This is a genomic window from Photobacterium sagamiensis (assembly GCF_050337085.1).
Classification (GTDB): domain Bacteria; phylum Pseudomonadota; class Gammaproteobacteria; order Enterobacterales; family Vibrionaceae; genus Photobacterium; species Photobacterium sagamiensis.
The window spans coordinates 1-115,343 of record NZ_JAKJSP010000017.1; the positions used below are offsets into that span (position 1 = coordinate 1).

Below are 115,343 nucleotides of genomic sequence, written 5' to 3' on the forward strand. Positions count from 1 at the left end.
TCACGCCGGGGGRCGCGCTGATTTCAAGGARTGGCAAGTCCCGTCCACTCCGCCACGTATTAAAGCCTCAGTCTAACGACTGGGGCTTTTTTACGTTTGTAGCAATATAAATAGACACAGCGGAGTGGTAGTTCAGTTGGTTAGGCTTTTTATTGGAGAGCTTAGCGRCCTKTCACGYCGGGGGRCGCGCTGATTTCAAGGAGTGGCAAGTCCCGTCCACTCCGCCACKTATTAAAGCCTCAGTCTAACGACTGGGGCTTTTTTACGTTTGTAGCAATATRAATAGACACAGCGGAGTGGTAGTTCAGTTGGTTAGGCTTTTTATTGGAGAGCTTAGCGGCCTGTCACGCCGGGGGCGCTGAATTCAAGGGATAGCAAGTCCCGTCCGCTCTACCACTTACACTAAGCCCAAGCAGAAATGCTTGGGCTTTTTTTGCATTTAGTGTTTCTAAATCCTTAAACGCGTTCTCAATACGCCTGAATGTTAAGGTGTTTATGAAAATTGGTATTACCTTTCCCGCCATAACGCCGATTCCCTTGCTAGACTTATAATGTCAATCAGATTAAGTAATTACCCGTTCAGGACCGCTTCTTATAGGCGGTTTTCAAAGCAATTTATACAGTGTTAGATGTTTTTGACGTAGAGCAACTAGGCCTGAAAACCGTAGTCTTGTCTAAAATGCTTTTAATTTATGCTTAATTATCAACCTCTAAATGCGATTTTTATAAGAAGTAAAAATGGAGGCGCTATGTGGAAGTCATTAAGTCTTGTGAGCGTATTATTGCTGACGGCATGTACCATTGAACGAGATTATTTCCCGGTTGAAATTCACTATGACTGTCAGGCCGGGCAGTTTTTCTCGTTAAATTATCCAAACTCTGAATCCGTTGTGGTTCATTATCTTAATGATGTCAGAACACTAGAACGTAAGCATTCGGCTTCTGGTGCTCAATATCGTGATTTTGAGGGCAAGACTTACCTGTTTACCAAAGGGGATGAGGCCATGTTGGAATGGGATGAATCTAAACTAGATGGTTGCAAGGCCAGAGAATAACCCCGCTCTCATAGAATAAAAAAAAGGGTAGCCAGGCTACCCTTGTCGCTAAAACCTGAAACCGAAGGTTTGCGAAATGTAACAGCTATAGCGCTTGTTACTGTAGGACTCAACAATGAATATCGTTATCGCTGTCTATAAGCAGCGGGCGTAAGCGGTTATACTTTCAAAAACACCTTCATTTGCTGCAGAACGGCTTCGGCTTGCTGTTGATCTTTCATTTCGACAAACAGACGCAGCAGTGGCTCTGTACCAGAGAAGCGAGCCAGCGCCCAACCGCCATTTTTAAAGTAAACCTTAGCACCATCGGCATAGCTGACTTTTTCGACATCATACTCAAACTCGGGCAAGGCCTTTTCTAGGTAGATTTTGTCGTATAGGCGTTCACGATCAGAGGCTTTAAAGGTACAGTCCCCTTCAGCCGTGTAGGCATAGCCGTATTTTGCGTAGATTTCATCGAGCATTTCAGACAATTTTTTGCCGGTAACACTGATCATTTCAACCAATAGGCTCGAAGCAAATACACCATCTTTACCTTTGATATGACCGCGAATGGTTAAGCCGCCAGAGCTTTCGCCACCGATGAGTGAATCGTCAGCTTCCATTTGTGAGCTAATATGTTTAAAGCCGACAGGGACTTCAAAGCTCTTCTCGTCATAGGCTGCCGCGACTTTATCGAGCAGATGTGTTGTTGCGATATTACGTACTACAGAGCCTTTCCAGCCTTTGTATTTAAGCATGTAATAATAAAGAAGCAGCAAAACTTCGTTCGGGTGAATGAAGTTGCCTTTTTCATCAATAATCCCTAAACGGTCAGCATCGCCATCAGTACCAATACCAATGTCATACCCTTCATGGGCCACCAAATGCTTTAAGCGATATAGTGTCGCGGCATTCGGTGATGGCATCAGGCCACCAAATGAAGGGTTCTGACCATCATTGATCACATCAACATCACAACGGCCAGAGATCAGAACGGTTTGCAGTGCGTTCTTAGCAACGCCGAACATTGGGTCGATCAATACCCTTAGGTTGGCTTTTTTAATCGCTTCAATGTTAATAAAGTTAATGATTGAGTCTACGAACTCATTCATGGGATTAATCTTAGTGATCATCTTTGATTTTAGGGCGTCTTCAAAGTCGATACTCTTCACATCGCTTGCAGTCAATCCCGTAATTTGCTGTTCAATTTTTTGAGTGATGATTTCATCGGCGTCACGGCCACCTTCAATGAAGATCTTCACACCATTGTAATCAGCAGGGTTGTGAGAAGCTGTAATGCAAGCGGAGTAAGTAGCGCCAATTTCCTTGCATTGAAACATCACTATCGGGGTCGGGACATATTTGTCGATAAAACTGACGTTGATTTCATTCGCCGCTAGTACTTCGGCAAACCAGGCTGCAGCTTTATCAGATAAGAAGCGGCGATCATAGCCGATAACAAAGCCGTTACCGGTTACCCGTTCTTTGAGCATAATGTTAGCAAGAGCCTGTGCGACTAATCTGACATTTTCTTTGGTAAATTCTTCGCCGATCAGGGCGCGCCAGCCACCGGTTCCAAATTGGATCATGTGGAACTCCTATTTCTCTCAATCGAAAAAATTAAAAGTGGGGATGAAAGCCATCCCCAAACGTTGTTTCACTGTGAGGGTTAGCCCATTACCACAGTAACAGTGTTGACTGTACCTTCAGCCTGCGGGGTTATCGCTCCTTCAATGGATTCGCCATTTAGCGTGATAGAAACAACCCCTTTACTAACATGAGCAGGATTTTCAACTTTGATATTATATGTAGCTCCACGCCACTGACGTGTAACGTCAAAGCCTGGCCATGCTGTTGGAATACATGGGTCGACAATTAAACCGTCAAAGCTTAAACGGACGCCTAGAATAAAGTTTGTGGCAGCAATATAAGCCCAACCTGATGATCCGGTTAACCATGGGTGGTTAGCACGACCATGATCTTGGTGATCGCGTCCCATGATGAACTGAACATAGGAATAAGGTTCAGTCACACGTTTTTCAATCATGTCATTCTGGTTGTATGGATTTAGCGCATCATAGAATTTCATCGCCTGATCACCGCGACCAAGCTTAGCCTCTGCGACCCAGGCCCATGGATTTGGGTGGGAGAAAATAGCGCCATTTTCTTTTACACCTTGATAAACACGGGTAACGAAACCAATGTCATCATTTGGTGTAGCGAAAGAAGGGGCGTTCAGGTGAAGGCCGTAATCAGAGTACAGGTACTCATCAACCGAGTTCATCGCCTTTTCGCCGCGCTCTTGAGATACGGCCCCAGACACAACCGCCCAGGTGTTAGATTCTAAGTGAACCTTGCCTTCAACTTGTTCGTTAGTACCGACTTTTTCGCCATTCTTAGTAATGCCACGGATATACCAGCCGCCCTCGTCATCCCAAAGATGCGTTTCACAGGCGTTTTGTACACCGCCGGCCATATCTTCATAACGGGCAGCGTCTTCGTCTTTTCCTAGGAACTTGGCGAGATCAACAAACTCTTGAATTGCCCAGTAATGAAGGAATGCAACCATTGATGATTCGCCACCACCGAGGTTTAAGCAATCGTTCCAGTCTGCGCGCAACCCTTTCGCGATACCTGTTCGGCCAACATGTTCGGCCGTGAAATTTAGTGCGGCTTTCATGTGTTCATAAACCGTGGCTTCACCGCCATCGGCGAATGGGATCACTTCGTCAAAGAAACTGGTTTCGCCGGTTTCCATGACATAACGGCAGATCGTCGGGACAAGCCATAAATGATCATCAGAGCAGGTATCATCGATACCGTGGATCTTATCTTCATCACTTGGCGTAGGGACAACGGTCGGTGATTTTGAAGGTTCAACATTGGCTTTTTCCGGATCAAACCAATCGGGATCGAAGAGGTGAAGACCATAGCCTGCTTTAACTTGGCCACGAAGCAGATCAACAAGGCGCTTTCGGGTCATTTCTGGATTTGAATGAGGTACAGCCATTGCGTCTTGTGCGGTATCACGATAGCCAAGTCCGGTACGGCCGCCGACTTCGATAAAGGAAGCAAAACGAGACCAGACAACACATGTTTCTGCCTGGTACAGGGTCCAGGTATTTAGCATGGTATCCAGACCTTCGTTTGGTGACTTCACCTGGAATTTAGCACAACGCTCATCCCAGTGAGTTTTGATATCTGCGAAAGCTGCATCAACATTAGCAAGGTCTTGATATTTAGCACGTAGTCTTGCGCCGTTACCTTTACCTAAACCAAGGATATAAACAAAACGAACTTCTTCGCCTGGTTGAATAACAAATTGCTTGTGCAGTGAACCACAATGGTTGTAGCAGGTTTGCGCGGTATTCGAGCATTTGCCTTGTTCAACCGCGATAGGGTTAGACTCATCTCGGTAGAGGCCTAGGAACGAATCACGCTGACCGTCATAGCTATCTGGGTTAAATGTAGACGCAAGGTAGTAGAAGCCTTCAAATTCATTGGTGTTGTAGTAAAGATCGTATTCAATGACTCCTTCTTCATAAGATGTACCAGCGGAGTACAGGCTCATCTGATGGTTTTGGTTATCAGATTGAATGTGGCTGAAGGAGAACTCAACAAATGAGAATGCACTGATTGTACGTGGTTTGTCGCTATCATTCTTGATGACAACATCCCAGATCTCAGCATCTTCACCTTTAGGTACGAATAAGGTTTTTGATGCAGTAATGCCGTTGTATTCACATTTGAATTTCGAATAAGAAAGGCCGTGGCGGACTTCATAACTGGCTTCATCAAGGCTTTTTGCTACGGGCTGCCAGGAAATTGACCAGTAATCACCTGTTTCGTCATCACGAAGGTACACGTAGTGGCCCGGGCGATCAAAGGATGCATTCGGGCGAAATTTTGTTACGCGATTGTATTCAGGCGAATTGTAAAAAGAGTAACCACCCGCATTATGTGAAATGACCGTACAGAATTTCTCAGTACCCAGGTAGTTGGTCCAAGGGGCCGGGACATCAGGACGAGTGATTACGTACTCTCTGTTATCGTTATCAAAAAAACCGTATTTCATTGCTTCCAATCCTTTTTAAATATTCACTATTCGGTGGCTGCTATTCGCAGTGGCGGTAATTGATGCCCGCCTTGTCTAAGTATTTGAGTTGACCGTTTAGACGCGCTTTAAAGTCGTCCCAGTTGCGCTGTTGAGGGTTAGTCCAACAGATTTCTGAGATGGCTAATAAGCGTGGATAAATCATGTATTCAAAGCGACTTTGGTTATTGACGAGTTCACACCACAGTGCCGTTTGAATACCTATAATTCGTTGGTGAGCCGGATCATCCGGTGCGAGTTCGGCTAATGGGCGATACTGATACACATCATCAAGAGGCAATTTCCCTGCCCAGTCGGCTCCCGGCTCATCGGCAGAATAACCTTGTGCTAAGTCGAGGTAGGTAAATTGTGCAGGCTGCATGACGACGTCATAACCTTGTTGTGCACAGACAAGCCCCGCATTTTCATTGCGCCATGAGAAAATGGTCGTTTGCTTGCTGACCTTGTCACCATCAGTGGCTTCTTCCCAGCCCATCATCTGCTTGCCATTGGCTTGCAGTAATTCTTCAGCAAAACGTAACAGGTGCCCTTGCAGATCCTTGGGATCTTGATAGCCGTGTTGTGCCATTAAATTCTGGCAAGCTTCGCTATCGGTCCAGACACCGGCAGGAACTTCATCGGCACCAATGTGAACAAAAGGGGCCGGGAATAATTCACAGATTTCAGTGAGTACATTTGAGATAAAGGTGTAAGTGCCTTTAAGTGCCGGGGATAACACATTATCCGGATAGTTCTGAATACTGAGATATTGAGATTTATCTTCAGGATCAACCAGTAGGTCCGGCAGCGATTTGATCGCAGCACGGCAATGCCCGGGAATATCGATCTCAGGAATAATCGTGATGCCCCGCTCACTGGCATATGCGATAAGCTCTTTTGCATCTTGTTTGCTGTAGTAGCCACCATAGCGCCGATTGATGGTGGTAAATTGGGGGAGTAATACTTCATTCGGACCACGCCATGCACCGATGCGAGTCAGTTCCGGATAAGCATCAATTTCAATTCGCCAGCCTTCGTCATCTGTCAGGTGCCAATGGAAGGTGTTGAATTTATAACGGGCTAATTGATCTATGAGGTGTTTAATACGCTTTATCGAGTGAAAATGGCGCGCGCAATCTAACATCATACCGCGATATTGGTAGTGTGGCCGATCATTGATATCAACCATTGGAATGCTATAAGCGGCAACGGCATGATGCTCAGGGTTCGCTGGCAACAGCTGCAGCAGGCTCGACGTTGCATGGGTAAAGCCTGATTTTGAGCTCGCTTGGAGCCAAATGTTATTCTGCTCGATAAGTAAGCGGTATGCGCCTTCTGCCATTTCAGGGTGAGCCTGATAATGGATGTTACCATCCCGATGTATCGGGAAATCATCATGGAGTAAATCAGTCAACTCCTCTTGCAGCCAACGGGCTGCCCCTGATGCTAGCGCATTTGGTGAGGCTATCGCAGTAGATTGAGTTAACTTAAACCTGCCATTTAGTGGCGTTACCGATGTTGGCATCGGTATGATATTCAATGCCTTTGCTGGTGGTAGCTTGGTATTAAATCGCTCTATTGCGGGCTGGCCTAAGTCGACACAGGTGACTTCAACCGGTAATGGTTTAATAAAGCCCTCGGTGGTGTTTGCGACCAGGAAAGCCTCATGGATCCCGTCATCATGCAAGGTGAAGGGAGCCGTAGCCATGGTGAATTCGGTATAAAAATGTGAATTTGAGGCGAGCAGAGGGAGCGCTTCTGACGTTATAACGCAGTAGCTCCCCAGCTGTTTAACCTGGCCATTTAAAACCGACGTCGGTTCAATCCAGCGATTAATAACAAAGTGCAGTGACCACTCTTCTACAGGCTGATCACTGAGGTTATGAAGCGTTAGTGCAAAGCGAGGTTCATGTTCTGCTTTGCTTATCACGGTGAAATCGACGCGGTAGCTCATTGTGTCTCCTTAAAGCGGATAAAGGTTGTGACAACCTTTTGCCATTGCGATAGCACCATCCATTGCATCACCTTGAGGCTGTGCAAGACGATTTTGTAACGGCGGTGCGAGCCAGGCTTGAATTCGTTCCCCAATACTGCCCATTAAGCACACCTGATCGGCACCGCGTTTAATCAGTGCCGTCAGCAACATTTCCACATCGTCGGCGGTTTGTTTCAGTAATTCGATAGCCAAGCTATCGCCTTCGGCCGCATGAGCGAAAATAGCCGGTGAGAATTGACCGTAATCACAAGGGCGGGCAGTCTTTGACCAACTGACAATGGCGTCGACATCGTGCTCGAAGTGAGCCATAACATGATGAGCGAGCGGAGTATGAGGAACTATGTCATCAACACTTAACAGCACTTGCTGGATCAGGCGCAGCCCCATCACGGCACCGCCGCCGTGATCGGAGATCGGAAACTCACGCCCACCGACTACCTGCTGTTGGTTATCTTTAATTAAGATGCCGCAAGATCCTGTGCCGGCGATAAGAATGGCGCCATCTTTACCTCGCCATGCCCCGAGGCAAGCGCCATAAGCATCGGTATTTAACGTCATTGACGCATAAGGATGGGAGAGTGACATGAAGGAATACCAGGCATCCTTTTGCTCGGCACCGGCTAAAGCGAGGCCGATTGACATTGCACTGAAATCATCACGGGTTAACCCAGCCAGATCTGCGGCAGTGGCAATGGCATCTAGAATAGATGCCATTGCCACTTCGCCACCTAATAATATATTGGCACTGCCTGTTTTGGCCTCACCAAGAAGTTGACCGTCAAGGTCGCAGATCCGAGCACGGCAGGATGTTCCTCCACCGTCGACACCAACATAATATTTAATTTGACTAGCCATGATTACGCTCCTTAAATTGCAAAGTTATTGCTAATAAATACCAACCGCCATGAGGGATCCATTGCTCGCCCCAGCGCCAGTTCTGTAACATGTCGTCTTTCTGTTTTTCCGGTTTAAACGCAATGTCTTGCTCGTTCTCAAAGCCGGAAGTAATACCGTTGCACACCCCGCCTTTCGCATTGCTAAAACCGAGTTCAGGTAGGTAATCCGGATTATTGCGGCCATGACCATCGACCATGCACATATCAAATGGATTTAATCCTACAATCCAATCAGTAAGGCGTTGGCCATAGGTCATGAGCTTCGTTTTGACTTCGGTATCATCAATGATGTTTTGTGCCATATAAGCCATTGCCGCAAGCGAGGCAATACGGGCATTTTCACCTTGCCACCAATAACCGGTCTCATTGTTGTGAGGCATAAAGAAAGCCGTCTGCTTATCATCATCCACCGCTTTGACATACTGGCGTGGATAACCAAACGGATTGTTGACTTCTGTTGTGATATTTAATTCAAAATCCAAGGCATTGAGTAATACTTGGTAAGCGTTTTCACTTTTAATGACATCATGCTCAATGGCTAAATATTGCATTAATGCAATCGCAGGTAACCCGGCTTCCGCGGCATGAAAGTAAGGACGGCTGCCATCATCATTGGCAGACCAGTAATGCGCTATTTGGTGATCGGATACTTGACGTGCAGCTAAGCGCTGAGCCCAATGACGAGCTTGCTCCAAGTAGCGTTCTTGTTGCGTTGTTCGATAGAGTTCAACAGTGGCGAGAAGTGCACAGTACTCGTCGATAATGTTCTCCTGACCATTATCGAGGTAGTGCCGGTTCATCTCCTGCAGATGCCAATAGCCCTTTTCTGCAGCCTGAAGATAAGCGTCTGCTGGAATGGTTCCGGCGTGCAGACGCGCCGCTGCTGCCAGAGCTGCAATTGAAATTCCTCCCCCTTGGCGGAAGCCTGCCTGATAATTATCAGACTTGATACCGTCCTGGGTTGAATACGAACAAATCTCCCGTTGCTCTGTGGACTTACTCCACTTGTCGAACACCGTCATATAAAAATAACCCTGCGGGTTTTGCATCCGCAGTAAAAAATCCGCGCCGTGAAGGGCCTCTTCCATAAGGCGTTGGCGGGTAAAATCAGCAATGTTTTCTTCGTCTTCCAGTACCTCATAAGCTTTAAGCATGTTCCAAACCACCATCGGGGTTTGTTGAGGATTTAAATAATTACCATTAGAAAGGTGACTGAGGTACTTACTGACATCGCCGGACGCGTCGTACCAGCCACCACGCACATCAGCTGTTTCATCACTACCGAAAAGACGGATGTGTTGATCGGCGTGTTCATAGATCCCTGAGCAACGCTGCGACTTAAAGTAATGCAAGAGATCACTAAAGGTGCGTTGCATTAACAGCCCCTCGGCAATACAAAATACTGCAGATTGGGTATCTCCGATCTGAATACGGTATTCGCCACATTGCTCCAGCGGGGTGAAATCGATCGAGTAGGCATAGCCCGTGTGCCACTGTGCGACCGGACCACAGGCCTTAAGAGGCAGCTGCATAATGGACTGCCCGTCATCACAGCAGATGATCTGTGCCGTTGTTACCGCAAGATCAGGCCGGGCCAGAACAATGGCTTGTTTGGCCCCAAGACGTTCATATCCAAGATGGTTCATTAACAGCTGCATGTATCCTCCAATATGTAGCTGCTGAATTAGCAGCCACATAACTCACTTAATAAATATTGATTAACTTTCAAATAAGTAACAACGTACGAAGTGGTTCTCAGAAAGCTGAGTCACACCTGGCAGTTCTTCCCGGCATCTTGCTGTTGCGTGAGTACAGCGCCCCGCAAACGGGCAGCCGAGGCTTTCCGGTGTCCAGAGCGGGATCTCACCCTTGTTGCCCTTGAGTTTTTCGTGGATGGACTTACTAGGATCCGGTACGGCTGAGACCAGTAGCTGGGTGTAAGGATGCTGGGGATCATGAATGATCTCCTCGGTATCTCCCCATTCAACCATGTGGCCGACATACATTACCGCCAGATCTTCGGCAATATAACGTGCCGTCGCGATATCGTGGGTGATATAAAGCAGCGCCATCTCACGCTCAAACTTCATCTCCTCCATCAGGTTCAATACACCGGCACGGATTGATACATCGAGCATGGAGGTCGGTTCGTCAGCCAGTACCACTTCAGCACCAACGGCAATGTTACGGGCCAGATTGACACGCTGACGCTGGCCGCCTGATAGCTGATGAGGGAATTTAGCCGCCGTCTCTTTCGGTGGGGTTAGCCCGACTTGGTCAAGCAGGCTATAGACCATTTCTTCAAGCTCTTTTTTATTGCCTTTACTGACTTTGTTGTGGATCAGCAGCGGGCGGGCGACATGGTGAAAAATAGTATGGGTCGGGTTCAGTGAACCAAACGGGTCTTGCCATACCATCTGTACGCCCTGACGGTACTGCATTAAATCGCGTCGGCTCGTGATATCGGCAATGTCTTGTCCGAAATACTCAATGTGGCCCCCTGTTGGCGGATACATTTTTGCAATCATTTTCGCGGTGGTTGATTTACCGGAGCCCGATTCACCCACAACGGCTAATCCACGGCTTTTGTACATTTTGAATGACACGTCATTGATTGCACGCATCTTGGATTTCTTTAACGAGTTACTATTGACTTCAAAATCTTTAATCAGATTTTTACCTTCAATAATTGGTTGTCCGACAGGTTTGTTCATAATGCCTCCTAATTGCTTCCTATTTTTTATTAACTGCTTTTATTGAATAGGTGGCAGTTTGATAAACGACCAGGTTCAAGTTGGCGTAATTGAGTGGCAGTGCTGAAACAGGCATCATGCGCTTTGTTACAGCGCGCCTGAAAACGACAGCCTTGAGGTATTTCCAGCAAGTTCAATGGATTGCCAGGAATACCCGTGAGGCGGGTTTTCGGGCCTGTCAGTGGTGGAAATGAACTTCCCAGCCCTTCGGTGTAAGGGTGGAATGGTTGTTCCAGGATCTGTTTTGATGGTGCAACTTCGATGAGTTCACCTGAATACATGATGCCGATACGGTCTGAGAACTCGACCATCAGCGAGATATCATGGGTAATGAACAGGATCGAGAAGCCAAACTCTTCTTTCAGGGCATAGATTTTTTGCAGAATCTCACGCTGAACCACCACATCAAGGGCTGTTGTTGGTTCATCCATGATGATCATCTTCGGATTCAGTGCCAGTGCAATAGCAATCACCAGACGCTGGCGCATACCCCCCGAAAACTGGTGCGGGTAATCGCGTAAGCGGTTCGGGTGAATATCGACGATTTCCAATAACCCTTCAGCACGGCGAATAGCCTGCTTACGATCCATATTGGTGTGGCGCATAATGACGTCACAAAACTGCTCTTCGAGTGTCAGTACCGGGTTGAGCGCGTTCATAGCACTCTGAAATACCATCGATGTCTGGCTCCAGCGAAAGGCAGTCATATCAGCCTCGCTGAGTTTAAGAATATCGCCATGACCGTCGAATATTACTTCGCCACCAGAGATAAATGCGGGTGGCTTATGCAGACGCATTAATGCCATTGCCACGGTTGATTTACCACAGCCAGATTCACCAGCCAGACCGAATATTTCGCCTTTACCGATATCAAAGCTGACATTGTTTACCGCACGTACATCGCCAGCATCTGTGATGTAGTCAACACAAAGATTGCGAATGGAGATTTGTGGATTGGTCATTACTTTTCTCCTCCCTGAAGGGCAGGCTGAGCCGATTCTAATGTCGTTTTCTGGGCTTCTTTATTTTGTTTTTCCATATTTTTCCAACGGCTCATACCTTTATGTGAGCGAAGCTGCGGGTTCGCAATTTCATCTACCGCAAAGTTAAGCAGTGCAAGGCCGATAGCAACAAGAGTTAGTGCGATACACGGTACTAATAGCTCCCACCATGCACCGACAAGCATCGAAGAAGATGTTTGAACGTTGTAAAGCATGTTGCCCCAGCTGATAGTGCTTGCATCGCCAAGGCCAAGGTATGACAGAGTTGCTTCGGTCATAATTGCTAGCATAACCGAGCCGATGAAGCTTGCACCGACGATAGAAATCAGGTTAGGTAAAATTTCAACAAAGATGATTCGCCAAGACGATTCACCCAATACTTCAGCGGCTTTAATGAACTCTTTTTCTCTTATTGATAATGTTTGGGCACGAACAACCCTGGCGCCCCATGCCCAGGCGGTTATCCCAATAACCAGTGTTATCGTTACAGGCCCCGCTTCACCAATGAAGGCGGCGAGAACAAACAATAAGGGGAGCTGTGGTATCACCAGCATGATGTTCATGGCGGCAGAGAGAATGTCATCAACCCTACCACCAAAGTAACCGGCAGAAACACCGACTAACGTTGCGAGAAAACAGACCATCAAGCCGGCACCGAAGCCAACAGCCAGTGAGGTGCGTGCGCCATACACAACTTGAGACCAGACATCGCGTCCCATTCGGGTTGTACCAAGTACGTGTTCGGCTTTTTTCGACATCCGCAAGGTACGGCTGCTGTCGGCGAGGTTTTCGGCAACCCAGCCATCGGGATTATTTTGTGCAGCCTTAACGACAAATGCTGGGTATTCGTGCGGGTTACCCGTTCTCTTGTTAGGGGCATGTTCAGTAATGAACGGGGCAAAAATAGCGGCTAAAATAAACAGCGTGAGAATGATTAAGCCGGCAAGGGCTTTATGATTACTGGAAAGTAACTTAATTAAACCTTTCATAATTATTTGCCTCCTTTACGTAGGCGAGGGTCAAGTGCCACGATGAGGATGTCAGCCATGAAGTTAAAGAACAGCATAAACAGGGTCATGATAAGCAGCTGACCTTGCAGAACCTGATAATCACGCGCATTAATCGCGTTAAGAAGAACGGTGCCGAGGCCCGGGTAGTTAAAGATCATCTCGATAATTAGCTGGCCACCAATAGCCATACCCAGCGCCATCGATAGTGCTGTCACACTCGGTAGCATGGCGTTACGTGCAGCGTAGTTGAATACCACGCGGTTTTCACTTAACCCCTTGCCCTTTGCCATCGTGATATAGTCTTCGTTCAGCAAGTTGATCATGTTGTTGCGCATGTTGATCAGGAAGCCGCCAATCTGGATGATGGTGGCACAAAAAAGAGGCAGCACGGCATGGTAGAGAACATCTTTAATGAATTCCCAGTTGGTCCAGTCAGGTATGGTACCCGCGGTATAAGCATAGGTTGATGGGAACCAGCGAAGACCGATGGCGAAGGTGTATAGCACCAGCATGGCAACCACCACGGGAGGAACGGCCTGAATGACCATCATCCCTGGCGAAATGAATGCATCGTATTTACTGCCGCGTTTCCAGGCAGCAAAGATGCCGAGGGTCGAGCCTAGGCAGAAGGCCAGAATAACCGCGGTACCCGCCAGGAACATTGACCAACCAACCGCCCGGCCCATGATTTCATTCACGGTCTGCGGGAAGGTTTGAATGGAGATACCCAGATCCCAGGAAAGAATTCCTTTGAGATAGACAAAGTACTGTTCGTATATTGGGCCATCAACAAAGCCCAATAGCTGTTTCATTGCCGCGATACGCTCAGGCGTAACCTGTACCGCTGCGTTGGCGAACATCATGGTCACCGGATCTCCGGGCATCGCTCGCGGTAAAATAAAGTTCAGTGTTATCGCAAATAAAAGCGCTATCAGATAAAAAGACAGCCGTCGTATAAAGAATCCCATAACTCACACCTTAATCATCCAGCATTTATTCACAGTGCTAGATTCAGGACAGAAATCCCCCTGACGCAGAGCGCCATAACTTTCAACAGAGAGGGGGGAAGAGGCGGTGCGCAATGTGCGCACCGCAAGTTAATACCTAAATTAGGCTTTAGGTTTTAGATCAAGTACTTGTAGAAGACGCTCTTGGGTGTTGGTGATAGGCATTGGACGGCCTTTCGGGTTCTTCTCATTCCACCAGCCAGTAAAGCGCGAGGTGTTGTATTGAGAAGTGTATGCACCTGACATGACAGGCACTGTTACTTGGTTTTCAGCAATGATCTTCTGGATCTTGTGAGCCATCTTGACTTGCTCGCCACGATCTGCGGTTTGGTAGAAACCTTCAAGTAACTTATCTAGCTCAGCATTTTTCCAGTAGTGAAGCGCGAAGCGAGGCATGCCTTCGTTTGCCTGGAAGCGTGAGTGGTAAGCGCTGTCCCAGTAAGTGTACGGATCTGCACCGTGGAAGTAGTTGGTGTAAGCAACGTCGTACTTAGCATCAAGCATTGCTTGGTTGTATACCGAGAAATCAGGGGTGCTTGCTTTCGCTTTGATCCCGACTTCTTCAAGCATTTCAACACCTAGCTGTACGGTGTTGTTGAAGTCAGTCCAACCACTTGGTGATTGAATAGCCAGCTCAAGTTTTTTACCTGTTGGAGTTTCAACGAAGCCATCGCCATCGATATCTTTAAAGCCGGCTTTTTTCAGCAATGCTTTGGCGTTGTCTTCGTTGTAAGTCATGAATGGCTTGTATTTTTCATGAACAGCTTTATCAGACCATGAGTCAAATGCCTGACCTAGACCTGAAGCGTAATCGTTTACTACACCGCCGCCATAGAACGCGATATCGATGATGGTTTCACGGTCGATGGCCATAGAGAAGGCGCGACGGAAATCGACATTATTGATTGCTTCATTGTTACCCGCTTTCGGCGACTCGTAGTTGAACATGAAGGCCTGGCTACCACCTGCAGGGTACCAGTATTTATTGTCAGGGCTGGCTGCGGCGTATGTGCTGTCAACATCAGGGATGAACGAGTACGTCCAGTCGAATTGACCGCTTAGTACCTGGCCAAGGAACTGATCGTTACCTGCAACTTGCGGTAGACGCAGACAGTCAACATCGAGGTTGCTGTTATCCCAGTATTGTGGGTTACGGCATTGGGTGTATAGCTGCGGGGTGAATGTTTCGATTTCAGTAAATGGACCGGTACCTATCGGGTTCTCATTAGTGAAGCGTGTAGGATCTTCTATCTTGCTCCAGATATGTTTAGGAACGACCGATACTTCATTGATCAGGTATGGAACATTTGAGTTTGCTTCAGTTAGGTTGAAAGTAACTTTATCACCAGAAGCAGTCACTGATTTCAGGCGTTGGTTGATACCGGTACGGTCAAGTTCAGGGTGTTTTTTCAGCATGTTATACGTAAATGCAACGTCTTCAGCTGTATACGCTTTACCGTCAGACCATTTCACCCCATCACGGATTACGAAAGTCACCTGCATTAGGTCGTCAGACATGTAGTAGTCTGTCGCCAAACGCATCACCGGCTCGTTGCCTTTCAATTCGTTGAATACCACTAAAGGCTCATAGATAAAGTCTTGAACGGTATCTAATTGAGTTTGGAGGAACGGGTTAAAGTTACGTACAAATGTAGGGTAAAACTTTGGGACCATTGTTAGTTCAGTTCGTTCAGCAGCGGTGGCAATCGGTGCCGTTAATGCTGAGGTGGCAGCGGCAAAAACCGCAAGCGCTAACTTAGTTTTCTTAATATTGGCAAGCATAGCTGTTCCTTACTCTGTGCTTTTCGTTTCACTTATGGAAAATGAGTCCCCCGGGGGGGAGTCCTTGAACCTGCTTCAATAGAATGAAAAGTGCTTTTCTATTGAATGGCCTTGCAGGCTCTCAGTTCCATTAGGAGACTCCGGATAGCCAAAATCGTCAATGTAGTCGCCCGTTAAAAACGTTAAAAGATGCGGGCGTACTGTCAAAAACGTTAATTTCTCATTAATTGATAACTTACGTCAGGCATGGTTTTGAGTCTGCCATCACATATTAGAAATCACGTTTCATATGGTGTGTAAGTATTCACTTCTTTCTATCCTCTTTATTTTCAGTTGTTTATGGCGCTTCTGTTTATATTGTGATGTAACGCAATAGGCGTTTTGAAGTTAATTCCTGTCGTGAATTTTTCTATCGGCGTTTGTTGTGAGTTGCTTCTCATAAACTGAAATATCTTTGTGATGGTCGTATTGTGAACGATTTCGCGGCAAGAATTGTGGTGATTCTGAGTGTGTGTTAGCGGTTTTAAACCCTTTTTTTGCTTGGTAAATCTATGATTTCAGTCTGATGGAATTCACATTTTTCACTCCGGATCTGATACCGAACGGGAGTCATATCCCGATGGGTATGACCGTCAGACTTGGGGGGGAAGCGTTCTGAATTACCCTGATAATTGTTTTGATTGGTATAGGTTAATTAAGACTGAAAGTCCTGAGATAACGAGAGAGGGCGGGAGCGACAAATAAAGAAAAGCCCGCATCGGCGGGCTTTGTTATGTCACTATTATTTTAAGTCGTTTGGGGATCTTAACTGATGATATGCTGCAGCTTGTCCCGCATCGCTTTGACATCATGACGTTCAGAAGACGGTTCACTACAACGTTCTAACACAAAATCGATAGTATTGATTACAGTGCGCCAGCGAGGCGTTTTCGGTAGCGTTTCGAGATGAAGATACTTATCGAGTGTACGTGTTTGCAGGGTACTGCGGTCTAAATAGACCCGCCATAAACCACTTTCCTCGGCCAGTTCAAATTTAGTCTTCTGGGCCGATGATTCCCAATAGTTTAGTGTTGCTTTCATGACATCGACCAGTAGTTGCCGAACCATGTCAGTCTTATTTTTTCCATTGTCACCCAGCTTATCGGCAAGGCGGGTGAATTCTCCCCCGAGTTCTCGTAACTGCTGAAGGTTATTTTTATCACCATCGAATGCAAAACCTGACAGTACCTCAATCGCACTTTCTAACGTGTTGATTCGATGCTGTACGGAAGGCCCGTCAAGATCAAAGACAAACATCCGTTTAAGTCCCGATTCTTCCGGTAAATTGATCACATTCGTCTCTAGTGGCTTCAGTTCATCACCTATCCGATAGGTCAGGCTGCCATTAAAGTGGTGACTGCTACTGATATCATCTGGCAAATGGGTTAGCAGAAGATCATTGATATTGTGTCGTTCCAGCTGCTCTGGGGCGCGTTTAAATAGCTTTCCGGCAGCATTGTTGGCGTAGCGGATCCGACCTTCATTCTGGACGCACAGGATCGCTTCATTGGTCGACTCCATCAGGCCGAGCAGTCGGCTCTGGGTTTCTAATAAACCTTCCTCGATGATCTCCCGGCGTTGGATTTCCTGTTGCAGGGTCTGATTCTTCTGGCGTTGAACCTCTGTCTGGCCAGCCTGAAGATGAGCACCGATGCGGGCGATCAATTCTTCTTTGTTGAATGGTTTTGTCAGGTAATCATTCGCCCCGCATTCAAACCCCTTGATCCGATCTTGTACCTGGCCCAGTGCTGACAGCATGATAACAGGCAGCTCAAGTTGTGAATGCTGTTTGCGTAAGGTCAGACAAACCTCATAGCCACTCATTTCCGGCATCATGATATCGAGTAGCATCAATGCGGGTTGGTGTTGTTCCAGCAATTTAAGTGCCTGAGGGCCGTTTTCTGCCGTGAGTACCCGATAGCCTTCCAGGCGTAAGAAATTATTGAGCACTTGCAGGTTTACGGGTTCGTCATCGACGATAAGCAGCAGCTCACCATCAGGATTTTCCGGCAGACTTTCCGTTTCACAGCTGGTGGTATTGAGTGTTGGTGCCTGAAAGTGGCTATTGCGCAGAGCTGGTCTGTTACTGGCAATCTCGTCTGCTGAGGCCTGGTTTAGCGTAAAGCTGAATGTTGCGCCAACCATCGGCTGGCTGCTGACATAGAGTCTTCCCCCCATTAGCTCAATGAGCTGACGGCTGATTGATAGTCCGAGCCCGGCGCCCTGGCGATAGTTGGAAGAGCTGGTATTTGCCTGAATTAACGGTTCAAAAATATGTTCCAGCTGATCGGCCGGAATTCCCTGGCCGGTGTCGACAACCTGAATACGAATTTGATTTTCCAGTATTGTTGCCGAGAGGACGATTTTTCCTTCCGATGTGTATTTGATGGCATTGCCAACCAAGTTGTACAGCACCTGTTCTAAGCGCTGTTCATCGGCCATGACCGGGGGAAGATTATCGGGGATCTGGTTGATAATCCGGACTGGCTTACTGCCCAGCAGGTGGCTCGATAATTCCAGGACCAACCGGATGGCCGATGCCAGATCGACGGGATGCTTCTCGATATCAAGATCGCCGTAGCGCATTTTGTGGTAATCAAGTAGATCATCAACCAGATCCGTCAGGCGTTGCCCGCTATTGATCAACATTTCCAACTGACGGCGTTGTGACATTTGTACCGGGCCATTAACGCCAGCCAGCAGCGATTCGGCAATGCCTACCATGCCATGAAGCGGTGTGCGTAATTCATGTGATGTGGTGGCCAGAAATTCATCTTTCAATTTATCGGCGATCTGCAAGTCTGCATTTTGTTGCTGAATAACGGTCAGGTTCTGTTCCAGTTCATTATTTTGCTCACGGATCAGGGTGATTTTCTCCCTGACAGAACGCTGCATTCGGGCAAAACTAACCGCCAGACGGCCGATTTCATCGCGACGCTCTGTACTTTCAATCTTTTGTTCTAAGTCACCGGCTGATACCCGTTCCGCAGCCCAGGTCAGGCGCAATAAGGGGGCGGTGATAGAATTTGACAGCCAGTGTGAAACGATAATGACGAAAACGATGGCGGTTAGCATGGCTGCGAAAAAGATTTTTTCCACTTGGCGAATTCGCGCAAAAGCTTCTTCTTCCGGCAGTTCAATCACTAAGGCCCAGGGGTAACCCAGAATATTAACCTGTGAGAAAGCGCTGAGTACCGGTACTTGATTGAAGTTAGTAAAACGACCTACTCCCGAGTTGCCTGTCAGTGCGGCTTCTATGCTTTGGCTACTCAGTGTTTCCGGTATGCCCTGACGGGACGGGATCCGCAGTTGGTGATCCGGGCCGACTAATAGCGTTTGGGCGAAGTTGTTGTTACTGTCCCGATCATTAATCAGTTCGCTGATCACCTGATTACGTAATGCAAAAAAGACGTAACTGTGCAAATAGCCTTGTTGAATAATTGGAACGGCAAACCACGCGGTGGTTTCTTCGTCATTGGGGAGCTGGCTGAAATCAGTAAATACGACAGGTACTTGATCAGGCTCAGCCTGATGCTTTTGGGTCTTTTCAGCAATGGCGGCAAAGGTCTGTGTTAAGGCATCGAAAGGGGATTCATCCGAGAGCAGATTAAGGCCGAACATATCGTGGTTATAAACGGAGTAAACAATGTTTCCGTTGATATCAACCAGCATAATATCACTGAAATCAGAGCGCTTCAGGTACTCCTGATAAACTCGGTTGTACCGTTTATACATCAGTCGATAACGTTCGTGACCAACATAATTGGCTGAGTTTGTACTGAGGTCGCTAGTCGATTTTTCTGTGAGTGTCTCAGTAAAATAGCGACTGTTGCTGGTATTTTTTGTTAGTTCAGTTATATCTCCCAGCTGATGAAAGGCACCCACCAGGCCATAAAAACGGCCGCCACTGGCATTGGATAATTCAGAACGGGCAAAACTCTGCACTTCAGATTCTTTTGCCGCAAAAAAACTGCTGAGTTGTTTTTGCTTGTTATCCAGTAGCGACGCCAGATGGTTGGTGCTCTGCTCGGCCAGATCGTTAGAGTGAGAGTTGAGGAAAAAAAAAGCTGATAGTGTCAGTGGGGTTATGCTGAGCACTAAAAAAGCCAGCATCAAAGTATGCTGGAGACGCTTGAATCGTTTGGTATTCTGCATTTCTATGCCTGAATTTAACGTAATTGTATTCGAGTGAAGTCAGCCATCTAACTTCAACAATGCCTGGGTCATGGTGATGGATAAATTTTGACGTTTTGTGTGTATATGCAACTTATACTGAGTTTATTTATGCAATCAAGTAAGTCGGTGGGGAAGCGTGTGCTGATACACAAAATTGACAATGTTGACGGAGCAATGGGGTAAAAACAGTCCGATAACGGGCAGGCTGAGCGGGTATCAGCCTGCAACAGTAATAGTTATTTCGTGGCGGAATATATATTAAATTTATTTGTTTTAGCGCTGATCTCGCATTGTCCCAGACTCTGTTCAATCAGTGGCGGGTATCGCAGGAAACTGTTGGCAACAATAATGAGTTTGCCGCCCTCAACCAGGTAGTCTGGCGCTTGAGCGATAAAATCTTCGGTGGCGCGGTAGAAGGTTTTTAAACCAGCGTGAAACGGAGGATTACTGATTAAATAGTTATACCGTCCTTCCAGTGCTGAATAGACATCTGTTGCGGTAAAGGTTGCGGTAAGATTGTTGACCTCAAATGTCTCTTTGGCGGAGGCGAGAGCCAGAGCACTGATGTCACACAGTTCTAACTCGATACGCGGATTCTTCGCTTTCATCACAGCACCGATCACCCCGGCACCACAGCCGAAATCGAGTACTTTGCCGCGTAATGACGGTAACGTATCTAATAACAGTTCAGAGCCTTTATCGAATTCACCGTGGCTGAATACGCCGGGCAGCGAACGAACCGTTAACTCGACACCGGCAATATTGATGGGATAGCTGCGGAACCATTGGTTGATGTCAAATGGCTGCGCTTCATTATCACAGCGCCCCCAGTAAAAGCTACAACGACGAGCGGTATCATACTTGGTTAACGGGCCATATGGCTGAAACATTTTTTCTGCACTGCGAACCCCACTGCGGTTCTCGCCGACAATGCAGACTTCAGTGTTCGGGCCAAACTTTGCCAGTACCATCGACAGTAGATAGTCAGCTTCAGCTTTTGCTTTTGGCCAGTAAATTAAGACCATATCGATGTCTAATGAAGCCTCCAGCTGAGCGCCGAAGTGACATTCAAGTTCAGCGTGACGGCTCATCGAGCGGTAATAGCCATAGTTAGTGGTAAAGATTGCAACAGACTTGGCGGCTTTGGTTAGTTCAAGCGGAAATGCATCGCTTAACTCGCCGACGATAAGTACTTTTCGATCTTCAAAAAACGCTAACTGGCGGGCAACGACCTGGCTCGCGGCGGTATAAGACATAGATGGCCTCAATAAAACATAACTAGGTTAAGGGCGCGAATTGTTCCATAAAACACTGAGTATGGAAAGCTGATAGGCACCACACGGTGAGTGTGGCGCTATAAGGTAGAGTGCACTGCCAGGCCGCGTGAATGGTAGTGATACTCGCGGTGACCGAGACCGAATTGATACTAGCGGTAATTAATTTTGATCTTGCGCGTCAAGAAATTCTTTAAATTCAATTTCATAAAGTTTAAATAGCACTAAGGTGACGGAGAAAATAATCGGGCCGTAAATTAAACCGATTAAACCGAATAAGTGCAGTCCCCCTAAGATCGAGAAGAAGATCAGCAAGGTATTCATTCCTGAGTTACCCTGCATTAATAACGGCCGCAAAATATTGTCGATGGATCCCACGACTATGATCCCCCAGCCACTTAGGAATAGCGCCCATTCCCATTGGTTGATCAGGAGCAGGTAGATGGCAGCGGGAAGCCAGATCAGCGCGGTGCCAAATACCGGAATGAAGGAGGCGAAGGCCATCATCGATCCCCAGAATAGCCCCGGAAAACCTGCGAGCCACATGGCAAAACCACCGGCAAAGCCCTGGGCTAATGCGGTCAGAAAGGATCCGAGTACGGCTGATTTTGCGACTTGTTCAACTTCGGTCAGCAGTGCATCTTCCTGGCTGCGGGACAGCGGCAGAACGTGGCGTAAGGCCTTAACCATCTTGCCGTGATCGCGTAATAAGAAAAACAGCACAAACAGCATCAGCATAAAACTGATCACAAAGTTGGTTGCATCACCCAGGATCTTTGCGCTGATATTAAGAAGCTGTGAACCGAATTTAGATGCCGCCAAGGCAATTTTCTGAAGGATCGCCTGGGCATCAATACCTTCAAACGGTGACCATTTGTCGATTAATAAAAGTGCTTTTTGGGCATAAGGATGGGCGAGCAGTTCTTTGGCCCCCCCTTCAGATAACCAGGTATAGCTTTCTTTTGAGAAGGTGGTGCCCTGATGCACAATGGAGGAGAATACGACCAACAGCGGGATCACAAGAATAAAAGTCAGCAGGGTGCAGGAAATCATAGCCGCACTGTTTGGCTTCTTGGGCATCTTGGCTTCTATTCTGGCGTGCAGCGGGTAATAGAGCAAAGAGATAATAAACGCCATGACAATCGGGCCAAGATAGGGTTCTACCAGTCGGTAGCTGGCATAGGCGGCAAGCCCCAGTGCAGCCATTAGCAGCCAGTGGCTAGGTTCTATTTTAAACTGTTTTGGCACTTTCTTGTCCTTCGATAAGTTAACACCATAGAGATCGTGGTTTATACCCAAACCACCTCAAGATGCGTGATTCAGAGCTTCCTCTGGGAATTTAATTCAAGCGAAATGTGTGTAGGAATGGTATCCCCTTTCAAACACATTTTGCGCTGAAGTGAGTTTCCAGAGGAGCTCCCAAAGGGCGAGTTTCAGTGCCTTTTATACTGCGTTAGCCTACTCCAAATAGAACTGCTATTCGCTCATATGGCTGCCTTGCCTAAAAGGTACTGAATTCTCGCTGAACTCGGCATCTTGAGGTAGTTTGGGTATATAATCGCATCTATTCCTCATGTGTAGCAATGTGAATACGCTGCAAATTACATTTTTAATCAAAAACTTATTCGGTAGAGTGTTATGGGGTGCTGTGATTGCGGTGGTGACACCAAGAAAAAACGCAAGTTACCATTAGCGGGTCTGGTAATGTTCGGCGTGTGTCTGCTTGTTATCTGTTTCTGGCAGTAAATAAATAGTGCAGAAAGATGATACTGGGTTGTTTTTGGGATGACGATAAAGCAACGCCACTCTTTGAGTGGCGTTGTTAGTTATCGTGGTGCTGCTGGTCAAAATAGCGAATTAAGCTTGGGCTTCTTTTGCCAGAGTAGCAAAAGCCATCTCTGCGGCACCGAGTGTCGCTTCAATTTCTTTTTCGCCATGGGCCAGCGAGGTAAAGCAGGCTTCATAGGCTGATGGTGCCAGGTAGACACCGTTTTTCAGCATCAGGTTAAAGAAGCGCTTGAAGCGTTCAATGTCGCATTTGGTCACGTCAGCATAGCTGGTGACTTGCTCTTGATCGATAAAGAAGAAACCGAACATACCGCCAACCTGATTGATGGCCAGTGGAATACCATACTTGTCAGCCAGCGCTTTAAAGCCTTCGGCCAGGCGTTTAGTGGTATTCGCCAGGCGCTTCTCGTTGCCTTCTTGGGTTAAAATAGTCAGGCAGGCATGACCTGCAGCCATCGCAACCGGGTTGCCAGATAAGGTGCCAGCCTGATAAACAGGTCCGGTTGGCGCAATATACTGCATGACGTCTTTACGGCCACCAAATGCACCGACTGGCATGCCACCACCGATGATTTTACCTAGTGTCGTCAGATCCGGCTTGATGTTGTAATAGCCCTGAGCGCCACCTTCAGACACACGGAAGCCTGTCATGACTTCATCAAGGATCAATAGTGCACCGAACTCATCACAGATTTCACGCAGGCCTTCAAGGAAGCCCGGAACGGGTGGAATGCAGTTCATGTTGCCAGCGACAGGTTCTACAATGATACAAGCGACTTCTTCCGGGTGCTCGGCAAACGCTTCACGTACAGAATCAAGGTCGTTATAAGTACATGTTAAGGTGTGCTTAGCAAAGTCAGCCGGTACGCCCGGAGAGCTTGGCTGGCCCAGGGTGAGGGCACCAGAGCCGGCTTTCACCAGCAGGCAGTCAGCATGGCCATGATAACAGCCTTCAAATTTGATGATCTTGTCACGGTTGGTATAGCCACGGGCCAGGCGGATAGCACTCATGGTGGCTTCCGTTCCTGAGCTCACCATACGAACTTGCTCCATGGAAGGCACAAGCTTAGAAACCAGTTCAGCCATGGTGATTTCCATTTCGGTTGGCGCACCAAAACTCAGGCCTTGCTGTGCAGCCTTAATGACAGCATCACGAACAGCGACATGGTTATGACCCAGAATCATCGGACCCCAAGAGCCTACGTAGTCGATATACGCTTTACCATCAGCGTCAAAAATATATGCGCCGTCAGCACGCTCGATGAACAGCGGGCTGCCACCAACACCGGCAAAGGCGCGAACGGGTGAGTTAACACCACCTGGGATCGTTTTTTGTGCTTTAGCAAATAAATCAGCTGATTTGCTCATTGTGATGTCCTATTTTCTAGTTTATCCGGGGATTGTACCTAATATATCGGGAGCTTGGCGAGTTTGATTTTCGTTACCTCGGTCACAGATGGAAAGCTAGTTTTCAACATTGACGGTGTAAAAATAGGGCTCAGTCGGCTAATATTGCTGCGAACGACTTTTGTCCTTCCTGTCTGCTCCTTCCGGAGCAATCTACTCTAAGATACGGCTGACTAATGACTGATAACACCCGAGGCACTCCTGCGCCTGAACGCCTGCAACCTAGTGGACTGGTTCGGCGATTTCTTTCTCGCGATAAAACCCCCGTTTCTGTTCTTTTTCTTGCCGCGTTGGTAGGGCTGTTAACCGGATTGCTTGCGACCTTGTTCGAGATCGGGGTGCATTGGGTTTCGGAGCAACGCACCGTGTGGTTGCGTGATGTGATCAGCAGTGTTTTTCCCTTGTGGTTAGTGGCTTTTATTATCAGTGCATCGCTGGCACTGGTGGGATATTTTTTGGTTCATCGTTTTGCACCGGAAGCTGCCGGATCGGGGATCCCTGAAATAGAAGGGGCGATGGATGATATGCGCCCGGTTCGCTGGTGGCGGGTATTACCGGTAAAATTTATCGGTGGTCTGGGCGCTTTGGGATCCGGCATGGTATTGGGCCGTGAAGGCCCGACGGTCCAGATGGGCGGAAATCTTGGCCGTATGGTGTCTGATATCTTCCGCTTGAAAGATAAGGAAGGCCGCCATGCTTTGTTGGCTTCTGGTGCTGCCGGTGGTTTAGCCGCTGCTTTTAATGCCCCGCTGGCTGGCATTATGTTTGTGGTTGAGGAAATGCGTCCACAATTTCGTTACAGTTTGATCTCCATTAAATGTGTCATGATCTCGGCAATCGTTGCGAATATTGTTTTTCGCAGTATTAAGGGTCAGCATGCGGTGATCACGATGCCGCAATATGACGCACCAATGCTGAAAGCGCTGTGGTTATTTTTATTGCTGGGGATGTTTTTCGGTGTGTTCGGGGTGATTTTCAATCGCCTGATCACGTTGTCACAAGATTTGTTTGTCCGTATTCACCGCAATGATCGTAAGCGTTATCTGATCACCGGTACCTTGCTGGGCGGTTGTTTTGGTTTGATATTGTTGTATCTGCCAGAATTGACGGGGGGCGGGATTGCCATTATTCCCAATGCGACTAATGGTGATTACAGTATCAGTCTATTGCTGATCTTGTTCTTAGCCCGGGTGGCAACGACCTTATTGTGCTTTGGCTCGGGGGCACCCGGTGGCATTTTTGCTCCGATGCTGGCATTGGGCACCTTGTTTGGCACTTTTTTTGGTTCTGTTGCTCAGCTAATGTTCCCGGAGTTAGGACTGGAACCCGGTATGTTTGCGATTGCCGGAATGGGAGCGCTATTTGCCGCGACAGTACGGGCACCGATCACCGGTATTTTGCTGGTTATTGAGATGACCAATAATTATGATCTGATCTTACCATTGATTATCACGACCCTGGGTGCCACTATGCTGGCACAGGTGCTAGGTGGTCAGCCAATTTATTCACAATTGCTGCTTCGCACGATTAAGAAAGAAAAATTACGGCAAGATAACCGATCTGATGTGGTGAATACTTGAACGAGATAGTCAGGTATTAGATAATCAGATTAATTACCGCATGTGTTTGAGAGGTTTTTAATGAGCGATGCCAATTTGCCACTGACGTTTTCTGATGTTGCTGCGAAGAAAGTGAAAGCGCTAATCGCCGAAGAAGAAAACCCGGAGCTGAAACTACGCGTTTATATCACCGGTGGTGGTTGCAGTGGTTTCCAGTATGGCTTTACTTTTGATGAAAAAGTGAATGATGGCGATATGACGATCGAGAACAGCGGGGTGACTCTGGTGGTTGATCCCATGAGCCTGCAGTATCTGATCGGTGGTGTTGTTGATTACACTGAAGGGTTGGAAGGTTCTCGTTTCTTCGTGAATAACCCCAATGCAACCACTACTTGTGGTTGTGGCGCATCATTCAGCGTGTAGACGTTTAGCGTGATACCGAATAGGTAAAAGAAAAGCCGTCACAATGTGACGGCTTTTTTGTTTGCTTTGTTTTGCTGACCTGATTAGCCCCGGTTGGCAATTAACGGGCTGTTGTCAGCCAGCAGCTGGCTAAATTGAGTTAGCTGGCTTAATCTCTCACTGGCATGCTTCTGGAAGGCGTTTTTCTTTTTGCCTTGCAGCGACTGCGCTTGTGGTAATTTCACCGTACGGGGGTTTTTGTGAACGCCGTTGACCAGAAATTCATAGTGCAGGTGAGGGCCGGTAACGCGCCCGGTTCCACCTAATGTCCCCACAACCTGTCCTTGTTTAACACGCTGTCCGGTTTTAACCTTTCGCTTCGTCATGTGCAGGTACTTCGTGATGTAAGTAGAGCTATGGCGAATAAACACATAGTTACCATTGAACTGGTTGTAACCCGATTTCAACACCACGCCATCGCCTGCTGCCCAGATCGGCGTACCAACAGGGGCCGCATAATCGGTGCCTCGGTGGGCTTTTACCTTACCTGTCACAGGGTGCAGGCGGCGTGGATTGAAGTTTGAGCTGACATAACGGAAATTAATCGGTGAACGGAGGAAGGCCTTACGCATGGCATTGCCATTTTGATCGTAATATTTGCCGTCTTCGCTACGTACTGCGGTAAATGTCTGGCCCAGGTTGGTAAAGGTGGCTGCCAGGATATTGCCACGGCCAATGGGGTCACCTTCGACAAAGTGCTCTTCAAAGAGCACCGAGAACTTGTCACCTTCACGGATATCCAGGGCAAAGTCGATATCCCAGCCAAAGATGCCTGCAATCTCCATGATCTGGTTGGCGGTTAAACCCGCTTTATCTGCTGCATTCCAGAAGCTCGACGTGATTGTTGCCTGGGCAAAGTTGAATTGGGTGTCGATTTTTTTCTTTTCTTCCTTGGAATGGAAGGTGTCTCCAGCCCGAGTGATAACAAGGGTCTGGGTGGCATTTTTCGGTTGGATCAGCTGGATCAGATCATTCTTATCATCAAAGCCAAATTTTAGGGTATCGCCCGGACGTAATGACGTCAGGCTTTTGGTGCCTTCATCGGCATTGACTAAACGATACAGGGTACCCGGGCTCAATCCGACGTTATCAAACACCACAGCCAGGCTTTCGCCGGACTGTACTTGGTGATTTTTCCATCTTAAAGCCGGATATTGCGGTTCTTCATCTTCTATCGCGGGTTTTAGCTGATGCGAGTCAAGGCTGAGATCCAGCGAGTAGGCTTTACCAATTTCAAACTTACGCTCCGTCTGGGCGACTTTTTCAGGACCCGGAATAAGGAGCAGCAGTACCACAAAGGCACTGAGGAAAGTGATGAGGATTTGATGCATCCTTGGCAGTCGGGCAAGTTTCGATAGTAACATTGGTAAAGTAATTTAAGCGCAAAAGGAAAAAATAAGACAACGCCTAGTCTAACTGGTTTCAAAAAACATCTCTATTGAAGTAAGATGGTTGATTATAACTTTTTTGCCAATTCTGTGGGAGCGAACAAGAATGGCCAGCATTGAACAAGCTTTAGCTGAAATTAAGCGTGGTGTTGATGAGCTGATTCCAGAAGAAGAGCTGATTGCCAAATTAAAAGAAAACCGTCCTTTACGGATTAAATTAGGTGCCGATCCAACCGCTCCTGATATTCACTTAGGTCACACCGTCATTCTTAACAAGCTGCGTACTTTCCAGGAACTCGGCCATGACGTCACTTTCCTGATCGGTGACTTTACCGGAATGGTTGGCGATCCTACGGGTAAAAATACGACGCGTCCGCCGCTAACGCGCGAAGACGTGCTGGCGAATGCTGAAACCTATAAAGAGCAGGTTTTCAAAATTCTTGATCCGGCTAAAACCAAAATCGAGTTTAACTCTTCATGGTTATCTGATCTTGGTGCTGAGGGTTTAATCCGTCTTGCAGCCAACCAGACGGTTGCTCGCATGCTTGAGCGTGACGATTTTAAAAAGCGTTACAACGAAGGTCGTCCGATTGCGATCCACGAGTTCATGTATCCGCTGCTGCAAGGTTACGACTCCGTTGCAATGGAAACGGACGTAGAGCTTGGCGGCACCGATCAGAAATTCAACCTGCTGATGGGCCGTGAATTGCAGAGAGCCCATGGCCAGAAGCCTCAGGTTGTCCTGACCATGCCTCTTCTTGTTGGCCTGGACGGCGAGAAGAAGATGTCTAAATCAGCCAATAACTACATTGGTATTGCTGATGTGCCAAACGAGATGTTCGGTAAGATCATGTCTATCTCTGATGATCTGATGTGGAATTACTACGAGCTGCTTTCTTTTCGTCCGATCGAAGAAATCGAGCAGTTCAAAGTCGATATGGCGAACGGTCAGAACCCTCGTGATATTAAAATCCGCCTTGCGAAAGAAATCATTGCGCGCTTCCATTCTGAAGCGGATGCCGATGCGGCAGAGCAAGAGTTCATCAATCGCTTCCAGAAAGGTGCGATGCCAGACGAAATGCCTGAATTCGATTTCGAAGCAGGTATCGCGATTGGTAACCTACTGAAAGATGCGGGTCTGGTTAACTCAACCTCTGATGCTATGCGTATGATCCGTCAGGGCGCGGCTAAAATCGACGGTGATAAAATCGAAGATACTAAGCTGGTACCTGCAGCGGGAACTGCGGTTTATCAGGTTGGTAAGCGTAAGTTTGCACGTGTCACATTAAAGTAATGCTTTCTGAGATGACTTGTTGATCGAAAAAAGGCGCTTAAAGCGCCTTTTTTTTGGATGTTTATTGAGGTTTACCCCCGCAGGGCTAACGTTGGTAGCGATAAATGCCAGCGGATTGCCGCAAGGCGAATCGTCAGGGTGGTTATGATCCCTGCCAGAGTTGCAACCGCAGGATCAACGTGGAAGTTCAAGCCTACGGTATGAATGATACCGCCAAGAATACAGGCTGTAGCATACACTTCGGTACGCAATACCATGGGGATTTCTCTGGCCAGTACATCACGGATCACGCCACCGCCACAGCCAGTAATAACCCCCATAATAACCGCGACCATAGGTGACGCACCAAAACGCAGGGCTTTTTCCACTCCGATGGCAACAAACACCGCCAGGCCGATGGCATCGGCGACCGGCAGAAAGTACCACGGCATGCGTTTAGGACGGCGGACGGCCAGCATTGCGAGAAAGCAAGTAACCAAAATAACCCACAGGTAGCTGGTATCAGTGATCCAGAATACCGGGGTTGCCCCCAAAGCCATATCACGGATCGTACCACCGCCAATAGCCGTTACACTGGCCAGTACAACCACACCAAAAGGGTCCATTCGTAAACGGCCCGCCAGTAACACACCCGATGCAGCGAAAACGGCAGTGCCGAACATATCGAGAATATAGATAAGCATGTCTGTACCTATTGGAGAAGAGAGCGAGAGAAGCCGGCTGAGATTGTACGAGGAAATGAAACAGGCTCAACTTGGTGACATCGCTTTGTGAGCCGATTCACATCTAATGTTGATAACCTGTTACAAGTCGTTTTTTCTTACGCTATCCAGCAACTCGCAAACCTGTTGGACGGCTTTGATAGAACGTGGGGTCGGACGGTTTAACCAATCAGCTTGCAAGGTGAAAATATGTTGGTTATCCACAGCAGGCAATTTGCCTTGCCACTTATTCCAGACACGGGTGTCAGTGCCTGAGTGGGGAGTGCCAAATATCACCTCGGGTTGGCGAGTAACCACCTGCTCTTCAGAGACTTGTGGGTAGGTCGCAATACTGTCACCGAAGATATTCTGCCCGCCACAGACGGTAAATATCTGAGTCGGCCAGCTACCATTGGCCGCGGTAATGATCGGCGAAGCGCTCAGCTGATAGAAAAAACGAACAGGGCGAAGGTTCTGGTGCTGAAGCTGAAGGTCGGTTAATTGCTGGCGGAACTGATTTGCGGTTTTGGCGGCGTATTCTGGCTGGGCAGAATACTGGCCAAGGGCCTCAATCGTATCAGCAATATCTGCCAGTTGGGTGGGATTTGAGTAATAAACTTCGATACCTAATTGTTCTAGCTTAGCCATTTCCCGCGGTGGGTTTCCTCCTTTCCAGGCCAGGATCAGGTCCGGTTTCAGGGCGACTATCCGTTCGAGTTTAACGCCGCGGTAGTTGGCCACCCGTTCCAGTTTGGTGGCCGCTTCCGGATAATCGCTGTAATCACTGGCTGCGATTAATTGGTCACCAAGGCCTGCGGCATAGGCCAGTTCCGTCGTGTGGGGAGACAGGCTGATGACTCGCTCAACAGCTTGGTTGGCAGCACTGATGGCTGAAAAAAATAGTAAACAGAGACAGATCAGGCGCACTTATATTTCTCCTTTAAATATGAAAATGAGGGCGCTTTGAATGATCACCCAGATAAGCAGCCGACTGGTGAGCAACTGTTGTATTTGGGCTAAATGAAATGCAGCCGGAGCGATTTTCCCACCGACACGGGGGCGCTCCCTTTTTCTATCATCATAGATGGCAGGTCCACCCAGTGATAACGATAACTTATGACCGGTTGCTATCAGTAACCAGCCGGGGCCGGGTAGCAGCCAGTCTTCCCCTTGTTTCATCAGGCCTTGTAATGCCGTTTTCCCATTGTGACCAATACTGATCAGCAAGGCTAAAATTCGCAGTGGTACAATATCCAATATCGCAAGAATGCGTACTGCGGGAAGACCAAAGACATCATATTGATGTCGGCTTGGTGACCATGACCGAGCCAGACTGACGGCTAAACGATATAAGAGAGCCCCGATCCCACCAGCTAGGGCATACCAGAATAAAACCCCGGCAACTAAGCGGCCATAGCTGAGTATCTGCGTTTCAGCGCCAGCCTTACCCAGCCCCAGTAATGACAGGTTCTCAGTATTTCTATTGAGGGGATAGGCCAGTAACTGGCGACAGCGAGTTTTGTCTTCTTTGGCGTAAGCGCTGATAAAGTGTTTGCTGAGTCTGGCGGTGTTTTTCCAATCAAGCGCCATCCATAACAGGGTTAACTGAAACAGAGTTTCTATCCATACCAGCTGGTGAAGCGCAATGAGTAAGATAAGTACCGTGACCCACATCAGCGCCCAGGCCAGCAAGCCTGAAAGTAAGCGTTGGCGGCGATTATCTTTAGGGTTATTCACCTTATCTGCGATTAAAATCGCTAAACGTTGCCAGATCTGCAGAGGATGAAGCGCGGCGGGAATGGGAATAAACCAATGAATGGCTAACGCTCCCCACAGTGCAAGCAGGGAGCTGTTATTAAGCAAGAGCGCCAGGGTATCAGTCATTACTGATTCAATAGCTCAACCATTTTAGCAACCATGATTGACGAACTCTTTGCCGCGAGTGGCAGGAACTCTTCAAAGCTCATTGGTGATTCTTTGTCAGCCACATCAGAGATGGCACGAACCACCACAAAAGGGATCTCAAACTGATGACAAGCCTGAGCAATCGCTGCGGCTTCCATTTCTACTGCGATAACTGTCGGGAAGTTCTGGCGAATGAAGTTCTGCTTTTCAGCGCTGCAGACAAAGGCATCGCCGGTACAGATCAGGCCGCGAACCGCATGCATGTCACCCATAGTCGCCAGTGCCTGTTCTGCGCAGTTCATCAGTTTTTCGTCTGATGTAAACGCGGCTGGTTGCTGTGCCATCTGACCGACTTCGTAACCAAATGCCGTCACATCAGCATCGTGGTAACGTACTTCCGTTGAAATAACCACATCACCCAGATTCAGGCTTGGGGCAAAACCACCGGCAGAGCCAGTATTCAGTACGACATCTGGCTGGAAAATTTCCAGTAAAACAGCCGTACCAACGGCCGCCGCAACTTTACCGATGCCAGATTGCAACAAGACAACATCAGCACCGTTCAGGGTACCGGTGTAAAAGGTACAACCTGCTTTTTTGTGGGTTTCGGAGTGAGTCAGTTGCTCTTTCAGGATGGCAACTTCTTGCTCCATCGCGCCAATAATGCCGATTTTCATCAATCTGTTCTCTTGTTGGTCAATACTTGTTGCGCGGGTCGCAACGAATAAATTGGTAGTGGGCGTAATTGTAACACGGAGCAGGAAAGGTTGAAGTAACAAAAAACGAGAGGCTGGATAGCACTCTCGTTATTTTCCGGACAGCGTGTGGAGAACAGCTTTGCTCTTTAATTCATGGGTTAGACGTTGAGGTAATCAAGGATCCCCTGTGCCGCCAAACGCCCTTCATTAATGGCCGTTACGACTAAATCAGAGCCACGTACTGCATCACCACCGGCAAAAATCTTCTCGTTGGATGTCTGGAACTGATAGCGCGATTCTTCCGGGGCTTTGATCCGGCCATTTTGATCCAATTCGACATTAAAGTTTTCCAGCCAAGGCATGGCATGCGGTTGGAAACCAAAGGCCATAATAACGACATCGGCATCCAGTACGTGTTCGCTGCCTTCAACAAGTTCAGGGTGACGACGCCCTGCTTCATCTGGCGCCCCCAACTCTGTGTTGACGACGTTAATGCCTGTTACCTGGCCTTGGTCATTAATGTGGATACTCAGAGGCTGCAGGTTAAACATGAAATTAACCCCTTCCTCTCGGGCATTTTTAAATTCACGTCTGGAGCCCGGCATATTGGCTGCATCGCGACGATAAGCACAGATCACTTCTTTCGCGTTCTGGCGAATAGAGGTACGCACGCAGTCCATTGCCGTATCTCCGCCTCCGAGCACGACCACCCGTTTTCCTTTCATATCGAGATAGTCAGCGTCACTTTTCAGGCCCATCACCCGGAAGGCATTGGAAACTAAGAATGGCAGCGCGTCGTAAACGCCCTGGGCATTTTCATTTTCCAGACCCGCCCGTATGTTTTTATACGTACCGACCCCCAGGAAAACCGCATCATACTCACTGAGCAGCTGTTTCATCTGGATGTCTTTACCAATCTCGGTATTGAGGCGGAAATCAACCCCCATCTCAGTGAAGATTTCGCGGCGATTGGCCATCACACTTTTTTCCAGTTTGAATGATGGGATCCCAAAGGTCAGTAAGCCACCAATCTCCGGGTAGCGATCAAAGACCACGGGTTTAACGCCGTTGCGAACCAGAATATCGGCACACGACAAACCGGCCGGACCCGCACCGATAATCGCGACTTTTTTGTCGACCCACTCAACATGGGACMTGTCTGGTTTCCAGCCCATTTCAAAGGCTTTATCGGTAATGTATTTTTCGATATTGCCGATAGCAACTGCGCCAAAGTCATCATTCAAGGTACAGGAACCTTCACACAACCGATCTTGCGGACATACCCGGCCACACACTTCTGGCAGGGTGTTAGTCTGGTGTGCCAGTTCAACCGCTTCGAGGATCCGCCCCTCATTGGCTAAGTTTAACCATTGCGGGATGTAGTTATGTACAGGACATTTCCATTCGCAATACGGGTTACCACAATCAAGACAGCGATCAGCCTGAGCACTGGCTTGTTGCGGAGTAAAAGGTTCGTAGACTTCGACAAACTCAATTTTACGAATGTTGAGCGGCTTTTTAGGCGGATCAACGCGCTCGACATCAATAAATTGGTAAACGTTCTGGCTCATTCGGTTTCCCTTCCTTATTGTGCTTGAACGCGCAGCTCAGCAGCTGAACGGCTTTGATGACCCAAGAGGGTATTTACGTCGGCAGACTTTGGTTTTGCCAGATAGAACTTAGGGATCCACTGGTCGAAATCTGCCAGGATCTCCTGAGCCCGGCTTGATCCTGTCTCTTCCAGATGACGATCAATCAGGCCCCGCAGGTGTTCCTGGTGAATTTTCAGATTATCCAGCGGCAGTGCATCAATCAGCTCCGGGTTCACCCGACCTGCGAAATCACCGTCTTCATCGAGGATGTAGGCAAAACCTCCCGTCATGCCAGCGCCGAAGTTAACCCCGGTCTTACCTAGAATCGCGACAATACCGCCCGTCATGTATTCACAGGCGTTGTCGCCAGCCCCTTCTACGATTGCTATCGTGCCGGAGTTTCGTACCCCGAATCGTTCACCGGCGGTACCTGCGGCAAACAATTTGCCCCCGGTTGCGCCATACAGGCAGGTGTTGCCGATAATCGTCGCTTCATGAGATTTAAACGCGGAACCCACCGGTGGTCTGATAACGATCTTACCGCCAGTCATGCCTTTGCCGACGTAGTCGTTGGCATCACCGGTCAGATACAGGTTCAGGCCGCCGGCATTCCAGACGCCGAATGACTGGCCCGCAGTACCGGTCAGGTGCAGGTTGACTGGCTGAGCGGCCATACCCTGATTACCATAGCGCAGGGCAATTTCACCTGACAGGCGGGCACCAATCGAGCGATCGGTATTGCGGATATTATGGAACAGATCCGCACCGCTGCGATTTTCAATCGCCGGTAATGCTTCAGTGAGCAGGGTATTGCTTAACTGCGCGGGATCAAACGGGGTGTTTGGTTCGCTGCAATACAGGGTTTTACCTTCGACGGGGGCAGGGGCATGCAGCAGGCCACTCAGATCCAGCTTGTTTTGTTTGGCAGTAACCCCTTCGATCACGGCGAGCAGATCGGTGCGGCCGATCAGATCGGTGAGTTGCACCACCCCCAGCCGGGCCAGTAACTCACGGACTTCCTGGCCTAAACCAATAAAGTAATTCATCACCTGCTCCGGCAGGCCTTTAAAGAAGTCACGGCGCAGCGTCTCATCCTGGGTGGCTACCCCGGTGGCGCAGTTATTAAGGTGGCAGATACGGAGGTATTTACAGCCCAGAGCCACCATAGGTGCAGTACCAAAGCCGAAACTTTCAGCCCCCAGAATGGCGGCTTTTATCACATCGAGACCGGTTTTCAGGCCGCCATCAACTTGCAGGCGAATTTTATGACGTAACCCGTTGGCGACCAGCGCTTGCTGGGTTTCGGCTAAGCCGAGTTCCCATGGGCTACCTGCATATTTCACCGAGCTTAACGGACTGGCACCGGTACCGCCGTCGTAACCGGAGATAGTGATCAGATCGGCATAGGCTTTAGCCACACCCGTTGCGATAGTGCCCACACCGGGTTCAGAAACCAGCTTGACCGATACCATAGCTTTTGGGTTGACTTGTTTTAAGTCGAAGATCAACTGGGCCAGATCCTCGATAGAGTAAATATCGTGATGCGGAGGGGGGGAGATCAGGGTGACCCCCGGTACGGCAAAACGCAGTTTAGCGATCTCGGTCGTGACTTTGTGACCAGGGAGCTGGCCACCTTCTCCGGGTTTCGCGCCTTGAGCAACTTTGATCTGAATTACGTCTGCATTGACGAGATAATGTGGTGTTACGCCAAAACGACCGGATGCCACCTGCTTAATGCGAGAGTTACGTTCATTACCAAAACGACGCGGGTCTTCGCCCCCTTCCCCCGAATTCGAACAACCGCCTAAGCGGTTCATAGCAATTGCCAGGGATTCGTGAGCTTCAGGGCTGAGGGCACCAATTGACATTGCCGCGGAGTCAAAGCGTTTATATAACTCTGTAGCAGCTTCAACCTGCTCTATTTCGATCGGGTTTTCTGGCTCTTTGAGCTTCAGCAGATCACGAATCGCAGAGATTGGACTCTCATTGACGATAGTGGCAAACGAAAGGTAATCCTGGTAATCACCTGTTTTAACCGCCTTTTGCAGTGTGCTGACGACATCGGGGTTGTAAGCGTGGAACTCCCCGCCATGAACATATTTCAGCAGACCACCATGTTCAATCGGTTTGCGTTTCAACCAGGCCCGGCGAGACAAGTTAAACAGATCTTGCTGGAAGTCTTCGAAGCCGGCACCGGATATGCGGCTTGAGACGCCTTTAAAGCACAGATCAATGACTTCCTGATGCAGTCCAACCGCTTCAAACAGCTGGGAGCAACGGTAAGAGGCGACGGTAGAAATGCCCATTTTCGACATGATCTTGTACAGACCTTTGTTCATGCCGTCGCGGAAGTTCATCATTATTTCACGGTAGGGTTTGGTAATCGCACCGCTGTCGATGAGCTTCCCCAGTGACTCATACGCTAAATATGGATAAACCGCAGTGGCACCGAAGCCGATGAGTACTGCGAACTGGTGCGGATCGCGAGCCGTCGCCGTTTCAACGATCATGTTGGCATCGCAACGTAAATTGGTTGCCACTAAGCGGTTTTGCACTGCGCCCACCGCCATCGCCGCCGGGATCGGCAGCTTGTCCTGGTCAATGCCGCGGTCAGACAGTACGATCAGTACGGTACCACTGCGTACCAGGCGTTCAGCCTGATCACACAGATCATTAATGGCTTGCTTGAGGTTTTTCTCGCTCGGATCATAGTTGATATCGATGATGCTGTTGCGATAGTACTGACTATCGAGTTCGAGCAACTGAACCAGATCGGAGTACAGCAGTACGGGGGAATTGAAGGCCACCCGATAGGCATGGCCATCGGTTTCGCTGAACACGTTCATTTCGCGGCCGATACAGGTTGCCAGCGACATCACGTGTTTCTCACGTAAAGGGTCGATGGGCGGGTTGGTGACCTGAGCAAACATCTGGCGGAAGTAATCGGTGGCGGCGCGCTCTTTCGATGACAGTACGGCCATCGGGGCGTCATCCCCCATAGATCCTGTCGGCTCCTGGCCATTTTCACCGACAACCCGTAATACCTGATCAAGCTCTTCACGGTTAACGCCGAAGAGTTTCTGGTAAGTCTGGAGTTCATGGTCGTCTAAGGATCGGCTGCCGACCTGATCGTCACCCAGCTCTTTGAATGGGATCAGGCGTTTGACGTGGCTGTCCATCCATTCTTTGTATGGATGGCGGCTCATCAGCTCGTTATCGATGTCATTGGAATGCCAGATCTTGCCAAATTTGGTATCTATAACCAGCAGTTCACCCGGTCCGACACGGCCTTTTTCTGCCACTTCATCAGGGGCGTAATCCCAGATCCCCACTTCTGAGGCGAGGGTGATCAGCTTGTCTTTGGTGATCACATAGCGGGCAGGGCGCAGACCGTTGCGGTCAAGGTTACAGGCGGCATAACGGCCATCTGACATCACGATACCAGCCGGGCCATCCCACGGCTCCATGTGCATGGAGTTAAAGTCGTAGAATGCGCGAAGTTCGGGCTTCATATCCGGGTGGTTTTGCCATGCAGGTGGAACCAGCATGCGCATCGCACGGAACAGATCGAGACCGCCCGCCAGAAATAGCTCCAGCATGTTATCGAGGCTGGAAGAATCCGAGCCGGTCTCATTCACAAACGGTGTGGCGGTTTGCAGATCCGGCAGCAAGGGGGAAGCAAATTTGTATGCGCGTGCACGCGCCCACTGGCGATTACCGGCAATGGTATTGATCTCGCCGTTATGGGCTAAGTAACGAAATGGCTGAGCCAGTGGCCAGCGGGGCTGGGTATTGGTCGAGAAGCGCTGGTGGAACAGGCAAATGGATGATTCCAGGCGTAAATCAGCGAGATCGGTATAGAACTTGGGCAAGTCAGCGGGCATGCATAAGCCTTTGTAGACAGTAACTTGCGTTGATAAGCTGCAGATGTAGAAATCAGGATCGTCAGTAATACGTTTTTCAATGCGGCGTCGGGCAATATACAGGCGACGATCGACATCTCGTGGCTTCCAGCCCGCTGGTGCATTAATAAATACCTGCTCAATATCAGGCAAAGATTCTGTGGCAATGGGGCCTAATACCCGTGGGTTGATTGGCACTTCACGCCAGCCAATAATTGATAAGGTTTCTTTGGCGAGTTCTTCGTTGATAATGATACGGGCTTGTTCGGCTCTGACTGGATCCTGACTGAGAAATAGCATGCCGATCGCAAATTCGCGTGCGAGTTTCCAGCCTTTTTCCTCTGCCACAATACGATAAAAGCTCTCGGGCTTTTTCATTAACAGACCGCAGCCGTCACCGGTTTTGCCATCAGCTGCGATACCACCACGGTGGGTCATACGATCCAATGCCGATATCGCGGTACGAACAAGTTTGTGGCTGGTTTCACCCTCAATATGGGCAATTAAACCAAAACCACAATTATCTTTTTCCAGCGTTGGGTCATACAGTGTCATTGCAACTCTCCCTTGCTTCCGCCAGCTCAGCTGAGCAGTGTTACTGCATAATTATGACAACCTCCCTGATCGTCATTTCTGCTTCCAGCAACTTTCAAGTTAACGGCAATTTACAAAAAGATCAAATAACCATTACATTCCGTCTTTATTTCAGTAATTACAGCAGATTTTTCTTATTAGGCATTGTTTTTTTTGATGGCCTAAGTTTGATTTAGTATTTCATTTACATTTTTCAGAGGGGAAGAAGGCTGAGTGTTAGGTAGGGAAAGGAAGATTTAATACCAAATCCATTAATTAGCTCAAGTCGTCAGTTTGGTATACAAAAAAGCCAGCTCACAAGAGCTGGCTTTTACATAAAGTACAATCAGATGTCTGATCAGGCTCGTGACAGCATCAGTGAATGAGCTTTCGCTTCCAGGTTGGTATTACCCATCAGGAAGTCATCAATTTCACGGGCACATTCACGGCCTTCATTGATACAGCGAACAACCAGAGACTGGCCGGTACGCATATCACCCGCAGCAAAGACACCTTTCTGGCTGGTGGCAAAACCTGTTGTTGCGACATTGCCACGTTCATCCAGTTTGATATCCAGCTGGGCTAAGACACCGGTTGGTTCCGGGTGTAAGAAGCCCATCGCCAGAAACGCCATATCACATGGAATGATGCGCTCAGAGCCGGCGACTTCATCAAAGCCCGGACGCTCACCGGGTTTCGCTTCCTGCCACTGAATATCTGCAATACGCAGGGCTTTCACGTTACCGGCTTCATCACCGATGAACTCTTTAGTCAGAATATTCCAATGACGCTCACAGCCTTCTTCATGTGAAGTGGATGTTTTCATGATCATCGGGTAAGACGGCCAGGGTTGATGGGTTGGACGCTTCTCTGGCGGGATCGGCATGATCTCGACCTGGGTAACACTTACCGCGCCATGACGGTTAGAGGTTCCGACACAGTCTGAACCGGTATCACCGCCACCGATAACCACAACATGCTTACCTTTAGTGTGAATTTCTTCACTCTTAAGATCCATGTCGTTGGCACGTCGGTTGTTCTGCGCAAGGAATTCCATTGCATAATGAACCCCCTTAAGCTCACGGCCGGGGATTGGCAAGTTGCGTGGTACGGTTGAGCCGCCCGTTAGCAGTACAACATCAAAGTCCTGACGAAGTTGCTGTGCGTTAATCTCAACACCGATATGGGCGTTGACCTCGAACTTAATTCCCGCTTCGGCCATTAAGTTGATTTTACGGTCAATGATATCCATACCCAGCTTGAAATCCGGAATACCAAAACGGAGCAGACCGCCGACTTTTTCATCACGCTCAAACACCGTGACGCAGTGACCTGCACTGTTCAGCTGTTCAGCAGCTGACAAACCGGCCGGGCCTGAACCGATAATCGCAATGGTTTTACCGGTACGGGAACGTGGTATTTTCGGCTTAGCGTATCCTTCGCGATACGCCGTCTCGACGATTGTTTTTTCAATATTACAGATAGTGATCGGGTCTTGGTTAATCCCCAATACGCAGCCACTTTCACAAGGGGCCGGGCATACACGACCGGTAAATTCAGGAAAGTTATTGGTAGAACTTAGAATGTTCCAGGCTTCTTCCCAGCTGTCACGATAAACCGCATCATTGAATTCGGGAATGATGTTGCCAATCGGGCATGAGTTATGACAGAAAGGCACACCGCAATCCATGCAACGTGATGCTTGTTTGTTGATCTTAGCGCCAAACTCTTTATTCAAGACAAACTCTTTGTTGTCTTGAATACGAACGCTTGGATCTAACTTTTGTGGCAGTTCACGGCCAACTTCTAAAAATCCTGTAGGCTTACCCATTTACGGCCTCCAACTCTTCCTTGTTTTCTGCATCAGCTTTACGCTGTTGCAGTACAGCTTTGTAATCCCTAGGCATCACTTTCACCATTTTTTGAAGGTTCGCTTCAAAGTTGGACAGGAAAGTTTCTGCCACTGTACTACCCGTCAGCTCAATATGTTTGGTGAGCATCTCTTTGAGCAAGTCTTGGTCTTCTTGCTCAATCGGGTCAAGATCGACAAGCTCTGGATTCAGTTTAGTTTCGAAATCATCGAATTGGTCCCAAACATACGCCACACCGCCACTCATACCGGCTGCGAAGTTACGCCCTGTCTGGCCCAGGATGATGGCAACACCACCTGTCATGTATTCACAGCCGTGGTCACCAACACCTTCAACAACCACTTTCGCACCTGAGTTACGGACACAGAAACGCTCGCCAGCCAGACCGCGAATAAATGATTCACCGGATGTCGCACCGTAGAAGCAGACGTTACCCACAACGATGTTATCTTCCGGGATAATGTCGGAGTTCGTATTCGGATAAAGTACCAAGGTTCCGCCAGAGAGACCTTTACCCCAGTAATCGTTGGCATCACCTTCGACTTCAAATTTCACGCCTTTCGCGAGGAAGGCACCAAGACTCTGGCCCGCAGAGCCATTGAACTTGACGTTCATTGGTTGTGGTAACCCCTGGTCTTTATAGATTTTTGAAATCTCGTTCGACAGCATGGCACCGGTACTACGATCGGTGTTGATGATGTCAAATTCAACGTCGACTTGTTTACCTTCGTAAAGAGCAGGCGCTGCAGCTTCAATCAGTTTACGGTCAAGGACATTTTCTAAGTTATGTTCTTGCTGACGCTGATTGTAGATCCCGTCTTCTTCACGTGCCGGCTCGTTAAATAGCACAGGGCTCAGATCAAGATTCTTGTATTTCCAGTGACCGATATCGTCACGGATTTTCAGTTTGTGAGATTGACCCACCATCTCTTCGATAGTGCGGAAGCCTAGCTCTGCCATCACTTCACGCAGGCCTTCAGCCATGTACTGGAAGAAGGTAATCACATCATCTACGCGACCATCAAAGCGCTCACGTAATGTTTTGTTCTGAGTGGCGATACCGACAGGACAGGTATTCTTATGACACTTACGCATCATGATACAGCCTTCAACAACCAATGCAGCGGTTGCGACACCCCACTCTTCAGCCCCCAGCAGTGTGGCTACTGCAAGGTCGCGCGGCGTTTTCATCTGACCGTCTGACTGAACAACAATACGGTTACGCAGGCCGTTTTTCAGCAGGGTCTGGTGAGTTTCTGCCAGGCCAAGTTCCCAAGGTAAACCAGTGTGGCGAATTGATGAGATTGGCGATGCACCGGTACCACCATCAAAACCGGCAATCAGAACGACATCAGCTTTGGCTTTCGCGACACCGGAGGCAATCGTACCGACACCGGCTTCTGATACCAGCTTTACGTTTACGCGACCCTTGCGGTTAGCATTCTTCAAATCGTAGATCAGCTGAGCCAAATCTTCGATTGAGTAAATGTCGTGGTGCGGCGGTGGTGAAATCAGGCCGACTCCAGGAGTGGAGTGACGGGTAGCGCCGATCCAGTCATCGACTTTATCACCCGGTAGCTGACCACCTTCACCAGGCTTCGCGCCCTGAGCCATCTTGATCTGAATTTCGTCAGAGTTAGTCAGGTAGTAAGAGGTTACACCAAAGCGACCTGAAGCGACCTGCTTGATCGCAGAGCGTTCCCAGTCACCGTTGTCTTTCTTCTCGAAGCGATCCGGATCTTCACCGCCTTCACCTGAGTTAGATTTCGCACCGATGCGGTTCATTGCAACGGCCAGTGTAGAGTGTGCTTCGTACGAGATGGAGCCAAAGCTCATTGCACCGGTTGCGAAACGCTTCAGGATGCTCTCGATTGGTTCTACTTCAGCCAGCGGAATCGCACCTGCAGGGTTTTTAATGAACTCAAGCTGGCTACGCAGGGTTGCCGCATGGTCACCTTGAGAATCAACCGCATGGCAGTATTCTTTAAACTGGCTGTAATCTTTGCCGCGGGTAGATTGTTGCAGCAGTGAAATCGTTTCAGGGTTGAACAGGTGTTTTTCACCACGCTGTTTCCACTGGTAGACGCCGCCCACATCCAGCATTTGAATTGGGATTTCGCGAGTCGGGTAACCAACACGGTGACGAATAAGTACTTCCTGGGCTATGTCATCGATGGTCAGACCCTGAATTCGGGAAACCGTACCGGTGAAGTATTTATCAACGACAGATTTGCTGATCCCCAGCGCTTCAAAAATCTGTGCGCCGTGGTATGACTGCAGGGTTGAAATACCCATCTTCGAGAAGATCTTAAGCAGGCCGCCATTCACACCTTTACGGTAGTTATTGAATAACTCGTCTGTTGCCAACTCAGGGTCTAGCTTGCGTTTTTTCTGCAGATCAACCAGCGTTTCTGTTACCAGGTACGGGTTAACCGCGTTAGCACCGTAACCGACCAGGGTGGCAAAGTGGTGCGTTTCACGTGCGTCACCGGTTTCAACAATGATGTCACACTTCGCTCGCAGACCTTTGCGGATCAGGTGGTGATGCACAGCGCCTACCGCAAGCATCGCAGGGATCGCGGCATGGTTTGAGTTAACTGCACGGTCAGTCAGAATGATGATTGAGTAGCCATCAAGCACCGCATCTTCTGAGTACTGACAAATACGCTTTAGCGCTCGTTCTAATTTGCCTTGTTCACCATTGGCACGGAATACGATATCCAGCGTTTTAGCCTGCAAGTGCTCTTTATCGATAGCTCGCAGCTTTTCAAGTTCAGCGTTTGATAGTACCGGTGATTCCAGTTCGACTTTCTGGCAGTGCTCGGGGGTCTCTGTCAGCAGATTCTGATCTTTACCGAGGTAAGTGTTCAGCGACATCACCATACGCTCACGGATCGGATCGATCGGCGGGTTGGTGACCTGGGCAAATAGCTGTTTGAAGTAGTTCGACAGGTGCTGTGACTGGTGCGAAAGAATCGCCAGTGGCCAGTCGGCCCCCATTGCACCGAGAGGCTCGTAACCTGCTTTTGCCAAAGGAACGATGATTTCGTTCACTTCTTCAGAGCTCATACCAAACGCTTGCTGGTGGTGAAGAAGACGTTCTGGTGTTGGCTGGTGGTGCATGTTATCAGCTTCAGGTAGCGCTTTCAGAGTCAGCAGGTTGTCTTTAACCCATTGCTCATAAGGCTGTGCTGTCGCAATGTTGTCTTTGACTTCTTCATCAGAAATAATCCGGCCTTGTTCCAGATCGGCAACGAAGATACGGCCCGGTTGCAGACGGCCACGGTACAGAACATTTTTCGGTTCAATCTCTACTACGCCTGATTCAGATGCCATCACCAGGAAGTCATCTTTGGTCACGGTATAACGTGACGGGCGCAGGCCGTTACGGTCAAGTGTTGCACCTACCTGAACACCATCGGTAAAACAGACAGACGCTGGGCCATCCCACGGTTCCATCACGTTAGCGTGGTACTGATAGAACGCACGGCGTTTCGGATCCATGTTTTTGTTTTCTTGCCACGCTTCAGGGATCAGCATCATCAATGCGTGTGGCAGGCTACGGCCAGAAAGAACCAGCAGCTCCAGCGCCATGTCGAAGTTAGATGAATCTGAACTGCCTTCCTGACAGATAGGAAGCAGCATGTCGATCTCTTGCTGACTGAACAGGTCAGATTCAAGAATGGCTTCACGTGCCTTCATCCAGTTCAGGTTGCCGCGAACAGTATTGATTTCACCGTTGTGGGCAATGTAACGGAATGGTTGAGCCAGGCGCCATCTTGGGAAGGTGTTGGTCGAGAAACGAGAATGCACCAATGCCAGCGCGGTAACCATGGATGGGTTTTGCAAGTCTAAGAAATATTGCGGAACTTGCTCAGTGGTTAGCTGACCCTTATAGACCAAGGTTTTATACGACAATGAGTTGATGTAGAAGTCATCGCCAATATTTGAAATGCTTTCGAGGCAAACACGAACGGTATAGTTACGAAGTACATACAGTTTACGTTCAAGCACGGCAGGGTCTAAGTTAGCACCGCCGGTAATAAATACGTGTTCAAACTGTGGTTCAGTGCTGAGTGGATCTTCACCGATCATTGAGTTGTCGACCGGCAGTACACGGTAGCCAATCACTTCAAGATCAAGGCGCTTTGCATTACGCTCTAAAATATCGCGACATTGCTGACGTTTGTGCTCGTCTTTAGGGAACAGCACAACACCGACACCGTACTTATCAAATGACGGTAGTTTAATGCCTTGTTTTACAGTTTCTTCTAATAAAAACTCATGGGGTTTTTGCAGAAGAATACCGGCACCGTCACCACTGCATGGATCGCAACCCTGGCCGCCACGGTGCTCCATACGGGCGAGCATATCGAGGGCTTGAGTTACAATCTCGTGAGATTTACGGTTTTTCAGGTGGGCGACAAAGCCGATACCGCAGGCATCGTGCTCCAATTCAGGCACATAGAGTCCCTGGGCGTTAAGCTCTTGATCTGTCATAGATACATCCTTCCAGTTTTAACAAGCCCTTATCCAAAGGCTTGGTTATCCCTAATCTTATTGTCGCATTTTCATCGAGCTTTATACGCGGACGGCTTGTCCGGCTCATTGATGAGATGCGTGTTTGCTATGGGATGAAGTTCTTATTCATTAGCAAACTAAATTCTGAAGTGCTTTTGATCTGGTATGCAAAAACACTGCAGTTTTGCCAAATGGGTGACATAAATCACTATTTTAAGAGGAGATTTAGTCACATTTGTTGTTCATAATTTGCACACAAGTGTAACTATCCTACATTTTTGATACATTAATTACCAACAAAAATTAGCGCCAAATTGGCATTAAATCCCCATCCTCTGCATTTAAACCGTTTCAATATGAGTAGATATTCGATAATGGTTCTCACTATGAATACTGACCGGCCTTAGCACCAACTAACCCTTATTTTTTTCATGGTTTTATGGTGGGGGTAAAGAATACTATTTGTGGTTTTTTATCAACAATAAAAATACGATGCGTAGCCGGCATGAGATGGTTTGGGTATATACGTTTTTTTCTTGCTTTGGCACAACATTCTGTGGCGGCTGTGATGTTACTCTGCGCGGCTTTAAAATAATCCAGCAAAATAGTTGCAGGTTATTCCGCGTGTTCCTTGTTAAGAATATGCGACAACGCATACAGAGATAAAAACTTAGGTGAAATGATGCAGCTGCACGAATTAGTCAATACATTTGGACAAGATCTCCAGCGTCGCTATGGCGAGAAGGTGCATAAACTGAGCCTGCATGGTGGCTTTAGTTGTCCAAATCGCGATGGCACGATCGGACGGGGCGGTTGTACTTTTTGTAATGTGGCTTCTTTTGCTGATGAACAAGCCCAGTACTTACCGATAAGCCAGCAACTTGCTCAACGTGCCGCTCAAACGGACAGGGCGAAGCGTTATCTGGCTTATTTTCAGGCTTATACCAATACCTACGCTGAAGTTCAGCTTTTGAAAAATATGTATGAAGAGGCATTACAAGCTGCAGATATTGTGGGCTTATGTGTAGGTACGCGCCCCGACTGTGTTCCTGATGCGGTGTTAGATTTATTGGCGGGGTATTGTCAGCAAGGGTATGAAATCTGGCTTGAGCTCGGGTTGCAAACTGCCAACGATAAAACCTTAAAACGGATTAATCGCGGGCATGATTTTGCTTGCTACGAGCAAGTCACAAAGCGTGCTCGTGCATTGGGGATCAAGGTGTGTACCCATTTAATTGTCGGGCTGCCGGGCGATACGAAAGACGATAACCTCGATACCATCAGGCGCACAATCGCCGTCGGTGTTGATGGCATTAAGCTTCATCCGCTGCATATTGTGGAAGGCAGTAAAATGGGGCAAGCCTGGAAAGCCGGTCGCCTTGAAGCGCTGAGCTTTGAAAAGTATGTCGATATTGCTTCTGAGATGATCCGTCTGACCCCTCCTGATGTGGTTTATCATCGTGTTTCTGCCAGCGCACGTCGTCCCACATTGTTAGCCCCTACGTGGTGTGAAAACCGCTGGTTAGCGATGACTGATATCGGTCGGAATCTGGATCAGTTCGGCGCGCAGGGGACAGCATTGAACCAGCCATTCGTCTATCAGCCTGTCACACCTAAAAAATCATGACCGGTAATACCAATCAGATAATTGTCTTGATTGGTATAACGATTCATCTCATCTGCAATTATGTTAGATTAGTCAGGCGTCATCAATTAACTGATTGATAACAGCTTGTTGTCTTTGTGGCTGTGTCTGGTTGGTTGCATATGCCTGATGATATGATCAGGTGAGTTGTTATTGCTGCTCGGGAATGCATGGTGTTTTTCAATCGTAGTTTGCTCTTTTTTTCATTATTGCTCTGCCCTTCGCCAGGCTGGACTGCTTTTTCTGTTGCGGAGATGGCCAGTCCGATCCTTGTGTTTACTCTGATGGTGCTGCTTATTGTCCTGGGCTGCGCGGTGTTTGTACTCGTCTGGCATAATATTGAAGCCTCTTCATTTAAAAAAATGTATGCCACTCTGACAAATATGCCCGTTGCGGTCGTGATCGTCAGAAGTAAAGACGGCGCGCTGTTATATGCCAATAAAACCTGCCGGGAGTTGATCGGAGCACGTAAAGTCGGTAGCAGCTATTTTTATCCGGATGATATCGAACCCCAGATGATCTGCGATCTGTTACGCCCTTATAGTAATGACAAAAAGGGGCGAGGCAGAAGTGAAGTGCTGCAGTTATCGGATCGCATGGCATTGAAGTTACAGGTTTCAGGTCAGCAGGTTCGCTATAAATGGCAATCTGCCTGGATGCTGTTTTTGTTCAAACCACAAGATCAGCAGTCAACCCAAATCCAGCTGGAGCAAGAGCAGCGAGTATTCCAGAGCGTGCTTAACTCACTCTCTGAGTTAGTCTATTTTCAGGATAACGCGGGCAATATTCTCGGAACCAATAAAGCGTTTGATCGATTCTGGCGCGGGCGCGTTAATGAAGGCTTGATCGACAGTGACGAAATTTCGTTTTCAGGCGAAGCGTCGTTATCTGACAATAACTCGACACATACCTGGACGACCTCGCCGGATGGTTCAAGTCGGCTACTGGAAACGAATAAGACGTTACTCATTGATGATCATGGCGAAACTATCGGTACCCTGAGTATCAGCCATGATGTGACCGACTGGCATGAGATGCAGGAAAGCCTGAAGCAAGAAATTGAGAAACGGGAAGTCACAGAGCAAGCGCTTGCCCAGCGGAATAACCTACTGGATACGATCTTAAGTGCGAGCCAGGATCCTATCGGTCTGTATAACGAACATTGGGTATATGTCGGTTGTAATGAACCGTTTGCTCATTCACTCGGTTACACCCAGGAAGAGTTGCTGGGTAAAGTGGCTTCTGATGTGCTTGAACCGGATAAATGGGAAATATTTGAAGATATCGATCGCGAGGTGATGGAAAAAGGAGTCACCAGCAAGACTGAAGATTACGTGATCCTGAAAGATGGAACGCCGATTTGGTACGAAGTCGCAAGATCTCCTTATTGTGATCCAACTGATGGATCTGTGGGTGTATTGCTCATGGCGCGTGATGTCACTGAACGTAAAATGGCGGAGCAACAATTAGCTGACGCGATCATGGAGCTCCAGGAGCTCAGCTTTGTTGATAGCCTGACTAAAGTCGCCAACCGCCGTAGTTTTGATGAGCTGTTGCGTAGAATGTGGCATAACCATGTGCGTGAACAAAAGTCGCTGACGTTAATTTTATGCGATATCGACTACTTTAAAGCGTTTAATGATAACTATGGTCATCAGCAAGGTGATTTTGCCTTGCGGGAAGTGGCAAAAGTGCTGCGCAGTGTCATACATCGTGAAACTGACGAGGTTGCCCGTTACGGCGGGGAAGAGTTTGCCTTCCTGCTGCCAAACACTGATTTAGAAGGCGGCGAAGTCGTGGCCGCTAATATTCACCGGCAGCTGGCAGCCAAAGGTATTACTCATCAGTATTCTGATGTGGATACGAATCTGACGGTTAGCCTTGGGGTGGCAACACTCATCCCGCTGCCTTCACAGGATTATGGTGATCTGGTCGAAATGGCTGATATTGCGATGTATAAAGCAAAAGCCGCAGGGCGTAACTGTACCATGTCCCTGTCTGATAACGACGCATTGAACAATGACAGTAATTATACCCAACACAATGTAGCCTACATGTGATTTTAAAGCCTGCGATTGCAGGCTTTTTTGGGCAGGAATAACAACATTAAAGTATAACTGTGGGACTTATCCTTTGGATCTGTCACTACGCACGATATTATCGAATGAAGCACTTTTAGGTTACGGGTTAAATAATGAAACAAATCAAAGTATTGGCTCAGTTCTACGTCGACTTGCTGGTCAAGTTAGGCATTGTGCGGTTCAGTATGTTACTGGCGCTGGCCTTGGTGGCTCTTGCCGTGGTGGTTCAGGTCGGGGTGACCTTAGTGCTTCAGGGCGAAGTGCTTGACATTGATATTGTCCGTTCGGTGTTTTTCGGTCTGTTGATCACGCCGTGGGCGGTTTACTTTTTATCGGTGGTGGTGGATCAGTTAGAGGATTCCCGCCAGCGCCTGTCCAAACTCGTGACCAAGCTGGAAGAGATGCGCTCCCGTGATATGCAGCTGAATAAACAGCTACAGAGCAATATTACTCAGCTGAATCAGGAAATTGAAGAACGTGAGAAGGCGGAAGAAGCACGTCAGCTCGCAATGCAAGATTTAGAGAATGAGGTCTACCAGCGTGAAAATGCCCAGCTTGAGCTGGCAGAGCAGAGTGCACTGGTAAAGTCATTCCTCGATGCTTCACCGGATCTGATCTATTACCGCAATGAAAAAGGCGAGTTTTCCGGTTGTAACCGGGCGATGGAAGAGCTGACGGGCAAAACAGAAAAACAGTTGGTAGGGTTGACGCCGTGGGATGTCTATAGCAAAGAAGTCGCGACGAAAATAGCTGAAACCGATCAGCAGGTGTTTCAGCAAAATGTTTCTCTCACTTATGAGCAGTGGCTGGATTACCCTGACGGGGGAAAGGCGATATTTGAGTTACGTAAAGTCCCGTTTTACAGTCGTGAAGGACGTCGTTTAGGCCTGATGGGCTTTGGCCGGGATATTACCGAACGTAAGCAGTATCAGGACGCGCAGGAAAAAGCCAGCCGCGATAAGACCGCGTTCATTTCAACCATTAGCCATGAATTACGTACGCCGCTAAATGGTATTGTCGGTCTAAGCCGTATGTTGCTGGAGACGAAACTGGATGACGAGCAACGAGGCTACATGCGAACCGTTCATGTCAGTGCAATTACCTTAGGTAATATTTTTAATGACATTATCGATATGGATAAGTCGGATCGCCGTCGTTTAGAATTGTTGCCTAAACCCTTGGACTTCCATGAGTTTGTTGCCGATATGGAAAATATTTCCAGTTTAATGGCAGAGCAGAAAGGGTTGCGTTTTGATTTAGAGCGGTTAACGCAATTGCCTGCCTGCATTGAAGTCGACAGTACCCGCTTACGTCAGGTGTTGTGGAACCTGATCGGTAATGCCACCAAATTCACCAAAGAAGGTGGGGTGGTTCTGTCGATCAGTAGCGAGCTCCACGATAACGAGGCTGAGATCATCTTTGAGGTAGAAGATAGCGGTATCGGTATTCCGGTATCAGAGCTGGATAAGATTTTCGCGATGTATTATCAGGTCAAAGAGGGTGACGATAACCTGCATGCGGTGGGTACCGGAATCGGTCTGGCGGTATCGCGTCAGCTGGTGCATCTGATGGGGGGCGATATTACCGTGACATCGGATGTGGGTGAAGGCAGTACGTTTACCGTCACCATTCGTGTTCCGCTGGTGGAAAGCGTCATCGAAGAAGAAGCGATGCCAGTGGTTCCGCAATGCAGTTTAAATATCTTAATGGTTGAAGACATTGAGCTGAATATTACGGTTGCCAAGGCATTGCTTGAAAGTCTTGGTCATGACGTCACGGTTGCAATGCGTGGCGATGAAGCCCTGCGGCTGTTTGATCCTGAAGCCTTTGATCTGGTGCTGCTCGATATCCAGTTACCGGATATGACCGGTTTTGATATTGCTCAGGCACTGCGTGAAAAGTATGATCATTTGCCAGCTTTAGTGGCATTAACGGCTAACGTCATTAGTGACAAAGCCGAATACCTTGATAAGGGCATGGATGAGGCTCTTAGTAAACCATTAAGCGTTAAAGCAATAACCGATGTGATCCAACGTCTGGTATTGACTTGCTCCCTTGATGAGCCGGATGATCCTGCATATGACGATGCGACGGACACCCCGAGTGATGAGATGATTAGCCAGCTGCTTGATCTGGAAATGCTCACATCGTATGTCGAAATTGTTGGTTCAAAGCCGGTGTATGAGAGTATCGCGATGTTTGAAAAAATGATGCCGGAGTACATAGCGATCTTAGATTCTAATATGACCGCGAAAGATAAAGACGGTATCAAATTTGAAGCCCATAAAATTAAAGGGGCGGCAGGTTCGATTGGCTTAAAGCATATCCAGCAGGTCGCGCAGAAGGCTCAGTCGCCAGAGCTGCCAGCATGGTGGGAGAACATTAATGATTGGGTTGATGAGATCAAAAATGGTTATCTGAATGATATTCAGGTCTTGAAGGAATGGCTTGCTCAGCAGAAGAAAGCATAATCAAGACTAGTCAAATATACTAATTTACAATGCTAAAAAGGCTCCCACGGGAGCCTTTTTTCTATCTAACTGGTTGTTGCTGACGGGTAAGGGGTCTTACCATGCTGCAATGCCAATTATTCTTCGCCGAGATCACCGCAGAAGCGATAGCCTTCACCGTGAATCGTCGCAATGATTTCAGGAGTATCAGCAACAGATTCGAAGTGCTTACGGATACGACGAATCGTTACGTCAACTGTCCGGTCATGAGGTTTTAGCTCTCGGCCCGTCATTTTTTTCAACAGATCAGCACGAGTCTGGATCTTGCCCGGGTTTTCACAGAAGTGAAGCAGGGCACGGAACTCAGAACGTGGCAGTTTGAACTGATCACCATTTGGACTGACGAGAGAGCGGCTGTTAATTTCTAGCGACCAATCGTTGAACTCATATCGCTCTACCAGCTTTTTGTCTTCAGTTGGCAGGCCTTGATTCATTGCACGAGTCAACAGGTTACGCGCACGAATGGTCAGCTCACGAGGGTTGAATGGCTTGGTGATGTAATCATCGGCACCAATTTCAAGACCCAGGATCTTATCAACTTCATTATCACGTCCCGTTAGGAACATTAATGCCATATCACCTTGCTCACGCAGTTCACGTGCGAGTAATAGGCCATTTTTACCTGGAAGATTGATGTCCATGATCACCAGGTGAACATGGTGCTCTGAAAGCATCTGGTGCATTTCAGCGCCATCGTTGGCTTCGAATACCGTGTAACCTTCAGCCTCAAAAATGCTTTTAAGGGTGTTACGTGTTACGTGCTCGTCTTCTACAATTAGAATGTGAGGGGTTTGCATTGGCAGTACCTAATTTCAATAAAACTAAAACTGGTCAAAAATAGAATAGTTAAATTCTATAAAAAAAATTCACATACAGGCAAAGTATTAGACAAAATACTTTTCTTTACGCTGTAAAGCAGCCTGTTTGGTATGCCATCCATAAATTCAGTGTGTTTTTGTGTCATCACAAGACTGAAAGGCCCGATATTCTACGGGTATTGGCTACAATCTCCCTGGGATGGCGACGATTGTAAGCACTTAACAGCTCGCTAACAATATTGCGGTTTTGTTTCGATACCGCTTTCTGGGTGTTTTTTGATTTACATCAAATCTGGTGAAGATGCATTACGGATCTTCAGGTTGATAAACATTCGCGATAAATTGAGACATCATTAACTGACTGAATCTGCGATGTGTAAAAACGCCTCACTGTGGCGAAGCTATCAAACCATTTCATTTAAAGCCGGGCAACACCCTGTTTACTATTCTTTTGCAATTCTAACAGCATTTAATCCCAGAAGCATTGTTCTTAATAGTTTGGACAATCAAAAACGTAACAAACTATTAAAAAATGAGTTGGCGATGTTAACTGTGTCATATTTTCCTGTGAGTTGCTGCGCGCCGGATGGTAGTTGGGAAGAGGAGGGGTATATTGTCGATATAAGGGCAGAGCAGGCATATCTATTAGCCAAAGAATGGCAGCAAAACGCTATCTACTGGGTTGAGGCCAACCAGTTATATCTGGTGCCAGTGTTACTTAAGGGTTTTAAAAAACAAAGACTAGGTGAATTTTCAGCCTTTTTCTACACTTAATGGAACTCATATCTATTTACGGCGTTCTATGTGAAAGGTATCTGTGCTGGTAAATAGAATTCGAGATTGCTCGTGGAATTGGAATCCATAACCTTGGAAAGGTTAACTAAGGAGTAAGTGAGATGAAAGATCTATTACCTGACTTGTGTGATCACTATGAACAGGATGTTAGCTGGCTGCCTCTTACATTTCAGAATTATGGCGGCAAAAAAATATTTTATGGCGAAGTCGTTACTCTTCGCTGTTTTGAAGATAACAGTTTAGTGCGTGAGATTGTGTCGCAAGATGGCAGAGGAAAAGTACTGTTTATTGACGGTCATGGTTCATGTAATCGGGCGTTACTGGGTGATCAGCTGGCTTTACTGGCCGTTGAAAACGGCTGGCAGGGCATCATTATTAATGGTGCGGCTCGCGATGTTGGTACATTGGCTACGCTGGAACTTGGGGTTAAAGCACTGGGCGTCTGCCCGTTTAAAACGGTGAAACGCCAGAGCGGCGATAAGAATATGACGTTGATTGTCGGACACACCATGATTTATCCCGGCGATTACGTCTACGCTGATCTTAACGGTATCTTGTTAAGCCGTCAGCCTCTGAACTTGTCTGTGCTGTAAATAATGATATGCCCAAGCTACCTCGCATCTTGAGGTGGTTAGGGGATCGTACCTACCAAATTAAATGGCGGTACCATGATGGGCCGTCATTAGGATCAGAAGCGATACCCAATTCCAAGCAGATAAATTTGTTCTAAGGCTTCGTAATCAAGGGTTGCATGCAGGTCGACCTTCTCTGTCATTTTATACTGACTGCTAAATTCAACGCCGAGTATAGTATCCCGATCAACGGTTTCGGATGTGACGGCACTTTTCAGGCTAACTTTCGGTGTTACTTGATATTTAACCCCCGATAAAACCCCACGACTGGCAGATACCATATCATTACCAGAAGAGAGACGAGTGCTGAGATAAAGCTCCAGGCTATTGTTGAGCGAATAGGCATAGCCACTATCAATCTGCCACAGATCGAATTGATCTGCTGATCGTGAATTTGAAGACATAAACCAGCCGGAGGGAGCATTATCACCGATAATGCTGAAAAGTCCCTTTTCTGCTGCTGTTGTTGGTAAAGCCACGACCAGCAGGGCTAATGTGATCAGCAATTTTTTCATTACGTCACCATCCCTGTTCTTAATTTTGCTTATGCTTATCCATGTTAGAGCACAATTCTAATTATTAACATGCAATGAGACACATAATGAGACTTTCTGCATAAAATTGGGCTTTGTCACAAAATGTCGACTCTTTCCTATACCACGCAGATCCGGCTGGAATGCATTATTTTCGTAGTCGATGTGCCTTTTTATAGGGATAGACATCTTCATACTGGCCATGCGTGATGTTTTGCTGGAGTTGCTGCCAGTATTGGGCCTCAAATAAGTCACTGTGCAGTTCATTAAACAGCGCACGGACTTTTGGGTTGATCAACAGGAAGGTGCGAAACTCTTCAGGAAAGACATCGTTGATCCCCACGCTGTACCAAGGCTCTGCGGCCATCTCATCTTCCGGATAACGAGGCGGTGGGATCTTGCGAAAGTTCATTTCTGTCATGTAGCTGATTTCATCATAGTCGTAAAACACGACTCGCTTATGACGGGTAACCCCGAAGTTCTTAAATAGCATATCACCAGGGAAAATATTGGCCGCAGCTAATTGCTTGATAGCTTTGCCATATTCGTCGACAGCATGACGAAGATCATCATCGTTAGCCTGCTCAACATAAATATTGAACGGGATCATTCGTCGCTCCATATAGAGATGCTTGATAATGATCTTATCCTTGGTCACTTTAATGATCGAAGGAGCCACGTCGAGTAACTCAGCCAGTAACTCGTCGCTGAAGCGATGGCGTTCAAAGGTGAAATTACGATATTCCTGGGTATCGGCCATGCGACCGACCCGGTCGTGTTCTTTAACCAGTTTATATTTCTCTCGTACCGTGGCGTGGCTTATAGCTTTTTGTGGAGCGAATTTATCTTTGATGATTTTGAAGACAAAACCATAAGATGGCAGGGTAAATACCGACATCACCATCCCCTTAATTCCCGGAGCAGAGACAAACTGATCGTCAGAGTGTTCCAGATGATCTAGAAATTCCCGGTATAACTCGGTTTTACCATGTTTCTGACAACCTATTGCGGTATACAGCTCGGCGTTGGTTTTGTTGGGAATGATATTCGACAGAAAGCGTACCAATGCTGCCGGAGCGGGGGCGTAAACCATGAAGTAAGAACGGGCAAAACCAAAGATAATACTGACATCATTGACGTGGCAGATACAGGCATCGATATATAGCTGCTTGTTGCTGTTACTCAGTACCGGCAATACCAAAGGGATAGTTTGATCCTGGTCGTTATGGCGGAGTGTGATGCATCCGATTAAATAAGCGGCCTTATTGCGGTAGAAAGGTTCCCGGACCAGTTCAAGGGTGGTATCTCGGTTGAGGGCACCACCGAATTCATGCTGTAAGTGGTCAATGATTAACGTGATATCCTGCTGTTTATCTTCCCAGTCCAAGGTGAAGGGGGTGTCATCAAGCATGCGCTCAAATAGCGCCGAGAGCCCAGAGCGGGCGGTATAGAGGCGTGTTAGCTGAGTCGGATAGGTTGGAATGCGGTTTTCTTGTGAACTATGGACAAACAGCTTGTCACGGTTGATATTGCGGTGTTCGAAAATTCGGCAATAGACAGAATTAAAAAAACTTTCTGCGATTTCATATCGAGGGTAATCGAGCAGCAGATTTTCATAGGCAGATTTAACCGCCATTAAAAAAGAACGGTTAGCATAGCGTTCACCCAGCATGATCTGAATTTGGCTGGTGACTAAGCCGACATGGTGGTCATAAAAGCTGATCCGCTTTTTGAGTGCCAGATGAACCGCTGACCAGTCCTGATGTTCAAACCTTTCCTGCGCGCCTGCCGTTACATCGAGGAATCGACCATACATGGCATCAAAGCCTTGCAAGATGGTATGGGCGACAAGCTGTTCCATTGCTGCTGTCATTCGGGAGTCCCTCCGAATTGATTTTTTATGTCATTACTATTCACTATGCAACGTGGAGAGGCGAACTGCAATAAACGATGGTTGTTTTTTATACTTTTTCCGAATAATAAGATTGTACTAAGTGGGTTACGGTTGTTGTGATTTTATCGACTAAGCGATAAAACGTGGTTGACTCTGAATCCTGGTTCCGGTAAATGTAAAGTAATGCAGAATTTTGAGTAAATCGACAACACACATGTTTAACGTTATCAGTACAACCACCACCATTATTATTACCGGCACAATGAGTGCTGGGGCGGGCTGATGCGTATACGATTTATATGAAAAAGCCCGCACTTCACACAGTGCGGGCTTTTTTTTTAACTTCACGGAATTGAATGAATTCGGTCTTTTTTTGCTACTTATGCAATGTAGTAGTAAATAAATTAGGAACTTGGGAGTAGGGAATGCGAGTATTTAAGTTTGGTGGTTCATCGTTGGCTGATGCTGAACGATTTTTAAGGGCAGCGGATATCATCGCCAATAATGTCCAGCAAGGGGATGTGTCTGTGGTGCTGTCTGCGCCGGGCAAAGTCACGAATAAATTGGTGTCAGTGATCGACAGTACGGTAAATACCGGCGATGCCGAGCTTCAACTTGCCGATCTTGAAGCGGTATTTACGTCGCTGTTTGAAGGCTTATTGGCTCTGGAGCCTAAATTTGATAAAGCCTTGCTTGATGCCAAACTGGCCAGCTCGCTGGGGCAGCTGAAGCAGTATGTGCATGGAATGAAGTTGTTAGGCCTGTGTCCTGATAATGTTTATGCCAAAGTGATCAGTAAAGGTGAGCGGCTGTCGATTGTGGCGATGAAAGCGCTGATTGAAGCTAAAGGCCTGGCGGCCAGCCTGATTGATCCGGTTGAATACTTGCATGCTCACGGTGATTACCTTGAAGCGCATGTCGATATTGAGGTTTCCACCGAAAACTTCAAACGTAACCCCCTCCCGCAAGGCCACGTTAATATCATGCCGGGCTTTACCGCAGGCAACAGCAAAGGTGAGCTGGTGACGTTAGGCCGTAATGGTTCCGATTATTCTGCTGCGGTATTAGCGGCTTGCTTACGTGCTGAGTGCTGTGAGATCTGGACGGATGTTGATGGTGTTTACAGCTGTGATCCGCGTATCGTTCCCGATGCTCGCCTGCTGAAATCCCTGAGCTACCAGGAAGCGATGGAGTTGTCATATTTCGGTGCTTCCGTACTGCATCCTAAAACTATCGCCCCGATTGCCCAGTTCCACATTCCCTGTTTGATTAAAAACAGCTTTAACCCTCAAGGTGCCGGTACTCTGATCGGTCAGGATACCGGTGAAGACAAGCTGGCTATCAAAGGCATTACGACCCTGAAAGACCTGACAATGGTGAATGTCTCAGGCCCTGGTATGAAAGGGATGGTTGGCATGGCGGCTCGTGTATTCAGCGCGATGTCAGCGTCAGGGGTCTCTATTGTTTTGATCACTCAGTCATCATCGGAGTACAGCATTAGCTTCTGTATTGAGAGTGCGGATAAAGCCGTTGCTCAAGAGACGTTGCAGAACTGCTTTGAACTTGAGCTGAAAGAAGGCCTGTTGGAGCCGGTTGAGTTTCTTGGTGACTCGGCTATCGTTACCCTGGTTGGTGATGGCATGCGGACATCTCGTGGTGTGGCATCACAGTTCTTCACGTCGCTGGCTGAAGTCGACGTGAATGTTATTGCGATTGCACAGGGATCTTCAGAGCGCGCGATTTCTGCCGTGATCCCGGTGGCGAAAGTGTCTGAATCGGTTAAAGCATGCCATGAGAACTTGTTCAACAGTCAACACTTCCTGGATGTCTTTGTTATCGGTGTCGGCGGCGTCGGGGGCGAGCTGGTTGAGCAGATCCGCCGTCAGCAGGCGAAATTAGCACAAAGTGGCATTGTTATCCGCGTCTGTGGTCTGGCGAACAGCAAGGGCCAGCTGCTTGATAGCAACGGTTTGCCTCTTGATAACTGGCGGGATCAGATGGGAGCAGCCCATGAGCCGCTGAGCCTGGCGAGGATGATCCAGTTAGTACAGCGTCACCACATTATTAACCCGGTCATTATTGATTGCACATCGGATCAAGGTATCGCTGAGCAGTATGTCGATTTTCTGGCTGCGGGCTTCCATGTTATTACCCCGAATAAGAAAGCCAATACCGCAAGCATGATGTATTACCACCAGTTGCGTCAGGCGGCACGTTCTAAACGTCGTAAGTTTATGTACGACACGACTGTCGGTGCCGGTTTGCCGGTGATTGAGAACCTGCAAAATCTGATGGCTGCAGGTGATGAACTTGAACGTTTCTCTGGTATTTTATCGGGCTCGCTCTCTTATATCTTCGGTAAGCTCGATGAAGGCATGAGCTTTAGCGAAGCTACGACGGTTGCCCGTAACAATAGCTTCACCGAGCCGGATCCTCGTGATGATCTGTCCGGTATGGACGTGGCGAGAAAGCTACTGATCCTTGCCCGTGAAGCCGGCATGGCACTGGAACTTGATGACGTTGTTGTTGAGCAAGCCCTGCCGCCTGGTTTTGACTCTGAAGGCTCGGTTGAAGATTTCATGGCGCGATTGCCTGAAGCCGATGAGTACTTTAAACAGCTATCAGCGGAAGCCGCCAGAGAAGACAAAGTACTGCGTTATGTCGGTGAAATTGATCATGGCAAGTGCTCGGTGAAAATCGCGGCGGTGGATCCGGACGATCCGATGTTTAAGATCAAAGACGGGGAAAATGCGCTGGCATTTTATAGCCGCTATTATCAACCGATCCCACTGGTACTACGTGGTTATGGTGCTGGTACTGAAGTTACCGCAGCCGGTGTGTTTGCGGATCTGATGCGTACATTAGGCTGGAAGCTAGGAGTATAAGATGAGTGTTGTAGTTTATGCGCCAGCGTCGATTGGCAATGTCAGTGTCGGGTTTGATGTTTTAGGTGCTGCGGTTTCACCGATTGACGGCACGCTGCTGGGGGATCGGGTGAGAGTCGCTGACGGCGAACAACCGTTTACCCTCGATTGTTTGGGGGACTTTGTTGCCAAATTACCACCAGAGCAAGAAGATAATATTGTATATCAATGTTGGCGTGTGTTTGCCCGCGAACTGGATAAAAAAGGGTTGGTGCTAAAGCCCGTTGCCATGACTCTGGAAAAGAACATGCCGATTGGTTCTGGGCTCGGGTCTAGTGCCTGCTCGGTTGTTGCGGCCTTAGATGCGCTGAACCGTTTTCATGATTTGCCTCTCAATGAGGTTGAGTTGCTGGCCTTAATGGGCGAAATGGAAGCGCTGATTTCTGGTAGTTTGCACTATGATAATGTTGCCCCTTGTTATTTGGGCGGCCTGCAATTTATGGTTGAAGAGCTGGGGATCATCAGTCAGTCCGTACCATGTTTTGATGACTGGTATTGGGTCATGGCGTATCCGGGCATTAAAGTGCCAACTGCAGAAGCTCGTGCAATTCTACCGGCTCAATACCGCCGCCAGGATGTTATTGCACATGGCCGCTACCTTGGTGGCTTTATTCATGCGTGTTATTCACAACAGCCGGAGCTTGCAGCGAAAATGGTTAAAGATGTGGTTGCAGAACCATATCGCGAAAGATTGTTACCGGGTTTTTCCAAGGCAAGACAATATGCGCTAGAAGCTGGCGCACTGGCCAGTGGGATCTCTGGCTCTGGACCAACGATGTTTAGTGTCTGTAATGACCTCGAAGTCGCAAAACGTATTGCACGTTGGCTCGAAGAGAATTATGTTCAGAATGATGAAGGATTTGTCCATGTCTGTCGCCTTGACAGTCAGGGCTCAAAAGTAACAGGAAGTGAGCTATAAACTATGAAGTTGTATAACTTAAAAGAACATCAAGAGCAGGTTTCGTTTGGTCAGGCAGTACGTCAGGGTTTGGGTCGTAACCAAGGCCTGTTTTTTCCAGCAGAGTTACCTGAGCTGGGCGATATTGATGCCTTATTAGAGATGGATTTTGTTAGCCGCAGCAGTAAAATTCTCTCTGCCTTTATTGGTGATGAGCTTGCTTCTGAGACCGTTAGCAAGATGGTAAGTAACGCATTTCAATTCCCGGCACCGATTGCAAAGGTGAAAGACGGTGTTTATGCCCTGGAGCTGTTCCATGGCCCGACGCTGGCATTTAAAGACTTTGGTGGCCGCTTTATGGCTCAGTCACTGGCTGCAGTGTCGGATAGCGACGCTAAAGTGACTATTTTAACCGCGACATCCGGTGATACCGGTGCGGCGGTTGCGCATGCCTTCTATGGTATGGACAATATTAAGGTCGTGATTTTGTATCCGAAAGGCAAAATCAGCCCGTTGCAGGAAAAACTGTTCTGCACCCTTGGTCGTAATATCACGACCGTTGCCGTCGAAGGTACATTCGATGATTGCCAGGCCCTGGTTAAAAACGCATTTGATGATGCAGAGTTGCGTCAGGAAGTCGGCCTTAACTCGGCTAACTCAATCAACATCAGCCGGTTGATGGCGCAGATCTGCTACTACTTTGAAGCGGTTTCTCAGCTGCCAAAAGCACAGCGTGATAATCTGGTGATTTCGGTACCAAGTGGTAACTTTGGTAACCTGACTGCAGGCCTGTTGGCGAAAGCATTAGGGCTTCCTGTTAAGCGCTTTATTATTGCGACTAATGTTAATGATACTGTGCCACGTTATTTACAGACTGGCGAGTGGGCACCAACACCAACTATCCCAACGATCTCTAACGCAATGGATGTGAGTGAGCCAAACAACTGGCCGCGTATCGAAGAGTTGTGTCAGCTTAAAGGCTGGGGACTGGGCGAGCTTGGCTACGGTGCGGTAACGGATGAGCAAACGGCTGAAACGTTACGTCAGATGAACACTGAAGGTTACTTGTGCGAGCCACATGGTGCGATTGCCTACCGCGTGCTTAACGAGCAATTACAACAAGGCGAAACCGGTCTGTTCCTGTGTACCGCGCACCCGGCGAAGTTTAAAGAAGTGGTTGATGAGATCCTTGATATCAATGTTGATCTGCCGGCACCATTGGCCAAACATGGTGCAATGGAGCTGCTGTCACTAGAGCGTGATAATGACTTTGACCAGTTGAAAGCTGTGCTGCAAAGCGTACAGGATTAATGTAGACCAGATGTACGCATCATAGTGATCGAAAAGGGAGCCAATCGGCTCCCTTTGTTATATCTGCCATACCGATTGGTATTAGACGAAGATACAAAAAAACGGCATCAATGATGCCGTTTTTACCACTTAGTTTACCAGAGCTGTGCGCGTTGAGATCACAGGCTTTTAGTAAATGTACGTGCAATAACGTCGCGCTGTTGGTCAGGCGTTAGCGAATTGAAACGTACAGCATAACCCGATACACGAATAGTTAGCTGAGGATACTTTTCTGGGTGTTTAGCCGCATCTTCTAGCGTTTCACGCTTAAGAACGTTAACGTTCAGGTGCTGACCGCCTTCGATTTTAGCCGGAGCTTCGATAGCCAGTTCGCGGTACTCAATCTCACCAAGTTCTGCTGTCGCTATAACTTGATCTTCTTCGTAACCTGACTGTGCACATACACAGCGAGCCTGGTTTGTTTCGCTATCCAATAACCAGATAGAGTTCAGTAGTTCGTTGTTTGCTGTTTTAGTAATTTGAATACCGGTGATCATGACTTACTCCTTCGAAGGATGTTGTTAGTTTTTCAATTTCTTGTTGAGTTGCGTATTATATACCTCGCAACCAAGAAAAAGATATTGATTTAGATCAAAAAACAACAATAAACCTTAATTTGAATAGGGCTGTTTTTTTGAGCTAAATCAATCTAACCTTATTTTTTCAGTGTTCACAATAATATTTTATTCTTTCAAAAATATTTTAATAGATCATTTGTAGTAAAATTACAACAAAACCCGAGGTGTTTTTCATTGTTTTAGCGAAGGAATGTGTCCTGTGTCTGATCAATGTGTTGTAACTAATGTGGAAAAACAACACAACTAAGAGGTAATAAAATGAAGTTAATCGGCGCTCATGTGTCTGCTGCTGGTGGGGTATTTAATGCGCCGGAAAATGCGGCCAGGATCGGAGCAAATGCATTTGCATTGTTTACCAAGAACCAAAGACAGTGGGCAGCAAAACCCCTTGAACAAGATGTGATTAAGGCATTCAAAGCGCGTTGCCAGCAATATGGTTTCAGTGCCGATGCCATTTTGCCTCACGATTCTTATCTGATTAACCTGGGGGCGCCTGAAACTGAGAAACTGGAAAAGTCTCGTGCAGCCTTTATCGATGAAATGCAGCGCTGCAATCAGCTTGGTTTAACCCTGTTGAATTTCCATCCGGGTAGTCATTTGAAGAAAATTTCAGAGCACGATTGCCTGTCGTTAATTGCGGAGTCGATTAATCTTGCCCATCAACAAGTGCCAGATGTTGTCGCGGTCATTGAGAATACGGCTGGCCAGGGTTCCAATTTAGGCTGGCGCTTTGAGCATCTGGCTGAAATTATTGCGCAAGTTGATGATAAGAGCCGAGTCGGAGTCTGTATCGATACCTGCCATACTTTTGCCGCTGGTTATGATCTGCGTACAGAAGCGGCGACAGAGGCGACTTTTTCAGAATTCGATCAGATCGTTGGGATGAATTATTTACGTGGTATGCATTTAAATGATTCGAAGGGCGGCCTCGGCAGCCATCTCGATCGCCACCATAGCTTAGGTGAAGGCGAGATTGGCTGGGACTGTTTCCGCTATCTGATGCGTGATAACCGATTTGATAATATTCCCCTGGTGCTGGAAACCATTAACCCGGATCTCTGGCAGCAAGAAATCATGACGTTACGCTCATTCGTAAACGCAGAGATCTAATAGAGGTTTGCTCCTGAACTTCAGGCCGGATGCAGGTAGAATATGAGGCTTACAAAAGTATCAGGAGCATGTAATGAACCATTCACTCACTTGGCATGAAATCATTGAGCAGGAAAAACAGCAAGCTTATTTTCAGCACGTAGAACAGTTTGTTGCGACAGAGCGTGCCAAGGGAAAAGTCATTTACCCTGCAGAAAAAGATGTCTTCAATGCTTTTGACTCCACCCCATTTAATCAGGTTAAAGTCGTTATTCTGGGACAGGATCCTTATCACGGTCCCGATCAGGCTCACGGCTTGAGTTTTTCGGTATTACCGGGTGTTAAAACACCACCATCACTGGCCAATATGTATAAGGAGCTGGCGACTGATATTCCGAGCTTTGAGATCCCGGATCATGGCTGTTTGCAAAGCTGGGCCGAGCAAGGCGTATTATTGCTCAATACCGTGTTGACCGTGGAACAGGGGCAAGCGCATTCCCATGCCAAAATTGGCTGGGAAACCTTTACTGACCGCATTATTGAAATGCTGGATCACCACCTGGAAGGCGTGGTGTTTTTGTTATGGGGCGCTCACGCACAGAAAAAAGGTAAGAGAATAAAAGGTGAAAAGCATCATATATTGAAGTCGGCGCACCCGTCACCGCTGTCTGCTTATCGTGGCTTCTTCGGCTGTCAGCATTTTTCACAGACGAACCTGTTGCTAAAGCAGATGAATAAAACGGAGATTAACTGGCAACCCAGAGCGTTTGCGTAACTGACGTCAGTTCGCAAATTGAACAATTTGCAAGCAGGATCAATATGCTTTTTCCGGCAATGACATACACTTAACTAGTAACGATTAGGGAAATGTCGTCTGGGAGTGAACTATGATTTTGGAAATTATTCATACTGAACACGGTTACATTAATCGCTTGCTGAATGTGTTGCAGCAGAAGTTAGAAATGATTAAAAAAGGTCAGTCAGTTGATTACAGCTTGATCAAGGATATTGTTGACTACCTGCACAATTATGCTCAGTGCTGCCACCATCCGAAAGAAGATATCTTGTATCACTATTATCAGTCGCACTATGCCAAGAATGACGATATGAAAAATCTGGAGCAGGAGCATCTGGAGCTGGCGCAATTAACCCGTGAGTTTGCTGAGACGGTAGATATGATCCTGATGGATGCTGTGATCCCGTTGGATCTGTTTGCAGAAAGGCTGAATACTTTTGTTACCCACCAGAAAGCCCATCTTGAGTTAGAAGAAAAACAGGTTTTTCCTCTTATCCGCCGCCATTTTACTGCTAAGGACTGGCTGGCCGTTTCGGCTGAATATCAAGGGGAGTATTCTGATCCACTGTTTGGGGATCAGGTTTCGGAACGCTACCTGAAACTTTCGAAGCGCCTTTCAGTCTGAATCGCGATAGAGCGATAGAAAGAAAAAGCGCCAGTAATAGCAAACTGACTAATAATCTGGCGCTTTGATTACCAATCGAATCAAATAACGGCACGTTAAGTGATTCGATTGGTCTGAAGTTAATATTCAGCCATTTCGTCCGAACATTCTCTAAATATATCAATATCTTCTAATTCTTTACGCAGTTTTTGCCTGTCCTTTAAAGCTTCAATTTCACGCCATTTACGTTTCTCAGGCTTACTCCTAGAGCGACGTACCGGGCGTTCTGTTGCAAGAATGTCATCGAATGCATAGCTATCCATAGAGCACCTCTTTCTTACATATTGGTATTAACTAAATATCATATCGAGCATTAAAATAATATTGAGGTGTTTCGCAAATGTTACTTATTGATGAATTTTTTATGTGTTGGCAATCACATTTATCAGCTGGTTGCGTAAAAAGTGAGCAAAATCAGCGTTTCGTGCAAAAATGTATTTAGGGTATTTCTCATCAACTGATGCGGTTGGCTCTTAAATGGATCGAGGAATAAATTACAATAAATGCATACTGTTAAGTTATTATACTCACTTCGAATATTGATGCTAACAACGTAAATTCACATGATTTTTTGCCATTTGTAGTGTGCGAGAGAACAAACACTTCTTAACGGCCTTTTCAGGCACAGACTTTGTTGGGAAGTCTCTGATTATTTTGTGTCAGACCTTTGCTGCATCATAAGAGCAACTCAGGTTGTTAGACGACTATTTTTATCGTGTCTGACTCGCTAAATTATCGAGAAGATGCCGTTTGTTGACGATTTTTAGAGGGGGTTGCTGTGGCAAGCCAGATTAATTTTTTAAACGATCTGTTGTGGGGCTCAGTACTCATCTACCTCCTGATTGGTGTGGGGGTTTTCTTTACCTATCGCCTGGGGTTTATTCAGTTCAGGCACTTTGGCCATATGTTCAAAGTGATGAAAAACAGCCGTAAGTCAGATCAGGCGGGTATCTCATCTTTCCAGGCTCTTTGTACCAGTCTGGCGGCCAGGGTCGGAACGGGAAACATGGCCGGTGTAGCCGTTGCTCTTACTTTAGGTGGCCCAGGAGCCATATTCTGGATGTGGCTGATCGCAATGCTAGGCATGGCCACGGCGTTTGCAGAGAGTGCCCTTGCCCAGCTGTATAAAACCCGTGACGATGATGGTAACTACCGCGGTGGCCCTGCTTATTACATGGAAAAAGGCCTCGGTATGCGCTGGATGGGGGTCGTTTTTTCGATTTGTCTAATAATTGCGTTTGGCTTGGTATTTAACTCGGTACAAGCCAATTCCATCACTCTGGCGATGAATGTCGCCTTTGGCTGGAACCCGACGTATATGGGAGTGGCTCTGGTCGTGATGACGGGAGCGATCATTTTTGGTGGCCTGCGCACCATTGCGCGTACGGCTGAAATATTAGTTCCGGCGATGGCGTTATGTTATCTGGTATTGGCGCTGTTTATTATGTTCACCAATATCGAGAAGTTGCCGGATGTACTGTCGCTGATTTTCCGCAGTGCGTTTGGCTTGGAAGAGGCGGCATCAGGCGCGCTGGGTTATAGCATTGCCCAGGGGATGATCAACGGCCTGAAGCGTGGATTGTTCTCGAATGAAGCGGGTATGGGCTCTGCACCAAATGCCGCGGCATCAGCAACGCCGTATCCGCCGCATCCTGCTTCGCAGGGCTATGTTCAGATGCTGGGTGTTTTCATGGACACCATTGTGATCTGTTCGGCGACCGTCGCGATTATCCTGATGTCAGGCGAGTATGTCCCGCATGGTGAAATTACAGGTATTGAACTAACGCAACGGGCGTTAAGTGCCCAAGTGGGCGGCTGGGGTTCGATCTTTATCGCGGTGGCTATTTTCTTTTTTGCGTTTACATCGCTGGTGGCTAATTATTCGTATGCCGAAACCAACCTGATCTTCTTAGAACATAATCATAAGGCGGGTCTGAATATTTTCCGTCTGGTTGTACTGGCGATGGTGATGTTCGGTGCAGTAGCCGATCTGCCAACGGTCTGGGCGATGGCGGATGTGTCGATGGGAATGATGGCAATCATCAACCTGGTAGCGATAGTGCTGCTGTCCGGGACGGCGGTGAAGCTGGCGAAGGATTACAATAAACAGTTAGCGCAAGGAAAAGTGCCGACATTTAACAGTAAAGATTATCCTGAGCTGCATGCCCAGCTGGAAGAAGGGATCTGGGATCAGAAGAATAAATGATAGGTTAAATGATAGGTTAAACCTATTGGTTTAATACTTAAAGCCACGCGTCTATTGCGTGGCTTTTTTTATCGATGGTGATAATCTCTTGTCATCAGCCGTTAAGGAACAAAGCCTTATGTTAATTGTGGTTTCTCCTGCCAAAACACTTGACTATGAATCGCCTCTGGCGACCCAAACGTATACCCAGCCTGAACTGACGGATCACTCCGCAGAGCTCATCGAGGTATGTCGCAAGCTGACGCCAATGGATATCGCAAGCCTGATGAAAGTGAGTGATAAAATTGCCGGTCTGAACGCGGCTCGCTTTGCTGAGTGGCAGCCGGAATTTACGATGGATAATGCCCGTCAGGCAATTTTGGCGTTCAAAGGTGATGTCTATACCGGTCTTGCTGCACAAACGATGAATGAAGATGATTATGCTTATACTCAGCAGCACCTGCGTATGCTATCGGGCCTTTATGGTTTATTGCGCCCATTGGATTTGATGCAGCCATATCGTTTAGAAATGGGCACCAAGCTAGCCAATCCTCGTGGTACTAATTTGTACCAATTCTGGGGGGATATTATTACCGATAAACTCAATGCGGCATTGGCAGAGCAGGGCGATAATATTCTGATCAACCTGGCATCGAACGAATACTTTAAATCGGTAAAACCGAAGAAGTTGGATGCACAGCTAATCACCCCGGTATTTAAAGACTGCAAGAAGGGTAACTATAAAGTTATTAGTTTCTACGCCAAGAAAGCACGTGGCATGATGGCACGTTATATCATTGATAACCGTATTAAATCGGTCGATGAGCTTAAGCAGTTTGATGTGGCGGGTTATTACTTTGTTGCTGGGGAATCGACTGACAAAGAGTTCGTATTTAAGCGCGAAGAGCAAACGAAATAAAGCGCGAGCGGGCAATCCCTGTTCCTGAATGACAGATAAAAGAAAGGCAGGGTACTCACCCTGCCTTTCGTGTGTCTTGTGCTTTTAGAAGCCGTAACCTAAGGATTACGCTTCTTTTTTGCTATCAGGCTTTTGCTGTGATGTTTTCTTTTGCTTCTTCGCCGCCTTCTTTTGCTTAGCGGCTTTAAGCTTCTTATCGATCTTAACTTTTTTCTTTTTAACGGTTTTTGTCTTCTTGCTTACTGGTCGCAAGCCATTGATAAAACGCTCAGGCACTTCTTCTTTCATGTAGCGACTAACACGTTCAATCATTGCTTGATCGTGTGCTTCGACCAAAGAGATCGCGGTGCCTTTTTTGCCTGCACGTGCCGTACGACCAATACGGTGTAAGTACACGTCTGAAGTACGAGGCATGTCGAAGTTAATAACGTGGCTAATATCAGGTAAATCGATACCACGGGCTGCAACATCTGTGGCAAGCAGTACGTTCACTTCACCATCACGGAAACGAGCAATCGCGTTGTTACGTGAAAGCTGCGCCATTTCCCCTTGGATCCAGCTACATTTGATGTTCATTGCGGCAAGTTGATCGCGCAATTCACCAAGACGTTCACGGGTTTTGATGAATACAATACTGCGTTCAGCCTGATGCTTCAGAATGTTCTCAAGCAATGCCAGTTTGTGGCCCATGTCATCACAACGCAGGTATAACTGATGGATCTTCTTACGCTCGCGACGTGAAGGCTCAGAGTCAACTTCGACAGGCTCTGTCAGAATCGTTTCCGAGAACTCACGAACACCTTTACCTTCCAGTGTTGCAGAGAACAGAAGGCTCTGGCGGCGCCAGCGACATTCATGGTTGATACGCTCAACAATTTTAGTGAAGCCCATGTCCAGCATACGGTCGGCTTCATCGAGGATTAAGCATTCGATGGCACGGCAATCAAAGCGCTCACCTTCGATGTATTCCATCAGGCGGCCTGGGGTTGCGACAACAAGATCCTGAGTTTTACCCAGAAGCTCTGCGTGATCGTCGTACGAAATGCCGCCTGTAATGGTGAAAATATTTAATTTCGTGTTTTTCGCCAGTGCACGAGCGTGGTCTGCCACCTGAATTGCAAGTTCACGTGTTGGTGTCAGTATCAATACACGTGCAGGACCTGGCTTCTTACGAGGGAAATCAAGTAAGTGCTGGATCATCGGCAGAAGAAATGCGGCTGTTTTTCCGGTACCTGTCGGAGCGGAAGCCAATACATCTCTACCGTCCAGGGCGTGAGGGATAGCCTGCGCCTGAACTTCTGTCGGGCGGGTATAACCGATCTCTTCAATCGCGTGTAATAGTGCGCTATCTAACTCTAATTCGGAAAAGTCTTTCACCAGTCATCTCTCCTCGGACAAGACCAATTCCAATAACAATCGCAACCTTATTTCCGGTGCTGGATAGTGGATCGATCATTAGTGGTATTCATATAAGGGGCGGCATTATAGAGATAATTGCCGCAAGTATCACCGATTAAAGCATAAAAACTTTAGGAACAATTTATCTCATTGCCATTTTACACAATAGCTTTATGTATTATTTCGCTCTGTCCGTGACCTATAGCTTCAGGTAAAAGTCACGGGTAAGTGTAATGAACTCAGGGGAGTACTGGCCGTTGTCATGAATGCAAAGTTGTTCTTCTTTATAGGTTTCTTCTGCGATTGCCCGATCGCATTGTACTGGTGATAGTGCGATCAGCAGTCGGCTGACCGGTTTCTTCTCTGTACTTTTGACGATACACAAACGCTGGCAGTGTAAGCCGTATTCCGGTGCCGACAGTAGCAGTTGACGCCCTTCATATTCCGGCAGAATGAGACTCGCCGATCCTTTTGCGGTTAACAGGTGCTGGATCACCGTGAGCAGCACCTCATGGGGCAGGTTATCGGTATGTCGTGCTGTGGCACGGGCCTGGCAGTCTGCCTGAAGCCCCGCATTAAAATAAGGGGGATTACAGATAATCGCATCGACACTGTGCGCTGGCTGAGTGGCCATCCATTGCACAATATCCTGCTGTATGCACTGTAAGCGATCAGACCAACAGGAAGCGGTGAAGTTATGTTCTGCAGCCTTTGCGGCAGCGGTATCCAGTTCGATAGCAGAAATCGTGCAGAGCGCCGAAGTTGTACGCTGGGCGGCCATTAATGCGAGTAAGCCGCTCCCCGTACCAATATCTACGATATGCCCTTGCAGAGGCAGTTCGGCCCATGCCCCCAGCAGTACGCCGTCAGTACTCACCGGCATGCCGCAGCCGTCGTCATCGACGTGAAACTGTTTAAAAGTAAAACCTTTTGCCATTAGACCTCCTAAAAGAGCCATTATAGCGATAGCCAATACCGACCGCCAAACAAGGAATAAACATTTAAATTTGTTGAATTGTTGTTAAATAGGGTTTAATGCTGTTTCTTATCTTTTACATGGATGGATTATTTTGGTCATTAGTTCCAACTCGTAACTCGATATTGGTTTGATATGCTGGTTTTAGAGTGACAGTGCCGCAGAATATGGTGTTTTTTGCTGCGCGGTTGCTAATTGTTCTCTTTTTCTTCATTATGCTGCGATAAATGTCACATTTAGAAGCAAATATCGTGTGACTCGAAGTGATAAAAAAGCATACACATCATATAAACAGACAACGAGTGGGAAGGTGCAGTTTGAATAAAACACTCAAAGTAACAGACATATTGGCGTTAGGTTTTATGACCTTCGCATTCTTTTTAGGGGCGGGTAACATCATATTCCCACCTCAGGCAGGCCAGTTAGCGGGTGAAAACCTGGTTCCGGCTATGTTCGGTTTCCTTTCAACAGCCGTTGGCTTGCCGCTGATCGGTATTATTGCCGTTGCTGTTGCGGGCGGTGGCTGGAAAGGCTTAACGCGTGATTTACCACCACGTGTCGCAACCCTGATGGCAGTGCTGATCTTCATTATTATTGGTCCAGCTTTTGCAGCACCGCGTACAGGTCTTGTTGCTTACGAAATGGGCGTCAAACCCTTTATTGCTGATGCAGGCCAAACTAGCCTGACAGTCTTCTCGGTATTGTTCTTTGCGGTCGCGCTGTTCTTTGCCTGGTCGCGCGGCAAATTGATCGACATTATTGGTAAGTACCTGACGCCAGCCTTGTTTGCGGTGTTGGCGATTCTTGCCATTGCGGTATTCCTGAACCCTCAGGGTGACATCCTTGCCGCGCAAGGTGCCTATGCCGATCAGGCATTTGTCACTGGTTTCCTTGAAGGCTACAACACCATGGATACCTTTGCCGCTCTGATGTTCGGTATGTTGATTGTTGATGTTATCCGCAAGAAGGGTATCACTGACGATAAAGCGACTTGTACTTATCTGATCTATGCCGGTGTTATTGCGGCTGCAGGCCTGGCATTTGTCTACGTCTCTCTGTTCTATCTTGGCGCAACAAGCTCGGCGGTTGCTGTCGGTGCTGAGAATGGCGGTGCTATTTTAGCGATTTATGTTCAGGCTCTGTTCGGTCCTGTCGGTCAGATCATTCTGTCGTCGATTGTACTGTTGGCGTGTCTGACGACGGCGATTGGCCTGATCAGTGCGTGTTCTGATTACTTCAGCTCACTGACTAAGCTGTCATACGAGAAATGGGCAGTAATTCTGGCCGTAGTTTGTGCGGTGGTTGCTAATGTTGGTCTGAGCCAGCTGATTGCACTGTCGATCCCTGTTCTGTTCGCGCTATATCCGGTTGCTGTCGCACTGGTTATGCTGACCTTTATCCGTAAGTGGCTACCAAACCCACGGATGGCTTACCGTGTGGTACTGCTTGTGTCATTATTGTTCAGCTTTATCGATGCGGCTAAATTTATGGGTATTGATGTTTCGGCGCTTAATATGCTGCCACTGTTTGAATACGGCATGGCTTGGGTATTACCGACATTTGGTGCGATGGTGATCACTCGCTTCATTGGTGGTGATGTTAAGCCGCAGGAAGTTCAAACAGCGTAATTTATCTGCCTGAAAACGAAAAACGGGATGCCTTGGCATCCCGTTTTTGTTGGTTCTAATAACGATAAACTATAGTGAATCGCTATACTCAGTCAAAATTTGTTCACACCATTGAGTAATGCGTTCATCACTCATTTCATACTGGCTGTCTTCATCAAGGGCCAGGCCAACAAAGAACTGCTTATCTTCTGTTAACGCTTTTGATGCTTCAAATTGGTAGCTGTCGTTATTTGGCCAGTAACCGACAACGTTAATCCCGGTTGGCAGCAATTTGTCGTGTAACATGCCCATCGCATCCAGGAACCATTCGGTGTAGCCTTCCTGATCGCCGAGGCCGAAAAAAGCAACGGTTTTGCCTGCCAGCTGCAGACCGTCAAGCTGATCCCATACCGCTTCCCAGTCTTCTTGCAACTCACCAAAGTCCCACGTTGAAATGCCAAGGATCAGCATGTCAAAGTTACTCATGTCGCTAATATTCGCTTCTTTGATGTTATGCAGTTCAATCAGCTCGTCCCCGATACAGTCGCGGATTTTCTCTGCCGCCATTTCGGTATAACAGGTCGTCGAGCCGTAGAATAGGCCAATTTTCATGCTGATAATCCAGTTGGTTTTTGTAATGGCAGAGAGTTTACCTAGCTTCGCTTCCTGAGACTATATTTTACCGTTACATGACAAGTTACTTTTTATCTCAAATAGACTACCATGGCAAAAGTACTGTATTTATATCCATGTGTTTTTTTTTGAGTGGTTTAGAGGCTGTTGTGGAAAACGACGAAATTATCATTGAGCGCTTTCTTGATGCGATGTGGATGGAACGTGGCTTGTCGGAAAACACGCTGGCATCCTATCGTAATGATTTAATGAAGCTGTATAAGTGGATGGAAAATCAGCGTCTGAATTTGGTTGCTGTTTCTGTCGATGATTTGCAGCGCTACCAGCAATGGCTGTTTGATGCTGATTATATGCAGACATCTCGTGCCCGTATGGTGTCTGCCATTCGCCGTCTGTTTCAGTATTTATATCGCGAGAAGCTGCGTGATGATGATCCGAGTGCGATGATGGTAAGCCCAAAGCTTCCCAAACGTTTACCGAAAGATCTCAGTGAAGAGCAGGTGGATGCCTTGCTGGATGCCCCCGATCCTAACGATCCGATAGAATTACGCGACAAAGCCATGCTGGAACTGCTCTATGCCACAGGCTTGCGTGTGACTGAATTAGTGACCCTGACGATGGAAAGCATCAGTTTACGCCAGGGCGTTGTGCGGGTGACGGGTAAAGGTGATAAAGAGCGGTTGGTACCGATGGGCGAAAATGCGGTTGATTGGATAGAACAATTTCTGACCAGCGGCCGACCGCAGTTGCTCGGTGAAAAAAGCTCCGATGTCTTGTTTCCGAGTAAACGGGCAAGACAAATGACCCGCCAGACGTTCTGGTATCGTATTAAGCACTATGCCGTACTGGCTGGCATTGATAGTGACAAGCTTTCACCTCATGTGATGCGTCATGCCTTTGCGACCCATTTGTTGAATTACGGTGCGGATTTACGCGTTGTGCAGATGTTATTGGGCCATAGTGATTTATCAACGACGCAGATCTATACTCATGTAGCGACAGAGCGATTGAAACAGCTTCATGAAACCCACCATCCTCGCGCTTAATGTGGGTGAGTGTCGAGAATCTAGAGCCGAGTGCCGAGTGCCGAGAACCTAATACCGAGTATCTAGTCTCTCGCCTCTTGTTTATAATGAACTTTGAAAGTATTTCGGACTCTTACAGGTCTTACTCTTTAACTCATAATGCTTTAAGGAAATAGTCGAATGCACTTTTTTGGCCGTACGTTACTCGCTACAGCTGTTGCGTTTACTGCTTTTACCGCAATGGCAAAGCCTGACAATGCTGCAATTGAAACGAAATTGAGCGCGATTGGCTTAGTACCAAGCTCTATTTCGCCGTCTCCGCTTTCTGGCCTGAATGAAGCCGTGACTGAACGCGGTATTGTCTATGTTTCTGACGATGGAAGCTATTTCCTTGCCGGTCACCTGTATCAGAATAATGGTGCAGAGCCAACGAACCTGACTGAGCAGAAGATGGCGAAGATCAACAAAGGCAAATTGCAGGGTATGGAAGATGAGATGATCGTCTACCCGGCTAAAAATGAGAAATATGTTGTGACTGTCTTTACCGATACCAGCTGTGGTTATTGCCGTAAACTGCACAATGAAATGCAAACGTATAATGATGCGGGTATTACCATTCGCTACCTCGCTTTTCCTCGTGGCGGTGAGCGTTCCGGTAATTTTGCTGAGATGAGCGCGGTTTGGGGGGCGAAAGATCCCGCTCAGGCGATGAACGATGCGAAAAATGGCGGCTTTGATTCAAGCGGTGTCACCCAGCGTGATGATTTGGTGCGTAAGCAGTATGAGCTGGGTGTGGCAATGGGAGTCAATGGAACACCTGCGATGGTATTGGAAGATGGCACCATGCTGCCAGGTTATCAGCCGGCAGCCAGGTTGCGTCAGATGTTAGATAGCCGAAGCTAATTTTCAGTTTGCTCGATAGCGTTGTTATTTACACAACGCTGAGATTGAAAGCCCGTGACTTGATAGGATCAGATCACGGGCTTTTTTCATGGCTTGTGCCGTGAATTGAGATAGAATGTTATCCACTCAGCCCTCCAAAGTATGCCAGTAATTAGCCAATATGATTGAAATCAAACGTCGACCTCAAGCCGATATATCCGGTTTTTCCAATGCCATCCCCCCCTTGTTACAACGCATTTACGCCAGCCGGGGAATTCACTCGGATGCGGAGCTAGAACGTAGCGCGAAAGGATTGCTGAGTTATGAGCAGTTGTACGGTATTGCACCGGCGGTACAGTTACTGGTGAAAGCATTGGCTGACGATCGACGTATCATTGTGGTCGGTGATTTTGATGCCGATGGCGCAACCAGCTCGGCGTTGTCGGTGTTGGCATTACGAATGCTTGGCTGTAAGAATGTTGATTACTTAGTACCGAACCGGTTTGATGATGGTTATGGCCTGAGCCCTGAGGTGGTTGAGCAGGCTGATGCCCGTGGGGCCGAATTAATCATGACGGTGGATAACGGCGTCTCTTCGATTTCAGGTGTTGCAGCGGCCAAAGCCAAAGGCATGCAAGTACTGGTCACCGATCACCACTTGCCTGGCGGCATATTGCCAGATGCCGATGCTATCGTTAACCCTAATTTGTACGAATGTGAATTTCCGTCAAAAGCATTATGCGGGGTTGGGGTGGCCTTTTATTTGATGCTGGCGCTGCGGGCTGAGTTGCGCAAGATTAACTGGTTTGCCGAGCAGGGCATTGCTGAACCGAATTTAGCCGAACTGCTTGATTTGGTTGCCTTGGGAACGGTGGCGGATGTGGTGGCCCTTGATGGCAATAATCGTATTCTGGTGCACCAGGGCTTACAACGTATCCGGGCGGGAAAATGTCGACCGGGTATTCAGGCGTTGATTGAAGTCGCCAATCGTGATCCTTCACGCTTAGTTACCAGTGATTTAGGGTTTGCATTAGGGCCGCGAATCAACGCTGCCGGGCGGCTGGATGACATGTCGTTCGGGGTTGAGTTGTTAATGTGTAACCATATCCAGGCGGCACGGCGAATGGCGTCTGAGCTTGATGCGTTAAATCAGACCCGAAAAGAAATTGAACAGGGCATGAAAGAAGAAGCCCTGGCGATCTGTGAGCGGCTCAAATTCAATCAGCAAGAGATGCCATATGGTTTAGCGTTGTTCCAGCGTGACTGGCATCAGGGCGTGATTGGTATTCTGGCTTCCCGTATTAAAGAGCTGTATCACCGCCCGGTGGTTGCCTTTGCTGACGCCGGTGATGGTGAAATTAAAGGTTCTTGCCGCTCAATCCCCGGCCTGCACATGCGTGATGTACTGGATCTGATTGATACCAAAAATCCGGGTATGATTTTAAAATTTGGTGGCCATGCCATGGCGGCAGGCTTGACCATCCCGGAAGAAAAGCTGATCGCCTTTAGCGAAGCCTTTGATTTGGCAGTACGTAACGAATTGGATGAAGATGCGTTAAAAGGTGTGTTGTTAACCGATGGCGAGTTGGCCAGTCATGAGCTGAATTTGGACACCGCAGAAATCCTGCGTGCTGGTGGACCGTGGGGGCAGCAATTTCCGGAACCGTCATTTGAAGGTATGTTCAGGTTACTGCATCAGAAGCTGGTCGGTGGCAAGCACCTGAAAATGATGGTCGAGCCACTCAGTGGCGGCAGTGTGATTGATGCAATTGCCTTCAATATCGATCTTAAGCGCTGGCCCGATGCGTCAGTACAACAGATCCGATTGGTCTACCGCCTGGACGTCAACGAATACCGTGGTAACCGCAGTGTTCAGTTGATGATAGAGCACATGGCTGCGAAATAAGGCCCGCGACAGATCTAACCGCAAAGGCGAGACTGAATAAGGTCTCGCCTTTTTTGTATATAGAGTAAAAAGGTGAATAATTAGTGATCCTTAGCGGATTTTATTACCACCATCAGATGTGGATAAATTATTGCAGTCGGGCTGCGAATATCTTTTTGTGATCTGCTTCAGAAAATAAATTCGTCGATAACCTTTCTGCGCCTCTGTATATTCTATCTACAATTCGATAGAATCCTCCCGTTATGTCCATTTCGACGATGAAGAGTGGCAATGTTCGAGATTAATCCTATTAAAAACCGACTTGAGGATGTATCAGCACGTACTGATATCCTTAGGGGGTACCTTTGACTATGATGCTAAGAAAGAGCGTCTGGAAGAGGTAAATGCAGAGTTAGAGCAACCTGAAGTGTGGAATGAGCCAGAACGTGCTCAAGCTTTGGGTAAAGAACGCGCGGCATTAGAAGCTGTGGTCGATACTATCGATCAACTGGATCAAGGCGTTGAAGACGTTGAAGGTCTGCTTGAATTGGCGGTGGAAGAAAACGACCAGGAAACCTTCGATGAAGTTGATTCAGAGCTGGCAGAGCTGGAAACGAAGCTAGAGAAGCTGGAGTTCCGTCGGATGTTTGCCGGTGAGCATGATGCGTCTGACTGTTATATCGACCTGCAAGCAGGTTCCGGTGGTACGGAAGCACAAGACTGGACGTCGATGATGCTACGCATGTTCTTGCGCTGGGCTGATGCCAAAGGCTTCAAGACTGAAATTATTGAAGTGTCTGCAGGTGATGTGGCGGGTCTGAAGTCGGCAACAGTACGTGTCAGCGGCGAATACGCGTACGGCTGGTTGCGGACAGAAACCGGTGTCCACCGTTTAGTGCGTAAGTCACCGTTTGATTCAGGTGGTCGTCGTCATACCTCATTTGCTTCTGCGTTCGTGTATCCTGAAATTGATGACAATATTAACATTGACATCAATCAGTCAGATCTTCGTATCGATGTATACCGTGCATCAGGTGCGGGTGGTCAGCACGTAAACACTACGGAATCTGCGGTGCGTATTACCCACGTTCCAACCAATATTGTGGTGCAGTGTCAGAATGACCGTTCTCAGCACAAAAACAAAGATCAGGCGATGAAGCAGTTGAAAGCAAAACTGTTCGAGTTTGAGATGCAAAAGCAAAATGCTGAGAAGCAAGCCAGTGAAGATTCGAAGTCTGACATTGGCTGGGGCAGCCAGATCCGTTCATACGTCCTGGATGATTCTCGAATTAAAGATTTACGTACAGGGGTGGAAAATCGTAACACCCAAGCTGTACTTGACGGCGATTTAGACCGTTTTATTGAAGCCAGCCTGAAATCAGGCCTCTAACCGAATTTGGTTACAAAATTAAAGGGTCAACCCATGACTGATCAATTACAAGATGAAAATAAGCTGATTGCTGAACGTCGTGCGAAGCTAGAAAAAATTCGCCAACAGTGTCAAGCAAATGGCCACCCGAATGATTTCCGTCGTGACAGCCTGGCTGCCGACTTACAGGCTGCATTCGGTGACAAGACAAAAGAAGAGCTGGAAGAAGCCGGCAACGTTGTCGCGATTGCGGGCCGTCTAATGGCTAAACGAGGCCCATTCCTGGCAATTCAGGACGTTTCTGGCCGTATTCAGGCATATGCCACGAAAGATGTTCAGAAAGAGCTGAAAGAAAAGTATTCAGGTTTAGATATCGGTGACATCATCGGTGTTAAAGGTCAGCTTCATAAGTCAGGTAAAGGTGATCTTTACGTGAATATGGGTGAGTACGTGCTGCTGACGAAAGCGCTTCGTCCGCTACCGGAAAAATTCCATGGTCTGACTGATCAGGAAATGCGTTACCGTCAGCGTTATGTCGATCTGATCGTAAATGAAGATTCACGTAATACAATGATGATGCGTTCAAAAGTCGTGAGTGCGATCCGCCAGTTCATGACCACGAAAGGTTTCATGGAAGTGGAAACACCAATGATGCACGTCATCCCTGGTGGTGCAACGGCGCGTCCGTTTACGACTCACCACAACGCACTGGATATCGATATGTATCTGCGTGTGGCACCTGAGCTATACCTTAAGCGTCTGGTAGTTGGTGGCTTTGAGCGCGTGTTCGAAATTAACCGTAACTTCCGTAATGAAGGTCTGTCGCCTCGTCATAATCCAGAATTCACCATGATGGAATTCTATATGGCGTATGCTGACTATAACGATCTGATGGATCTGACAGAAGAGATGCTCAGCAGCATTGCGATTGATCTGTGCGGTTCACCAAAATTACCGTATGGTGATGAAATGATCGACTTTGGTGGTCCGTATACTCGTATAAGCATGCTGGACGCGGTGAAGCAGTATAATCCTGACAATGCAACAATTCAGGCGCTGACTTACGAGCAGGTGCAAGATCGCGACCTAATGGCAAATATCGCGAAAGAATTGCATGTCGAAGTTGAACCATTCTGGACGTGTGGCCAGCTATTAGAAGAGATCTTCGGCGAAACGGCCGAATCTCAACTGCTGCAGCCGACTTTCATCACAGAATACCCAGCCGATATCTCGCCGCTGGCGCGTCGTAACGATAACAACCCATTCATCACGGATCGTTTTGAATTCTTCGTTGGCGGTCGTGAAGTGGCAAATGGTTTCTCTGAGCTTAACGATGCAGAAGATCAGGACCAGCGCTTTAAAGCACAGGTTGAAGCGAAAGATGCCGGTGATGACGAAGCAATGTTCTACGATGCAGACTACATCACTGCACTGGAGCACGGTCTGCCACCGACAGCGGGCCAGGGCATTGGTATCGACCGTCTGGTAATGCTGTTTACTAACACCCATACTATCCGCGACGTTATCCTGTTCCCGGCGATGCGTCCGCAAAGCAACAATTAATTGTTGTTTTAATAGCGGTTATTTTGAAGGCCACCCAGTAGGGTGGCCTTTTTATTGACACCAACTTGCTGCCCGCAGAGCGTTTATCCCTCTTTTCCACTCATCCTTTATTGCTTATCTGTCTGCTTAAATTGTGTTTCCTATCGTCATAAAAAGTTTCTCAACATTCCAATAGTGAATTTTCTAGCGTGATTTGATTCACATATTCAATAATTATAAACCACCCGTGCAGAATGATATTCTGTCTATAGCTCGTCATAAGCCTTATTGATAAGTTTCAGATTTACATGTTATTTAGTTGGTTGTGCTGTATTTTGTTCGATCTGATAGTGTTTAATTTTATCGCCAGGTTGTAGCGGTAATGTAAAATTTTAACTTCCCAGAGTGAGCCAGATATGTAAAATGTCGCCTAACCCACGAACGACAGTGGGATTGGGATGTACACAAAACGTTAACAAGCACAACCGACTGGAGATGGACGATGAAGAAATCGCTATCAGGAAAGATATTTGCAGGCCTGTTTGCAGGTCTGATTATAGGTACCGCGATTCAGTACCTGTTTAACGGCGTTACATTTATGGATACCTATGTACTCGGGCTGGCGGAAGGTGCTGGCGGTATGTTTGTATCACTGATCAAACTTCTGGTTATTCCGTTAGTTTATGTCTCGATTGTTTGCGGTATTGTTGAATTAAAAGATATCTCGGCATTTGGTCGCCTCGGTGGGAAAACCTTTGGTCTCTACATCATTAATACCATCATCGCGATTACAGCAGCACTCACCGTTGGGATGATTTTCCAGCCAGGAGCGGATGCGAATCTGGCCGGTACTGTTTCGGAAGCGGTGAAGCTGACAACGACAGAAACACCAGATATCTTCTCGCTAATTGTTAACATTGTTCCAAGTAACCCGGTACAAGCTTTTGCCAGCGGTGATATGTTACAAATTATCTTCATGGCGATTCTGACCGGCCTGGCTATTCAGGCGCTGGATACTCGTGGCGGTCCGGCCATTAAGACGTTCAAGATGGCCAATGAAATCATGATGAAGCTGGTAGGCCTGGTCATGAGTCTGGCGCCATTTGGTGTCTTTGCCCTGATGATCCAATTAGGTGCAACACTGGATGGCAATACGCTGATGTCAGTAGCAGGTTATGTCGCGCTGGTTGTTGCCATGCTGGTGTTCTGGATCTTCATCTTCTACCCAATGATGGTAGGTCTCATGACTGGGATCAAACCTTCTGAGTTCTTACGCCATACCCGCGAGCAGATCCTGTTTTCGCTATCAACGGCAAGCTCAAATGCAACAATTCCGGTAACAATGCGCACCCTGACTGATAAGATTGGTGTGTCGAAATCGGTAGCAGGTTTTGGGGTACCGCTGGGTGCGACCATGAACATGTCAGGTGTTTCTATCTATATCGCTCTGGCAACTATCTTCGTGGCAAATGCGTTCGGCCAGCCAATCAACAGTGCTGATCTGTTCACTCTGGGTCTGACTATCTTGCTACTGTCTATCGGTGCCGGCGGTGTACCAGGTGGTGGTGTGGTGATGGTTGGTGTCTTGCTGCACCAACTGGGTCTGCCACCAGAAGGTCTGGCGATTGTTGCCGCTGTTGACCGTATCAATGATATGTTCTGTACCAGCTCAAACGTTGTCGGTGATACCGCAGTGAATACCATTGTTGCAAAAAGTGAGAATGAAATTGGTGTTGACGCAAACGATGCAGAAGCAATACCTGTTACAGTAAGTTAACTCGTTTGACACCATCATTAAAAAGCGCCGCAAGGCGCTTTTTTTATTTTTGAAACGCTGGAGTTACGGTTATCTGCATTTGCCTTCTGGCACATATCGTTAACACAGAGTGTTGCTACCGGATGCAAATTTTTGTTGTCAGACCCCTTGTTTTTAGGAAATAGCATGAAGCTCACCGCGATTTATACCAAATGAGTTGCATTTATTTTATTGTGCCATATATCATCAAGTTATTAGCGGCACGCTATGTTATACCAACCGGGATAATAGTCTGGCCATTCAGCGAGAATGAAAGGGCTCAGATACAAGGCGCTTGATTGTAGGTGTATTCATATCCATCAAAATCAAGCAACACTGTAGCTGTACCCTTTCAACTCGCCCTTCGGGAGCGTGCCAGCCGCTCGATAGCTGATCCAAATTGTTTTGATGTAGAGCGACTATATCTTCATCAATTTGGCTTGCTCTCAAACTGCTGGCAACGCTCTGAATTGACCAGATAATTATCTCGATTGGTATTATCGTGCTTTATACTAATTACTGAGTAACTGAACGCGCTTAATGCCTTGGTTCACAGAAGTGATAGGGGGGTTATTTGTTGGATGGTTCGCTCGATCCTTTAGGGCTGACGGTTAACTGATTGAAGGGCGATATCGGATGGGGAGAGAGTTGAATACGGGATCTGCACCCGGAGCACTCGTTGTTTTGGGCGGGGTTGATGAACCATGGCTAGCTTCTCTGGAGCAAGCCGGTTGGTCATGCCATCGCTGTTATGATCTCAGAGCGGCAGAGTCTTTATTATTGGATCTTGGCCCTTGTATTGGAGTGGTCGATCTGAGTCAGGACGATTTTAGCCTTCAGGGGATCGCGGCATTGGTGAATCGCAATAAGCAGGTTCGCTGGCTTGCAATGGTGCGTGAAGAGCAGCTGGGCACTGTCGCGATTTGTCAGTTTATCGTCAGTTTCTGTATCGATTATTTCACTTCACCGGTACCGGTTTCCCGCTTGCAGGAAACAATCGGACATCAGCTAGGTATGTTGCAGCTTGAACGTAAGGTCTGGCCTCAGTTAGGTCAATTGGGTCAGCAGGGTTTGCAAGGTACGACTGATGTGATGAAAAAATTACGTCATCATGTAAAACGGATGGCAATGACGAATGTGCCTGTTTTTATTCAAGGTGAGATCGGAACAGGAAAAGAGTTAGTTGCCCGTGCTATTCATCAGGCTTCAACCCGCGCTAAATATCCCTTCATTCGGGTGAATTGTGAAGCCATCAGTGCAGCATGGCAAGGCGAAGCCGTTGTTACGGCAAGTGACAAAGATAAAGGACTGTGCTGTTTTGCCGCTGCCGATCAAGGCGTATTGTATCTCAATGATATTTCCGCTTTAACGGATGCCAGGCAACAGGAGTTGTTATTATTCTTGCAAGATGGCGTGTTTACTGCCCCTGACGGTCAGCAGATCCCGACGGATGTCCGACTTATCGTCTCCACGAGTTACCCAGTAGAAGCATTAGTTACCGAAGGTAAACTCCGTCAGGACTTGCTCTATCGCCTTAATGTACTGAGTTTAGCGGTACCATCATTGCGTGAGCGAGGGCCCGATATTCTGTTGCTGTCTGAACTCTTCTTACTTAAGTTTGCCCGGCAATATAACAGTGCAGCGAAACAATTTTCTGAAGATGCCCAGAAAATGCTGCTCAGTTATCCTTGGCCAGGTAATGTGCGGGAATTGATCAGTCAAATGAAACGGGCGGTGTTGCTGGCTGAACAACAATGTATCGAAGCTGATCATCTCGATATCCCGCGTTCGAGTGATGATAAACAAAGCCTGAAAAGGATCCGCGAAGAGTCGGAGCGAAGCGCGCTACTGGCCGTACTGGAAAATAACAAGGGGCAGATTTCAGCTGCCGCCCGTGAGTTAGGTATTTCCCGTGCGACCATGTATCGACTGCTGAGCAAGCATGATCTGGACTCTGCCCAGAGAAATTTCCGTTGATACCCTTTCGCATCATCTGAAGCGCCACTGAGTCATCGATTCATGGCGTGAGGCGTTCCGGTGCATGCTGATCAAGTCTCCAGGAGACTTGCCATATCGACAAAAGCTTGTTGAATCAGCCCCGGATCTTTCTGGGGCTTTTTTATCTTATCGGCTCTATCGTTAACTTAGCGGGAGCGGTTGTTGAGTCGGGAACAGCTGATCGTAAGCCCAATTATAGCCATATGTGTAGAACAGGTAGAATACGACTAAGCCCAGATCCATGATGAGGGCTTCGAGCAGGCTGATCTCAAGAAACCATGCCATTACGGGCAGGGTGAGCCACAACAGCGTGACTTCAAAAACCAGCGCATGGATGATGCGGTGTTTAAACGCTTTACCGGTCTGTCCTGTACATTTCATCATCGCTTTATCAAACAAGATGTTATAAACAAAGTTCCAACCCGTCGTGAATACAGAGAAGGCGAGTCCTAATAGACCTATCTTATGTACCTCAAAGTCCATCAACAGGCTGAAACCTAACATAATCAACATTAAAGCAATCAGTTCAAAACCGATAGCATGGCGAATTCTGTCATAAGTTGTACGCATCGCTGCCTCTCATTTGTTGCACATATCTGGGTATATAGATTCAGGGCTGATGACTTTTTCGTAACCGGCCCTGTAAGATGTGACTTATTCTACCTGTAATGTTGATACTAAAAAGTTAGTAACTATCGTTAAAACAGATAGGGTGGCGAGAAACGAGAAACGAGAAACGAGAAACGAGAAACGAGAAACTCGAAACTAGAGACTAAAGGAGAAAAAAGGCGCGGTTTTCAATTGAACAACGGGAAGTCTTTGTAACTTCGCTCGGCAGTTATTGGAATTTCTGTCAAACGATGCCCTTACGAGTGGATCATCCTTCTTTTTTATACTTACTTTTCAGTAATTTTATCTTATGCTTAAAAGTTGTGTGTTTTTAGTTAATAAAAATGAATGAACAAGCAGTGTGACGGGCCTGATTCAGGCATAGAAATTCGAGTTAAAGGTAAGGTTCAGGGGGTGGGTTTTCGCCCTTATATTTGGCAAATAGCACAAGAGCTGGATGCTCGCGGTCATGTATTAAATGATAGTAAAGGCGTGCTGATACGCTTAGCTCAGACGACGGATGTAACCCTCTTTCTCCAGTTAATCCGGGAACGCTGTCCGCCGTTGGCTTTTATCGAAAGTATTGAGACGACGGTTTATCACTGGCAGGCGATCCCCGCCAGCTTTGAGATCACCCAGTCACAGCAAGTCGAAATGGAAACTCAGATCATTCCGGATGCGGCAACGTGTGAGGCGTGTCAGCAAGAGCTTTTTGACAGGCATGATCGCCGCTACCACTACCCGTTTTTAAATTGTACCCACTGCGGTCCCCGTTTCACGATTATTTCTGCCATGCCTTATGACAGACCTTCGACAACGATGGCGGATTTTCCGCTTTGTGATTGCTGTTTAGCTGAATATAAAAATCCGGCTGATCGCCGTTTTCACGCCCAGCCTGTAGCGTGCCCTGTCTGTGGGCCTGACCTTTGGTTGACAGATAAGCATGGCAACCAACATACCGGAGATGCGCTTATATTAGCGGCTCAGGCTATTAAGCAGGGAAAAATTGTGGCAATGAAAGGTCTGGGGGGCTTTCACCTTGTCTGTGATGCCAGCTCTGAGCTAGCGGTTAGCAAATTAAGGGAGAGAAAGCGCCGTCTGACCAAGCCGTTTGCGGTCATGGTGCCCGATTTAGCCTGGGCAGGCCAAATCGCAGAGATGAATGAACATGAAACTGCCCTGCTGGTATCCAGTGCGGCACCGATTGTTTTAGTGACCAAAAAGCAACAGCATGTAGATTTTATCTCAAGCCAAATTGCTCCCGGGTTGGTTGAAGTTGGTTTAATGCTACCGGCTAACCCACTGCAGCACCTGTTAGCCAAACAACTGGGATCACCGGTCGTGATGACATCGGCGAATGCGTCGGGGCATCCGCCCGCGATGACAAATCAGCAAGCGTTATCTCAGCTTTCAGGTATTGCCGATCTCTTTTTATTGAATAATCGCCCCATTATACAAAGAGCAGATGATTCGCTTATTCGGGTTAATGAACATAATCAATTAGAGATGCTGCGTCGAAGCCGAGGTTATGTCCCTAATGCGGTATCCGTTCCCGCTGACTTTCCATCCGTTAACAAGATATTAGCCGCTGGCGGTGATTTGAAGAACAGCTTTGCCTTAGGGCGGGATAACGATGTCATTGTCAGTCAGTTTTTCGGCGATCTGGAACAAATTGAAATTCAACAACAGTATTTGCAAAGTATTGACCATTTTTCTGAAGTGTATAACTGGAAGCCGGAAAAGCTGGCCATAGATTGTCATCCCCATTATTTGACTCGCTCACTCATTCGGGCCCATTACCCGGAGGTTTCCGTCAGTCAGGTTTTTCATCATCATGCTCACGTTGCGGCGTGTCTGTTTGAGCATGGTTGGAAGCTCTCGGATGGCAAAGTATTAGCACTCGCATTAGACGGTATCGGAGTGGGACCAGATAAGGCGTTATGGGGGGGAGAATTACTCCTTGCTGATTATCAAGAGTGCCATCAATTGGGGGGACTGCCTGAATATCCTCTTCCTGGCGGTGATATGGCAGCGAAACAACCTTGGCGAATTTTACTTTCTCACCTTGAAACATTTCTGCCTGCGTGGCAAGAGCATATCGGTGTTGATATATTTCAGGGCAAACCATGGCAGTTATTAACGAAAGTGATCCAACAAAAAATTCATGCTCCAGCTACCAGCTCTGCCGGTCGTTTGTTTGATGGCGTAGCGGCATCACTTGGAATTTGTTTCGACCAAATTAACTATGAAGGAGAGGCTGCTTGTCTATTGGAGAGTCTGGCATGGCAGGCAGACACGCTTAATTTAAAAGAGCAATTAAATATTCCATTGAATAAGAATGGCAATCAATTAGATTTACATGGTTTTTGGTTGCAGTGGTTTAAATTAAATTGTTCAACAGAACAAAAAGCCTGGTTATTTCATGACGCTCTTGCTCGCGCTTTTGCCAAACTTGTGTTGATGAAAAGTCGAGAAAATAACATAACGACAATAGTCTTGACGGGTGGCGTTTTCCATAACCGCCTCTTAACAAGAATGATTATTAATTACTTTGATAATAACTTGAATATATTACAGCCCAGCCTTTTTTCATGCGGTGATGGTGGCTTAGCGTTAGGTCAGATTGCCATTGCTGCTGTGGATAATAACTGATCGAGTTCTCATATTTAAAAATAAATGTTATGCCAATAAGAAGGCCCTGTGGAAAAACGCCATGGGCGCCTTATAATGGTCGGATTGTTACATTTTCTTACAATTGTAACTAATATTACACTTTTATTTTTTGTCCATACGTATTTAAACAGTAATTGTTTTTTGAATAATAAAAAACTGTAGCTTACGGGAATATTATCTTATTTGATTTTTTGCTTCTGATGATATAAATCCATTTTAAGTTTATTCAAGCTTATTTAAATTCATTAAATGAGTTTGGTTCTGTTCGAATCTATTTTCTGGATTTGAACGTACTGATATGGAGTTGTTTTCATATCATTCAGTGCCCGTTCAGCTTTTATTTTAAATTAACGTTTTATTCATTCGATCAAGTTTAACCAAATATAAGAATTAATATTATGAATGAACATCAGTTAGCAATATTAAAAAGCTTGGGAGTCTCTCGGCGAGACTTTATGAAATTCTGCAGTGGAATGGCTGCGACGATGGGGCTTGCGAGTTCGGCTGCGGCGACCACACTGGCAGAATCAATGAGCAACCCATCGCGACCACCCGTGATTTGGATTGGTGCCCAGGAGTGTACGGGGTGTACTGAATCGCTGTTACGTTCGACCCACCCGACATTGGAAAACCTGATCCTTGAAACCATTTCTCTGGAGTATCACGAGGTCTTGTCTGCCGCGGCAGGTCATCAGGTTGAAGCCAATAAACACCACGCCATGGAAAAGTATAAAGGCCAATATGTCCTGGTTGTAGACGGCTCGATTCCGACTAAGGATGGCGGGGTGTACTGTATGGTTGCAGGCAAGCCGATTATTGAGCATATAAAAGAGGCTGCTGAGGGAGCCGCCGCGATTATTGCGATTGGTTCATGTAGTTCATGGGGCGGTGTGCCTTCAATTGGCGTCAATCCAACGGGTGCAGAAAGCTTACAAGCTATCCTGCCTGGAAAGACAGTGGTTAACATTCCTGGTTGCCCGCCCAATCCTCATAACTTTCTTGCAACGGTGATGCATCTTGTGGCTTTTGGCTCTTTACCGAAACTGGACGATAAAAACCGTCCGACGTTTGCGTATGGCCGGTTGATCCACGAACACTGTGAGCGACGGCCGCATTTTGATGCCGGACGTTTTGCCAAGGAGTTCGGCGATGAAGGGCATCGAGAAGGGTGGTGTTTATACAAGCTGGGCTGTAAAGGGCCAGAAACCTATGGCAACTGTTCGACACTGGAATTTTGTGATGTCGGCGGCGGCATTTGGCCTGTCGGCATTGGCCATCCATGTATCGGTTGCAACGAAGAAAATGTCGGTTTTAGCAAAGGTATTCATCAATTAGCTGCAGTCCAGAAACAAACCCCTCCGGCGGAGATCCCAAATATTGACGCAACAGAGGGGGGAGATGCGAACCCGACATCCGCCGCCTTCTTAGGTGGCGTGGCAGGCGTCGTTGCCGGGGTGAGCCTGATGACGGTACGCGAATTGGGCCGACAGCAAAAAGAGTATGGTGATAGCGATGATTGATAGGCGCAATTTTCTAAAGATTGCGGCAGGTACGCCTTTACTTGCTGCAGCAGGTTCCAGCGAGGCCCGCCCTAATCTTGAACCTCAGCCTGACGCTGTCGGTATGTTATATGACTCAACCCTGTGCGTTGGTTGTCAGGCATGTGTATTTAAATGCCGTGAAATCAATGGGATTGAAGTTAACCCCAAAGCGCCTGACGCAGAGATCCATTCACGTAACGATAAGCTCAGCCCGTATGCATTAAATGTTATTCAGGTCTGGGAGTCCGGGAGTGCTGACAACAAAGATCAGACGGAAGACGGCTATGCGTATATGAAGCGCCAGTGTATGCACTGTGTCGACCCTAACTGTGTGTCGGTTTGTCCGGTGTCATCGATGAAAAAAGATCCAAAGACCGGCATCGTCACCAATGATCCGGATACATGTTTAGGCTGCCGCTATTGCATGGTTGCCTGTCCGTTTAATATCCCCAAGTATGAATATGATAACCCGCTTGGCCAGATCCAAAAGTGCCAATTGTGTAATCAAAAAGGGGTGGAGCGATTAGATAACGGCCTTTATCCGGGTTGTGTTGAAGTCTGTCCGACCGGAGCTGTTATTTTTGGCCGGCGCGATGAACTTCTCGAGGAAGCGAAACGCCGGTTACAGGCCCCGGTCAACGAGGACTATGCATATCCAAGACTGGAAATCTCAAGCCAAGAGAAGCATGTCAAACCGCTCCCTGCCTATGAGCAACATATCTATGGTGAGTTTGAAGGCGGTGGTACTCAGGTCTTAGTGCTTAGCGGCGTGCCGCAAACAACCCTGGGTTTACCTGAACTGGAAGAGACGTCAACGGGTTCTCGTTCTGAAACCGTTCAGCATACGCTATATAAAGGCATGGTACTGCCGTTAGCCGCATTGACCGGGTTGATGTATGCCACGCGCCGCAACATGAAATCTCATGATAATGACCAAGGGAAGGAGAGTGATCATGGTGAAAGCTAAGCCGCTAGGTGGCCGGATATTAAATTGGCCATTGGTATTTTTTGCTCCTTTTGTGATTATTTGCGGTTTTGTTATTTTCCATCGCCTGTTTTTTGGTATCGGAGCTGTTGCTGATCTCAATGGCGGTTATCCATGGGGATTATGGATTGCATTTGATCTGTTAATCGGTACCGGTTTTGCCTGTGGTGGATGGGCATTAGCGTGGACGGTTTATGTCTTTAACCGTGGCGAATACCACCCGTTGGTGCGGCCTGCACTGCTAGCCAGTTTGTTCGGCTATTCTCTGGGCGGTCTTTCAATTGTGATGGATATGGGGCGCTGGTGGAATACCCCTTATATCTATTTACCGGGTTATTTTAATACCAACTCGGTGTTGTTTGAAACCGCAGCCTGTATGACGGTTTACGTTTTAGTATTGGCTGCAGAATTTGCACCAGCCCTGTTTGAGCGTTTGGGCTGGAAGGTGCCATTAAAACGTTTAAATGGAATTATGTTTGCCATTATTGCGTTAGGGGCTTTATTGCCAACGATGCACCAGTCATCGATGGGGTCGTTGTTTATCAGTGCGGGGCATAAAGTTCATCCACTTTGGCAAAGTTATGAATTATTGCCGTTATTCTCTTTATTAACTGCGTTTATTATGGGTTTTTCAATTGTTGTTTTTGAAGGATCACTTGTACAGGCTGGCCTTCGGGGGAAGGGAAAGAGTGAAACCCCATTATTTTATAAACTGACATTTATTATTGATATTTTTTTAGTCAGCTTTATTTCCATGCGTTTCGCCGAGCTGGTGGTACGAAATAAAGTCAGTTATTTGGCTCAGTTTGATCAATATGCACTGATGTTTTGGGCTGAAATCGCATTAATGATCTTCCCATTATTAGTTTTCCATTGGGACAGACTTCGTAAAGATGCCCGCTTTTTGTTTCTTGGTGCATTAAGCATGCTTATTGGAGCAGGGCTATGGCGACTTGATTTATCATTGCTCGCCTTTAACCCGGGAGAAGGGTTTCAATATTTTCCGAAAACCGAAGAAGTTTTACTTTCAGTTGGATTTATAGCAATTGAAATTAGTGCTTACTTATTAATCGTGCGTCTGCTTCCTGTATTACCTGCACTTGAACGCATTCACCACGCCTTTACTACAAAAAATAAAATAAGAGGTAACTCATGAGCCAGCGTATTACTGTTGATCCCGTTACGCGAATTGAAGGGCATTTACGTGTCGATTGTGAAATCGAAAATGGGGTTGTAACAAAAGCCTGGTCATCGGGCACGATGTGGCGCGGCATGGAAGAAATCTTAAAAGGCCGTGATCCTATCGATGCCTGGACAATCACCCAGCGAATTTGCGGGGTGTGTACAACGGTACACGCAACAGCGTCTGTCCGAGCGGTTGAAGATGCACTGAATTTGGATGTACCAGTCAATGCACAATATATCCGAAATATCATAACAGCGGCCCACAGTATTCATGATCACGTGGTGCATTTTTATCACTTGTCTGCGCTTGATTGGGTTGATGTAACCTCTGCCCTGAAGGCGGATCCTAAAAAAGCGGCTGAATTAGTAGAGAAGTTTTCCGATTGGGAAGGCAATAGTGTCGGTGAATTTAAAAAGGTAAAAAATAAGCTCAAAGACTTAGTCGCAAGTGGCCAGTTAGGTATTTTTGCTAATGGTTACTGGGAGCATAAGGAAATGAAACTGCCCCCGGAAGTGAATCTGATCGCCGTTGCCCATTATCTGCAAGCTTTAGAACACCAGCGTGATGCGAATCGGATCGTCGCTATCTTAGGCGGGAAAACACCTCACATTCAAAATATTGCCGTCGGTGGGGTTGCCAACCCAATCAACCTTGACGGCGTTGGGGTGTTAAACCTAGAACGTCTGATGTACGTGAAGTCGTTTATCGATAAGCTCAATACCTTTGTTGAGAAAGTTTATAAGGTTGATGTGGCCATTATTGCTGCTTTCTACCCGGATTGGCTCAAGGTCGGGGCTGGGGTTACCAATTATCTGGCAGTACCGGACTTTCCAACCGATTCTCATAGTGGCAGCTTCCTGATGCAGGGGGGATACATTGAAAATGGTGATTTGAGCACTTTCCGAGAAATTACGGATCACAAAGATACGTGGTTACGTGACGGGATCACTGAGAGTGCCAAGCATTCCTGGTATCAGGATGATGAGCCATTACACCCCTGGCAGGGAAAAACAGATCCTAACTATACGGGCTGGGATGAAGAGGGTAAGTATTCCTGGGTTAAGTCACCGACATTTTATGACAAGACGGTTCAGGTTGGCCCGTTAGCTCAGGTACTTTGTATGCTGGCGGCCGGGGATCAAGATACCAAACGCCATCTCGATGATATTCTGTCCGGTTACCATGCCGTCACAGGAAAATCGCTAGGTTTAGATGATTTACATTCAACGTTAGGTCGTATTGCCGCCCGGGCAGTGCGTTGTGGCCTGCTGGTTGAGGTGCTGCAAAATCAATGGCAGGCACTGGTTGATAATATTGCGGCAGGTGATACGACAACATATATCAAACCTGAGATCCCGGATACCGTCATTCGAGGGGTTGGTTTCCATGAAGCACCACGGGGTATCTTGTCGCACTGGATTGTGATTAAAGACGGGAAAATTGAAAATTATCAAGCGGTTGTTCCGTCTACCTTTAACTCCGGTCCACGTAACCATAATGATGATCCCGGCCCTTATGAAGCCTCTTTAGTCGGGACGCCAATTGCAGATCCGGAGCGCCCTCTTGAGGTTATTCGCACTGTTCACTCATTTGATCCGTGTATGTCTTGTGCGATCCATATTGTTGACACTCGTGGTACAGAAGTTACCAAGATCAAGGTACTGTAATGAGCTGCTTATTGTTGGGTGTTGGTAATATTTTACTCTCCGATGAGGCGATCGGGGTCAGAGTGATTGAAGCCTTTGAACAAAAATACCGTTATAACCCCCATCAGTTAGAGGTGATGGATGGCGGTACGGCGGGTATGGAATTGCTTGATGCCTTGGCTGAAAGAGATCTGGTGGTCATTGTTGATGCTGTTGTGACCGGTGATTGTCCCGGGACAGTGGTGCGCCTGGAAGATGAACAGGTGCCCCGCTTTTTCAGTCAAAAGATCTCCCCCCATCAGCTTGGTTTGTCTGATCTGTTGTCTTCACTCTATATGATTGATCAAAGCCCGAAGAAGTTGCTGCTTGTTGGTGCGGTTCCCAGCTCTGTTGAGCCGCAGATCGGCCTGACCGAACTGTTAAGCGAGCGGGTGGACGGGCTGGTCAGACACGTTGCGGATCTTCTCACTGAGCAAGGCATTGTACTTCAACCGATCCAAGCCGCGGACTCTCTGAGCTGTGAGTTGCAGGGAGAAGGTTGATGTGTATTGGTGTACCGAGTCAGGTCGTTGCTTTGGGTGATCAGACCGCAACGGTTGACAGTTTGGGTCAGCAGCGGGATGTCAGTTTGTTGATGCTGGATGAGCCTGTTGCGATCGGGGATTATTTATTAATTCAGGTCGGTGGTTTTGCGGTAGAGAAAATTGCCCCGGAAGATGCACAAGAAGCCCTGGCGACGCTCATGCAGCTGCAAGAGTGGAATTTAGCCGAGGCGACATAAAGAGTTAAATCATGGAACAGACACCATTGAAAACCAAATCACAAACATGTGTTGGCTATGATTGTGATCCAAGCGAAAAGCTGAAGCAGATCTTTACGGAGATCCATCAGGAAGAGATGAAAGGGCTACCATTTTGCCGGGAAGATTTAGCCGTTGAAGCGGTGAATTTTAAACTGTATGAACAACAGTGGACGGGGGTGATGGTGACCCCCTGGATGGTTAGCCTGTTCATCTTACCGGGTCCGCAGCAGGTTTGGGAACGCAGGCAAGTAGGAGAGAAACTCGGTCTTCAATTAGGTAATGGCCAGTATGTTTTTATTGTTGGAGAACAAGAGCAGCTTGGACAGTATTTAGCGTGTTCAATCCAATCACCGGTAACCCAGATCTCGGACCAAAAATCGGCATGGCAACTGGCAACAGAAATCGCCACTATCGCATTTTCTCTTCCTGTTACGCAGGTAGAAGATGAGGTCGATCAGTCTAAACGGCGGTTATTTGGCTTTGATAAATGAGCATGCTGGAGCAGTTAATCGGACAGGTGAGTATTGATGTCACGCTGTCTGATCCTGATTTTGATCAGCAGCTAGAAGTTCTGGATGCCAACGTGACTTACCAGCGCCCTGATATGGGACTGCTGTTAACCGGGTGCCGGCCGGAACAGGCGTTAAAGCAGATCCGTCTGCTTTATACCCTATGCCCGGTAGCGCAACAGCTGGCCGCAGCCAAGGGGTTGGGATTAGCAACCCCATGCCAGCCATCGGCTGTCGTCCGGGAATGGATAAACGAGCATAGCTGGCAGCTGGCACAAATGCTGTTGGTGACGGATCCCGGCATCAATATTATGCAGCCAACTGTCTCACTGCGAACGGGGGATTTGTCGGCCTTAACGTTTTTATTTGGTGTGGCTCCCGCCGTCTGGCTAAGCTTTTCTGAGCAGCTAATTGAAACATGGGTTGCCGAGCAGTCAGCGCCTTACGCTAAATTAATGGCACAGCTAACGGCACCGCAGTGGTGTTATTTAGGCCGGAATAGAAATCAGGCGACGATGGGAGCGATACGGCGTCAGAGCAAGCATCCTTTTATTGCTTATGCTCAGCGACGATGGGGCGAGTTAGCGCAGCGTATTTTTTCCCGTCTGGTCGAGCTTGCCTTGCTGGCGGTGGGAGAGTATCAACCGGCCCAGGCTGGATATCACTCTTCTGCTTTCGGTGAATGTGGTGCCAGTATCGAGGCCGTTAGGGGAAAGTTAACCCATAACATCAGGCTCAACCGAGAAGGCCTGATTGAAGCGTATCAGATCTGCACCCCGACGGATGCCTATTGTGCAAACCGGGGGGAGTTACAGCAGAGTTTAATCGGTTCAAGGTTACATCAGGATGATCTGGATAAAGGGCTGAAGTTATTAGTCTCAGCGTTCGATCCTTGCGTAGGATTTGTGATTCACCCAGTTGTGGGAAAGCAACGTATTAGTCATAGTCAAGGGTAGCCATATGCATGAGATGTCACTATGTCTGGAAACGGTCAAAGTATTAGATCAGCAGGCGCATATTAAGGGCTTTTGTAACGTCACTGCGGTTTGGCTGGAAGTCGGCGCCTTATCCTGCGTAGAGCCGGAAGCATTACAGTTTTGTTTTCAATCCGCGGCGAAAGGCTCCGTTGCTGAAAATGCGAAACTGTATGTGATCTGTCAACAAGCAACAGCGTGGTGTTTTGACTGCAGTAAAGAAATAGAGATAAAACAACGCGGCGATAGTTGCCCGCACTGTAAGGGCTATCAGCTGAAAGTCGCGCAAGGTGACGCTTTGCGTATTAAAGAAATTGAGGTGGAATAAAATGTGTAGTGTTTGCGGCTGCGGTGAATCCCGCATAGAAGGAGAACAACATGGAGAGCATCATGTTCATTCTCATCATCACAGTGATCACCACCATCATGGCCATCATACTGATCAAGTCAGTGGCGATGAGCAAAGAATGGGATCAGAGTATGGTTCAGGACAAACCGTCGTGATCCACCATTACCATCATCAGGGCGATGTACACCATCACCATCACTATCACAGCTCTGCTCAAGAAAATTCGACGGCTGTAGAAAAACAGGCCGATCATTCTCACGAGTTAGCACCGGAGCATTCGGCACAAGGTGATCTGCACTATGGTAAGGGTGAAGCAGGAACACATGTTCCCGGAATCAACCAGCGTCAGCTTATTCAAATAGAAATGGATGTCCTCGGTAAAAATGATCAGCTGGCGGAGCATAATCGCGAGCATTTTGCCGCGGCTCAGCAATTAGTACTAAACCTTGTATCCAGTCCCGGTTCAGGGAAAACAACATTACTGACCGAGACGCTCAAACAATTACAGCAACGGCGGGCGTGTGCCGTCATTGAAGGTGATCAGCAGACAACGAATGACGCCGATCGGATCCGGGCGACAGGGGTACAAGCCATTCAGGTTAATACTGGCAAAGGGTGTCACCTTGACGCGAAAATGGTACACGATGCATGCCACCAGCTTACCCTGGATAAGGAAGGGGTTCTTTTTATTGAAAATGTCGGCAACCTGGTTTGCCCGTCAAGTTTTGATTTAGGTGAAAACTACAAAGTTGCGATTTTATCGGTCACGGAAGGTGAAGATAAACCGTTGAAATATCCAAATATGTTTGCCGCTTCCCAACTGATGATCATCAATAAAGTCGATCTGCTTCCTTACGTCAGTTTCGATATTGATAACTGTATTGCGAATGCGCGCAGGGTGAATCCGGATATTCAGGTGATCCAGCTGTCAGCCACTACCGGTGAAGGTATGAATACCTGGTTAAACTGGTTGGAGACGGCCTGATGTGTTTAGGGATCCCAGGGAAAATTATTGCACTCGATGAGCATAGCCAAACGGGGGCTACAATCGAGGTATGTGGTGTCAGTCGTAAGGTCGATATTTCCTGTCTGTTAGCGCCGGAAATATTGCCTGAGCAACTGGTTGGTCAGTGGGTTCTTGTCCATGTCGGGTTTGCAATGGCTGTGATAGATGAACAGCAAGCGCAGGAAACCTTACAGGCATTACAGTCAATGCAGGCACTTGAGCACGAAATTGCGGATTTTAGCCAACTTGATAATCAGAAACGGAAATAAAAATGCAACTTGTTGATGAGTTTCGTGATCCTTTGCTGGCTAAAAAAGTCGTTGATCATATCAACGCCGTTTTTGCCGAGCTTCCTTATAGTAGTGAGCGCCCTTTGCAAATAATGGAAGTCTGCGGAGGACACACCCACACAATTTTTAAGTTTGGTATTGATCAGCTATTGCCTGAAGGGATTGAGTTTGTGCACGGACCGGGTTGCCCGGTTTGTGTCTTGCCGATGTCACGTTTAGATGAATTTATTACGTTAGGTGAAGCGGAAAAGACGATCTTATGTACTTTTGGTGATGCAATGCGGGTTCCCGGAAGTAAGGGTTCTTTACTCGATGCAAAAGCCCGCGGGTATCAGGTCAGGATCGTCTATTCGCCACTTGATGCGTTGACGATTGCCAAAGAAAATCCGGACCATGAAATTATTTTCTTTGGCCTAGGCTTTGAAACGACGATGCCGTCGACCGCGATGACGCTTAAACAAGCCAAACAGCAGGGCGTGACTAACTTTAGTCTTTTCTGTCAGCACATTACCATTGCGCCGACATTAAGAGCGCTGCTTGAACAGCCCGATATCCGTATCGATGGTTTCTTATTGCCCGGCCATGTCAGCATGATTGTGGGCTCGGAGCCCTATCAGTTTATTGCTCGTGATTTTCATAAGCCTTCTGTCATAACGGGTTTTGAACCGCTGGATATTTTGCAATCAATCTTAATGTTATTAGAGCAGCTACGTGATCAGCGCTGTGAGATCGGAAATCAGTATCAACGTGTGGTTGCCAAACAAGGCAACCCAATGGCTCTGAAAGCGATGGCAGAGGTGTTTACCGTCAAGCACTCAAGTCTCTGGCGAGGTTTGGGGCATATAGCAGACTCAGGTATTCAATTGACGCCTGACTATGCCGAGTTTGATGCGGAGCAAAAATTTACGATTGATCCTTCCACGGCCGTAGAGCCCGAAGCGTGTCGTTGCGGGGATGTGTTAACCGGGCGCTGTAAACCTAATGACTGCCCGCTGTTTGGAAATCAGTGTACGCCGTCGAATGCCATTGGCGCTTTGATGGTTTCCTCAGAAGGTGCTTGCGCTGCCTATTATCAATATCGTTTAGAGGTCAACTAGTTAATGAATGAATTAATAACCCTTGCCCATGGCAGTGGTGGTGGGGCAATGCAACAGCTTATTCAGGATGTGTTCGTCCAGAGCTTTAGCAATACCGAGCTGGATAAGCAGGAAGATCAGGCCCGGATATCACTTCCGGAGCTACAGCAGGCTGGTGACCGATTGGCATTTTCCACCGACTCTTATGTCATTGACCCGATTTTTTTTCCGGGAGGGGATATAGGTAAAATTGCGGTATGCGGAACGGCAAATGATGTCGCCATGAGCGGTGCGATGCCGGAGTATCTATCGTGTGGTTTTATCTTAGAAGAGGGATTGCCGATCGCGGTACTGAAGCAGGTTGTGCAATCGATGGCCGACACAGCCGATCAGGTCGGGATTAAAATCGTGACGGGTGATACCAAGGTTGTCCCTAAAGGGGCGGCAGATAAACTGTTTATCAATACCTCAGGCCTTGGTGTGATCCCGAGAGGGATTGATTATGGCGCTGATAAGATCCAGCCCGGCGATCAGGTGATTGTCTCCGGAACCATTGGCGATCATGGTGCCACTATCTTGAACTTGCGTGAAAAGCTGGGGATAGAAGGAAATCTGAGCAGTGACTGTCAGCATTTATACCCGGTTGTTGCTGCCCTAAAAAATATTCAAGGGGTAAGAGCCTTGCGCGATGCAACCCGCGGCGGGGTTAATGCGGTGCTGCATGAATTCTGCGCAAGCTCTGGCTGTGGCATTACGGTATTTGAGAGCCAGCTACCGATTTCCAGCCAGGTACGTGGTATCTGTGAGTTGTTGGGGCTGGATCCGATTAACTTTGCCAATGAAGGAAAGCTGATCGCGGTGGTGAGCAAAGAGGATGCAAAGGATGCTTTAGCCGCAATGAAAAGCACGCCAGAGGGGGCGAATGCAGCCATTATCGGGGAGGTCAACGATCAGCGTCGGGTGACGCTTTCCGGTTTATTCGGAGGCACGCGACGGTTAGATTTACCTTCATTTGAACCGTTACCCAGAATTTGCTAAGTCACGAACAACAAACCAAAGCGAAGACTTCGAGCATAACTATAAAAAGGAGAATAAAGTGAATAAATTTGCGATATCTGTATTAGCGCTAGCCACTCCGATGGTGGCATCTGCACATCCCGGACATATTGAAACCACAAGTTTGAGCGGTCTTCTTCACCCGTTTACCGGTGGTGATCATATTGCGGCAATGGTGGCTGTTGGTTTATGGGCTGCTGTCATGGGAGGAAAGGCATTATGGCGTTTACCATTAGCGTTTGTCGCGGCGATGCTTGCCGGTGCGGTATTAGCGGTCGTTAATATTCAACTTCCGGCCGTAGAGCTCGGGATTGCATTGTCTGTTGTGGTGATGGGTCTGGTACTGGCTGTTGATATTCGTCCTGGCCATAAGTTCGCATCTGCATTGGTGATGGTGTTTGCTCTTTTCCACGGCCATGCGCATGGCCTGGAAATGCCTGTTGCATCAAGTACTGCGATTTACTTCACCGGTTTCTTAGCTGCAACGCTTGCATTGCATGTTTCGGGGATGGCTTTGGGGCTGTTGGTGATTAAAGCCCGGTTGGGACAATGGGCCTTTAAAATGACAGGGGCAATCATGGCGTTATTCGGTGGCATACTGCTACTTAATTGATCAATCGTAGCAAAAACCTTCAGGATGGTTACAGACTTGACTCTTGTTAGGTTAGTTGACTGCCTGACGTTTAACGTGATCACGTATTATAAAAAGGCCTGCATTTGCAGGTCTTTTTTGGGTTATCGACACTCATAACGTTCAGGTTTTGGTGGATCATATAACGATCTGAAATATATGGTTTTTGTTAGCTTTATCAATTGCCGTTTGGTACCTGTTATTTGTGCTGGTTTTTTAGCCGTCACATAAAAATAATCGGGTATAACCAGTGGAGATATGACAAACATAGCATAAAATTTTTTTATGCATATTGGTGCAATTATATGCTTGTTTAATCCTTTTGTGCGGTTAAAATTAACCCTCATTTCACACATTTCTATTTCATTTTCAGGAGGAACGCATGATGACAATCAATACCACGAAGTGTACGCGTCCTGCTGTTGATGCCACTGCACAAATCAAACATTAACAGCAATCCGCTGTGTATATGGGCCGCGGATACTGTCGCGGTTAGCTAATTAAGTTGTAAGCCCGATCCCGGCAGCCTCTGTGACCCTCCTTTTAAATATTTAATGGAGAGCATAATTATGCGCCAATCAGTCTATTTACACATAGCCGTTTTATTTATTCGTCTGGATATTCATCGTGAAAACGAAGCCTGGCGTCGCGTTCACCGCCGCATTCGCGTGGAGTTACCGCACGTTTCGAAGCACATATTGCAAGATATTGGTGTTGGTGACGATTGCCGCCTTGAGTCTGGTTTCGGGTCGACGCCGGCTGAACGTAAAGTCTCTCTCCTGAGGCGAGAATACCAATCTAGATTAGTAACGTAATACTAGCGCTCCACTCTCTCATTCAATGAGTGGGGCGCCATAACCTTCGCTGCAACAAAAGCCTGTCAGAGTTAAATCACATTATGCAAAGTGACATCCGTGGTGATCAATCTCTACGAGACGTCCCCCATTTATCGCTATATCCCATCCCCCGCCGAATGATTAATAATTTTACACAACGAGTATTATGGGCACGGATTAGAGTAGCTGATACCGACTTGTTCCAAGTCACTTAGCACCTCTTCGGTCAGGTTAAGATCGATGCTGGCAATATTGGCTTCCAACTGAGTCAGGTTCGTTGCCCCGATAATATTAGAGGCAACAAAAGGACGCTGATTGACAAAAGCCAATGCCATTTGAGCGGGATCCAATCCGTGCTTGTTGGCAATGTCGACATAGGCTTGTGTTGCGGCCACACCTTGCGGATTGAAATAACGAGAGAAGCGCTCAAATAAGGTGCAGCGGGCACCTTCAGGGCGAGCGCCATGTAAGTATTTACCACTGAGTGTACCGAATGCCAGTGGTGAATAGGCGAGCAGCTCTACCCCTTCATGGTGGCTGATTTCAGATAAGCCGACTTCAAAACTACGGTTCAGCAAGTTATAGGGGTTTTGGATAGTGACGACGCGTGGTAAATCGTGTTTTGCGGCCAGGTTCAGATAAGACATGACTCCCCAAGGCGTTTCATTTGAAAGGCCGATATAGCGGATCTTACCGGCACGGACCAACTCAGCCAGGGCATCAAGGGTGTCAGTCATCGTGACACCGGAATGATCTTCTTTGTATTGATAGTTTAACTGGCCAAAACAGTTAGTTTCACGTTGTGGCCAGTGAAGTTGGTACAGATCGATATAGTCGGTTTGCAACCGGTTCAGGCTGGTTTCTACGGCATTGTGAATATTCCGACGATCAAGTGCCATGTTGTTACGGATATAAGGCAGGCTGCGGGGCCCTGCGACTTTTGTCGCGAGAATGACTTTATCGCGTTTTCCTGAGTGCTTTAGCCAGTTGCCGATGTAAGTTTCCGTCAGTCCCTGAGTCTCAGGCTTCGGCGGTACTGGGTACATCTCTGCAGTATCGATAAAGTTGACGCCGCGCTCGAAGGCAAAATCAAGCTGGTTATGAGCTTCGGCTTCAGTGTTCTGTTCACCAAATGTCATCGTACCCAAGCATATCTTGCTTACTTCCAGCGAAGAGTGGGGGATTTGATGGTATTCCATGAGCCCTCCTTGGACTGTTTGTTATATGTCGAATATATATCAATATGCGAAATTGAGAAGGCAGGTGTTCGAGGATTTGTGACTTCTTGGAGATGCGGTGTCGGGAATGTGACGGTTAACTTGATGATATGCCTATCATGACACATAGTTATAGTCAGGGTTGTCAGTTAAAGAGAGCTACGGAAGGGGCTGTGATGAAACTATCTCAATTGAAACACTGGCTGAAATCGGGGCATGGGGCGATACCTAAATGTATTATAACCAGCTATGCCGGTTGCTCGGACTATTTGATGGAAGTGGAATATAAGCATCAACTGGAGCCGTTAAAAGATGATCACGACGAGATGTTACGTTTTCAGTCGATAGAGCAGATCAAAGAGTTATTACGCCCGTTGGGGATAACGTCTGTCGTGTTGCGAGTAACCGATCCGTATGATGAATTTTCTACTGATGGCCAAGTGTCGCAATGCCGGGAAGATATGCAGATATCTCTGTAATGTATAATATCCCGTTCTGTCAGGGCGAAACGTTGCTGTCAGATATTACAGAATGAAGTAGCGTTCGAGGATTTCTGCGGTAAAGCTGGTTTTCAGATAAAAGCCCCGTGGTAAGGTTTTTATCGGTTGGCCATTGGCGCCATAAGCTTCTGTCAGTGCTTTACTGTTTGCCGCTTTAGGGCGTAATTGCAGGATCTCACCATGCCGGGCCGTGATCTGTTCGACCTGTCCCAGCACTATCATATCCATTAACTCTTCCCAGTCCTGGCGTAAACGCTGATCTTCTTCTGCTGATGGGCTCCAGAGCAGAGGTGATCCAACATGACGATCTGCCAGGGGGATATCTCGTTCACCTTCCACTGGGATCCACAGCACCCGCGCCAGTTTATGGCGAATATGGCTGTTTTCCCAATTCAGGCCGTGTAGCCCGATCAGTGGGGCAACGCAGACAAAGGTCGTTTCAAGCGGCTTGCCGCTATATCCAATTGGGATGGTTTTTAACTCAATACCCAGTTCAGCAAAATCAGGAACAGGTTTGCTGCCGGCCGTCGCACCGAGGTGCCATTCTAGCAGCTGACCGACCCAACCTTTGTCTCGCTTGAGATCGGGTGGGGTGACCATATTGGCCTGCTGGGCCAGATCTTTTAAGGTTAAACCGGCCAGTTCTTCGGCTCGTGCCAGCAGTTCTTGTTCTGATTGAGGAGTTGGGCGCATAACAATTAAGACATATAAAAAGTGAGAGGCTGGTTTGTAAGGGATCAAATGACGTCATCTGACATATATCATCGTTGATCATAGTAAGGCCGGATCAACGCAAGTCACAGTATTTTATCACAGCGGTACTGAGGAGTCTGCTGGCTAGCTTCTCAGCCTTGCCTGGCCCCTAAAGTGGTCAATATATGTTCGATCCTTCTGCGTTAGGATTAAATATGGCGGGAAAGAGTACAATTGATGCTGTGTAATGTTTTGATTTATATCGTTATTTCACCTAACGCACGGCCATCGCTAATGAGCAATAGAGGGGGGTGTTTTTGTTATTCAGAATCAATGCGAGGATCTTTCACAAAGATATCCACAGGATGTTTGGGTAAATAATTTAATACCTGCTTGGCTGGTTAAATACACAGGGGTGTGTCGGTTATTTAGGCGGTTTATTTACCCGTTTTTTGGCTGTTGATGATTTTGAGTGTGGATAAATTCGATATTGGTGGATCTTTAACCGATCCTGTTGTTGTGACAATTATGGTCTCAAAAATTAATTTTTATTAATAATATTATCTTTTTATGTTGTTGATTTTTAACTTTTAAATTGTTCTGTCTTTGAGGGGTAAAGCATTTTGCTAAGATTGCCAAATTGTTGAAACAGGCGTTTATCTAAGCTTCTTCACAAATCTATCCACAGAAAGAGTGAATAAATGTGGGGTAGGTCTCACTTGTCTGTTTATAAATTGGTCTAAGCAAAAAAGTTATCCCAAAATTGGGTGCTAGGTAGTAAAAAACGGTTATTAATTAGAATGTTTGTTTACCCCTCCCCACGATCTGTGAAAAAATCACTGTTAATAGATATTTATACTTGAGGTCGTCCAGTGATAGATGGCGATGGATACCGTCCTAATGTTGGGATAGTTATCTGTAATAGCCACGGCCAGGTCTTCTGGGCTCGACGATATGGACAACATTCTTGGCAATTTCCACAAGGTGGCATCGATGAAGGGGAAACCCCGGAACAAGCCATGTACCGAGAATTGTATGAGGAAGTGGGACTTACCAAAAAAGATGTCAGGATTTTAGCTTCTAGCCGTCATTGGCTACGTTATAAGCTACCTAAGCGTCTTGTCCGGTGGGACTCCAAACCTGTTTGTATCGGGCAAAAACAGAAATGGTTTTTGCTCAGCCTGGAATGCGATGAGTCAAAGGTTAATATGCAGCGAGGCAACACGCCTGAATTTGATGGTTGGCGTTGGGTCAGTTACTGGTACCCAGTTCGTCAGGTTGTGTCTTTTAAGCGTGACGTATACCGCCGTGCCTTAAAAGAATTCGCCGCAATGGCGATGCCGTTCAAAGAGCGGAAGGTAAAGCGTAAAGGCAAGCGAGGGTAAATTAGGATCAATCCTTAATCCGTTTGGAATAGCAGATAAGGCAAATTATGCTGACACAGCTAAGAGAAATCGTAGAGAAAGTCGCCAGCGCTCAAAATTTGATTGAAGCGCTCGATCTGCTTGTAGTCAGCACATGTCAGGCGATGAAGACAGATTGTTGTTCTATTTACATCGCTGATGACAAACAACAGAAATACACATTAATGGCAAGCCAAGGGCTGAATAAGCCCCGTCATCAGGTCGGATTACGGTTTGATGAAGGGCTGGTGGGGCTGGTTGGCCGCCGCGCCGAGCCGATCAATGTGGCTGATGCCCGTACCCATCCTCATTTCAAACACCTTCCCGGAACCGGGGAAGAATTATTTGGTTCTTTTTTTGGTACACCCATTATTCATCAGCGTAAGGTACTCGGTGTGTTGGTTATCCAGCAGCGCCAGCGACGTGAATTTGATGAAAGCGAAGAATCTTTCATGGTAACGCTGGCTGCTCAGCTGGCGGTCATTCTGGCTCATGCAAAAGCGCAAGGTATGTGGCCTGATCAGCATGATGGTCTGCATCTTGTCGGTTCAGCCGCGTCTTCCGGCGTCGCGGTGGCAACAGCCTGGTGGGATGATAATCAGTTGCAGCTGGAGCAAGTTTTGCCCGCCTCTTGCCTCGATATTGAAGCCGAGCAAGAGCGCCTGAGCATTGCAATTGAGCTGGCGAGTGCGGAGTTTCGCCGTTTACGAAAGCGATTTGACAGCGATCTTCATAAAGAAACGTTAGCGATCTTTGATCTGTTCAGCCACCTGTTAAACGATCCCATGTTGCGTAAAGATCTGTTTGCCAAAGTGTCGGCAGGGGATCAGGCCGAGTGGGCAATTCGCCAGGTGGTAGAAGCGTATTCAGCGCGTTTTGCCAATATGAAAGATGAGTATCTGAAAGAACGAGCTCGGGATCTTCGTGAATTGGGCCAGCGCCTGCTCTTTTTCCTTCATTATGACGATGTCACCGAACAGCAGTGGGATGAGCCCATCGTCTTGCTTACCCGCGAGCTGACTGCAGCGATGTTAGCGACTATTCCGCCGGGCAAATTGGCGGCCGTCGTGGCACAGGAAGGGGCGGCAAACTCCCATGCTGCTATTCTATCGCGGGCATTAGGTATACCTGCGCTCATGGGGGTCGATTTTATCCCGGAGATGGTCCACAACCGCCAGGTTGTCGTTGATGGCTATCGTGGTGATCTGCTGGTGACGCCTAGTCCTCATGTGCTGGCAGAATACCGCCGTTTGCTTAAAGAAGAAAATGAGCTGACTAAAATCGTGGAAGGGGAGCTGGGCAAAGCTGCTTACACCAAAGATAACCAGCGAATTTATATCCACCTGAATGCCGGACTCAGCGCTGATACCAGCATTGCCGTCAATAAAGGGGTCGATGGTGTCGGGCTCTACCGTACTGAAGTGCCGTTTCTGCTGCAACGCAGCTTTCCTTCTGAAGAAGAGCAAACCTCACAGTATCGGGCCATTTTAGCCACTTATCCGGATCAGTCGGTGGTGATGCGTACCCTCGATATCGGCGGTGATAAACCGCTGCCTTATTTATCGATAGAAGAAGACAATCCGTTTTTAGGTTGGCGTGGCATCCGATTTACTCTTGATCATCCAGAGATTTTTTTGATCCAGGTACGTGCCATGTTAAAAGCCAGTATGGGGCTGGATAACATGGATATTTTGCTGCCAATGATCTCCGGGATTGCAGAATTGGATGAGGCCAAGGGCCTGATTGAACGTGCGTATTGCGAAGTGGCTGCATACGCTGAAGAACAAGGTGTTGAGCTTAAACGTCCGCGGCTTGGCATCATGATTGAGGTGCCTTCTATTTTGTATCAGTTACCGGCATTAAAAGGCCGGGTTGATTTTATTTCGGTTGGCAGTAATGATCTTACCCAGTATTTACTCGCGGTTGATCGGAACAATGCAAGGGTCGCGAATATTTACGATTCATTGCACCCTGCCGTTTTAAATGCGTTAAAACACATTATCGATACCGGAAATCAACTGAAGATCCCCGTCAGCGTCTGTGGTGAGTTGGCGGGCGATCCTATCGGGGCTTTATTACTTGTCGGTATGGGTTATCGTTCATTGAGTATGAATACCCGTAATGTTGCCAAGATCAAATACATCTTACGGCATATTACGGTGGCTGAAATGCAACAGCTGGCGCAGTTTGCATTGACGGCGGCATTAGCAGATGATGTGCGTAACAAAACAACGGTTTTTGTGGAAGAACGCGGTTTAGGTGGCTTTATCAGAGCCGGTAAGTAGTAGGTAGTCGGATGTTAGAAAGCACGTTATGGCTGTTTGCCATGTGTCTGGTGTTAGGAAGTGGAGTCGGGCTGTTAGCCGGATTATTGGGGATCGGCGGAGGACTGGTCGTCGTACCTGCGCTGGTGTGGCTACTGCCCGAAGCGGGGATTGATAGCAGTTTAGTCATGCATATCGCGCTGGCCACGTCGCTGGCCAGTATTGTATTAACGTCGGGTGCTTCTGCACGTAACCATATCAAACTGGGTAATGTAGATTTTTCGATTGTAAAAAGCATGGCACCCGGGGTGGTGTTAGGCGGCTTAAGCGGCAGCGTCATCGCTGAGCTCGTACCTACTGAGCTGTTACCTAAGATCTTTTCTGCTATCGTGTTGCTACTGGCAGTACAAATGCTGGTATCAATGCGAATGACCCGCCACCGCCCTTTACCCGGTTCGGTGGCCTGTGCCTGTAGTGGCGGAATGATTGGCGTTGTTTCCAGCCTGGCGGGGATTGGTGGCGGCTCGTTAACGGTGCCATATTTAAGTTGGCACGGGGTAGAAATGCGGCGTGCTATCGGTAGCGCTTCACTATCCGGTGCTATTATCGCGGTTTCAGGTATGATCGGTTTTATTGCCGCTGGTGTCGGGGATGAAAGCTTACCGGCAATGAGCATTGGTTATGTTTATCTGCCTGCCCTGATAGGGATAGTGTCGACTTCAATGCTGACAACACGTTATGGTGCGGCGTTAGTGAGTCGTTTGCCGACGATGACATTAAAGAAATTTTTTGCGGTTTTTCTGCTCTTTATTGGTAGCAAAATGTTTTTGGGATAAGCGATGACGGGATGGATAGAGAGTCGAGTATTGACTCGCAACCTTCACCCGACATACAAGTATGAATATGAGAATGTATAATGAGCCAAAGCTTCTTAACTTTTCCAAATATTGACCCGATCTTAATTGAAATAGGTCCTCTTGCGATTCGCTGGTACGGCCTGATGTACCTGCTTGGCTTTGTTTTTGCGATGTGGCTGGCTAATCGTCGAGCGAGTAAGCCGAACAGTGGCTGGACCCATGAACAGGTCAGCGATCTGTTGTTCGCCGGCTTCCTGGGGGTAGTGTTAGGTGGCCGCATTGGCTACGTGTTGTTCTACAACTTCGATCTGTTTTTAGATAATCCGCTCTATCTGTTTAAAGTCTGGACCGGTGGTATGTCGTTCCATGGCGGATTACTCGGTGTGATCACTGCCATGTTCTGGTACGGCCATAAAAACGGCCGCACTTTCTTCTCGGTCGCGGATTTTATCGCACCGCTGGTGCCATTTGGTTTAGGCGTTGGCCGGTTAGGTAACTTTATCAATGGTGAGCTATGGGGACGAGTCAGCGATGTGCCCTGGGCGATGGTCTTCCCTACCGGCGGTCCGTTGCCTCGTCACCCGTCACAGCTTTACGAGTTCTTCTTAGAGGGGCTGGTACTATTGCTGATCTTGAACATATTCATTCGTAAGCCGCGTCCGGCCGGCGCGGTGTCGGGCTTGTTCCTGACCGGGTACGGCAGCTTCCGCTTTATTGTCGAGTATTTCCGTGAGCCGGATGCACACCTGGGCTTGTTTAGCGGCTGGATCAGTATGGGGCAGATCCTTTCTCTGCCAATGGTGATTGGTGGCTTGCTGATGATGCTATGGGCGTATAAAGCCCAGCCTAAAGGCAAAGCGGCGTAGGCTTAAGTACGATTAATATGTGAATGCATAAAGGCAGTATCGAAAGATGCTGCTTTTTTTTGATTCTGGTAAAATCGCCGCCATCAGGCACAAGTGTAACTTGTCGCCGCGGGATCTAGTTAAATTAGCGAGTAGGACGATGAAACAGTATTTAGACCTCTGTCAGCGGATCGTTGACGACGGTGTTTGGATTGAGAACAAGCGAACGGGCAAGCGATGCCTTACCGTCGTCAATGCCGATTTAACCTATGATGTGGCAAACAACCAGTTCCCACTCATCACGACGCGTAAGAGCTTCTGGAAAGCGGCGATTGCTGAATTACTCGGTTATATCCGCGGTTTTGATAATGCGGCGGATTTCCGTGCTCTGGGTACCAAGACCTGGGATATGAATGCCAATGATAATGAAGCATGGTTAAACAACCCGCACCGCAAAGGCCAGGATGACATGGGCCGAGTGTATGGGGTACAGGGACGGAGCTGGCAGAAGCCGGATGGTTCGACAATCGATCAGCTGCGCAAGATTGTTGATGATCTGAGCCAGGGGATAGATGACCGCGGTGAAATTCTGACGTTCTATAACCCGGGTGAATTTGATATGGGGTGCCTGCGTCCCTGTATGCACACGCATACCTTTTCCCTGCTGGGTGATACATTGTACCTGACAAGTTATCAGCGTTCGTGTGACGTACCGCTGGGGCTGAATTTTAATCAGATCCAGGTCTATACACTACTGGCGCTGATGGCGCAGATCACGGGCAAGAAACCCGGTCAGGCTTATCATAAGATCATCAATGCCCACATCTATGAAGATCAGCTGGAGCTGATGCGTGATGTACAGCTTAAACGTGAGCCGTTTGAGTCACCGCAGCTGATTATCAATCCGGAGATTAAGAGCCTGGAAGATCTGGAAACCTGGGTAACGATGGATGATTTTGAAGTGATCGGTTATGAGCACCATGAACCGATCAAATATCCATTCTCTGTTTAATTGATTGTACTGACTCAATAAAACAAAAAGCCCCGCGTATTTCTCTGTCATTAGAGAATACGAGGGGCTTTTTTTGTCTGTATTGATCTATATATGTTGGCTGGCTAGTTGTAGCTGATTAAACCGTGAACGCGAGGATAGAGCTCGGAATTACAACAAAGACGAGGCCAAGGTAACCCGCTACTGCTACTTTACTTTTTGTTGCGAGATCGCCCAGGAAGAATGCACCTTTTAGCGGTAGTTCACGCAATACCGGAATACCATAGATTAGCAGTGTTGCCAGGACATTGAATGTCAGGTGAACCAGGGCAATCTGCAGGGCAAATACGGCGAATTCACCAGATATTGCGGTTGCCGCCAATAGCGCCGTGATACACGTACCAATGTTTGCGCCTAGGGTGAATGGGTAGACATCACGTACTTTAAGGACACCGGTACCCACGAGCGGCACCATCAGGCTGGTGGTTGTTGATGATGATTGAACCAGAATCGTCACAATAGTACCTGATGCGATACCGTGTAGCGGACCACGGCCAATTGCGCTTTTTAAGATGTCACGCGCACGGCCAACCATCAGGCTACGCATTAGCTTACCCATTGCGCTGATTGCGATGAAGATAAGTGCAATACCGATAAAGATAAGTACCACGCCGCCCATATTGCCAAATGTTTCCAGTGGACCTTTAACAATTTCAACGACAGGTTTTGTCAGAGGTTTCATGAAGTTCATCCCCTTCATGCTCATATCGCCCGCTTCCAGCATTGGCGAAACTAACCATGAAGAGATTTTATCTAACAGGCCGAACATCATTTCTAATGGCAGGAAGATAGAAACCGCCAGAATGTTAAAGAAGTCGTGTACGGTTGCACTGGCAAATGCACGACGGAACTCTGTTTTACAGCGAGCATGACCTAAGCTGACGAGAGTGTTAGTCAGGGTCGTACCGATATTGGCACCCATTACCATCGGAATCGCCGTTTCTACCGGCAGGCCACCAGCCACAAGGCCAACAATGATAGACGTCACAGTACTGGACGATTGAATCAGCGATGTCGCCACCAGGCCAATCATCAGGCCAGCTACAGGGTGGGATGCAAATTCAAATAAGGTTTTAGCTTGTTCACCTACAGACCATTTAAAGCCGCTGCTGACCATAGAGACAGCAACGAGCAGTACATAAAGCATGAACGCCAGGTTTGCCCAGCGGACCCAGCGCATAGAGCTGTTTATTGGTTCAGCAGTCGTGGCTTGGGTAGTCATAATCATTTCTCCATGACAATAGTATGTCGTTTGGGTGTCATTTTATTGAAATCTGAGGCGATGGTAGATGGCGAATATTTCAGAAATATGACACTGACTGTCATAAAGAGATTTTGTGCCTATTCTGTGATTAGCCGCTAGGAGATTAACTCTGGTAGGTATTATTGTGGTTGATGTTAATCTGTTGTTTTATTGAGATTTTTGTTATTTAGTTGGATTCGGTGCTGCAAGTATGAGGTCCGCGACTACCAATAAAAAAGAGTAAAAATTTTCAGCCATTATGAATTTTTCAGTAAAACCGCGGGCAATTATTTTGCTCTATAAATTTATAACGCGGATATTGCTTGGTTATGTCGATAATAACTCGGTTTTACCGAGCTGTTTGCACTAAACAAACGATTTTCGGTCATACTTGAGGGCGATTAAACTAGTTTCATTAGTATTTAGTCATGTTTGTTATGTTAAGGAGTGGCGGTCAATGACCGATACTATTCGTAAGTTTCTTAAATTAGAGTCAGCTGGCGGTATCATTTTGATTATTGCTGCCATGGTTGCAATGCTGATTGCTAACTCTCCGCTACAAGATCTTTATAGCGGTACACTGCACTCATATATCGCGGGTCTATCCGTTGAGCATTGGATTAATGACGGTTTGATGGCCATCTTCTTCATGCTGATTGGACTGGAAGTAAAACGTGAGCTGATTGAAGGGGCATTGAACACCAAAGAGAAAGCGATCTTCCCGGCTGTTGCCGCTGTGGGAGGCATGCTTGCTCCAGCATTAGTGTATGTTGCTTTTAACTTTGCCGATCCGGTAGCGATACAGGGCTGGGCGATCCCAGCTGCGACTGATATTGCATTTGCTCTTGGGGTAATGGCGTTGCTAGGTAACCGTGTGCCGGTTAGCTTAAAAGTCTTCTTGTTAGCTCTGGCAATTATCGATGACTTAGGCGTTATCGTGATCATTGCGCTGTTCTATAGCTCTGATCTGTCAACCATAGCGCTGGCGGTTGCTTTTGCTGCAACCACAACCTTGTTCGTCATGAATGCGAAGAACGTCACTAAAATCTCCTTGTACCTCATTGTAGGCGCCGTACTGTGGTTCAGCGTATTGAAGTCGGGCGTACATGCAACATTAGCGGGTGTGGTACTGGGCTTTGCCATTCCATTAAACGGTAAAGAGGGACACTCGGACAAGCATTCGCCGCTCAAGCACCTGGAGCACGTGTTGCACCCTTATGTCGCTTACTTCATTCTGCCGTTATTTGCTTTTGCCAATGCGGGGATCTCGTTAGAAGGCGTATCACTGGAAAGCATGACATCGATGTTGCCAGTTGGTATCGCGATGGGCTTATTCATCGGTAAGCCGTTAGGCATATTCACCGCAAGCTATATTGCGGTGAAAACCGGCTTAGCAAAACTACCAGATGGTATTGGGTTAAATCATATCTTCGCGGTATCAGTGCTGTGCGGTATCGGTTTTACAATGTCTATCTTTATCTCGTCGTTAGCTTTTGTCGGCGCACCCGCAGAGTTTAACACCTACTCACGTTTGGGGATTTTGCTGGGATCAACGGTGGCAGCTGTGGTGGGTTACTTCTTACTGAGTCGCGCTCTGTCAAAAACAGAGGCATACCAGCCAGAAACGGAGGTATAAATGAAGCGTTATCTTCTAAGTGTTGTGATTCTGGCATCATCATCAGCCTACGCAGGGCACGATTATGACAGTTGTATCGACAATAGTAGTACAGAACTTTGCCAGGCTTACTTAACGGGTTTAAGCCACGGAAAGGCAGCCGCAGATACCACAGCCATGGTTGAGCAGGAAGATCAATTTCGCTCTCGTGCTTTAGAGCAACGGGTAGGAGAGCGTTACCGCAAAACGGTGCAGATGGAGAAAAAATCGGTTCAAATGGCCAATTAACTCCCATTAGCTCTTGTTCTAAACGTGAAAAATATTGAAGACCCCGGATCCTCAGCGTAAGCTGCGGTTCTGGGGTTTTTTATTTATAAGAATGAGACAGAATGTCCCACCTGAATTATAACCACCTTTACTACTTCTGGATGGTCTGCAAGCAAGGTTCAGTGACCAAAGCTGCGGATGCCCTGTTTTTGGCACCACAGACCGTAACGGGGCAGATCCGCACCTTAGAAGAGCGACTAAAAGGTAAGCTGACCAAGCGGGTTGGTCGTAATATCGAGCCGACCGAGCTCGGCCAGCTGGTTTTTAAGTATGCCGATAAGATGTTTGATTTGAGTTACGAGATGCTCGATATCGTTAACTATACCCAGCGCGAGAATCAACTGCTAGAAGTCGGGGTGGCAGATGCACTTTCTAAGCGGCTGGTGAGTAAAGTCTTGCTGGAGGGGATCCCTGACGATGCGCGTATTCATTTACGTTGCTATGAATCGACCCACGAGATGCTGCTAGAGCAGTTGTCACAGCACAAGCTGGATATGATCCTCTCTGATTGTCCGGTAGATTCAGCACAAAGCCCCGGTTTGTATAGTAAAAAGCTGGGAGAGTCGAGCATGAGCTTTTTTTGTTCAGTGCCCGCGAAGCCAGTGAATTTTCCGGCCTGCATCGAAGATTATAAATTGCTGGTACCAGGCAGGCGTACTGCCATGGGGCGAAAGTTGCATCAATGGTTTGATCAGCAAGGGATCACACCAAATATTCTCGGTGAGTTTGATGATGCCGCATTAATGAAAGCATTCGGCTCTTACCATCACTCTATGTTTGTTGCGCCCTCTATTTATGCGGAAGAGATTGAAGAGTCTAATACCATTCGTGAACTGAAACGCGTTGAAGACATTAAAGAAGAATATTATGTCATTTTTGCAGAGCGGATGATTATGCATCCGGCAGTGAAAAAAATCTGCGAGGCTGACTTTCGGCACCTGTTTAAATAATGTTGCAAAAAGGTTGATTAAAATGTTTCTTCTTCTTTCATAGCTAGTAAACCCTATTAAAAACAAGTATATTAGCATTAACTTAAATTAATTGGCAGTGAGAATATGGATCTGCAACAGATGGAGCAAAATGCGCCCGAAGCTGTAGTTTTACTAAAAGCCATGGCCAATGAGCGACGTTTATTCATTCTTTGCTATTTGCTGGAAGGAGAAATGTCGGTGGGGATGATGAGTGAGAAACTAGGCTTAAGCCAGTCTGCATTATCCCAGCATTTGGCGTGGTTAAGGCGAGATGGGCTAGTGGAAACCCGTAAGGAAGCACAAACGGTCTTCTATCGCCTTAAGAGCGATGAAGTCAGGGCGATGATACAGTTACTTCATAATATGTACTGTGGTAAAGACTAGGGCCGTCTGGTGGTTCATGGTTTGTTGAAAGGCTATCGGTATTTTACAGATATAAAAAAACCGGCTAATGCCGGTTTTTTTGTGCTTAATCATAACTCTTAAAATTAAAGAGCTTTGATTTTAGCAGCTAGACGAGCTTTATCACGTGCAGCTTTGTTTTTGTGGATTAGGCCTTTAGTAGCCATACGATCCAAAACAGGTTGCATGTCAGCGAATGCTTTAGTTGCATTCTCTTTCTCGCCAGCTTCAATAGCAGCAATAACTTTTTTGAAGAAAGTGCGCATCATAGAACGGCGGCTAGCGTTGTGCTGGCGGCGTTTTTCTGAAGTGATAGCACGTTTCTTAGCAGATTTGATATTTGCCAAGGGTGTAACTCCCAAATCTTGGTCGGTGACAATTTAAGGCCGAGGACTATGCCTGCTTAACCGAATATTGTCAAATGATTTGTGCAAATATCCGCCTAACCAATCTAGTTGGCACTTGCGGATTAACACGGTTAATATGGCGGCAGATTTTACCAGCATTTAGGTCTGGAAGACACCTTTCTTGGCCATCTTTATGAGGTTTTTTTTGTGAGTAAGCGTCTTTTACGCTCTGGACTGATAGTTAGCACCATGACATTAGTCTCTAGAGTGCTCGGTTTAGTACGAGATGTCGTGGTGGCGAACCTAATGGGGGCAGGGGCTACGGCCGATGTTTTCATCTTTGCCAACAAGATCCCGAACTTTTTACGCCGATTGTTTGCCGAAGGTGCTTTCTCTCAAGCGTTTGTTCCGGTTTTGACAGAATATCATGCTGCAGAAGACAGAGATAAGATCCGTCAGTTGATTGCACGCGCGTCCGGTACCCTTGGCGTGATCGTTACGATAGTGACTCTACTGGGTATTTTGGGCTCGGGTATTGTGACGGCTCTGTTTGGTGCCGGATGGTTTATCGACTGGTTAAATGGCGGCCCGGCGGCACCAAAGTTTGAATTGGCGAGCTTGTTGCTGAAAATCACCTTTCCTTATCTGTGGTTCATCACTTTTGTTGCTTTGTCTGGGGCTATCCTAAACACCCTGGGTAAATTTGCGGTTTCCTCTTTTACGCCTGTGTTCCTGAATGTGGCGATCATTAGCTGTGCCTGGTTTGTCTCACCGAACCTGGATCAACCAGAAATTGGCCTGGCCATCGGGGTTCTGTTAGGCGGTTTAATCCAGTTTTTGTTTCAACTGCCTTTCCTCGCCAAAGCAGGGATGCTGGTAAAACCACAATGGGGCTGGAATGATCCTGGCGTGGTAAAAATCCGTACCCTGATGATCCCGGCGCTGTTTGGGGTGTCAGTCAGTCAAATCAACCTGCTGTTTGATACCTTTATTGCCAGCTTCCTGGCAACGGGGTCGATCAGCTGGCTGTACTATTCTGATCGGTTGCTGGAATTTCCTCTTGGTCTGTTTGGCATTGCGATTGCCACGGTGATTTTGCCGGCCTTGTCACGTAAACATATCGAACAAACCAGCGAGCATTTTGCCCATACCATGGATTGGGGGGTGCGTATGGTGCTGTTGCTCGGTATTCCGGCGATGCTGGGCCTGATGATATTAGCGAAGCCGATGCTGATGGTGTTATTTATGCGTGGCGAGTTTTTGCCTGCGGATGTTGAACAAGCCTCGTTGTCATTGTTGGCTTATGCTTCTGGCCTGCTGAACTTTATGTTGATCAAGGTGCTGGCGCCGGGATATTACGCCCGACAGGATACCAGGACGCCTGTGCGTTACGGCATTATCGCCATGATCACGAATATGGTGTTTAACGCCATCTTTGCTTATTTCTATGGCTATATTGGGCTGGCGATGGCCACCGCGCTGTCAGCGTTAGTCAATGCCGCCTTGCTCTATCGGGGTTTGCACCGTGCAAATGTCTATCAGGTATCGAAAACTACCCTGATGTTTGTACTGCGCTTGGCGCTGGCCGGTGTGATGATGGTTGCAGCCTTGCTATGGATACTCCCGGCGATGGATCAATGGCTGGCTTGGCCATTGAGTTCCCGGGCTCTGTGGCTGACAGGGCTGATTGCGCTGGGGGCGGCAGTTTATCTGGCGACCGTGGTACTGCTGGGTATTCGTCCGCATCACCTTAAAGCGGAGAGTTAACCTGCCCGGAGCCTTGATCTACCATTCCGCCACATATTTGCTTGAATTGAATACCCAGAGGAGCGCTGAATCACGCATCTTGGAGTCGTTTTGGTATACATGGATGGTCAGATAATGATTCATATTGGAATCATGGGCTCAGAGTAGTATATAATCCGTCAGTTTTTCACTCTGCGAAAATTTAAGCGGCGCATGGAATTAATCCGAGGCATACATAATATCAAGCCAGAGCATCACGGCAGCGTGGTGACGATTGGTAATTTTGATGGTGTTCACTTAGGCCATCAGGCGGTGTTGCGTCAGGTATTGGCGAAAGCCCGCGCATTAGGCTGGCCTGCAACGGTGATGAGCTTTGAGCCTCAGCCGCTGGAATTATTTGCGGGTGACAAGGCGCCGGCAAGGCTGACGTGTTTTCGCGATAAATACTTGCAGTTGAAGCAAGTTGGCGTCGAACGTTTGCTTTGTATCAATTTTAATGCCCATTTTGCCAATATGTCGGCGCAAGATTTTGTTCGCCGCTTGTTGGTGGAGCAATTGGGTGTTAAGTTTCTGGTTGTTGGTGATGATTTTCGCTTCGGCAAAGGCCGCAGCGGGGATTTTGCTATGCTGGTAGCAGCCGGAAAAGAATTCGGCTTTACGGTTGTCAGTACTCAGAGTTTTTGCGTATCAGAGCAACGGGTCAGTAGTACGGCAATACGTCAGGCCTTAGTCAGTGATGACTTGCTGCAGGCTGAATCTATGTTAGGCCGTCCGTATAGTATTAGCGGACGTGTGTCTCATGGACGCAAACTCGGCCGCACAATCGGTTTTCCAACAGCAAACGTACCATTGAAACGACGTGTATCTCCGGTGTCTGGAGTCTATGCTGTCGAGGTGTTTGGTGTTGAAGGCGCTCCTATACCTGGAGTTGCCAATGTTGGTCACCGACCAACAGTGAATGGGGTACGCCGGCAACTGGAGGTGTACCTTTTTGATTTCCAATCTGACCTATACGGTCGTCAGATTGAAGTTGTGCTGCGACATAAGCTGCGCGACGAGATAAAATTCGAATCATTCGATGCGCTAAAAGCACAAATCGAGCGTGATGCTCAAACAGCACGGGTGTGGCTGTCTGAGCGTAATAATGTCCAACTTCGCCCAAGTAACGGAATCGAGAATCAATGAGCGACTATAAAGATACCCTGAACCTGCCTGAAACAGGGTTTCCGATGCGAGGCAATCTAGCTCAACGCGAGCCTGCAATGCTTAAGCGTTGGAATGATGAAGATCTCTACGGTGAAATCCGTAAAGCTAAGAAGGGTAAGAAATCCTTCATATTGCACGATGGCCCTCCATACGCCAACGGTGATATTCACATTGGTCACGCGCTGAATAAGATCCTTAAAGACATTATTATTAAGTCAAAGACTCTGTCAGGCTTTGACGCACCATATATTCCGGGTTGGGATTGCCACGGTCTGCCTATCGAATTGATGGTAGAAAAAAAGTGGGGCAAACCCGGCCGTAAATTGACGGCAGCAGAGTTC

Annotated in this window: 90 protein-coding genes and 1 other annotated feature (1 of these 91 running past the window's edge); of the genes, 54 read left to right on the forward strand and 36 right to left on the reverse strand. The window is 47.5% G+C overall.

Annotated features, from left to right (window positions below):
* Positions 1-749: 749 nt before the first annotated feature.
* Entirely contained in the window at positions 750-1,055 is a 306-nt protein-coding gene (locus L4D76_RS07395) for an MliC family protein (protein WP_428440277.1), read from the forward strand.
* Positions 1,056-1,213: 158 nt separating this feature from the next.
* Here the strand turns inward: L4D76_RS07395 and L4D76_RS07400 are convergent, their stop codons facing one another.
* From L4D76_RS07400 to hemL, 14 genes are all read right to left on the reverse strand, one after another.
* Positions 1,214-2,626, reverse strand: a complete 1,413-nt coding sequence (locus tag L4D76_RS07400) for a phosphoglucomutase/phosphomannomutase family protein (RefSeq protein ID WP_428440278.1) — start codon at positions 2,624-2,626, stop codon at positions 1,214-1,216.
* A gap of 80 nt (positions 2,627-2,706) precedes the next feature.
* Positions 2,707-5,112 (reverse strand): glycoside hydrolase family 94 protein, encoded by a 2,406-nt coding sequence (locus L4D76_RS07405; protein WP_428440279.1) that lies wholly within the window; start codon positions 5,110-5,112, stop codon positions 2,707-2,709.
* Positions 5,113-5,152: 40 nt separating this feature from the next.
* Positions 5,153-7,084: a beta-N-acetylhexosaminidase gene (locus L4D76_RS07410; protein ID WP_428440280.1), complete on the reverse strand. Its 1,932-nt coding sequence runs from the start codon at positions 7,082-7,084 to the stop codon at positions 5,153-5,155.
* A 9-nt stretch (positions 7,085-7,093) separates the two neighbouring features.
* Positions 7,094-7,981, reverse strand: coding sequence for a glucosamine kinase nucleotide-binding domain-containing protein (locus L4D76_RS07415; protein ID WP_428440281.1), 888 nt, complete (start codon positions 7,979-7,981; stop codon positions 7,094-7,096).
* A complete protein-coding gene (locus tag L4D76_RS07420) occupies positions 7,974-9,680 on the reverse strand; it encodes a glycoside hydrolase family 9 protein (RefSeq protein WP_428440282.1) in 1,707 nt (568 codons plus the stop codon). Before L4D76_RS07420 ends, L4D76_RS07415 begins: the two co-directional genes overlap by 8 nt.
* A 60-nt stretch (positions 9,681-9,740) precedes the next feature.
* Positions 9,741-10,736: an ABC transporter ATP-binding protein gene (locus L4D76_RS07425; RefSeq protein WP_428440283.1), complete on the reverse strand. Its 996-nt coding sequence runs from the start codon at positions 10,734-10,736 to the stop codon at positions 9,741-9,743.
* Positions 10,737-10,765: 29 nt separating this feature from the next.
* Complete coding sequence (locus L4D76_RS07430) at positions 10,766-11,737, reverse strand: ABC transporter ATP-binding protein (RefSeq protein WP_428440284.1); 972 nt, start codon at positions 11,735-11,737, stop codon at positions 10,766-10,768.
* Entirely contained in the window at positions 11,737-12,765 is a 1,029-nt protein-coding gene (locus L4D76_RS07435) for an ABC transporter permease (protein WP_428440285.1), read from the reverse strand. Before L4D76_RS07435 ends, L4D76_RS07430 begins: the two co-directional genes overlap by 1 nt.
* A 2-nt stretch (positions 12,766-12,767) precedes the next feature.
* Positions 12,768-13,754, reverse strand: a complete 987-nt coding sequence (locus tag L4D76_RS07440) for an ABC transporter permease (protein ID WP_428440286.1) — start codon at positions 13,752-13,754, stop codon at positions 12,768-12,770.
* Between the two features lie 141 nt (positions 13,755-13,895).
* Positions 13,896-15,575 (reverse strand): ABC transporter substrate-binding protein, encoded by a 1,680-nt coding sequence (locus L4D76_RS07445; protein WP_428440287.1) that lies wholly within the window; start codon positions 15,573-15,575, stop codon positions 13,896-13,898.
* An 804-nt stretch (positions 15,576-16,379) separates the two neighbouring features.
* Complete coding sequence (locus tag L4D76_RS07450) at positions 16,380-19,769, reverse strand: response regulator (protein WP_428440288.1); 3,390 nt, start codon at positions 19,767-19,769, stop codon at positions 16,380-16,382.
* Between the two features lie 257 nt (positions 19,770-20,026).
* Entirely contained in the window at positions 20,027-21,046 is a 1,020-nt protein-coding gene (gene rsmC, locus L4D76_RS07455) for a 16S rRNA (guanine(1207)-N(2))-methyltransferase RsmC (RefSeq protein ID WP_428440289.1), read from the reverse strand.
* Positions 21,047-21,226: 180 nt separating this feature from the next.
* Positions 21,227-22,312 (reverse strand): AI-2E family transporter, encoded by a 1,086-nt coding sequence (locus L4D76_RS07460; protein ID WP_428440290.1) that lies wholly within the window; start codon positions 22,310-22,312, stop codon positions 21,227-21,229.
* A gap of 609 nt (positions 22,313-22,921) precedes the next feature.
* Positions 22,922-24,220 carry a glutamate-1-semialdehyde 2,1-aminomutase gene (gene hemL / locus L4D76_RS07465; protein ID WP_428440291.1) on the reverse strand — a complete coding sequence of 433 codons (1,299 nt, stop codon included), beginning with the start codon at positions 24,218-24,220 and terminating at the stop codon, positions 22,922-22,924.
* A 215-nt stretch (positions 24,221-24,435) separates the two neighbouring features.
* Between hemL and clcA the strand changes: the two genes are divergently transcribed.
* On the forward strand, positions 24,436-25,839 hold the full coding sequence (gene clcA / locus L4D76_RS07470; RefSeq protein WP_428440292.1) for a H(+)/Cl(-) exchange transporter ClcA: 1,404 nt from the start codon (positions 24,436-24,438) through the stop codon (positions 25,837-25,839).
* A 60-nt stretch (positions 25,840-25,899) separates the two neighbouring features.
* Positions 25,900-26,241, forward strand: a complete 342-nt coding sequence (gene erpA / locus L4D76_RS07475; protein WP_428440293.1) for an iron-sulfur cluster insertion protein ErpA — start codon at positions 25,900-25,902, stop codon at positions 26,239-26,241.
* Positions 26,242-26,324: 83 nt separating this feature from the next.
* Here erpA and shyC read toward each other — a convergent pair whose 3' ends face one another.
* Positions 26,325-27,644 (reverse strand): peptidoglycan DD-endopeptidase ShyC, encoded by a 1,320-nt coding sequence (shyC, locus tag L4D76_RS07480; RefSeq protein WP_428440294.1) that lies wholly within the window; start codon positions 27,642-27,644, stop codon positions 26,325-26,327.
* 130 nt (positions 27,645-27,774) lie between these two features.
* Between shyC and tyrS the strand changes: the two genes are divergently transcribed.
* A complete protein-coding gene (tyrS, locus tag L4D76_RS07485; RefSeq protein ID WP_428440295.1) occupies positions 27,775-28,962 on the forward strand; it encodes a tyrosine--tRNA ligase in 1,188 nt (395 codons plus the stop codon).
* 71 nt (positions 28,963-29,033) lie between these two features.
* Here tyrS and L4D76_RS07490 read toward each other — a convergent pair whose 3' ends face one another.
* The 8 genes from L4D76_RS07490 to gltB (L4D76_RS07525) all read right to left on the reverse strand — a co-directional run bounded on the left by L4D76_RS07490 (position 29,034) and on the right by gltB (L4D76_RS07525) (position 44,704).
* Positions 29,034-29,645, reverse strand: coding sequence for a TRIC cation channel family protein (locus tag L4D76_RS07490; RefSeq protein ID WP_428440296.1), 612 nt, complete (start codon positions 29,643-29,645; stop codon positions 29,034-29,036).
* Between the two features lie 120 nt (positions 29,646-29,765).
* On the reverse strand, positions 29,766-30,590 hold the full coding sequence (btuF, locus tag L4D76_RS07495; protein ID WP_428440297.1) for a vitamin B12 ABC transporter substrate-binding protein BtuF: 825 nt from the start codon (positions 30,588-30,590) through the stop codon (positions 29,766-29,768).
* Complete coding sequence (locus L4D76_RS07500) at positions 30,591-31,547, reverse strand: cobalamin biosynthesis family protein (protein WP_428440298.1); 957 nt, start codon at positions 31,545-31,547, stop codon at positions 30,591-30,593.
* The gene (gene mtnN / locus L4D76_RS07505) at positions 31,547-32,245 is read right to left on the reverse strand and encodes a 5'-methylthioadenosine/S-adenosylhomocysteine nucleosidase (RefSeq protein WP_428440299.1); all 699 of its coding nucleotides are present in this window, start codon (positions 32,243-32,245) and stop codon (positions 31,547-31,549) included. Before mtnN ends, L4D76_RS07500 begins: the two co-directional genes overlap by 1 nt.
* Before the next feature lie 179 nt (positions 32,246-32,424).
* Entirely contained in the window at positions 32,425-33,837 is a 1,413-nt protein-coding gene (locus tag L4D76_RS07510; protein ID WP_428440300.1) for an FAD-dependent oxidoreductase, read from the reverse strand.
* A gap of 14 nt (positions 33,838-33,851) precedes the next feature.
* Positions 33,852-38,315: a glutamate synthase large subunit gene (gltB, locus tag L4D76_RS07515; protein WP_428440301.1), complete on the reverse strand. Its 4,464-nt coding sequence runs from the start codon at positions 38,313-38,315 to the stop codon at positions 33,852-33,854.
* A 376-nt stretch (positions 38,316-38,691) separates the two neighbouring features.
* On the reverse strand, positions 38,692-40,164 hold the full coding sequence (locus tag L4D76_RS07520) for a glutamate synthase subunit beta (RefSeq protein ID WP_428440302.1): 1,473 nt from the start codon (positions 40,162-40,164) through the stop codon (positions 38,692-38,694).
* Positions 40,157-44,704, reverse strand: coding sequence for a glutamate synthase large subunit (gltB, locus tag L4D76_RS07525; RefSeq protein WP_428440303.1), 4,548 nt, complete (start codon positions 44,702-44,704; stop codon positions 40,157-40,159). The genes L4D76_RS07520 and gltB (L4D76_RS07525) overlap by 8 nt, the downstream gene beginning before the upstream one ends.
* A 703-nt stretch (positions 44,705-45,407) precedes the next feature.
* Here gltB (L4D76_RS07525) and mnmL point away from each other — a divergent pair.
* The 3 genes from mnmL (at position 45,408) to arcB (ending at position 50,922) form a co-directional block, all read left to right on the forward strand.
* Entirely contained in the window at positions 45,408-46,352 is a 945-nt protein-coding gene (gene mnmL / locus L4D76_RS07530; protein WP_428440304.1) for a tRNA modification radical SAM protein MnmL/YtqA, read from the forward strand.
* A 188-nt stretch (positions 46,353-46,540) separates the two neighbouring features.
* Positions 46,541-48,430 (forward strand): sensor domain-containing diguanylate cyclase, encoded by a 1,890-nt coding sequence (locus L4D76_RS07535; RefSeq protein ID WP_428440305.1) that lies wholly within the window; start codon positions 46,541-46,543, stop codon positions 48,428-48,430.
* 134 nt (positions 48,431-48,564) lie between these two features.
* Positions 48,565-50,922, forward strand: a complete 2,358-nt coding sequence (gene arcB, locus L4D76_RS07540) for an aerobic respiration two-component sensor histidine kinase ArcB (protein ID WP_428440306.1) — start codon at positions 48,565-48,567, stop codon at positions 50,920-50,922.
* 116 nt (positions 50,923-51,038) lie between these two features.
* Here the strand turns inward: arcB and arcA are convergent, their stop codons facing one another.
* Positions 51,039-51,758 (reverse strand): two-component system response regulator ArcA, encoded by a 720-nt coding sequence (gene arcA / locus L4D76_RS07545; protein ID WP_107284110.1) that lies wholly within the window; start codon positions 51,756-51,758, stop codon positions 51,039-51,041.
* A 393-nt stretch (positions 51,759-52,151) separates the two neighbouring features.
* Here arcA and L4D76_RS07550 point away from each other — a divergent pair, with 393 nt between their 5' ends.
* Both L4D76_RS07550 and L4D76_RS07555 read left to right on the forward strand, forming a co-directional pair.
* A complete protein-coding gene (locus tag L4D76_RS07550) occupies positions 52,152-52,553 on the forward strand; it encodes a DUF3293 domain-containing protein (RefSeq protein WP_428440307.1) in 402 nt (133 codons plus the stop codon).
* 122 nt (positions 52,554-52,675) lie between these two features.
* Positions 52,676-53,167 carry a putative 4-hydroxy-4-methyl-2-oxoglutarate aldolase gene (locus L4D76_RS07555; RefSeq protein WP_428440308.1) on the forward strand — a complete coding sequence of 164 codons (492 nt, stop codon included), beginning with the start codon at positions 52,676-52,678 and terminating at the stop codon, positions 53,165-53,167.
* 95 nt (positions 53,168-53,262) lie between these two features.
* On the opposite strand, the gene L4D76_RS07560 is transcribed toward L4D76_RS07555, so the two are convergent.
* Positions 53,263-53,721 (reverse strand): hypothetical protein, encoded by a 459-nt coding sequence (locus tag L4D76_RS07560; protein ID WP_428440309.1) that lies wholly within the window; start codon positions 53,719-53,721, stop codon positions 53,263-53,265.
* A 166-nt stretch (positions 53,722-53,887) separates the two neighbouring features.
* Positions 53,888-55,612 carry a bifunctional isocitrate dehydrogenase kinase/phosphatase gene (gene aceK / locus L4D76_RS07565; protein ID WP_428440310.1) on the reverse strand — a complete coding sequence of 575 codons (1,725 nt, stop codon included), beginning with the start codon at positions 55,610-55,612 and terminating at the stop codon, positions 53,888-53,890.
* Positions 55,613-55,857: 245 nt separating this feature from the next.
* Positions 55,858-55,973: a sequence feature (Thr leader region), on the forward strand.
* A gap of 85 nt (positions 55,974-56,058) precedes the next feature.
* Between aceK and thrA the strand changes: the two genes are divergently transcribed.
* The 3 genes from thrA to thrC are packed head-to-tail and all read left to right on the forward strand — an operon-like array spanning position 56,059 to position 60,766.
* Positions 56,059-58,518: a bifunctional aspartate kinase/homoserine dehydrogenase I gene (gene thrA, locus L4D76_RS07570; RefSeq protein ID WP_428440311.1), complete on the forward strand. Its 2,460-nt coding sequence runs from the start codon at positions 56,059-56,061 to the stop codon at positions 58,516-58,518.
* A gap of 1 nt (position 58,519) precedes the next feature.
* Complete coding sequence (gene thrB, locus L4D76_RS07575) at positions 58,520-59,476, forward strand: homoserine kinase (protein WP_428440312.1); 957 nt, start codon at positions 58,520-58,522, stop codon at positions 59,474-59,476.
* A gap of 3 nt (positions 59,477-59,479) precedes the next feature.
* Positions 59,480-60,766: a threonine synthase gene (gene thrC / locus L4D76_RS07580; protein ID WP_428440313.1), complete on the forward strand. Its 1,287-nt coding sequence runs from the start codon at positions 59,480-59,482 to the stop codon at positions 60,764-60,766.
* A 158-nt stretch (positions 60,767-60,924) separates the two neighbouring features.
* Here the strand turns inward: thrC and grcA are convergent, their stop codons facing one another.
* Positions 60,925-61,302 (reverse strand): autonomous glycyl radical cofactor GrcA, encoded by a 378-nt coding sequence (gene grcA / locus L4D76_RS07585; RefSeq protein ID WP_428440314.1) that lies wholly within the window; start codon positions 61,300-61,302, stop codon positions 60,925-60,927.
* 339 nt (positions 61,303-61,641) lie between these two features.
* Between grcA and nfo the strand changes: the two genes are divergently transcribed.
* The 3 genes from nfo to L4D76_RS07600 all read left to right on the forward strand — a co-directional run bounded on the left by nfo (position 61,642) and on the right by L4D76_RS07600 (position 63,893).
* Positions 61,642-62,493: a deoxyribonuclease IV gene (nfo, locus tag L4D76_RS07590; RefSeq protein ID WP_428440315.1), complete on the forward strand. Its 852-nt coding sequence runs from the start codon at positions 61,642-61,644 to the stop codon at positions 62,491-62,493.
* Between the two features lie 73 nt (positions 62,494-62,566).
* Positions 62,567-63,247: a uracil-DNA glycosylase gene (ung, locus tag L4D76_RS07595; protein WP_428440316.1), complete on the forward strand. Its 681-nt coding sequence runs from the start codon at positions 62,567-62,569 to the stop codon at positions 63,245-63,247.
* Positions 63,248-63,359: 112 nt separating this feature from the next.
* The gene (locus L4D76_RS07600) at positions 63,360-63,893 is read left to right on the forward strand and encodes a hemerythrin domain-containing protein (RefSeq protein ID WP_428440317.1); all 534 of its coding nucleotides are present in this window, start codon (positions 63,360-63,362) and stop codon (positions 63,891-63,893) included.
* Positions 63,894-64,012: 119 nt separating this feature from the next.
* Here L4D76_RS07600 and L4D76_RS07605 read toward each other — a convergent pair whose 3' ends face one another.
* Positions 64,013-64,195 carry a DUF3545 family protein gene (locus L4D76_RS07605; RefSeq protein WP_428440318.1) on the reverse strand — a complete coding sequence of 61 codons (183 nt, stop codon included), beginning with the start codon at positions 64,193-64,195 and terminating at the stop codon, positions 64,013-64,015.
* 515 nt (positions 64,196-64,710) lie between these two features.
* Between L4D76_RS07605 and L4D76_RS07610 the strand changes: the two genes are divergently transcribed.
* Positions 64,711-66,138 (forward strand): alanine/glycine:cation symporter family protein, encoded by a 1,428-nt coding sequence (locus L4D76_RS07610; RefSeq protein ID WP_428440319.1) that lies wholly within the window; start codon positions 64,711-64,713, stop codon positions 66,136-66,138.
* 118 nt (positions 66,139-66,256) lie between these two features.
* Positions 66,257-67,036: a peroxide stress protein YaaA gene (yaaA, locus tag L4D76_RS07615; protein WP_428440320.1), complete on the forward strand. Its 780-nt coding sequence runs from the start codon at positions 66,257-66,259 to the stop codon at positions 67,034-67,036.
* 105 nt (positions 67,037-67,141) lie between these two features.
* On the opposite strand, the gene srmB is transcribed toward yaaA, so the two are convergent.
* Positions 67,142-68,413, reverse strand: coding sequence for an ATP-dependent RNA helicase SrmB (srmB, locus tag L4D76_RS07620; protein ID WP_428440321.1), 1,272 nt, complete (start codon positions 68,411-68,413; stop codon positions 67,142-67,144).
* A gap of 220 nt (positions 68,414-68,633) precedes the next feature.
* The gene (locus L4D76_RS07625) at positions 68,634-69,371 is read right to left on the reverse strand and encodes a tRNA1(Val) (adenine(37)-N6)-methyltransferase (protein WP_428440322.1); all 738 of its coding nucleotides are present in this window, start codon (positions 69,369-69,371) and stop codon (positions 68,634-68,636) included.
* Between the two features lie 356 nt (positions 69,372-69,727).
* Here L4D76_RS07625 and brnQ point away from each other — a divergent pair, with 356 nt between their 5' ends.
* Positions 69,728-71,038, forward strand: a complete 1,311-nt coding sequence (gene brnQ, locus L4D76_RS07630) for a branched-chain amino acid transport system II carrier protein (RefSeq protein WP_428440323.1) — start codon at positions 69,728-69,730, stop codon at positions 71,036-71,038.
* Positions 71,039-71,107: 69 nt separating this feature from the next.
* On the opposite strand, the gene fldB is transcribed toward brnQ, so the two are convergent.
* A complete protein-coding gene (gene fldB, locus L4D76_RS07635) occupies positions 71,108-71,629 on the reverse strand; it encodes a flavodoxin FldB (RefSeq protein WP_428440324.1) in 522 nt (173 codons plus the stop codon).
* A 137-nt stretch (positions 71,630-71,766) separates the two neighbouring features.
* Between fldB and xerD the strand changes: the two genes are divergently transcribed.
* The 7 genes from xerD to L4D76_RS07670 all read left to right on the forward strand — a co-directional run bounded on the left by xerD (position 71,767) and on the right by L4D76_RS07670 (position 82,125).
* Complete coding sequence (xerD, locus tag L4D76_RS07640) at positions 71,767-72,696, forward strand: site-specific tyrosine recombinase XerD (protein WP_428440325.1); 930 nt, start codon at positions 71,767-71,769, stop codon at positions 72,694-72,696.
* 159 nt (positions 72,697-72,855) lie between these two features.
* Positions 72,856-73,578 carry a bifunctional protein-disulfide isomerase/oxidoreductase DsbC gene (dsbC, locus tag L4D76_RS07645; RefSeq protein ID WP_428440326.1) on the forward strand — a complete coding sequence of 241 codons (723 nt, stop codon included), beginning with the start codon at positions 72,856-72,858 and terminating at the stop codon, positions 73,576-73,578.
* Between the two features lie 160 nt (positions 73,579-73,738).
* Positions 73,739-75,463 (forward strand): single-stranded-DNA-specific exonuclease RecJ, encoded by a 1,725-nt coding sequence (gene recJ / locus L4D76_RS07650; protein WP_428440327.1) that lies wholly within the window; start codon positions 73,739-73,741, stop codon positions 75,461-75,463.
* A 270-nt stretch (positions 75,464-75,733) separates the two neighbouring features.
* A protein-coding gene (gene prfB / locus L4D76_RS07655; protein WP_428440328.1) for a peptide chain release factor 2 occupies positions 75,734-76,832 on the forward strand; the annotation gives its coding sequence in 2 pieces (ribosomal slippage) (positions 75,734-75,808 and positions 75,810-76,832; 1,098 coding nt in all).
* A 33-nt stretch (positions 76,833-76,865) separates the two neighbouring features.
* The gene (lysS, locus tag L4D76_RS07660) at positions 76,866-78,374 is read left to right on the forward strand and encodes a lysine--tRNA ligase (RefSeq protein WP_428440329.1); all 1,509 of its coding nucleotides are present in this window, start codon (positions 76,866-76,868) and stop codon (positions 78,372-78,374) included.
* Positions 78,375-78,855: 481 nt separating this feature from the next.
* Positions 78,856-80,130, forward strand: coding sequence for a dicarboxylate/amino acid:cation symporter (locus L4D76_RS07665; RefSeq protein WP_428440330.1), 1,275 nt, complete (start codon positions 78,856-78,858; stop codon positions 80,128-80,130).
* A 654-nt stretch (positions 80,131-80,784) separates the two neighbouring features.
* On the forward strand, positions 80,785-82,125 hold the full coding sequence (locus L4D76_RS07670; protein ID WP_428440331.1) for a sigma-54-dependent transcriptional regulator: 1,341 nt from the start codon (positions 80,785-80,787) through the stop codon (positions 82,123-82,125).
* A gap of 162 nt (positions 82,126-82,287) precedes the next feature.
* On the opposite strand, the gene L4D76_RS07675 is transcribed toward L4D76_RS07670, so the two are convergent.
* Positions 82,288-82,716: a PACE efflux transporter gene (locus L4D76_RS07675; RefSeq protein ID WP_428440332.1), complete on the reverse strand. Its 429-nt coding sequence runs from the start codon at positions 82,714-82,716 to the stop codon at positions 82,288-82,290.
* A 387-nt stretch (positions 82,717-83,103) separates the two neighbouring features.
* Between L4D76_RS07675 and hypF the strand changes: the two genes are divergently transcribed.
* From hypF to L4D76_RS07755, 16 genes are all read left to right on the forward strand, one after another.
* Positions 83,104-85,407, forward strand: coding sequence for a carbamoyltransferase HypF (hypF, locus tag L4D76_RS07680; protein ID WP_428440333.1), 2,304 nt, complete (start codon positions 83,104-83,106; stop codon positions 85,405-85,407).
* Between the two features lie 419 nt (positions 85,408-85,826).
* Positions 85,827-86,948, forward strand: coding sequence for a hydrogenase 2 small subunit (gene hybO / locus L4D76_RS07685; protein WP_428440334.1), 1,122 nt, complete (start codon positions 85,827-85,829; stop codon positions 86,946-86,948).
* Complete coding sequence (gene hybA, locus L4D76_RS07690) at positions 86,941-87,936, forward strand: hydrogenase 2 operon protein HybA (protein WP_428440335.1); 996 nt, start codon at positions 86,941-86,943, stop codon at positions 87,934-87,936. The genes hybO and hybA overlap by 8 nt, the downstream gene beginning before the upstream one ends.
* Positions 87,923-89,110 carry a Ni/Fe-hydrogenase cytochrome b subunit gene (gene hybB / locus L4D76_RS07695; protein WP_428440336.1) on the forward strand — a complete coding sequence of 396 codons (1,188 nt, stop codon included), beginning with the start codon at positions 87,923-87,925 and terminating at the stop codon, positions 89,108-89,110. Before hybA ends, hybB begins: the two co-directional genes overlap by 14 nt.
* A complete protein-coding gene (gene hybC, locus L4D76_RS07700) occupies positions 89,107-90,807 on the forward strand; it encodes a hydrogenase 2 large subunit (RefSeq protein WP_428440337.1) in 1,701 nt (566 codons plus the stop codon). Before hybB ends, hybC begins: the two co-directional genes overlap by 4 nt.
* The gene (locus L4D76_RS07705) at positions 90,807-91,328 is read left to right on the forward strand and encodes a HyaD/HybD family hydrogenase maturation endopeptidase (protein ID WP_428440338.1); all 522 of its coding nucleotides are present in this window, start codon (positions 90,807-90,809) and stop codon (positions 91,326-91,328) included. The genes hybC and L4D76_RS07705 overlap by 1 nt, the downstream gene beginning before the upstream one ends.
* Positions 91,328-91,567, forward strand: a complete 240-nt coding sequence (locus L4D76_RS07710) for a HypC/HybG/HupF family hydrogenase formation chaperone (RefSeq protein ID WP_428440339.1) — start codon at positions 91,328-91,330, stop codon at positions 91,565-91,567. The genes L4D76_RS07705 and L4D76_RS07710 overlap by 1 nt, the downstream gene beginning before the upstream one ends.
* Positions 91,568-91,578: 11 nt before the next feature.
* On the forward strand, positions 91,579-92,079 hold the full coding sequence (gene hybE / locus L4D76_RS07715) for a [NiFe]-hydrogenase assembly chaperone HybE (RefSeq protein ID WP_428440340.1): 501 nt from the start codon (positions 91,579-91,581) through the stop codon (positions 92,077-92,079).
* Positions 92,076-93,053, forward strand: coding sequence for a hypothetical protein (locus tag L4D76_RS07720; protein WP_428440341.1), 978 nt, complete (start codon positions 92,076-92,078; stop codon positions 93,051-93,053). The genes hybE and L4D76_RS07720 overlap by 4 nt, the downstream gene beginning before the upstream one ends.
* A 4-nt stretch (positions 93,054-93,057) precedes the next feature.
* Positions 93,058-93,399, forward strand: a complete 342-nt coding sequence (hypA, locus tag L4D76_RS07725) for a hydrogenase maturation nickel metallochaperone HypA (RefSeq protein WP_428440342.1) — start codon at positions 93,058-93,060, stop codon at positions 93,397-93,399.
* Between the two features lies 1 nt (position 93,400).
* Positions 93,401-94,405 (forward strand): hydrogenase nickel incorporation protein HypB, encoded by a 1,005-nt coding sequence (hypB, locus tag L4D76_RS07730; protein WP_428440343.1) that lies wholly within the window; start codon positions 93,401-93,403, stop codon positions 94,403-94,405.
* Positions 94,405-94,695, forward strand: coding sequence for a HypC/HybG/HupF family hydrogenase formation chaperone (locus L4D76_RS07735; RefSeq protein WP_428440344.1), 291 nt, complete (start codon positions 94,405-94,407; stop codon positions 94,693-94,695). Before hypB ends, L4D76_RS07735 begins: the two co-directional genes overlap by 1 nt.
* Positions 94,696-94,697: 2 nt before the next feature.
* Positions 94,698-95,813, forward strand: a complete 1,116-nt coding sequence (gene hypD / locus L4D76_RS07740) for a hydrogenase formation protein HypD (protein ID WP_428440345.1) — start codon at positions 94,698-94,700, stop codon at positions 95,811-95,813.
* Between the two features lie 3 nt (positions 95,814-95,816).
* Positions 95,817-96,830, forward strand: a complete 1,014-nt coding sequence (gene hypE / locus L4D76_RS07745) for a hydrogenase expression/formation protein HypE (RefSeq protein ID WP_428440346.1) — start codon at positions 95,817-95,819, stop codon at positions 96,828-96,830.
* Between the two features lie 58 nt (positions 96,831-96,888).
* Complete coding sequence (locus tag L4D76_RS07750; RefSeq protein WP_428440347.1) at positions 96,889-97,461, forward strand: HupE/UreJ family protein; 573 nt, start codon at positions 96,889-96,891, stop codon at positions 97,459-97,461.
* Between the two features lie 587 nt (positions 97,462-98,048).
* On the forward strand, positions 98,049-98,294 hold the full coding sequence (locus L4D76_RS07755) for a hypothetical protein (protein ID WP_428440348.1): 246 nt from the start codon (positions 98,049-98,051) through the stop codon (positions 98,292-98,294).
* Between the two features lie 185 nt (positions 98,295-98,479).
* Here L4D76_RS07755 and L4D76_RS07760 read toward each other — a convergent pair whose 3' ends face one another.
* Positions 98,480-99,514, reverse strand: a complete 1,035-nt coding sequence (locus L4D76_RS07760) for an NADP(H)-dependent aldo-keto reductase (protein ID WP_428440349.1) — start codon at positions 99,512-99,514, stop codon at positions 98,480-98,482.
* A 194-nt stretch (positions 99,515-99,708) separates the two neighbouring features.
* Between L4D76_RS07760 and L4D76_RS07765 the strand changes: the two genes are divergently transcribed.
* Positions 99,709-100,011 (forward strand): DUF6482 family protein, encoded by a 303-nt coding sequence (locus tag L4D76_RS07765; protein WP_428440350.1) that lies wholly within the window; start codon positions 99,709-99,711, stop codon positions 100,009-100,011.
* A gap of 45 nt (positions 100,012-100,056) precedes the next feature.
* On the opposite strand, the gene mutH is transcribed toward L4D76_RS07765, so the two are convergent.
* Positions 100,057-100,725 (reverse strand): DNA mismatch repair endonuclease MutH, encoded by a 669-nt coding sequence (gene mutH / locus L4D76_RS07770; protein ID WP_428440351.1) that lies wholly within the window; start codon positions 100,723-100,725, stop codon positions 100,057-100,059.
* 872 nt (positions 100,726-101,597) lie between these two features.
* Between mutH and rppH the strand changes: the two genes are divergently transcribed.
* From rppH to L4D76_RS07795, 5 genes are all read left to right on the forward strand, one after another.
* Entirely contained in the window at positions 101,598-102,110 is a 513-nt protein-coding gene (rppH, locus tag L4D76_RS07775) for an RNA pyrophosphohydrolase (RefSeq protein ID WP_428440352.1), read from the forward strand.
* A 47-nt stretch (positions 102,111-102,157) separates the two neighbouring features.
* Entirely contained in the window at positions 102,158-104,413 is a 2,256-nt protein-coding gene (ptsP, locus tag L4D76_RS07780; RefSeq protein WP_428440353.1) for a phosphoenolpyruvate--protein phosphotransferase, read from the forward strand.
* An 11-nt stretch (positions 104,414-104,424) separates the two neighbouring features.
* Positions 104,425-105,228: a sulfite exporter TauE/SafE family protein gene (locus L4D76_RS07785; RefSeq protein WP_428440354.1), complete on the forward strand. Its 804-nt coding sequence runs from the start codon at positions 104,425-104,427 to the stop codon at positions 105,226-105,228.
* A gap of 80 nt (positions 105,229-105,308) precedes the next feature.
* Entirely contained in the window at positions 105,309-106,115 is an 807-nt protein-coding gene (gene lgt, locus L4D76_RS07790; RefSeq protein WP_428440355.1) for a prolipoprotein diacylglyceryl transferase, read from the forward strand.
* Positions 106,116-106,254: 139 nt separating this feature from the next.
* Positions 106,255-107,106: a thymidylate synthase gene (locus tag L4D76_RS07795; RefSeq protein WP_428440356.1), complete on the forward strand. Its 852-nt coding sequence runs from the start codon at positions 106,255-106,257 to the stop codon at positions 107,104-107,106.
* A gap of 118 nt (positions 107,107-107,224) precedes the next feature.
* Here L4D76_RS07795 and L4D76_RS07800 read toward each other — a convergent pair whose 3' ends face one another.
* Complete coding sequence (locus tag L4D76_RS07800; RefSeq protein ID WP_428440357.1) at positions 107,225-108,367, reverse strand: Na/Pi symporter; 1,143 nt, start codon at positions 108,365-108,367, stop codon at positions 107,225-107,227.
* Between the two features lie 478 nt (positions 108,368-108,845).
* Between L4D76_RS07800 and nhaA the strand changes: the two genes are divergently transcribed.
* The 4 genes from nhaA to L4D76_RS07820 all read left to right on the forward strand — a co-directional run bounded on the left by nhaA (position 108,846) and on the right by L4D76_RS07820 (position 111,685).
* Positions 108,846-110,024, forward strand: coding sequence for a Na+/H+ antiporter NhaA (nhaA, locus tag L4D76_RS07805; protein ID WP_428440358.1), 1,179 nt, complete (start codon positions 108,846-108,848; stop codon positions 110,022-110,024).
* Positions 110,025-110,291: a hypothetical protein gene (locus L4D76_RS07810; protein ID WP_428440359.1), complete on the forward strand. Its 267-nt coding sequence runs from the start codon at positions 110,025-110,027 to the stop codon at positions 110,289-110,291.
* A gap of 101 nt (positions 110,292-110,392) precedes the next feature.
* Positions 110,393-111,280: a transcriptional activator NhaR gene (nhaR, locus tag L4D76_RS07815; protein WP_428440360.1), complete on the forward strand. Its 888-nt coding sequence runs from the start codon at positions 110,393-110,395 to the stop codon at positions 111,278-111,280.
* Positions 111,281-111,385: 105 nt separating this feature from the next.
* Entirely contained in the window at positions 111,386-111,685 is a 300-nt protein-coding gene (locus tag L4D76_RS07820) for an ArsR/SmtB family transcription factor (protein ID WP_318926148.1), read from the forward strand.
* A 104-nt stretch (positions 111,686-111,789) separates the two neighbouring features.
* On the opposite strand, the gene rpsT is transcribed toward L4D76_RS07820, so the two are convergent.
* The gene (gene rpsT / locus L4D76_RS07825; protein ID WP_107284048.1) at positions 111,790-112,050 is read right to left on the reverse strand and encodes a 30S ribosomal protein S20; all 261 of its coding nucleotides are present in this window, start codon (positions 112,048-112,050) and stop codon (positions 111,790-111,792) included.
* Between the two features lie 207 nt (positions 112,051-112,257).
* Between rpsT and murJ the strand changes: the two genes are divergently transcribed.
* From murJ to ileS, 3 genes are all read left to right on the forward strand, one after another.
* The gene (gene murJ, locus L4D76_RS07830) at positions 112,258-113,817 is read left to right on the forward strand and encodes a murein biosynthesis integral membrane protein MurJ (protein WP_428440361.1); all 1,560 of its coding nucleotides are present in this window, start codon (positions 112,258-112,260) and stop codon (positions 113,815-113,817) included.
* Positions 113,818-114,009: 192 nt separating this feature from the next.
* The gene (gene ribF, locus L4D76_RS07835; protein WP_428440362.1) at positions 114,010-114,981 is read left to right on the forward strand and encodes a bifunctional riboflavin kinase/FAD synthetase; all 972 of its coding nucleotides are present in this window, start codon (positions 114,010-114,012) and stop codon (positions 114,979-114,981) included.
* Positions 114,978-115,343, forward strand: partial view of an isoleucine--tRNA ligase gene (gene ileS / locus L4D76_RS07840; protein ID WP_428440363.1) — the 5' portion only. 2,484 nt of this gene lie beyond the right edge of the window; 366 of the gene's 2,850 nt are visible here — the first part of the coding sequence; the start codon lies at positions 114,978-114,980; its stop codon lies off the right edge, out of view. Before ribF ends, ileS begins: the two co-directional genes overlap by 4 nt.

Coding starts and splice junctions, on each gene's coding strand:
- L4D76_RS07395 (WP_428440277.1), top strand. CDS start 750: ATGTGGAAGTCATTAAGTCTTGTGAGCGTATTATTGCTGACGGCATGT.
- L4D76_RS07400 (WP_428440278.1), bottom strand. CDS start 2,626: ATGATCCAATTTGGAACCGGTGGCTGGCGCGCCCTGATCGGCGAAGAA.
- L4D76_RS07405 (WP_428440279.1), bottom strand. CDS start 5,112: ATGAAATACGGTTTTTTTGATAACGATAACAGAGAGTACGTAATCACT.
- L4D76_RS07410 (WP_428440280.1), bottom strand. CDS start 7,084: ATGAGCTACCGCGTCGATTTCACCGTGATAAGCAAAGCAGAACATGAA.
- L4D76_RS07415 (WP_428440281.1), bottom strand. CDS start 7,981: ATGGCTAGTCAAATTAAATATTATGTTGGTGTCGACGGTGGAGGAACA.
- L4D76_RS07420 (WP_428440282.1), bottom strand. CDS start 9,680: ATGCAGCTGTTAATGAACCATCTTGGATATGAACGTCTTGGGGCCAAA.
- L4D76_RS07425 (WP_428440283.1), bottom strand. CDS start 10,736: ATGAACAAACCTGTCGGACAACCAATTATTGAAGGTAAAAATCTGATT.
- L4D76_RS07430 (WP_428440284.1), bottom strand. CDS start 11,737: ATGACCAATCCACAAATCTCCATTCGCAATCTTTGTGTTGACTACATC.
- L4D76_RS07435 (WP_428440285.1), bottom strand. CDS start 12,765: ATGAAAGGTTTAATTAAGTTACTTTCCAGTAATCATAAAGCCCTTGCC.
- L4D76_RS07440 (WP_428440286.1), bottom strand. CDS start 13,754: ATGGGATTCTTTATACGACGGCTGTCTTTTTATCTGATAGCGCTTTTA.
- L4D76_RS07445 (WP_428440287.1), bottom strand. CDS start 15,575: ATGCTTGCCAATATTAAGAAAACTAAGTTAGCGCTTGCGGTTTTTGCC.
- L4D76_RS07450 (WP_428440288.1), bottom strand. CDS start 19,769: ATGCAGAATACCAAACGATTCAAGCGTCTCCAGCATACTTTGATGCTG.
- rsmC (WP_428440289.1), bottom strand. CDS start 21,046: ATGTCTTATACCGCCGCGAGCCAGGTCGTTGCCCGCCAGTTAGCGTTT.
- hemL (WP_428440291.1), bottom strand. CDS start 24,220: ATGAGCAAATCAGCTGATTTATTTGCTAAAGCACAAAAAACGATCCCA.
- clcA (WP_428440292.1), top strand. CDS start 24,436: ATGACTGATAACACCCGAGGCACTCCTGCGCCTGAACGCCTGCAACCT.
- erpA (WP_428440293.1), top strand. CDS start 25,900: ATGAGCGATGCCAATTTGCCACTGACGTTTTCTGATGTTGCTGCGAAG.
- shyC (WP_428440294.1), bottom strand. CDS start 27,644: ATGTTACTATCGAAACTTGCCCGACTGCCAAGGATGCATCAAATCCTC.
- tyrS (WP_428440295.1), top strand. CDS start 27,775: ATGGCCAGCATTGAACAAGCTTTAGCTGAAATTAAGCGTGGTGTTGAT.
- L4D76_RS07490 (WP_428440296.1), bottom strand. CDS start 29,645: ATGCTTATCTATATTCTCGATATGTTCGGCACTGCCGTTTTCGCTGCA.
- L4D76_RS07500 (WP_428440298.1), bottom strand. CDS start 31,547: ATGACTGATACCCTGGCGCTCTTGCTTAATAACAGCTCCCTGCTTGCA.
- mtnN (WP_428440299.1), bottom strand. CDS start 32,245: ATGAAAATCGGCATTATTGGCGCGATGGAGCAAGAAGTTGCCATCCTG.
- gltB (WP_428440301.1), bottom strand. CDS start 38,315: ATGACACTGTATGACCCAACGCTGGAAAAAGATAATTGTGGTTTTGGT.
- L4D76_RS07520 (WP_428440302.1), bottom strand. CDS start 40,164: ATGGGTAAGCCTACAGGATTTTTAGAAGTTGGCCGTGAACTGCCACAA.
- gltB (WP_428440303.1), bottom strand. CDS start 44,704: ATGACAGATCAAGAGCTTAACGCCCAGGGACTCTATGTGCCTGAATTG.
- mnmL (WP_428440304.1), top strand. CDS start 45,408: ATGCAGCTGCACGAATTAGTCAATACATTTGGACAAGATCTCCAGCGT.
- L4D76_RS07535 (WP_428440305.1), top strand. CDS start 46,541: ATGGTGTTTTTCAATCGTAGTTTGCTCTTTTTTTCATTATTGCTCTGC.
- arcB (WP_428440306.1), top strand. CDS start 48,565: ATGAAACAAATCAAAGTATTGGCTCAGTTCTACGTCGACTTGCTGGTC.
- arcA (WP_107284110.1), bottom strand. CDS start 51,758: ATGCAAACCCCTCACATTCTAATTGTAGAAGACGAGCACGTAACACGT.
- L4D76_RS07550 (WP_428440307.1), top strand. CDS start 52,152: ATGTGTAAAAACGCCTCACTGTGGCGAAGCTATCAAACCATTTCATTT.
- L4D76_RS07555 (WP_428440308.1), top strand. CDS start 52,676: ATGAAAGATCTATTACCTGACTTGTGTGATCACTATGAACAGGATGTT.
- L4D76_RS07560 (WP_428440309.1), bottom strand. CDS start 53,721: ATGAAAAAATTGCTGATCACATTAGCCCTGCTGGTCGTGGCTTTACCA.
- aceK (WP_428440310.1), bottom strand. CDS start 55,612: ATGACAGCAGCAATGGAACAGCTTGTCGCCCATACCATCTTGCAAGGC.
- thrA (WP_428440311.1), top strand. CDS start 56,059: ATGCGAGTATTTAAGTTTGGTGGTTCATCGTTGGCTGATGCTGAACGA.
- thrB (WP_428440312.1), top strand. CDS start 58,520: ATGAGTGTTGTAGTTTATGCGCCAGCGTCGATTGGCAATGTCAGTGTC.
- thrC (WP_428440313.1), top strand. CDS start 59,480: ATGAAGTTGTATAACTTAAAAGAACATCAAGAGCAGGTTTCGTTTGGT.
- grcA (WP_428440314.1), bottom strand. CDS start 61,302: ATGATCACCGGTATTCAAATTACTAAAACAGCAAACAACGAACTACTG.
- nfo (WP_428440315.1), top strand. CDS start 61,642: ATGAAGTTAATCGGCGCTCATGTGTCTGCTGCTGGTGGGGTATTTAAT.
- ung (WP_428440316.1), top strand. CDS start 62,567: ATGAACCATTCACTCACTTGGCATGAAATCATTGAGCAGGAAAAACAG.
- L4D76_RS07600 (WP_428440317.1), top strand. CDS start 63,360: ATGATTTTGGAAATTATTCATACTGAACACGGTTACATTAATCGCTTG.
- L4D76_RS07605 (WP_428440318.1), bottom strand. CDS start 64,195: ATGGATAGCTATGCATTCGATGACATTCTTGCAACAGAACGCCCGGTA.
- yaaA (WP_428440320.1), top strand. CDS start 66,257: ATGTTAATTGTGGTTTCTCCTGCCAAAACACTTGACTATGAATCGCCT.
- L4D76_RS07625 (WP_428440322.1), bottom strand. CDS start 69,371: ATGGCAAAAGGTTTTACTTTTAAACAGTTTCACGTCGATGACGACGGC.
- fldB (WP_428440324.1), bottom strand. CDS start 71,629: ATGAAAATTGGCCTATTCTACGGCTCGACGACCTGTTATACCGAAATG.
- xerD (WP_428440325.1), top strand. CDS start 71,767: ATGTGTTTTTTTTTGAGTGGTTTAGAGGCTGTTGTGGAAAACGACGAA.
- dsbC (WP_428440326.1), top strand. CDS start 72,856: ATGCACTTTTTTGGCCGTACGTTACTCGCTACAGCTGTTGCGTTTACT.
- recJ (WP_428440327.1), top strand. CDS start 73,739: ATGATTGAAATCAAACGTCGACCTCAAGCCGATATATCCGGTTTTTCC.
- lysS (WP_428440329.1), top strand. CDS start 76,866: ATGACTGATCAATTACAAGATGAAAATAAGCTGATTGCTGAACGTCGT.
- L4D76_RS07665 (WP_428440330.1), top strand. CDS start 78,856: ATGAAGAAATCGCTATCAGGAAAGATATTTGCAGGCCTGTTTGCAGGT.
- L4D76_RS07670 (WP_428440331.1), top strand. CDS start 80,785: ATGGGGAGAGAGTTGAATACGGGATCTGCACCCGGAGCACTCGTTGTT.
- L4D76_RS07675 (WP_428440332.1), bottom strand. CDS start 82,716: ATGCGTACAACTTATGACAGAATTCGCCATGCTATCGGTTTTGAACTG.
- hypF (WP_428440333.1), top strand. CDS start 83,104: ATGAACAAGCAGTGTGACGGGCCTGATTCAGGCATAGAAATTCGAGTT.
- hybO (WP_428440334.1), top strand. CDS start 85,827: ATGAATGAACATCAGTTAGCAATATTAAAAAGCTTGGGAGTCTCTCGG.
- hybA (WP_428440335.1), top strand. CDS start 86,941: ATGATTGATAGGCGCAATTTTCTAAAGATTGCGGCAGGTACGCCTTTA.
- hybB (WP_428440336.1), top strand. CDS start 87,923: ATGGTGAAAGCTAAGCCGCTAGGTGGCCGGATATTAAATTGGCCATTG.
- hybC (WP_428440337.1), top strand. CDS start 89,107: ATGAGCCAGCGTATTACTGTTGATCCCGTTACGCGAATTGAAGGGCAT.
- L4D76_RS07705 (WP_428440338.1), top strand. CDS start 90,807: ATGAGCTGCTTATTGTTGGGTGTTGGTAATATTTTACTCTCCGATGAG.
- L4D76_RS07710 (WP_428440339.1), top strand. CDS start 91,328: ATGTGTATTGGTGTACCGAGTCAGGTCGTTGCTTTGGGTGATCAGACC.
- hybE (WP_428440340.1), top strand. CDS start 91,579: ATGGAACAGACACCATTGAAAACCAAATCACAAACATGTGTTGGCTAT.
- L4D76_RS07720 (WP_428440341.1), top strand. CDS start 92,076: ATGAGCATGCTGGAGCAGTTAATCGGACAGGTGAGTATTGATGTCACG.
- hypA (WP_428440342.1), top strand. CDS start 93,058: ATGCATGAGATGTCACTATGTCTGGAAACGGTCAAAGTATTAGATCAG.
- hypB (WP_428440343.1), top strand. CDS start 93,401: ATGTGTAGTGTTTGCGGCTGCGGTGAATCCCGCATAGAAGGAGAACAA.
- L4D76_RS07735 (WP_428440344.1), top strand. CDS start 94,405: ATGTGTTTAGGGATCCCAGGGAAAATTATTGCACTCGATGAGCATAGC.
- hypD (WP_428440345.1), top strand. CDS start 94,698: ATGCAACTTGTTGATGAGTTTCGTGATCCTTTGCTGGCTAAAAAAGTC.
- hypE (WP_428440346.1), top strand. CDS start 95,817: ATGAATGAATTAATAACCCTTGCCCATGGCAGTGGTGGTGGGGCAATG.
- L4D76_RS07755 (WP_428440348.1), top strand. CDS start 98,049: ATGCGCCAATCAGTCTATTTACACATAGCCGTTTTATTTATTCGTCTG.
- L4D76_RS07760 (WP_428440349.1), bottom strand. CDS start 99,514: ATGGAATACCATCAAATCCCCCACTCTTCGCTGGAAGTAAGCAAGATA.
- L4D76_RS07765 (WP_428440350.1), top strand. CDS start 99,709: ATGAAACTATCTCAATTGAAACACTGGCTGAAATCGGGGCATGGGGCG.
- mutH (WP_428440351.1), bottom strand. CDS start 100,725: ATGCGCCCAACTCCTCAATCAGAACAAGAACTGCTGGCACGAGCCGAA.
- ptsP (WP_428440353.1), top strand. CDS start 102,158: ATGCTGACACAGCTAAGAGAAATCGTAGAGAAAGTCGCCAGCGCTCAA.
- L4D76_RS07785 (WP_428440354.1), top strand. CDS start 104,425: ATGTTAGAAAGCACGTTATGGCTGTTTGCCATGTGTCTGGTGTTAGGA.
- lgt (WP_428440355.1), top strand. CDS start 105,309: ATGAGCCAAAGCTTCTTAACTTTTCCAAATATTGACCCGATCTTAATT.
- L4D76_RS07795 (WP_428440356.1), top strand. CDS start 106,255: ATGAAACAGTATTTAGACCTCTGTCAGCGGATCGTTGACGACGGTGTT.
- L4D76_RS07800 (WP_428440357.1), bottom strand. CDS start 108,367: ATGACTACCCAAGCCACGACTGCTGAACCAATAAACAGCTCTATGCGC.
- nhaA (WP_428440358.1), top strand. CDS start 108,846: ATGACCGATACTATTCGTAAGTTTCTTAAATTAGAGTCAGCTGGCGGT.
- L4D76_RS07810 (WP_428440359.1), top strand. CDS start 110,025: ATGAAGCGTTATCTTCTAAGTGTTGTGATTCTGGCATCATCATCAGCC.
- nhaR (WP_428440360.1), top strand. CDS start 110,393: ATGTCCCACCTGAATTATAACCACCTTTACTACTTCTGGATGGTCTGC.
- L4D76_RS07820 (WP_318926148.1), top strand. CDS start 111,386: ATGGATCTGCAACAGATGGAGCAAAATGCGCCCGAAGCTGTAGTTTTA.
- ribF (WP_428440362.1), top strand. CDS start 114,010: ATGGAATTAATCCGAGGCATACATAATATCAAGCCAGAGCATCACGGC.